Annotated in this window: 99 protein-coding genes (1 of these 99 running past the window's edge); 64 read left to right on the top strand and 35 right to left on the bottom strand. The window is 39.8% G+C overall.

Annotation, left to right across the window (positions count from 1 at the left end; translation table 11 throughout):
• Nucleotides 1-268, top strand: the 3' portion of a protein-coding gene (locus H4J61_RS16140; protein WP_310649816.1) for a cation diffusion facilitator family transporter. The gene continues 632 nt to the left of window position 1, outside the view; the window shows 268 of its 900 coding nt (coding positions 633-900); its start codon lies beyond the left edge, outside the window; its stop codon occupies nt 266-268.
• A gap of 83 nt (nt 269-351) precedes the next feature.
• Here H4J61_RS16140 and H4J61_RS16135 read toward each other — a convergent pair whose 3' ends face one another.
• From H4J61_RS16135 to H4J61_RS16125, 3 genes are read right to left on the bottom strand one after another with little or no spacing between them, the layout of a single operon-like run.
• On the bottom strand, nt 352-1,362 hold the full coding sequence (locus H4J61_RS16135; protein ID WP_182186234.1) for an alpha/beta fold hydrolase: 1,011 nt from the start codon (nt 1,360-1,362) through the stop codon (nt 352-354).
• 49 nt (nt 1,363-1,411) lie between these two features.
• On the bottom strand, nt 1,412-2,818 hold the full coding sequence (locus H4J61_RS16130) for an ATP-binding protein (RefSeq protein ID WP_182186233.1): 1,407 nt from the start codon (nt 2,816-2,818) through the stop codon (nt 1,412-1,414).
• Nucleotides 2,818-3,519, bottom strand: a complete 702-nt coding sequence (locus H4J61_RS16125; protein WP_182137302.1) for a response regulator transcription factor — start codon at nt 3,517-3,519, stop codon at nt 2,818-2,820. Before H4J61_RS16125 ends, H4J61_RS16130 begins: the two co-directional genes overlap by 1 nt.
• 237 nt (nt 3,520-3,756) lie before the next feature.
• Between H4J61_RS16125 and H4J61_RS16120 the strand changes: the two genes are divergently transcribed.
• Nucleotides 3,757-4,263, top strand: coding sequence for a Spy/CpxP family protein refolding chaperone (locus H4J61_RS16120; protein ID WP_182137303.1), 507 nt, complete (start codon nt 3,757-3,759; stop codon nt 4,261-4,263).
• A 3-nt stretch (nt 4,264-4,266) separates the two neighbouring features.
• Here H4J61_RS16120 and H4J61_RS16115 read toward each other — a convergent pair whose 3' ends face one another.
• From H4J61_RS16115 to rsgA, 4 genes are all read right to left on the bottom strand, one after another.
• Nucleotides 4,267-6,237 carry a M56 family metallopeptidase gene (locus H4J61_RS16115; protein WP_182186232.1) on the bottom strand — a complete coding sequence of 657 codons (1,971 nt, stop codon included), beginning with the start codon at nt 6,235-6,237 and terminating at the stop codon, nt 4,267-4,269.
• Between the two features lie 33 nt (nt 6,238-6,270).
• Nucleotides 6,271-6,657 carry a BlaI/MecI/CopY family transcriptional regulator gene (locus H4J61_RS16110; protein WP_182137305.1) on the bottom strand — a complete coding sequence of 129 codons (387 nt, stop codon included), beginning with the start codon at nt 6,655-6,657 and terminating at the stop codon, nt 6,271-6,273.
• Between the two features lie 411 nt (nt 6,658-7,068).
• Nucleotides 7,069-7,911 (bottom strand): archaetidylserine decarboxylase, encoded by an 843-nt coding sequence (asd, locus tag H4J61_RS16105; protein WP_182186579.1) that lies wholly within the window; start codon nt 7,909-7,911, stop codon nt 7,069-7,071.
• A gap of 69 nt (nt 7,912-7,980) precedes the next feature.
• Nucleotides 7,981-9,018, bottom strand: a complete 1,038-nt coding sequence (rsgA, locus tag H4J61_RS16100; RefSeq protein WP_182137306.1) for a small ribosomal subunit biogenesis GTPase RsgA — start codon at nt 9,016-9,018, stop codon at nt 7,981-7,983.
• 210 nt (nt 9,019-9,228) lie between these two features.
• Here rsgA and orn point away from each other — a divergent pair, with 210 nt between their 5' ends.
• The 5 genes from orn (at nt 9,229) to H4J61_RS16075 (ending at nt 16,513) form a co-directional block, all read left to right on the top strand.
• Nucleotides 9,229-9,774 carry an oligoribonuclease gene (gene orn, locus H4J61_RS16095; RefSeq protein WP_182137307.1) on the top strand — a complete coding sequence of 182 codons (546 nt, stop codon included), beginning with the start codon at nt 9,229-9,231 and terminating at the stop codon, nt 9,772-9,774.
• A 367-nt stretch (nt 9,775-10,141) separates the two neighbouring features.
• A complete protein-coding gene (locus tag H4J61_RS16090) occupies nt 10,142-10,630 on the top strand; it encodes a DUF4442 domain-containing protein (RefSeq protein ID WP_182186231.1) in 489 nt (162 codons plus the stop codon).
• A 375-nt stretch (nt 10,631-11,005) separates the two neighbouring features.
• A complete protein-coding gene (locus tag H4J61_RS16085; protein WP_182186230.1) occupies nt 11,006-14,638 on the top strand; it encodes a hypothetical protein in 3,633 nt (1,210 codons plus the stop codon).
• Nucleotides 14,635-14,841 (top strand): DUF1289 domain-containing protein, encoded by a 207-nt coding sequence (locus H4J61_RS16080; RefSeq protein ID WP_182186229.1) that lies wholly within the window; start codon nt 14,635-14,637, stop codon nt 14,839-14,841. Before H4J61_RS16085 ends, H4J61_RS16080 begins: the two co-directional genes overlap by 4 nt.
• A 31-nt stretch (nt 14,842-14,872) precedes the next feature.
• A complete protein-coding gene (locus H4J61_RS16075; RefSeq protein ID WP_182186228.1) occupies nt 14,873-16,513 on the top strand; it encodes a response regulator in 1,641 nt (546 codons plus the stop codon).
• 170 nt (nt 16,514-16,683) lie between these two features.
• On the opposite strand, the gene queG is transcribed toward H4J61_RS16075, so the two are convergent.
• Nucleotides 16,684-17,829, bottom strand: coding sequence for a tRNA epoxyqueuosine(34) reductase QueG (gene queG / locus H4J61_RS16070; RefSeq protein ID WP_182186227.1), 1,146 nt, complete (start codon nt 17,827-17,829; stop codon nt 16,684-16,686).
• A gap of 38 nt (nt 17,830-17,867) precedes the next feature.
• Between queG and H4J61_RS16065 the strand changes: the two genes are divergently transcribed.
• From H4J61_RS16065 to H4J61_RS15995, 15 genes are all read left to right on the top strand, one after another.
• The gene (locus H4J61_RS16065) at nt 17,868-19,394 is read left to right on the top strand and encodes an NAD(P)H-hydrate dehydratase (RefSeq protein ID WP_182186225.1); all 1,527 of its coding nucleotides are present in this window, start codon (nt 17,868-17,870) and stop codon (nt 19,392-19,394) included.
• Nucleotides 19,395-19,410: 16 nt separating this feature from the next.
• Nucleotides 19,411-19,896, top strand: coding sequence for a tRNA (adenosine(37)-N6)-threonylcarbamoyltransferase complex ATPase subunit type 1 TsaE (gene tsaE, locus H4J61_RS16060; RefSeq protein WP_220461294.1), 486 nt, complete (start codon nt 19,411-19,413; stop codon nt 19,894-19,896).
• Nucleotides 19,897-19,993: 97 nt separating this feature from the next.
• Nucleotides 19,994-21,313, top strand: a complete 1,320-nt coding sequence (locus H4J61_RS16055) for an N-acetylmuramoyl-L-alanine amidase (protein ID WP_182186214.1) — start codon at nt 19,994-19,996, stop codon at nt 21,311-21,313.
• 7 nt (nt 21,314-21,320) lie between these two features.
• Nucleotides 21,321-23,303, top strand: coding sequence for a DNA mismatch repair endonuclease MutL (mutL, locus tag H4J61_RS16050; protein ID WP_182186576.1), 1,983 nt, complete (start codon nt 21,321-21,323; stop codon nt 23,301-23,303).
• Nucleotides 23,300-24,256: a tRNA (adenosine(37)-N6)-dimethylallyltransferase MiaA gene (gene miaA / locus H4J61_RS16045; protein ID WP_182186212.1), complete on the top strand. Its 957-nt coding sequence runs from the start codon at nt 23,300-23,302 to the stop codon at nt 24,254-24,256. The genes mutL and miaA overlap by 4 nt, the downstream gene beginning before the upstream one ends.
• 130 nt (nt 24,257-24,386) lie before the next feature.
• Nucleotides 24,387-24,635, top strand: coding sequence for an RNA chaperone Hfq (gene hfq, locus H4J61_RS16040; RefSeq protein WP_182137317.1), 249 nt, complete (start codon nt 24,387-24,389; stop codon nt 24,633-24,635).
• A gap of 33 nt (nt 24,636-24,668) precedes the next feature.
• Nucleotides 24,669-25,955, top strand: coding sequence for a ribosome rescue GTPase HflX (gene hflX, locus H4J61_RS16035; RefSeq protein WP_182137318.1), 1,287 nt, complete (start codon nt 24,669-24,671; stop codon nt 25,953-25,955).
• 66 nt (nt 25,956-26,021) lie between these two features.
• Nucleotides 26,022-27,167: an FtsH protease activity modulator HflK gene (hflK, locus tag H4J61_RS16030; RefSeq protein ID WP_182137319.1), complete on the top strand. Its 1,146-nt coding sequence runs from the start codon at nt 26,022-26,024 to the stop codon at nt 27,165-27,167.
• Between the two features lie 3 nt (nt 27,168-27,170).
• Nucleotides 27,171-28,055, top strand: a complete 885-nt coding sequence (gene hflC, locus H4J61_RS16025; protein ID WP_182137320.1) for a protease modulator HflC — start codon at nt 27,171-27,173, stop codon at nt 28,053-28,055.
• 129 nt (nt 28,056-28,184) lie between these two features.
• Nucleotides 28,185-28,370 carry a DUF2065 domain-containing protein gene (locus tag H4J61_RS16020; protein ID WP_182186209.1) on the top strand — a complete coding sequence of 62 codons (186 nt, stop codon included), beginning with the start codon at nt 28,185-28,187 and terminating at the stop codon, nt 28,368-28,370.
• A gap of 126 nt (nt 28,371-28,496) precedes the next feature.
• On the top strand, nt 28,497-29,795 hold the full coding sequence (locus H4J61_RS16015) for an adenylosuccinate synthase (RefSeq protein ID WP_182137322.1): 1,299 nt from the start codon (nt 28,497-28,499) through the stop codon (nt 29,793-29,795).
• Between the two features lie 716 nt (nt 29,796-30,511).
• Entirely contained in the window at nt 30,512-31,753 is a 1,242-nt protein-coding gene (locus H4J61_RS16010; RefSeq protein ID WP_182186207.1) for a malic enzyme-like NAD(P)-binding protein, read from the top strand.
• A gap of 318 nt (nt 31,754-32,071) precedes the next feature.
• Entirely contained in the window at nt 32,072-33,496 is a 1,425-nt protein-coding gene (locus tag H4J61_RS16005; protein WP_182186204.1) for a sigma-54-dependent Fis family transcriptional regulator, read from the top strand.
• A gap of 193 nt (nt 33,497-33,689) precedes the next feature.
• On the top strand, nt 33,690-35,069 hold the full coding sequence (gene ccoG, locus H4J61_RS16000) for a cytochrome c oxidase accessory protein CcoG (RefSeq protein WP_182186202.1): 1,380 nt from the start codon (nt 33,690-33,692) through the stop codon (nt 35,067-35,069).
• A gap of 151 nt (nt 35,070-35,220) precedes the next feature.
• Complete coding sequence (locus H4J61_RS15995; RefSeq protein ID WP_182186574.1) at nt 35,221-35,634, top strand: VOC family protein; 414 nt, start codon at nt 35,221-35,223, stop codon at nt 35,632-35,634.
• Nucleotides 35,635-36,075: 441 nt separating this feature from the next.
• On the opposite strand, the gene metJ is transcribed toward H4J61_RS15995, so the two are convergent.
• Nucleotides 36,076-36,408 (bottom strand): met regulon transcriptional regulator MetJ, encoded by a 333-nt coding sequence (gene metJ / locus H4J61_RS15990; protein WP_182186199.1) that lies wholly within the window; start codon nt 36,406-36,408, stop codon nt 36,076-36,078.
• Between the two features lie 233 nt (nt 36,409-36,641).
• On the opposite strand from metJ, the gene metB reads away from it, so the two are divergent.
• Together metB and metL are read left to right on the top strand one after the other, a co-directional pair.
• A complete protein-coding gene (gene metB, locus H4J61_RS15985; RefSeq protein WP_182186196.1) occupies nt 36,642-37,799 on the top strand; it encodes a cystathionine gamma-synthase in 1,158 nt (385 codons plus the stop codon).
• Nucleotides 37,800-37,895: 96 nt separating this feature from the next.
• A complete protein-coding gene (metL, locus tag H4J61_RS15980; RefSeq protein WP_182186194.1) occupies nt 37,896-40,427 on the top strand; it encodes a bifunctional aspartate kinase/homoserine dehydrogenase II in 2,532 nt (843 codons plus the stop codon).
• Nucleotides 40,428-40,618: 191 nt separating this feature from the next.
• Here metL and H4J61_RS15975 read toward each other — a convergent pair whose 3' ends face one another.
• Complete coding sequence (locus H4J61_RS15975) at nt 40,619-41,263, bottom strand: TorF family putative porin (RefSeq protein WP_259363399.1); 645 nt, start codon at nt 41,261-41,263, stop codon at nt 40,619-40,621.
• Between the two features lie 361 nt (nt 41,264-41,624).
• On the opposite strand from H4J61_RS15975, the gene rpe reads away from it, so the two are divergent.
• Both rpe and trpS read left to right on the top strand, forming a co-directional pair.
• Nucleotides 41,625-42,296, top strand: coding sequence for a ribulose-phosphate 3-epimerase (gene rpe / locus H4J61_RS15970; protein WP_182137327.1), 672 nt, complete (start codon nt 41,625-41,627; stop codon nt 42,294-42,296).
• 73 nt (nt 42,297-42,369) lie between these two features.
• Nucleotides 42,370-43,374 carry a tryptophan--tRNA ligase gene (gene trpS / locus H4J61_RS15965; RefSeq protein WP_182137328.1) on the top strand — a complete coding sequence of 335 codons (1,005 nt, stop codon included), beginning with the start codon at nt 42,370-42,372 and terminating at the stop codon, nt 43,372-43,374.
• 214 nt (nt 43,375-43,588) lie between these two features.
• On the opposite strand, the gene H4J61_RS15960 is transcribed toward trpS, so the two are convergent.
• The gene (locus H4J61_RS15960) at nt 43,589-44,557 is read right to left on the bottom strand and encodes an FHA domain-containing protein (RefSeq protein WP_182186191.1); all 969 of its coding nucleotides are present in this window, start codon (nt 44,555-44,557) and stop codon (nt 43,589-43,591) included.
• Nucleotides 44,548-45,801: a serine protease gene (locus tag H4J61_RS15955; RefSeq protein WP_182137330.1), complete on the bottom strand. Its 1,254-nt coding sequence runs from the start codon at nt 45,799-45,801 to the stop codon at nt 44,548-44,550. The genes H4J61_RS15960 and H4J61_RS15955 overlap by 10 nt, the downstream gene beginning before the upstream one ends.
• 587 nt (nt 45,802-46,388) lie before the next feature.
• On the opposite strand from H4J61_RS15955, the gene H4J61_RS15950 reads away from it, so the two are divergent.
• The 5 genes from H4J61_RS15950 (at nt 46,389) to H4J61_RS15930 (ending at nt 52,075) form a co-directional block, all read left to right on the top strand.
• Complete coding sequence (locus tag H4J61_RS15950) at nt 46,389-46,619, top strand: FeoA family protein (protein WP_182137331.1); 231 nt, start codon at nt 46,389-46,391, stop codon at nt 46,617-46,619.
• The gene (gene feoB, locus H4J61_RS15945) at nt 46,616-48,796 is read left to right on the top strand and encodes a ferrous iron transport protein B (protein WP_182186189.1); all 2,181 of its coding nucleotides are present in this window, start codon (nt 46,616-46,618) and stop codon (nt 48,794-48,796) included. The genes H4J61_RS15950 and feoB overlap by 4 nt, the downstream gene beginning before the upstream one ends.
• A gap of 155 nt (nt 48,797-48,951) precedes the next feature.
• Nucleotides 48,952-49,344, top strand: a complete 393-nt coding sequence (locus H4J61_RS15940; RefSeq protein ID WP_182137333.1) for an MmcQ/YjbR family DNA-binding protein — start codon at nt 48,952-48,954, stop codon at nt 49,342-49,344.
• Nucleotides 49,345-49,760: 416 nt separating this feature from the next.
• Entirely contained in the window at nt 49,761-50,783 is a 1,023-nt protein-coding gene (locus tag H4J61_RS15935) for an NrtA/SsuA/CpmA family ABC transporter substrate-binding protein (RefSeq protein ID WP_310650071.1), read from the top strand.
• An 8-nt stretch (nt 50,784-50,791) separates the two neighbouring features.
• Nucleotides 50,792-52,075, top strand: a complete 1,284-nt coding sequence (locus tag H4J61_RS15930) for a GGDEF domain-containing protein (protein ID WP_182137334.1) — start codon at nt 50,792-50,794, stop codon at nt 52,073-52,075.
• Nucleotides 52,076-52,394: 319 nt separating this feature from the next.
• Here H4J61_RS15930 and H4J61_RS15925 read toward each other — a convergent pair whose 3' ends face one another.
• Nucleotides 52,395-53,282 (bottom strand): LysR substrate-binding domain-containing protein, encoded by an 888-nt coding sequence (locus H4J61_RS15925; RefSeq protein ID WP_182186187.1) that lies wholly within the window; start codon nt 53,280-53,282, stop codon nt 52,395-52,397.
• A 130-nt stretch (nt 53,283-53,412) separates the two neighbouring features.
• Between H4J61_RS15925 and H4J61_RS15920 the strand changes: the two genes are divergently transcribed.
• The 3 genes from H4J61_RS15920 (at nt 53,413) to H4J61_RS15910 (ending at nt 55,714) form a co-directional block, all read left to right on the top strand.
• Nucleotides 53,413-53,871, top strand: a complete 459-nt coding sequence (locus H4J61_RS15920) for a DoxX family protein (protein WP_182186184.1) — start codon at nt 53,413-53,415, stop codon at nt 53,869-53,871.
• 72 nt (nt 53,872-53,943) lie between these two features.
• Nucleotides 53,944-54,894: a glutathione S-transferase family protein gene (locus tag H4J61_RS15915; protein ID WP_182186181.1), complete on the top strand. Its 951-nt coding sequence runs from the start codon at nt 53,944-53,946 to the stop codon at nt 54,892-54,894.
• A 112-nt stretch (nt 54,895-55,006) separates the two neighbouring features.
• Entirely contained in the window at nt 55,007-55,714 is a 708-nt protein-coding gene (locus tag H4J61_RS15910) for a pirin-like bicupin family protein (RefSeq protein ID WP_182186179.1), read from the top strand.
• Between the two features lie 168 nt (nt 55,715-55,882).
• Here H4J61_RS15910 and H4J61_RS15905 read toward each other — a convergent pair whose 3' ends face one another.
• Complete coding sequence (locus H4J61_RS15905; RefSeq protein ID WP_182186176.1) at nt 55,883-58,855, bottom strand: EAL domain-containing protein; 2,973 nt, start codon at nt 58,853-58,855, stop codon at nt 55,883-55,885.
• A gap of 339 nt (nt 58,856-59,194) precedes the next feature.
• Here H4J61_RS15905 and H4J61_RS15900 point away from each other — a divergent pair, with 339 nt between their 5' ends.
• Nucleotides 59,195-59,812 (top strand): HAD family hydrolase, encoded by a 618-nt coding sequence (locus H4J61_RS15900; protein ID WP_182186174.1) that lies wholly within the window; start codon nt 59,195-59,197, stop codon nt 59,810-59,812.
• A 74-nt stretch (nt 59,813-59,886) separates the two neighbouring features.
• Complete coding sequence (locus H4J61_RS15895) at nt 59,887-60,498, top strand: CIA30 family protein (protein WP_259363395.1); 612 nt, start codon at nt 59,887-59,889, stop codon at nt 60,496-60,498.
• A gap of 387 nt (nt 60,499-60,885) precedes the next feature.
• On the opposite strand, the gene H4J61_RS15890 is transcribed toward H4J61_RS15895, so the two are convergent.
• From H4J61_RS15890 to H4J61_RS15855, 8 genes are all read right to left on the bottom strand, one after another.
• The gene (locus H4J61_RS15890; protein ID WP_182186171.1) at nt 60,886-61,632 is read right to left on the bottom strand and encodes an SDR family NAD(P)-dependent oxidoreductase; all 747 of its coding nucleotides are present in this window, start codon (nt 61,630-61,632) and stop codon (nt 60,886-60,888) included.
• The gene (locus H4J61_RS15885) at nt 61,595-62,020 is read right to left on the bottom strand and encodes a thiol-disulfide oxidoreductase DCC family protein (RefSeq protein WP_182186169.1); all 426 of its coding nucleotides are present in this window, start codon (nt 62,018-62,020) and stop codon (nt 61,595-61,597) included. Before H4J61_RS15885 ends, H4J61_RS15890 begins: the two co-directional genes overlap by 38 nt.
• Nucleotides 62,021-62,151: 131 nt before the next feature.
• Nucleotides 62,152-62,811 (bottom strand): flavin reductase family protein, encoded by a 660-nt coding sequence (locus H4J61_RS15880; RefSeq protein WP_182186166.1) that lies wholly within the window; start codon nt 62,809-62,811, stop codon nt 62,152-62,154.
• A 233-nt stretch (nt 62,812-63,044) separates the two neighbouring features.
• A complete protein-coding gene (locus H4J61_RS15875; protein WP_182186164.1) occupies nt 63,045-64,802 on the bottom strand; it encodes an alpha-amylase family glycosyl hydrolase in 1,758 nt (585 codons plus the stop codon).
• Nucleotides 64,803-64,817: 15 nt separating this feature from the next.
• Nucleotides 64,818-66,044, bottom strand: a complete 1,227-nt coding sequence (locus H4J61_RS15870; protein WP_182186161.1) for a glycosyl transferase — start codon at nt 66,042-66,044, stop codon at nt 64,818-64,820.
• Between the two features lie 13 nt (nt 66,045-66,057).
• Nucleotides 66,058-66,900 carry a mannosyl-3-phosphoglycerate phosphatase gene (locus H4J61_RS15865; protein ID WP_182186158.1) on the bottom strand — a complete coding sequence of 281 codons (843 nt, stop codon included), beginning with the start codon at nt 66,898-66,900 and terminating at the stop codon, nt 66,058-66,060.
• On the bottom strand, nt 66,897-67,778 hold the full coding sequence (locus H4J61_RS15860; protein WP_182186156.1) for a kinase: 882 nt from the start codon (nt 67,776-67,778) through the stop codon (nt 66,897-66,899). The genes H4J61_RS15865 and H4J61_RS15860 overlap by 4 nt, the downstream gene beginning before the upstream one ends.
• Before the next feature lie 351 nt (nt 67,779-68,129).
• Nucleotides 68,130-69,002: a LysR family transcriptional regulator gene (locus H4J61_RS15855; RefSeq protein ID WP_182186154.1), complete on the bottom strand. Its 873-nt coding sequence runs from the start codon at nt 69,000-69,002 to the stop codon at nt 68,130-68,132.
• 107 nt (nt 69,003-69,109) lie between these two features.
• Here H4J61_RS15855 and H4J61_RS15850 point away from each other — a divergent pair, with 107 nt between their 5' ends.
• The 4 genes from H4J61_RS15850 to H4J61_RS15835 all read left to right on the top strand — a co-directional run bounded on the left by H4J61_RS15850 (nt 69,110) and on the right by H4J61_RS15835 (nt 70,545).
• Nucleotides 69,110-69,613 carry a lactoylglutathione lyase family protein gene (locus H4J61_RS15850; protein WP_182137349.1) on the top strand — a complete coding sequence of 168 codons (504 nt, stop codon included), beginning with the start codon at nt 69,110-69,112 and terminating at the stop codon, nt 69,611-69,613.
• Between the two features lie 184 nt (nt 69,614-69,797).
• Nucleotides 69,798-70,067, top strand: coding sequence for a DUF6482 family protein (locus H4J61_RS15845; RefSeq protein ID WP_182137350.1), 270 nt, complete (start codon nt 69,798-69,800; stop codon nt 70,065-70,067).
• On the top strand, nt 70,067-70,333 hold the full coding sequence (locus H4J61_RS15840; RefSeq protein ID WP_259363392.1) for a DUF3081 domain-containing protein: 267 nt from the start codon (nt 70,067-70,069) through the stop codon (nt 70,331-70,333). Before H4J61_RS15845 ends, H4J61_RS15840 begins: the two co-directional genes overlap by 1 nt.
• Nucleotides 70,330-70,545 carry a TIGR02450 family Trp-rich protein gene (locus tag H4J61_RS15835; protein WP_182137351.1) on the top strand — a complete coding sequence of 72 codons (216 nt, stop codon included), beginning with the start codon at nt 70,330-70,332 and terminating at the stop codon, nt 70,543-70,545. Before H4J61_RS15840 ends, H4J61_RS15835 begins: the two co-directional genes overlap by 4 nt.
• Nucleotides 70,546-70,972: 427 nt before the next feature.
• Here H4J61_RS15835 and H4J61_RS15830 read toward each other — a convergent pair whose 3' ends face one another.
• Together H4J61_RS15830 and H4J61_RS15825 are read right to left on the bottom strand one after the other, a co-directional pair.
• Nucleotides 70,973-72,007: a GGDEF domain-containing protein gene (locus tag H4J61_RS15830; protein WP_182186152.1), complete on the bottom strand. Its 1,035-nt coding sequence runs from the start codon at nt 72,005-72,007 to the stop codon at nt 70,973-70,975.
• Between the two features lie 427 nt (nt 72,008-72,434).
• The gene (locus H4J61_RS15825; RefSeq protein WP_182186150.1) at nt 72,435-72,851 is read right to left on the bottom strand and encodes a DUF3429 domain-containing protein; all 417 of its coding nucleotides are present in this window, start codon (nt 72,849-72,851) and stop codon (nt 72,435-72,437) included.
• Nucleotides 72,852-73,012: 161 nt separating this feature from the next.
• Here H4J61_RS15825 and H4J61_RS15820 point away from each other — a divergent pair, with 161 nt between their 5' ends.
• The 3 genes from H4J61_RS15820 to H4J61_RS15810 are packed head-to-tail and all read left to right on the top strand — an operon-like array spanning nt 73,013 to nt 74,698.
• Complete coding sequence (locus H4J61_RS15820; protein WP_182137354.1) at nt 73,013-73,525, top strand: DUF2878 domain-containing protein; 513 nt, start codon at nt 73,013-73,015, stop codon at nt 73,523-73,525.
• Nucleotides 73,515-74,150 (top strand): chalcone isomerase family protein, encoded by a 636-nt coding sequence (locus H4J61_RS15815; protein ID WP_182186148.1) that lies wholly within the window; start codon nt 73,515-73,517, stop codon nt 74,148-74,150. The genes H4J61_RS15820 and H4J61_RS15815 overlap by 11 nt, the downstream gene beginning before the upstream one ends.
• Complete coding sequence (locus H4J61_RS15810; protein WP_182186145.1) at nt 74,147-74,698, top strand: DUF3833 domain-containing protein; 552 nt, start codon at nt 74,147-74,149, stop codon at nt 74,696-74,698. Before H4J61_RS15815 ends, H4J61_RS15810 begins: the two co-directional genes overlap by 4 nt.
• A gap of 137 nt (nt 74,699-74,835) precedes the next feature.
• Here H4J61_RS15810 and H4J61_RS15805 read toward each other — a convergent pair whose 3' ends face one another.
• The gene (locus H4J61_RS15805; RefSeq protein ID WP_182186143.1) at nt 74,836-75,036 is read right to left on the bottom strand and encodes a hypothetical protein; all 201 of its coding nucleotides are present in this window, start codon (nt 75,034-75,036) and stop codon (nt 74,836-74,838) included.
• 195 nt (nt 75,037-75,231) lie between these two features.
• Here H4J61_RS15805 and H4J61_RS15800 point away from each other — a divergent pair, with 195 nt between their 5' ends.
• The 10 genes from H4J61_RS15800 (at nt 75,232) to H4J61_RS15755 (ending at nt 84,560) form a co-directional block, all read left to right on the top strand.
• Nucleotides 75,232-75,798: an LON peptidase substrate-binding domain-containing protein gene (locus H4J61_RS15800; RefSeq protein ID WP_182186140.1), complete on the top strand. Its 567-nt coding sequence runs from the start codon at nt 75,232-75,234 to the stop codon at nt 75,796-75,798.
• A gap of 76 nt (nt 75,799-75,874) precedes the next feature.
• Nucleotides 75,875-76,501, top strand: a complete 627-nt coding sequence (locus H4J61_RS15795) for a sigma-70 family RNA polymerase sigma factor (protein WP_182186138.1) — start codon at nt 75,875-75,877, stop codon at nt 76,499-76,501.
• Nucleotides 76,494-77,183 (top strand): ChrR family anti-sigma-E factor, encoded by a 690-nt coding sequence (locus H4J61_RS15790; RefSeq protein WP_182186136.1) that lies wholly within the window; start codon nt 76,494-76,496, stop codon nt 77,181-77,183. Before H4J61_RS15795 ends, H4J61_RS15790 begins: the two co-directional genes overlap by 8 nt.
• A gap of 11 nt (nt 77,184-77,194) precedes the next feature.
• Complete coding sequence (locus tag H4J61_RS15785; protein ID WP_182137360.1) at nt 77,195-78,154, top strand: DUF523 and DUF1722 domain-containing protein; 960 nt, start codon at nt 77,195-77,197, stop codon at nt 78,152-78,154.
• A gap of 187 nt (nt 78,155-78,341) precedes the next feature.
• Nucleotides 78,342-79,742 carry a deoxyribodipyrimidine photo-lyase gene (gene phrB, locus H4J61_RS15780; protein ID WP_182186134.1) on the top strand — a complete coding sequence of 467 codons (1,401 nt, stop codon included), beginning with the start codon at nt 78,342-78,344 and terminating at the stop codon, nt 79,740-79,742.
• A gap of 169 nt (nt 79,743-79,911) precedes the next feature.
• Nucleotides 79,912-80,391: a nuclear transport factor 2 family protein gene (locus H4J61_RS15775; RefSeq protein WP_182186131.1), complete on the top strand. Its 480-nt coding sequence runs from the start codon at nt 79,912-79,914 to the stop codon at nt 80,389-80,391.
• Nucleotides 80,388-81,185, top strand: a complete 798-nt coding sequence (locus H4J61_RS15770) for an SDR family NAD(P)-dependent oxidoreductase (protein WP_182137363.1) — start codon at nt 80,388-80,390, stop codon at nt 81,183-81,185. Before H4J61_RS15775 ends, H4J61_RS15770 begins: the two co-directional genes overlap by 4 nt.
• Nucleotides 81,182-82,465, top strand: coding sequence for an NAD(P)/FAD-dependent oxidoreductase (locus H4J61_RS15765; protein WP_182186129.1), 1,284 nt, complete (start codon nt 81,182-81,184; stop codon nt 82,463-82,465). The genes H4J61_RS15770 and H4J61_RS15765 overlap by 4 nt, the downstream gene beginning before the upstream one ends.
• Complete coding sequence (locus tag H4J61_RS15760) at nt 82,458-83,303, top strand: DUF1365 domain-containing protein (protein WP_182186127.1); 846 nt, start codon at nt 82,458-82,460, stop codon at nt 83,301-83,303. The genes H4J61_RS15765 and H4J61_RS15760 overlap by 8 nt, the downstream gene beginning before the upstream one ends.
• A 30-nt stretch (nt 83,304-83,333) precedes the next feature.
• On the top strand, nt 83,334-84,560 hold the full coding sequence (locus tag H4J61_RS15755) for a cyclopropane-fatty-acyl-phospholipid synthase family protein (protein WP_310649818.1): 1,227 nt from the start codon (nt 83,334-83,336) through the stop codon (nt 84,558-84,560).
• Between the two features lie 297 nt (nt 84,561-84,857).
• On the opposite strand, the gene H4J61_RS18170 is transcribed toward H4J61_RS15755, so the two are convergent.
• Nucleotides 84,858-85,106, bottom strand: coding sequence for an EAL domain-containing protein (locus H4J61_RS18170; protein ID WP_404852073.1), 249 nt, complete (start codon nt 85,104-85,106; stop codon nt 84,858-84,860).
• A 542-nt stretch (nt 85,107-85,648) separates the two neighbouring features.
• Here H4J61_RS18170 and H4J61_RS15745 point away from each other — a divergent pair.
• Together H4J61_RS15745 and H4J61_RS15740 are read left to right on the top strand one after the other, a co-directional pair.
• The gene (locus H4J61_RS15745; RefSeq protein ID WP_182186125.1) at nt 85,649-89,449 is read left to right on the top strand and encodes a multicopper oxidase family protein; all 3,801 of its coding nucleotides are present in this window, start codon (nt 85,649-85,651) and stop codon (nt 89,447-89,449) included.
• A 116-nt stretch (nt 89,450-89,565) separates the two neighbouring features.
• Complete coding sequence (locus H4J61_RS15740; RefSeq protein WP_182186123.1) at nt 89,566-90,921, top strand: copper chaperone PCu(A)C; 1,356 nt, start codon at nt 89,566-89,568, stop codon at nt 90,919-90,921.
• A 582-nt stretch (nt 90,922-91,503) separates the two neighbouring features.
• Here H4J61_RS15740 and H4J61_RS15735 read toward each other — a convergent pair.
• From H4J61_RS15735 to H4J61_RS15710, 6 genes are all read right to left on the bottom strand, one after another.
• Entirely contained in the window at nt 91,504-95,766 is a 4,263-nt protein-coding gene (locus H4J61_RS15735) for a cobaltochelatase subunit CobN (RefSeq protein ID WP_182186121.1), read from the bottom strand.
• Nucleotides 95,767-95,779: 13 nt separating this feature from the next.
• On the bottom strand, nt 95,780-96,085 hold the full coding sequence (locus H4J61_RS15730; protein ID WP_126667454.1) for a DUF2149 domain-containing protein: 306 nt from the start codon (nt 96,083-96,085) through the stop codon (nt 95,780-95,782).
• Complete coding sequence (locus H4J61_RS15725) at nt 96,072-96,680, bottom strand: MotA/TolQ/ExbB proton channel family protein (protein WP_182186119.1); 609 nt, start codon at nt 96,678-96,680, stop codon at nt 96,072-96,074. Before H4J61_RS15725 ends, H4J61_RS15730 begins: the two co-directional genes overlap by 14 nt.
• Nucleotides 96,681-96,785: 105 nt before the next feature.
• A complete protein-coding gene (locus tag H4J61_RS15720) occupies nt 96,786-97,958 on the bottom strand; it encodes an HmuY family protein (RefSeq protein ID WP_182186116.1) in 1,173 nt (390 codons plus the stop codon).
• An 18-nt stretch (nt 97,959-97,976) separates the two neighbouring features.
• Nucleotides 97,977-99,935: a TonB-dependent siderophore receptor gene (locus tag H4J61_RS15715; protein WP_182186112.1), complete on the bottom strand. Its 1,959-nt coding sequence runs from the start codon at nt 99,933-99,935 to the stop codon at nt 97,977-97,979.
• Between the two features lie 225 nt (nt 99,936-100,160).
• Nucleotides 100,161-100,433, bottom strand: coding sequence for a hypothetical protein (locus H4J61_RS15710; protein ID WP_182186110.1), 273 nt, complete (start codon nt 100,431-100,433; stop codon nt 100,161-100,163).
• 367 nt (nt 100,434-100,800) lie between these two features.
• On the opposite strand from H4J61_RS15710, the gene H4J61_RS15705 reads away from it, so the two are divergent.
• From H4J61_RS15705 to H4J61_RS15695, 3 genes are all read left to right on the top strand, one after another.
• Nucleotides 100,801-102,384 (top strand): alkaline phosphatase, encoded by a 1,584-nt coding sequence (locus H4J61_RS15705; RefSeq protein WP_182186107.1) that lies wholly within the window; start codon nt 100,801-100,803, stop codon nt 102,382-102,384.
• Nucleotides 102,385-102,408: 24 nt separating this feature from the next.
• The gene (locus H4J61_RS15700) at nt 102,409-104,232 is read left to right on the top strand and encodes an alkaline phosphatase (RefSeq protein WP_182186105.1); all 1,824 of its coding nucleotides are present in this window, start codon (nt 102,409-102,411) and stop codon (nt 104,230-104,232) included.
• A gap of 97 nt (nt 104,233-104,329) precedes the next feature.
• Nucleotides 104,330-105,037, top strand: coding sequence for a hypothetical protein (locus tag H4J61_RS15695; protein ID WP_182186103.1), 708 nt, complete (start codon nt 104,330-104,332; stop codon nt 105,035-105,037).
• Nucleotides 105,038-105,238: 201 nt separating this feature from the next.
• On the opposite strand, the gene H4J61_RS15690 is transcribed toward H4J61_RS15695, so the two are convergent.
• The gene (locus H4J61_RS15690) at nt 105,239-106,204 is read right to left on the bottom strand and encodes an NAD(P)-dependent oxidoreductase (protein WP_182186100.1); all 966 of its coding nucleotides are present in this window, start codon (nt 106,202-106,204) and stop codon (nt 105,239-105,241) included.
• 67 nt (nt 106,205-106,271) lie between these two features.
• On the bottom strand, nt 106,272-106,754 hold the full coding sequence (locus tag H4J61_RS15685) for a putative 4-hydroxy-4-methyl-2-oxoglutarate aldolase (RefSeq protein ID WP_182186094.1): 483 nt from the start codon (nt 106,752-106,754) through the stop codon (nt 106,272-106,274).
• 691 nt (nt 106,755-107,445) lie between these two features.
• On the opposite strand from H4J61_RS15685, the gene prmA reads away from it, so the two are divergent.
• The 6 genes from prmA (at nt 107,446) to purD (ending at nt 114,016) form a co-directional block, all read left to right on the top strand.
• Nucleotides 107,446-108,327 carry a 50S ribosomal protein L11 methyltransferase gene (gene prmA, locus H4J61_RS15680; RefSeq protein WP_182186092.1) on the top strand — a complete coding sequence of 294 codons (882 nt, stop codon included), beginning with the start codon at nt 107,446-107,448 and terminating at the stop codon, nt 108,325-108,327.
• Between the two features lie 207 nt (nt 108,328-108,534).
• Nucleotides 108,535-109,512: a tRNA dihydrouridine synthase DusB gene (gene dusB / locus H4J61_RS15675; protein ID WP_182137371.1), complete on the top strand. Its 978-nt coding sequence runs from the start codon at nt 108,535-108,537 to the stop codon at nt 109,510-109,512.
• 5 nt (nt 109,513-109,517) lie between these two features.
• A complete protein-coding gene (fis, locus tag H4J61_RS15670; RefSeq protein ID WP_044832893.1) occupies nt 109,518-109,805 on the top strand; it encodes a DNA-binding transcriptional regulator Fis in 288 nt (95 codons plus the stop codon).
• A 184-nt stretch (nt 109,806-109,989) separates the two neighbouring features.
• Entirely contained in the window at nt 109,990-111,603 is a 1,614-nt protein-coding gene (gene purH / locus H4J61_RS15665; RefSeq protein WP_182186090.1) for a bifunctional phosphoribosylaminoimidazolecarboxamide formyltransferase/IMP cyclohydrolase, read from the top strand.
• A 229-nt stretch (nt 111,604-111,832) separates the two neighbouring features.
• Nucleotides 111,833-112,660, top strand: coding sequence for a class I SAM-dependent methyltransferase (locus H4J61_RS15660; RefSeq protein WP_182137373.1), 828 nt, complete (start codon nt 111,833-111,835; stop codon nt 112,658-112,660).
• Between the two features lie 69 nt (nt 112,661-112,729).
• Entirely contained in the window at nt 112,730-114,016 is a 1,287-nt protein-coding gene (gene purD / locus H4J61_RS15655; protein ID WP_182137374.1) for a phosphoribosylamine--glycine ligase, read from the top strand.
• An 83-nt stretch (nt 114,017-114,099) separates the two neighbouring features.
• Here the strand turns inward: purD and H4J61_RS15650 are convergent, their stop codons facing one another.
• A complete protein-coding gene (locus H4J61_RS15650) occupies nt 114,100-114,843 on the bottom strand; it encodes a hypothetical protein (protein ID WP_182137375.1) in 744 nt (247 codons plus the stop codon).
• Nucleotides 114,844-115,343 lie beyond the last annotated feature (500 nt).

Raw genomic sequence — 115,343 nt, 5'->3', positions numbered from 1 at the left:
AATGGATCATGAACTTACTGAAGAAGAGCTTAATACCATTAAAAAAATTATTTTGGCGCATGAAGGTACTCATGGTTTACACGAGTTGAGAACACGACAAGCAGGGCCAGATCGTTTTATTCAATTTCACTTAGAATTAGATGGTGAGTTATCTTTGTCAGAAGCTCATAGTATTGGCGAGGCCATTGAAACAGAAATTATTCTAGCCTTAGCACCCTGTGAGGTATTTATTCATCACGATCCTTTGTCAGCGTCTAACCACGAATAGGCTAAAGACAAAAAGCCGATGACTAAGGCATAACTTCTTATGTTTTAGTCATCGGCTCTTGGTTCTTGGCTCTTGGTTATGGGTTATTGATGTTGTGAAAACCATGTGATGGTTTTATCTATCGCGATATCCCTGTATTGGTCCACTTCAAAAAAAAGCTCGTGATAGGCGCCAGAGATGACTATGGGCTTACCGCCCGGGCAAGCATTGTGATTAAAATTATTGAGTGTTAGACAAAAGTTATCTTGCGCATGATTATCAACAATTTGTTCATTTTCTGCTTGCAACATTTGTATTGGTAACGACAATTTTTCGATATCAATAAATAAATTATCCGAATTTATCATGGCTTGCTCTAGCCAATTAAAAGTGACACCACCGAGTTTTATTACTGGCTGAGCTTGATATAGTGACTGAAAACGCTGATAACGCTTGGCTGAATGCATCAAGCGATTTTGTGCAAATGAACTTTGATTACTATCACTTTGGCCAAAAAAATACCATGGTGTATTAGACAGCCAACGGTTTATGGTTGAGCCTGTTTTGATTAATGCTTTCGCTAACCAATCTGGTGTGCCGCCACTTGATATAGCTATCATGGGAGAGCTTAAACTTAATGCTTTAACCTTATGTGGGTAAAGTTGCAGGTATCTTAATGCAATAGCGCCACCCATTGAATGTGCTAGCATAAAAGAGCTTCGCTGATGTTGCGGGTATTTTTCAGGTAAGACCTGGTGGAGTAATCGTTGTAAATCTTGCGCGTATTGGTCAAAATTTTCCACATAACCCTGCAAGCGGTTTGTGGTTAAACGCATCGAAAGTCCTTGTCCTCTATGATCAATAATAACGCTATCATAGCCTTGATTATCTAAGTCATAAGCCAACTCTTGATATTTTAGGTAACCTTCTGAACGCCCAGGTACAATAACAATATAAGGCTTTTGAGGGCGTTTAAAGTTAGTGGCATAAGCGATGCGAATATTGTCATCTGTTTTAAATGACGCTTGAGTTACTGATTGCCAAAAGTTTTCAATAGCGGCAATTTTCTCTAAGGTAAGCGCTTGCTTACTCTCTAAGCTTTTTGCGTTAGTCATTACTGAAATTCCTAAAAATAGCCAAAAGAAAATTAGCGGATAAAGTTTTTTATGATTCATTAGCGCTATTTTTACTGATATCAAAGGGTAATTCAATGGTAACCGTAAGACCATTCTCGCTATTGTTCTGCGCACTAATGTTGCCATTATGTGCAACAATAGCTTGCTTAGCTATTGCCATGCCAAGTCCCGTGCCACCTGTGGCGCGATCACGTGATTTAGCAACCCGATAAAAGGGTTCAAATAACTTAGCTAAGTCATCAGCGGGAACACCGATGCCAGTATCAATTATCTCGATTATAAAATGGCTGCTAGTTTTGTGTAAATGTACCTTTAGCTGATCGTTTGCGTGGCTATATTTTATCGCATTAATTAAAATATTATTGATGGCACTGGATAATAAGTTTGGATCTGCTTGCATCAGTGCTGACCTTTGACAGTCAAAGGTAATGGTTATTGATTTTTCATTGGCGATATATTGTGCGTCTTCAATGCAGAGGATTAATAGCTGTTTAAGATCGACAAACATCAATTCTATTTGGCTAATGGTATTCTCCATTCTTGATAATGATAAAACATTAGCGATCATCTCGTCGAGCCGAGCGACCTCGAGTTCACATCGTTGTAAATGTTTGTGTAATAGTGCTTCGTTTATATTGTTTTGTTGAGCAAGCCCAAGCGCGATTTGCAATCGGGTCATGGGTGAGCGCAGTTCATGAGAAACATCGGCCATGAGTCTTTGATGAGCGCCAATGTTTTGCTCTAGCTTTTCAGCCATTAAGTTAAAACTAATCGCACAAGCGCCAATTTCATCATTGCGTTGCGCTATTAAGGGAATGCGGGCGCTAAATTCACCATCACCAAAACGTGCGGCGGCTTTTTGCATAGCTATTAGCGGCTTGGTTAACGAGCGAGTCAGTAGCCAAAGTAAAATAGAGCTGATAATAATAGGAATAGCGAAACGCGGCCACACGGGCATACGGTCTATAATGTTGCCAAAGGGAGGTTTTCGGTCGCGACTAGCAAGAAATAACTGATAGGGTGTACCGGCAATATCAATCGTTAACGGCCCGGTCATACGATAGAATTGAAACTTAACTGTAGTGAGGCTCTCGATATTATTTTCGGTTAAAAACTGTTGTAAATTTTTTATTTGCCACTTATCAGCAGCGTATACGGCATGAGTTGAGATGTTTTTTAATAGTAATTCACGGCCTTCTTTTTGCGACAAAATGGCCAGCACTTGTTGTGGTGAAGAGACTCGATTCGCTTTAATTTTTTGGCTAATTCGCTCTACTCTTGTAATATCAGAGTGATGCGTTGGGATAATAAAACTCTTGTTTCTAAATTGTTCAGATACCAACCTGGTGACGCCAATGGTCAATATTACAATTAACCAAAAACAGATAAATAGTTTGGCGCCAATGGAGGAAAATTTTCCGGCAATTTTCAACATTAATTGAGTTCTCCAGTCAAGAAAATATAGCCGGCACTACGAATAGTCTTAAGTTTGTCGCTTGGGCTAAAGGGTAATAATTTTCGTCTGATATTACTGACATGCATATCAATACTGCGGTCAAACGCACTTAATTTACGCTTTAATACCTGTTCTGATATTTCACTTTTACTGACAATTCCCCCTGGCTTTGACATTAAATGCTCAATGATCTGGTATTCAGTGCCGGTAAGTTCAATAAGTTGGTTATGGCAACTCACCTGACGGGTCGCGTGGTTAAGTTTAACGCCGTTAACTTGCAGTGCAGTGCTTTGTGCTTTGCTATTTTTTACAATCTCTATACGGCGAAGAATGGCGTTAATACGAGCGAGTAGTTCACGATGTTGGAACGGCTTGGGTAAATAATCGTCTGCGCCAAGTTCTAAGCCTAATATTCGAGAGGCATTATCACCTTTGGCAGTTAGCATTAATATTGGGGTTTTGTGGTTGCCACCCAGCGCTTTTAGCACTTCAAAACCGGTTAAGCCTGGCATCATCACATCTAATAAAATCAATGAAATTTTATCATCATAGGCTTTTTCTAATCCTGAGATACCGTCATGGCAAGATATTAATTCAAAGCCTTCTGTGGCCAGATAATCAGATAATAACTCAGCAAGCTCTGTGTCATCGTCTATTAAAAGAAGTTTATGCTTTTTCATGGTTGCTCTCGTTAAGCGCTAGGGTCAAGTATTCAGTACTTATACTCAAACCATTGAAACAAGGATGTTGAGGGCGTTTGGGTATAAGCGAAACGGATTAATTATGTCGTCTAATTAGCACCATAATAACGTATAAGTTAAGCGCCAAGGGCTATCTTTACAAAACATTTACGTTGCTTTGCGTTTACTTTCGTTGCACAAATTATACTGAGGGTGAATTAATTGAGGAACAAACTTATGAACACACAAAAACTGTATTCGACAATAAAACCCCATGCGGCAGTCAGCATACTTGTGCTTAGTATTATCAGCCTTAGTAGCTTTAGCGCCAATGCTATGGGTCACGAAAACAAACATCATAGCCATCACAATAGCCATGACATGAGTCATCAACAGCATCAAGGTCGTGAACATCAGCAGGCAAAGCTAGACAAACGCTTACATCACTTAGCGAAAAAGTTAGATCTAAGTCAAGCACAACGCAGTGAAATTAAGCTGATTTTTGTCAGTATGACAGAAGATAAACAGGCTAAAAAGCGCGTTATGTCAGATTTTAAAGCGCAAGTGAAACCATTGCTGCAAGCGAGCGAATTTGATGAAAATCAGTTTGCAGCTATCTATGCCGAACATCAGCTGAATTTTCAGCAAGCTGCAATGGAAAGGGCAAAAGTTCACCATGGTGTTATGCAAGTGTTAACAGCAGAGCAGCAGCAAAAGTTTTTAACTATGGGTAAACACCGTTAAGCTTTACTCTAAAAGACTAAAGGAGAATATTTTTGACATTGTGCTTTCTACTGCGCGGCCATTTTCTTTTGCAGGTAGAAAGCGCCATTTTTCCATGGCGTTACGAATGGTATGGCGAAAGTAGCTAACTCTGCTTTTAGACTCAAACTGAATGTCTTGAACTAAGCCATTTCGGTCTATACTAAACTCCACCATGATCTCTAATTCTATGCCTTTTCTTTTTGCTGAAGCCGGATATTTAGGTTCAGCTGAATTTATTAGTCGCGCGGTTACCGTACTCGTTTTAAAAGCCTCATGCTCGATGACACGCTTGTTTAATTGGCTTTGACCTAGGCGTGTACTACTCAACTTATTATCTGTCTGTTGTGGGTAGTTAGTACCAAATTGGCTTGGGTTTAATGCCGTTATTTGAGTATCTCTGGATGTTATGGGTTCGTTTAACAGTGAATTAACTTGTTGCTTATACGGGTTTGCCTCTACTCCAACATATGTAGAGTCAGTGCGTTCAAAGGCTAATGTTGAAATCGATTTTTTGCTTGCTATGTCTGGCCGTTGCTTAACTTGTGTTTCCTGTTGTAATTCTGCGTGATGTTGGGCGACATTTTTTTTATTATTAGGATTTACACGCACAAAAGGTAACTCGTTATAATAGGAGCTAGTTGAATTATCACTCAAAACGTCAAGCTTATCTTTTGCTACTATTTCATTGATTTTTTGTTTTTTATTAATAGGTTGAGCTGAGATTGCTACTTTTTTTGGCGCCGGTAATGCACGGGCACTTGTCTGATCGCTAGCTAATAAATGACTAGCAAGTGTGGTGTTGGCATTTGTTTGCTGAAAGGTTTCAGGGCTCGGCGTTATTGAGTTTTTATTTTGCACTGTTACAGCGTTATACATTGTTACAGGGTTATATAATGAAATACTCCCCGACTGTAGATCAATAATCGGTAAGGTTAGCGAGTATTTAGACAAGAGAAAAATAATGCTCAATAAGATGGTAAATGAAGCAAGCCATTTGCCGGTGTCGGCAGTTTTTGTGCAGTGCTGCTGCTGGTCTAATAGTCGAACCACCCGTTGTTTTAAATCACCACCAGAAGCCGCCATGGCCATATTTGGAATGGTGTGATGGCGATGTTGCTCACACAAAGAGGCGGTATCTGCCAAGGTATGCGCATAGGCCAATGAACTGCCACCGTGTTGTACGGCAACATCATCGCTACAATACTCTCTTTCGTTACGCATTTGTTTTGACACCCAATTAACTGCAGGATGAAAAAACAGTAATATTTCAACAAGCGTTTGTAAAAAATTGACCAAGTAATCATGACGTCGAATATGTGCTAATTCGTGTAGCAACAGCATATCTAACTGTTGAGGGGTTAAGCCTGACAACATACTAAATGGGATCAGCACCACAGGTTTTAACCAACCTATTGCCATAGGAACATCGGTTTTGTTAGAAAGTAATAAGGCCACTTTTTTCGACAAGCCGACTTTAACAAGCAGCACATCAAAACGCTTTTGCAGTGCAATATCAACGGCAGTACAGCCCTGCAATGGCAGTTTATTAACATTGTACAGCTCGATAATTAACTTAAGCGCAAGTGTGGTAACAACAGTAAACCAAAGCATGGCGACTAGAGGGAAATATGCTAACCATTCCATATACCAAGCGTTTGCGGCTGTTTTTTGTAGATAAAAATCTTGATCCAGTAAAGGCTGAGCATGAACAAAATTTGTTACTTGACGAAAATCAGTATCGTAAACAAGAAAAAAAGTGATGATAGGTAAAATAAGGTTGGCTAGCATCGCCATAGAGCTTAATGCGTAGCGTAATTGAGATTTTTGATAGGATATTAGCGACAGTAAGGCTTTTAATACCACTGCAATTAGAACTCCTTGCCATAAAAAATGGATAAGAGTTATGGCTAAAGCCGCCAATGATGGACTATGTATTAAGCTTTCCTCAATCATGCCTGTTTAAGTTACCTTGTGAGTCTTAGTTAATTAAGATTGTTGTTCTAATTCATTGAGTAACTGTCTAATATCTTCAATTTCTTCTTTGCTTGTTGAATTATCTAAGGCTCGCATGACTAACTTTGATGTTGAACCACCAAAGGCTTTTAACACTAAATCTTTTAATAAAGACGATTGTGTAACCATCTCGCTATTCGAGGGCGCATAAACATGCGCTCGGTTGCTTTCGTCGCGAATAACTAAGGTCTTTTCGTGCATAATTTGTAATATCTTCAGCACAGTTGTATAACCCGTTTTTTGGCTTTGGCTAACTGTGTCATGGACTTGTCGAACTGTAGCTGGTCCGATTTTCCAAAGAATATTAAGCAGCGTTAGTTCCGCCTCTGTAGGCTTAATATTTGATTTATCTCGTAACATTGAGATTCCTTAAGGCAAATTTATCTAAAATTATACCAAGCGAACTAATTTTCTGCTTATTGTGAGAAGTAGTCAGTTTAGTATTGTTATACGAATATACTCGTATCTTATTATTGCTATCCTAGCTTGCGACGAATAAATGAGCAATAGTAATAGTTGAATTGCTCTATTTAATTATCATTATATTCACATCATAAGTACTGAAAATATTTATTAGCCGATCGTGTTAATTATTGCTCTTACAGTATGATGTGATCCCGATGTAAAGTTTGTCAATATACCAACACAGGCGCGCCGCTTGCTAAAAAGCTAGCAGTGAGCTCTCAATAAACTCACCACTAGCCCTTAATGGGCAATTATTTACATTTTGTGTAATGCCTATCGCTGAGCTTTAAAGCGATGGGATAAAATTTATGCACTGGTATCCAATGTCACTAAATCAGCATAATGTTCACCCAGGCGAGTCACTGTTTCTGGCCCCGCTTGCGGGTTAAATTTCACCATATTCGGCGCAAAGGTGGTAACAACAGTAGAGCCGAGTTTAAATCGACCCATTTCAGCGCCTTTCTCTAGCGTTATTGCCCCCGCGCCCTCTGTTGGATATTGCCAGCGAAATACATCTTTACCTGCAGGAGGTGTTATCGTGCCAGCCCAAATGGTTTCAATACTCGCAACTATGGTTGCGCCGACAAGCACCATCGCCATCGGGCCATGTGCGGTATCAAACACTGTGACTACACGTTCATTACGGGCAAATAAGTTGGGTACATTATTGGCGGTTAACGGGTTTACTGAAAACAAATCACCGGGCACGTAAATCATTTCTCGTAAGGTGCCGGTAATCGGCATGTGAATACGGTGGTAATCTTTCGGCGCCAGATAAATACATGAAAATTCACCATCTTGAAAAGGTGCTGCAGTTGCTTGATCGCCACCCAGTAAGGTTTCCAAGCTGTAGTTAAAACCTTTCGCTTGAATAAGTTGCCCTTGTACAATTGGCCCTTGTTGACTAATGGCACCATCAACAGGATAACAAATAGTGTTTGGGTCTGCGATTATAGTGCGTGCGCCTTCTTCTAATTCACGGGTGAAAAAGTCATTAAAGGTGGCAAAATCAGTGGCGTTTTTTAACTTAGCTTCTGCCATATTAATGTCATAAGCTTTGATAAAATAACTGATCGCCTTAGTGGTAAGCCAGCCAGCTTCTGCCGCGGCAAATTTACCTACCAGTCGCGAAATGCCATGTTTTGGCATCAGGTGTTGTAGGGCGATTTTCAATTTATTTACTAGCACTATTTTTTCCTTATTATGGGGTTAACTGTCTTAATCATTAAAGCGTGAGGTTAGGGTATTATCACCTAAACTGGCTAATATTTTTTGGAAACTGGCTAAGCGCTCTGGGAAGATCTTGCCTTCATCTTTCGCCGCAATTAACGCACAGCCGGGATCGTTTTGGTGTTTACAGTCACGAAATTTACAGGTCCCTATGTAGGGGTCAAATTCGATAAAGCCATTACTGACCTGTATGGGTGATAAATGCCACAAGCCAAATTCTCGTATGCCGGGTGAGTCAATCAGATCGCCACCTTGTTCAAAATGATATAATCGAGCAACTGTTGTAGTGTGCTGACCCAACCCTGAATTTTCTGAGACAATTTTAGTGACGACACCTAATTCAGGCATCAAGGTATTAGTTAGCGTTGACTTACCAACGCCAGACTGACCGACAAATACACTGGTATGTTGGCTAAGTTGACACTTTAACTCGGCAATACCTTCACCGGTTTCGTTACTCATGTAAGTCACTTGGTAACCAATTTTACGGTAAATATTCAGTTGATTTTCAATTTCATCACGATTGCTATCATCGAATAAATCAATTTTATTCAATAAAATAACCGGGGTAATACCGGTTTGTTCAGCCGCGACTAGGTAACGATCAATAATGTCGGCATTAAAAGCGGGTAACACAGATGAAACAATCAGTATTTGGCTAATATTGGCCGCAATAGGTTTAACACCGTCGTAAACGTCAGGGCGACTCAGTACCGACTCACGCTCATGAACGGCTTCAATTACGCCTGAAATACTGTGTTGCGTTTCTTTGCCTTTACGCCAAAGCACTTTGTCACCACAAACCAAGGAAGCAATACTGCGGCGCATATTACAACGAAACACTTCGCCATCGCTGCCCTCTACATCAGCATGTTGGCCAAAACGACTAATGATAGTACCGGTTTCAACTGCAGCGAGTTCATCATCTTGCCATTGTACTTTTTCAGTAGATTTACGTAATTTCTTACTTTGGTTCGCTTTGATCTGTCGCGTTTGACCTTTGGTTAATTTTTTGGCTTTAGCCACAAGTTATTCTCTTTTTATGTTAACTCAGAATTTGTATTTTTGATCTCTGTTGGTAACCGATAAATAAATTTAATCGTGTTACCTTCTGCCGTATTATATACTCAAGTAGCGCTTAAATGCATGTGTAATCGTGCCTTTACAGGCGCACTCTCTGTAGTTTATCTGCTAATATATATAATTTGATCAACAGTAAATAACGTAGGAATGACAATGAACGCTAACGATAGCAATTTAATTTGGTTAGATTTAGAGATGACCGGCCTTGAACCGAGTACTGACGTTATTTTAGAAATTGCGACAATCATTACCGATAGCCAACTTAATATTTTGGCTGAAGGCCCAGTGTTTGCTATTCATCAAAGTGATGAAATATTAAATAATATGAATCCTTGGTGTATCGAGCATCATGGCCAATCAGGTTTAACCCAAAGGTGTCGAGAAAGTAGCACGAGTTTAGCGCAAGCAAGTGCTGAAACCTTGGCATTTTTTAAGCCATATGTTACACAAGGTAAATCGCCTATGTGTGGTAATAGCATTGGGCAAGATAGACGCTTTATTAATAAATACATGCCAGAATTTGAAGATTACTTTCACTATCGTAATCTTGATGTGAGCACAGTAAAAGAGCTGGCCCGTCGTTGGAAACCAGAGGTATTAGGTAAAGTGGTTAAAACGGGAGCACATTTAGCCATGGATGATATTCGTGAATCAATTGCTGAATTGAAAGTTTATCAGGAACATTTTTTTAAGCTGTAGTATCGGCATTTAAAAACTGAGTAAAGCCTATAATTAGACGCATTAGCGTCTTTTTTATGCTCAGGCCTCACTGAGATATCTTGGCCTTTGAGGCATTTCTCGAGCTTAATCTGGCTCCTACACTTCGCTCATCTTTTACAGTTATTCAAGCACTTGTGCGTTGTTGTTAGCCATTCAGTGCTGCGCAGTATTAATCACCTTAATGATTTTTCCTATATTAGGCTAATAACTTATATGACCTTTAGCCGGTGGTTTTAAGGCGTTATTATGTAAACTTTAAAGCGTAATAAGATAAAAAAACTTGAAGGTCTGACCAGTTTGCTTGACAATCATTAACGCATTTTGAAAACATTCATCTAGGATATTTATGGTTAATCGCTTTAGTCGAATCGTTAAACAAATTAAAAAGTTTCCAAAAATCAGTCATTCATTTTTGTTAACAAAATTATTTTGCTCTCAGGTTAAATATGCCAACACGTCAAAGGTCACTCTGGTCGATATAGAACAGCAGCAAGTTAAGTTGTCTATGGTCAATCGCAAAAGAGTACAAAATCATATTGGTGGTGTGCACGCTATTGCCGCGGCGTTATTAGCTGAATCGGCGACCGGTATCGTTTTTGGTTTGAACTTACCCGATAGCTGTCTGCCTTTATTAAAGTCGATGACGATTAACTATCAGCGCAGAATGCAGGGAGATTTAACCGCTATTGCAAGCATTTCAGATCAGCAAATTGCATTATTGACCCAAGAAAAGGGCAATATGGACATTGCGGTTACCATCACTGATGAGTCAGGCGAACAGCCAATTGAATGCATAATGACATGGGCATGGATCGGTAAAAAAACCAAAAAGTAATAAGCGCTAATCATCAAAAACATTAAAAAAGCATGTGGGTCAAGGTAATACTAAGTCATCGCTGATCTCTTTCAGCGCGCTGTGGTTACACTTTGGCGCTTATGGGATCTTAGCTCGTTACCGCTGATTTATCACGACTTGCTCTTATTCCTAGCTTAACGCTGAAACTGCAGCTTGCAGTGGAACGGGTATATATAGGTTAAGATAAAATGCTCTGCTGGCATGATTAATCTTTGCTAATTAATCTTAAAGCCATACACTATTAATGGTATAACTAATTTTTGCTAAGTTGTTGCACCATACGGCTTGGCGTCACTGGGTTATATAGGTATATAAAAATATTATCTATTTGATTTATTAGGATATTACCCAAGCATGGATTCAACACTGCCGCTATATCGTCAGCTTAGCCGCCAATTTTTTTTATTGGCCTTGAGCTTTTCCTTACTTTTTTTGCTGGGGTTTTGGTTGTACTTTCAATCGGAACAAGATTTAGCGCTAGTTAAAGACCAACAATTGCCTGCCCTTGAACAACACCATCAACGACAATTGTTATTAATTAAAAATAATCGCTTACTCAATGATCTGCTTGATAGTAGGTCGGCGCTAAAATTTGATGAAAGTTATCAAACACTGAATGAAAACTTAAAAAATATTTCTGCGTTAAGTCAAAATAATAAGCGGTTATTAGCGCAGTTAACTCAGCGTTTAAAAATGCAGGCAGAAAATGTTACACGCTTAACTGAGAGTGCTCGACGAAACCTTCAACTTAAAGACAGTGTCATTATTCAATTGATCCTAGTCACTGATAGTTTATCTCATTTAATCGCTGAGCAAACAAGTCAGCAAAAGGATTTATATCGTCAAATCAGCCAAGACAACTTAACCAAAAGGGTAATTACCCTACGGGCGAAGGCATTAAGTAACTTAGTGAATAGCTTAAATATTAATCGTGAGTTGCATCAAGGTATCATTGATACTTTAGTGATGTTTAACCAACTTGATTTACAGTATGATTTAGTCGAATTTAATTATATTCAGCAAGAGATTCAACGCGATATAATGCGTTGGCTGGCAAATGCCAGTAATGTGATGAATGAAAATTCAAATGAAACAGGCTTAGTTGAACAAATATCAGTGCTTAATCGCTTGCTGTTTAGTGAGCAAAACACTTTTGCAAAATGGCATGGTCAATTACGCAGGGCCTTTGACTTGCAGGCTGAATTAGCAAAACAGAAAGCTGAGTTAATCCCCTTACTTGATCACACACTTGTCGTGCAACCCCTTAAACCATCGCTTATCAAACAACAGTTTTTCGCATGGTTGGTAAAAGCTAATATTGACGTGCAGCCTAAGCATTATAGTTGGCTTATTACTGGTGTTTTTATTTTACTCAGCCTAATTTTTATCAGTTTTCTTTTCAGTTTACGCAGAAAAATCAAGTGCTTTGGTAAACAAAGTACCGCTGTCGTTGAAGAGTTTGTGACGACAGGTCATGTGGTAGCAAAAATACCTGGGCTTGAAGTCACAGCAATGCTTAATGCTATTAAGCAACTGTCTCAACCTTTACATCGTGAAGCCGACTTTGAACAACAGCAGCAAGAATACCAAAGGCAAATAGTATTTATGTCTTGTCATAGCGGGGTTGTTTTTTGGCAAATGCCTTTGCGGTCAGAAAAACAGCAACAACAATTGTCAGCTTTACTCGGTGTTGACGTTAACAATCAACATTGGCGTCAGTGCTTTAGTCGGGCCGATGTTCGGGCTATTTTGTCTCTTGCGCGACACGCCAAAAAGCATCAGGGTGTTGAAAAAATTTCGTTAATTAGTAATCAAGAAAAAGCGCTGGCTTTAACGCTTGAATATGTGGGTGGCCTTTGGTGTGGCAGTTTATCTAATGCAGAAGAATATCAAGTACTTAAAGATAGTAATGCACAGTTACAACAACAAATTAAACAGCAAAATCAAGCAGATAAGCTCGCTATTATTACCCGTAGCGACAAAGCGTTAGGCCTAGTGAATAGCCTAATGTTACAAAAGCAGTTAGTGTCGATCACTCAGGGTGACGAACAACTTGCCTACCAGCAATTACGGCAATTAGCGCGCTGGGATGAACAACAAAAAACTTGTGCCCAATTACGTCTAAATGATTTTGTCTTGACCTTATCTAAGGTAACACTGGCTAATGAAATGCATACAGTTTTAGCTAATGTTAGTTTGGCTGCAGCGCAAAGTAACAACTGCATTTATTTGCACATGGCAGAGAATTTAGCCTCTTCGGTGACACTTGAAAGTGAATTATTTCAGGCCATGATAGCGACAATATGTCATAAGATGCTAACGGAGCAGCAGGGTGCTGAGCTTAATATCGCTTTGCAAGTTATTGACGTAAATAGCGGCCAACAAACTGTACAGATAAGCTTTTTGCTTAACAAGCCATCTGATGCACAGAGGCTATCTCAGGTGATTAACGAGTTAGTGTTCGATGATGAAATAACGGCTGACTTTGCTCATGCTACTGAGCATTATTTACGAGATTTGCAGTTAGTTTTTAATGTCAGTAATAAAGCTAGTCAACTGTTAGAAGCGGCTGGAAAATTTTCTTTTGAATTTTCGTTAACCATTGCCGAAGAACTGAATAAAACTAGCGAACACCAACCAGTAAACTTAGCTAAGTGTGCACTTTTAGTTATTGCCACTGACAAAGTTAGCCGTGAAAGAATTTGTCATCAACTCGGCCACAGCAAAGCCATAGTGGAAACAATGCAAGATTTGTCGCTATTTCGTCGCCAAATGAGTATAAAGCACCTAATGAGGTATCGCTTGGATGTGATTATTTTATCGCCTGAAGTCTACTTTTCAGATTATGATTTGATCACCCAACACTTGGCGAGTTTACCTGCTAAAATACAACCTAAAATATTAGTTATTCAGCCACTTAACTGCACTGTATTACAAAGAACAGGATTGTTTTCAGCCAGTAATTTACCTTGGTTTACCGGTGAGTTAATCGCTAATATTATTGCGTTATTAAGTAATCACAACAAGATTAATTTATTAGTTGAGCCAGAGGTTTTTTCACCTTATCGTTTTATACCTAGCCAAGTTGAAGTTTTACTTGGTGTGACCTCGGTCAGTAAACATCAAGTTTTGCTGAGAATATTGCATTGGCTTGGTTTACAAGTGACTGTGGTTTCTCAACAAGAACAGCTCGAACACTTATGGCAGTCAGGGCGTTACTTAGTGGCTATTGGTGAGTTTTCCAGTTTTAATCATACTGTTAATAGTACTGTTAATCATACATTAACGCCTGTTCGTGGCCTGTTTGCTTTGAGCAATAATAAAGATAAGTCAGACGATTTTTTCGACAAACTTAACTTACCAACGTCTTGGCATAGTGGCTATTTAGCCCCGACATTAGATATTCAACAATTAATTCAGCAATTATCTCCTTGGTTAAAGTCAGCTGCAGGCACGGGTGATAATCAAGCCATATTGGCCTCACCGGCAGATAAGCAAGATAATAAGTACAGTGTCATGCCAAATACTGTACCTGATAAGAGCGATGTGACTGTTGAGCAAGTATTGAATATGGCTGATATTGAGCAGTCGTTAGACTTCTCTTTTGGCTTTGAGCAAATAAATAAACCAACAGCAGAGGCTTTGGATTTAACCCAATACGCAGAAAATCAAGGCTCTGCTGAGTTAGCCGCTTTTATGTTAGATGAATATTTAGCAGACATTAGCACCAATCTCCAAGCGTTAAGTTCGGCACTAGCGGCGCAAGACTACCGCCTCGCTTTAGCGCTTTTACAGTCGTTAACTACCTTAGCGAATGTTATTGCCGCCAGACCTTTATTGGCGCAATGTCGACAGTTAAGTCAGTTGCTTAGTCCAAAAGCGTTAAATGGCGATTTTTCAGTAGCAGAAAAAGAGCCATTGCAACGTCAGCTAAATCACCTCAAACTATGTCTATTACAGCTAACTGAATTTGCAGAAGCGATATGAGTGTTCAATACTACCAGTCAAAAGACAAAGTTAAAGATGTTGCTAGCCCTTGTGTAAGTCATTGTGGCCTCAACGAGGACGATGTTTGTTTAGGCTGCTTTCGCAATATTGATGAAATTATGACATGGCGCCAGCTTGATGTAGCGGCAAAAAAAGCGGTACTTAACCAGTGCCGACAACGTCAACAACAATATGGAAAGTAGCAGGCTAAAACAATAGCCAGTAAGGTAAATCATGCAAGATGTTGAAAAAAATACCTTAGCGCAACTTGATCAACTTAATGTTTTAGTTATCGACGATAACTTACTAGTACACAGTGTGTTAAAAGCAAGCTTATTTGCGCTTGGTATAAAGGAAGTGCGTTGTGTGCAAAATGCCTATTATGGTCTTAGGTTGTGCGATGAAATACATTTTCATATTGTTATTTGCGCCTTTAACATTCAAAGCGACAAAGACGGCTTTCACTTATTAGAAGAATTAAAATTTAAAGGCCATGTGACTAAAACTACGGTATTAATATTCCTCAGTACAGAAACCAATGAAGCATTGGTTAACTCTATCATCGAGTTGCAACCCGATGACTTTTGGACAAAACCGTTAGCGATAAAAAAAGTCAGAACCCGCTTCATCGCGATATTAAAGGTCAAGCAAGTGCTTTTTAATATCAACAATGCGATAGACAAAAAAGCCTACGCAAAAGCACTTTATTTTGCCGATCGACACCTGCAAAATGAAAAGTTAGCCCATTATCATCCTAATATTAACCGCATTAAAGGTGAGTCATATCTTTCCTTGCTTGAGTTTGAAACAGCAGAATCTTTTTATCGGAGATTATTTAAAATCTATAAATACTCCTGGGTATATTTAGGCTATGCCAAAGCCTTGTTAAAGCAAGGTCGCTTGGGTGAAATTAGCGATATGGTAAACAGCTTGATTGATAAGCCAGACACACGTTTTGGTGCTCACGATATGATGGCGCAGTATTTCATCGAACAAGAACAATACCAGCAGGCCTATGAAGAAATTAAAAAAGCGATGGCACTGGCACCGAGAAATATTGAACGTAATAGAAAATCGTGGGATTTAGCCCGCTTAACTCATGATTATAAAGGACAATATGTAGCGACGCGCAACATAGCACAACAAGCGAAAAACTCAATTCATGACTCCCCCGCACTTTTACTGAATGTGATCAGAGCGGGTATTGATTTTGCTTGTGCAACTCCAGATGACAGTGCCAATGAAATATTGCGGCAAACTGATCGTTATATCAGACAATTTGAGCATGACTGCCAAGATTTAAGCCTTTTTAAACAACCATTATTAGTGGTTAAAGCTAGGTTACACAATGTCCGTAATGAACAAGCTAAAGCGATAAAATTAGTTGAAAATCATATGTCGCTTATACCCAGCACAGTAGTAGAGGATAATTTAGATCGGGTGAAAGTATTGCATGAATTAGGTATGCGTGAAGAGGCGATAAAATTGCTTGCAGCCATCAATCATCAAATTGCCGGTAACTCGTTGAATAGCCAAGTGGTTAGGCATTACATAGCGCAAGAAAGCCAACAGCGTGAAGATATACACTTTACTGCCAAAGAACTTAACCGCATGGCGGTTGAGCATTTTCAGAAGCATCGATTACTACCGGCGTTAAAGGCCATTCAACAAGCATTACAACTGAGTCCAAATAATGTCAAATTACTGTTCAGCCAATTAAAGATATTGATAAAAATTAAGCAAGAAGATCAGGACACACATGAGCATCAGGTGGCAGTCGAGGGTATTCTTGCTGTGCTTTCAACGCTAAATTTTGAAGGTAAAGGCCTGGCAACGCTGAACGAATTAACGCTGAAATGGCAAAAATTAAACTAGTGGCAAACGCCATGATTTTTACCAAGCTCATTAATTTCCTGATCATTTCATCTGGGTAAAATAACTTACTACTGCGTTATTAAAATAAATGTTATAGTTTTGTTGGTTTTTTCCACAAATAAATAAGACCCGCTAATTAATGAAACGGGTCTTATTTAATGCATTAGGTGCTAAGCATCGCGAGGCATACCTTTTTCAACCGAACGAATTAATCGTGCGGTTAAACGTAAATTTTGATCTTTAGTTAAAGCTTGTTGTTTAAGTTTTTGTTGTGCTATTGCCCACTCAATATGTTCAGCCACCATAGGGGCTGAGTTTGCTATTTTTTCAGTTAACGCCTCAATATTAGCTATTGAGAAATCGGCATTACCCAGGGCAACGGCGATATTGCGCTGCCAACACTGAAAGCCAATACGACGAATAGGCGAGCCTTCAGTCTTACTTAAAAATCTTGCTTCGTCCCATGAAAACAAAGTTAATAAAGTGATATTGTCTAAGTTTTGTCGAGGTTTAAAATCATCTTCACTGCCAAGCTTGGCAAACTTGTTCCACGGGCAAATTAATTGGCAGTCATCGCAACCATAGACTCTATTGCCAATTAAAGGCCTAAACTCTACGGGTATGGCGTCACGTAATTCTATCGTCAGATAGGATATACAGCGTCTTGCATCGACCACATAAGGTTCAACTATGGCTTGAGTTGGGCAAATTTTGATACAGGACACACAAGTACCACAGTGATTTTCTGCCTTAGTATCATGAATTAACGGTATATCAACCAAAAGCTCGCCGATAAAAAACCAAGAGCCCGCTTGCTTGTTAATCAATAATGAATGTTTACCCACCCAACCTAAACCTGCTTTCTCAGCTAGAGGTCTTTCAAGTATTGGCGCAGAATCAACAAAAGGGCGATAATTAAAATTGTCACAATGGGTTTTAATCTGCTCACCTAATTGTTTTAGGCGTTTGCGCATTAATTTGTGATAATCGCGACCTAAGGCATATCGGCTGATATAAGCATGATCGCGATTTTTTAAAATGCGAGCAAATTTCGCATCGGTAGGCAAATAATCCATGCGCACGCTGATAACATTCAGGGTGCCGGCAACCAATTCCTTTGCTCTGGCACGCATTAAGCCATGGCGGGCCATATAGTCCATAGTGCCGTGATAGTTATTTTCTAGCCAACGGGTTAAAGCGGCCTCGTGTTCAGATAAGTCGACATCGCTAATACCCACTTGTGAAAAGCCAAGTTCTTGGCCCCAAAGCTTGATTTTTTCTGTTAAATCTTGATAGTTAAGAGCAGGTGTAGTCATGGCAGCCGAATGTTCAAACAATAAAGGTGGTATTAAAAGTGTCAAATAGTTTAACACATCATGCTTATAAGGTTAATCAACTACAACGCTATGAGGCTGACGCCGCACAAGCAGTCGGTATCAATTTATTTCAACTAATGGAACGAGCAGGCCGTGCGGTGTTCAGTCAAATACAGCAGCATTTTCCCGCCGCGACTAAGCTCCTCATTGTTTGCGGTAAAGGCAACAATGGTGGCGATGGTTATATTGTTGCCAGATTAGCCCATCAAGCCGGTCTAGCTGTCACTGTGCTGGTTAATGCTGAGCGCGAATCTATTACGGGCGATGCACAACAAGCGCTAACCTTACTTACCGTGCTGCCAGTAAAAATTGATTTTTGCCCGCAAAGTGAGGCAATGGAAACCCTTGTAGCTGGGTTTCAAGCAGGTGTTATTGTTGACTGCTTATTTGGTATTGGTTTTAGCGGGGTATTATCTCCAGCCCTTGTTGACTTGATTACTCAGATAAATAACCAGCCATGCCAACGGGTGTCGGTTGACGTGCCGTCAGGACTTAATGCTGACTTAGGGACAGTATTAAGTGTTGCGGTCAAAGCCGATTTAACGGTGACATTAATAGCCTACAAGCAAGGTTTATTGACGGGGCAAGCCGCAAACTATGTCGGTAATCTAGAGCTTGAAACGCTCGGCGTAAATCGGGTGTTAGCGGCGTTAACCACAGCGGCATGTTTTCGCCAAAGTGAGAAAAACTTACCGGCTATTTTACCCAGAGCCCCTTGCAGCCATAAAGGTAATATTGGCATGTTGCTAGCGGTTGGCGGTTTTCACGCCTTTACCGGCGCTATTTGTTTGGCTGCAGAGGCAGCTTTGCGAACGGGTGCTGCACTAGTCGGTGTTTGTTGTCACGAAAAGTCACGTAACACTTTACTGACCAGACAAGCAGAGCTGATGGTAGTGGCAAATTCAGCCGAAAGCTTAAAGCGTTCAGCGCTACTAAAAAAAATAAAAGTCATCATACTTGGTCCTGGCTTAGGGCAAGAACTTTGGTCAAAAGCGTTATTTAATTTGGTGATCAAGCGGCCTGAGCTAAAAGTAGTTGATGCTGATGCCTTAAGGTTACTTGGCAAAAGTGCATTAAAAAATACTCAATGGGTATTAACACCTCATTCCGGTGAAGCGGCGGCTTTGTTGTCATGCTCGATTGCTGAGGTTGAAGCGGACCGATTTTCAGCGGTAAAAAAAATAGCGCAACAATATGGCGGCGTATGTGTGTTAAAAGGTGCCGGTACACTGGTATCTAATGGCGATATTGTTTGGGTTAATAGTACGGGTAATGCAGGCATGGCCAGTGGTGGTATGGGTGATGTGCTCAGTGGTATTATTGGCGCACTAATCTTACAAAGTGAGGATTTATTTGTCGCTGCCCGCTTAGGTGTCTATATTCACGGTCGTGCAGCTGATATTATTGCCCAAAAGCACGGTCAAATAGGGTTACTTGCGAGTGATCTATACCCCGAAATTCAGCGGCTAATTAATGGTAATTACGCTGCAGATAAGATACTTTAGAAGTAATAACAATACGATGAATAATTTTGTGACAAAAAAAAACTTTATATTGGCCGATGAATTGGCAACAATCGCTTTGGGTAAACAATTAGCTGATATTGTAAAAACAGAGTTGAAACAAGGGATTATTGTTTACCTAAATGGTGATCTTGGTGCCGGAAAAACCACCTTAACACGAGGTTTTGTGCAAGGAATGGGGCATGTCGGTAATGTTAAAAGCCCAACCTATACCTTAGTTGAACCCTATGATTTAGCAGACTGGCAAGTGTATCATTTTGACTTATACCGGCTAGCTGACCCTGAAGAATTAGAGTATATGGGCATTCGAGATTACTTTAATAGCCAGTGTTGTAGCTTTATAGAGTGGCCTGAAAAAGGTCAGGGCATGTTACCAGAGCCAGATATGATTATAAATTTAGCTTATCATGATGAGCAGCGTCAAGTTTCACTCCTGGCTAAAACAGTTTTAGGTAAACGCTTATTGTCAATTTTAGCGCGGTAGCGCGCTTTATTGCTCACAGATAGTTTCAGCGCAGTTCAATAAGAAAAGTAACAGCTAAAAAAGGCTGTTGAAAGGCCCTTAAAAGGTAAGTGATTCAATGCGTTTAGCAAGTTTTTCAAGAAAAATAATAGTCATACTTATGCTCTGTCTAGGCATAGTAAGTATTGCTAACGCCAGCAACAGTATTGACAGTGTGCGGGTCTGGCCTGCGCCTGAAAATACTCGTATTGTTTTTGATCTTAGTCAACAACCTGATTTTAAATACTTTTCATTACAATCCCCTCAACGCTTAGTGATCGATTTTAAAAATAGTACAAACTATGTCGATTTAATGTCGGTGATAAAAGCTGACCGCCGAGTGAAAAAAATTCGCACCAGTCGCTCAAAACAGCAAGGAACAACTCGCTTAGTACTTGAGTTAGCGGATAACTTTCGTATCTCTGTATTTCCGCTGGCGCCTGCGGGGCAATACGGTGACCGGCTGGTTATTGATCTCTACGACAAACAAAGTCAGACCATTGCACAACATGACAATAGCCAAGGTAAACGCGATATCGTTATTGCTATTGTTGCCGGTCATGGTGGTGAAGACCCAGGTTCTATAGGTGCTGCAGGTACTTATGAGAAACGCATAACCTTAAAGATAGCGCAAAAACTGGCTAATTTAATTAACAAAAAGCAAGGTCTAAAAGCGGTGATGATCCGCAGTGGTGACTATTATGTTAACCATGATCGTAAAACTGAATTAGCCAGAAAATCTAAGGCTGATCTGCTTATTTCTATTCACGCTGACGCCTTTACCTCATCACAACCCAACGGTGCATCAGTGTTAGTACAAGCTACGCGTCGTGCTGATTCAGAATTTAGCCACTGGATTCAAAACCGAGAAAAAAATTCTGAACTACTCGGTGGTGCAGGTGAAACCATTAGAAAAACTAAGGATAACAACTTAGCAATAGCACTGGGTGATATGAAGAAAGAATACACTATGGCAAGCAGTTATGATTTTGCTGAACATGTGGTTAAGCAGCTTAAGAAAGTCACAAGGCTACACAAGCATAAGCCAGAACGTTTAAGCTTAGCGGTATTAAAATCTAATGATATTCCGTCAGTATTAATTGAAACCGGTTTTATTTCTAATCCACAAGAAGAAAGACGTTTAAATAATGCCAATCATCAATATAAGTTGGCTAAGGCAATATATATTGCGGTAGATGACTATTTCTCTCGTAATCCACCTGATGGCACATTAATCGCTGCGACACGATTTCGTGAACACAGGGTCAGCCGCGGTGAGTCGCTTTCTGTAGTTGCTCAGCGTTATAAAGTTTCCGTTAGAAAATTAAAATCAGCCAACAATCTCACATCTAATGTAGTTAGAATTGGCCAAACACTCAAAATACCACAGGCAGATTAATCTTCGCATGACCATTGCCATATTACCCGCTCGCCTCGCCAACCAAATTGCCGCTGGTGAAGTCGTTGAACGTCCAGCCTCGGTTGTTAAAGAACTGGTAGAAAATAGTATCGATGCTGGCGCTACAAGCATTAAAATAGACATTGAAAAAGGCGGTGCCAAGCGCATTCGCATTATCGACAACGGCAAGGGTATTGCCAAAGCAGAGTTAGCGTTAGCGCTGAGCAGACATGCCACCAGTAAAATTAAAGACCTTGATGATCTTGAAGCCATTAGTAGTTTGGGCTTTCGTGGAGAGGCATTAGCCAGTATTAGTTCTGTCGCACGGTTAACTTTAACCTCTAAGCCTGAAGCACAAGCGTCAGCGTGGCAAGCGAATGCGGAAGGGCGTGATATGGCTGTGTCAATCAAGCCTGCTGCTCACCCAAATGGTACGACAATTGATGTGAGCGACTTATTTTTTAATACGCCAGCAAGACGAAAATTTTTACGCACAGAAAAAACAGAGTTTGCTCATATTGAAGAAGTGATTAAACGCATTGCTTTGGCAAATTTTGCTATTACTTTTGTTCTTACTCATAACCATAAAGTGGTTAAACAATTTCGCGTCGCTAATTCATCAATACAGCGTAGTAAAAGGGTTGCACAAGTTTGTGGACAAAAATTTATTGATCATGCGATAGAAATTAATTGCGAACATGATGGCCTACATTTACAGGGTTGGATTGCCCAGCCAAGTTATTATCGTAACCAAAATGATCTTACCTACAGTTATGTTAATAATCGTATGATGCGCGATAAGTTAATTAATCATGCCATTCGTCAAGCTTATGCCGATTTATTGCCCAGTGACAGCTACCCTGCATTCGTCTTGTTTCTACAACTCGATTTTTGTGAAGTTGACGTTAATGTGCATCCGTCTAAACATGAAGTACGTTTTCATCAAGGGCGTTATGTGCATGACTTTATTTATTCTGTCTGTAATCGTGCCTTAACTAATGAGTTAGCGCTCAAGGTTGATAATAGTACCGGCGAAATTTTAACGCCTGATAACGAGGTTCAAAGCCCTCAGCAAGCTGAGATTCAAGCCCCTAGCTTCATTACCCCTTTACGGGCAAGTACTGATAGTGATCGGCAAAGTAATGCCTTAGCTAGAGATCTGGCTGCAAGCCAAAAGGCTGAATATAGCGCTGATAACAAAGACCCGCGAGTTAGCAGCAATTTTTCTCAAGCTAATGCGCGACATTATTCGACAAAAATAAATCCTCAAGCGAGCAAAGCCTACAGTGATTTAATGACACCGTTAGCGCTTAATTCACAGGTAACTGAGCCTGAACTACCGGCCATAACCACTGATGTAGCACCAACAGCCGCCATGCCAATATTGGTAAATACTGCACCATCAAGTCAAGATGAAATGACAGATGCGACAAAAATTTTATTCTGGCAGGCCCCACATTACCTTGTTATTCAACAACGCCAGGCGTTACGTTTATTATCAGTGAACAAGCTCGAACACTTGTTACGGCTGCAAGTTATCCAGCAACGTTGGCATGAAAAATTGGTCAGTCAGCCGTTATTACTGCCAATAAAAATTAAGGTCAGTGAAAAAGTAGCAAAATTTGTGCAAATAAATGAAAAACAATTTCAGCATATGGGCATAGAAATTCGTCAGTTACAGACCAGCACATTACAAATTCGACAATTTCCTGCTTTGCTAAGAAATAAAGATATAGCTAATAGTTTTGATAAGCTAATTAAACAGTTAGACGTTGAAAATCAAGAGAGTGTCTACGCAGAAATTGATTGGCAAATGGCATTAGCTAGCCTTATGCTAAGCGAAGAATGTACGCAAGCACAGGCATTACAAGTTTGGCGAAATGCTGAAAGTGATTTTAATTGTCAATTTGAACAGCAACTACGCTTGAATTCGGTCGCCATAGACCTCACATCTTCAGTAAATGAGTTAGATAAAATATTACCGAAATGACTAAGCTGGCAAACCAAGAGCATATTGACGATAAACAGCCACCCGTTATTTGTTTAATGGGGCCTACAGCCTCAGGTAAAACTGCTCTAGCAATGGCATTATATGATGCACTACCTTGTGACATTATTAGTGTTGATTCAGCGTTAGTTTTTAAAGGTATGGACATTGGTACGGCGAAACCAACAGCGGATGAATTAGCGGCTTATCCACATCAATTGATCGATATTAAAGATCCAAGCGAAAGTTATTCTGCCGCTGATTTTTGTCAAGATGCGCTTAAGGCCATTGCAAAAAGTCGAGAAAATGGTCGTATTCCTTTATTGGTCGGCGGTACTATGATGTACTTTAAAAGCTTGATTGAAGGTATTTCGCCATTGCCTCAAGCTGATCAAAGTATTAGAGATATAATAGCGTTAGAAGCGGCTGACAAAGGTTGGTTGGCTATGCACGAAGAGTTGCAAAGTTTTGACCCTGTTTCAGCAGAGCGCATTCATCCTAATGATCCGCAACGACTTGCAAGAGCGATAGAAGTTTATCGAAAAACAGGTAACACTTTGACACAATTGACCGAAATAAAAGGTGATAAAGTCAACGGGAATATTTTACAATTTGCGATAGCACCGAAAGAACGTAGTGACTTGCATGCACGAATAGAGTTACGCTTTACGCAAATGATAGCACAAGGCTTTGAACAAGAAGTTACTGGCTTGAAAGCAAGGGCTGATCTGGACCTTGACCTGCCGGCTATCCGTTGTGTTGGCTACCGACAAATGTGGCAACATTTAGCGGGCGACTATGATCACGATGAGATGGTTTTTAGAGGTGTTTGTGCAACACGTCAGTTAGCAAAAAGACAGTTAACCTGGCTACGGAATTGGCAAAATTTACATTGGTTAGATATGGAAGATGAAAATAATTTAAAAGTTATTTTATCGGCAGTAAGCAAACTTTAAACATTGATGTATAATTAAAACAGCTGTGTATTAACCAGCTAGTTTTATTGAATAATTTTAATAAAGTATTTTTAATAAAGTATTCAACAGAATATTTAACTTTCACTAAAAATAAAAAAGGTACCTAATAATGGCAAAGGGGCAATCTTTACAAGACCCATTTTTGAATGCGTTACGTCGTGATCGTATTCCTGTAGCAATTTACTTGGTTAATGGCATTAAACTACAAGGGCAAGTAGAGTCATTCGATCAGTTTGTAATTTTACTTAAAAACACCGTTAGTCAAATGGTATATAAGCACGCTATCTCAACGGTAGTACCCGCTAGAGCGGTAACTAGTATGCCAGTCCCACAAATGAATCAGGACATAGAAGATTAATGCAAAAAACTAGTATTGTATTGAGTCGCTCATTTGTTTGATAGATATCAGGCAGGTGAGCGGGCTATACTTGTTCATTTAGATTTTCCCGATGATAATACCCGTGAAGACTTACAAGAGTTTGAAATGCTTGTAAGTTCTGCTGGTATAGGTGCGTTAAATACCATCACAGGTAAACGCGCTACTCCGCACCCGAAATATTTTGTTGGTACAGGTAAAGTGCAAGAAGTGGCTGATGCTGTGCGCATGTTCGATGCGAATATTGTCTTGTTTAATCATAGTTTATCGCCATCTCAAGAAAAAAACATTGAAGCCTTGTGTCAATGTCGTGTGGTTGATCGTACGACGCTAATTTTAGATATTTTTGCCCAACGAGCTCGAACTCACGAAGGTAAATTACAAGTAGAATTAGCACAGTTACGCCATATGAGTACACGATTAATACGCGGTTGGACTCACTTAGAGCGACAAAAAGGTGGTATTGGTTTACGTGGGCCAGGCGAAACTCAGTTGGAAACAGATAGGCGTTTATTACGTGATCGTATGGTCAATATCCGTAAACGCTTGGGAAAAGTTGAAAAGCAAAGACAACAGGGGCGTCGGGCGAGAACTAGAGCTGAAATCCCAACACTTTCTTTAGTGGGTTATACCAATGCCGGCAAATCAACATTATTTAACCAAATAACCCAAGCAGGTGTGTACGCCGCCGATCAATTGTTTGCCACTTTAGACCCCACTTTGCGTAAAATTGAAGTAGATGAAGTCGGTCGTGTTATTCTGGCTGATACCGTAGGATTTATACGTCATCTACCCCATGATTTAGTGGCCGCATTTAAAGCGACGTTAACTGAAACAAGAGAAGCAGAGTTGTTGCTGCACATTATTGACATTGCTGATGAACGACGTAGCGAAAATATTGAACAAGTAGAAGAAGTTTTAAAAGAAATAGAAGCGGGTGATGTTCCACAACTATTGATTTGTAATAAAATAGACCAGTTAGATGATGTTGAACCCAGAATTGATCGTGATGATCAAGGGCTACCCATTCGTGTTTGGCTGTCAGCCCAAAAAGGCATTGGCATTGAGCTTTTATTTCAAGCACTGTCAGAACGATTAGGTAAAAAAATTATCAAACACCTACTTTGTTTACCGCCTAGTGCCGGTAAACTTCGTGGTCAACTTTACCAGTTAAATTGCATTACTGATGAGCATTATGACGAGCATGGTAATTGTTTATTAGATATAAAATTACCGGTGAGAGAATGGAATCAGTTACTAAAACAAGACGAAGCAGAAATAGAGCACTTTATTCACACTTAACAGACTGATATATTAGCGTGGTTAATATAGCAGTTAGCGCATTAATTTTTTATAGCGGAGAATAGCATGGCTTGGAATGAACCGGGGAACAATGAGAAAGACCCCTGGAAAAACAAAGGTGGCAAAAATCAAGGCCCACCTGACTTAGATGATTTATTAAAAGATATCGGCAATAAATTTGGCGGTATTTTTGGTGGCAACAAATCAGGAGGCGGTGCGGGGAAAAACTTTTCTAGTATCGGCATCATGGTAGTGCTTATTGTGGCTATTTTGGGCTACGCCTTCGCTGGCTTTTTTACTATTAAAGAAGCTGAAAAAGGTATCGTTTTACGCTTTGGTCAGTATGCTGGCACGGTAGAACCTGGTTTACGTTGGAAGTGGACGTTCGCTGAACGTATTATTCCAGTTGATATGCAAACCACACGTAACCTTCCTTCTTCAGGCTTTATGCTAACAAAAGATGAGAATGTTGTTCGTGTTGAAATGCAAATTCAATATCGTGTAGTTAATGCACGTAATTATATTTTCAGTGTTACTAATGCTGATGAAAGCTTAAGCGAATCGCTTGATAGTGCTCTGCGCTATGTGGTTGGTCACTCAAGAATGGATGACATTTTGACCAGCGGTCGTGAAGCTGTGCGCCAAGCAGTATGGACAGAGTTAGAAGAAATTATTAAACCTTATAATTTAGGTTTGATTGTTGTCGATGTTAACTTCAAGGACGCTCGTCCTCCTGAAGAAGTCAAAGACGCTTTTGATGACGCCATTGCTGCACAAGAAGATGAAGTGCGTTTCTTACGTGAAGCGGAAGCGTATGCAAGAGGCATTGAACCTCGTGCTCGTGGTCGTGTTAAGCGTTTAGAACAAGAAGCATTAGCTTATAAAGCGCAGATACTACTTGATGCAGAAGGTGACGTTGCTCGTTTCAACAAGTTATTACCTGAATATCAAGCAGCACCTGAAGTTACCCGTCAGCGTATGTATTTAACGTCGATGGAAAAATTTTATAGCAACACCAGTAAAGTAATGGTTGATGTTGACGGCGGCAATAGCATGATTTATCTACCACTAGATAAAATTATGCAACAGCAGTCTAGTAGTCAACGTGCTACGCAACAATCAGTACCGGCGATAAACCAGTCGTCAAATAGTACTAATACTGCACCAGCATTATCCGGTCGTAATGATCGTTTCAATAATGGGAGAGACTAAGCCATGAAGAATTTTATATTGGCAATTATTGCCTTAATACTTGTGCTAACAGTTTCGTCTGTTTTTGTTGTGACTGAAGGCCAACGTGGCATAGTTTTCCAGTTCTCAAAAATTACGCGTGACGGTGATACCGGCGACATGAAAGTTTATGAGCCAGGTTTACACTTTAAATTTCCATTTATTAACACAGTACGTAAACTTGATGCGCGTATTCAAACTTTGGACGAAGAGCCAGATCGTTTTGTAACATCTGAGAAGAAAGATTTAATGGTCGACTCATTTGTTAAATGGCGTATTGTTAACTTTTCAACCTATTATTTGCGTACTTCAGGTTCAATTGAGAACGCTCGCGCGTTATTGAAACAGAAAGTAAATAATGGCTTACGTACCGAGATTGGTACACGTACGATTAAAGAAATTGTTTCTGGCGATCGAGATGACATCATGGCCCAAGCATTAGAAAGTGCTACCAGTAGCCGTGAAGATTTAGGTATTGAAGTGATTGATGTTCGCATTAAGGCTATCAACCTACCTACAGAGGTCAGTAATTCAATTTACGAACGTATGCGTGCTGAACGTACTGCTGTGGCGAAAGAACATCGTTCGCAAGGCCAAGAGCAAGCTGAAATCATTCGTGCCACTATTGATGCTAAAGTAACGGTTATGTTAGCAACAGCACAGAAGAATGCACAAGAAGTTCGTGGTGAAGGTGATGCCCTAGCAGCAAAAGTCTATGCCGACTCTTATACACAAGATGCTGAGTTTTATAACTTCTTCCGTAGTTTAGAAGCTTATGAAAACAGTTTTAGCTCTAAGAGTGATATTTTAGTTATTAAACCTGACAGTAATTTCTTTAATTACCTAAAGAATGGTAAAAAAACTAATTAGTAGTTAAGGTTAAAGAATAATTTAAAAGCCATGACATTGTCATGGCTTTTGTGTTTTTATCACTTGAAAAATGTACTCAAAGTGTTCTAGATTTGGTTTTGATTGTATGGGTTTATATAAGGAATTTATATGCTGTCTACGTTGCTAATGGCATTTGCTATTGCGTTAATTATTGAAGGAGTGATTCCGGCACTATTTCCGAATAAATGGCGAACCTATGTTTTAAAACTAGCCAATGAACCGGTTAATACTATTCGTCAAATAGGTTTATTTTTGCTGTTAATCGGTATTATGCTGTTTTGGACAGTAAATTAATTCCTTTGCTAACTCTGCACTACCACAGGTTTTTTTAATAACGCATTAAAATTCAACAATTATTGCTTGGACTCAATATTGATATTTGATAGAATCCTCGCCTAATTTTCTTACCAAAATGTGAACATGGGTAAAAACGTCGTAGTTCTAGGCACCCAATGGGGTGACGAAGGTAAAGGTAAAGTCGTCGACTTACTTACTGATAAAGCCAAATATGTAGTGCGCTATCAAGGTGGCCACAATGCGGGTCACACACTAGTCATTGATGGTGAAAAAACCGTTTTACATCTTATTCCATCTGGCGTATTACGTGACAACGTAAAATGTTTAATCGGTAACGGTGTTGTTCTTTGTCCTAAAGCACTTATGACAGAAATGGCCATGTTAGAAGAACGTGGCGTACCAGTACGTGACCGTCTTTTAATCAGCGATGCATGTCCATTAATTCTTCCTTATCACAACGCATTAGATGCCGCTCGTGAAAAAGCGCGTGGTAGCAAAGCTATCGGTACTACAGGCCGTGGTATTGGTCCAGCTTATGAAGATAAAGCTGCTCGTCGTGGTTTACGTGTTGGTGATTTATTTTGTGCAGAATCATTTGCCGTGAAATTAAAAGAAATTATGGAATACCATAATTTTGTTTTAACGCATTACTACCAAGCTGAGCCAGTAAGTTATGAAGAAGTACTTGCTGATGCTATGGCTGTTGCTGACATAATTAAAGGCATGGTTGCTGATATCTCTGAAATGCTAGATCAAGCGCGTAAAGCGGGCGAATCTATCATGTTTGAAGGTGCACAAGGTACATTGCTTGATATTGACCACGGAACATATCCGTATGTCACCTCATCAAACACCACAGTGGGTGGCGTTGCTACTGGTAGCGGCTTTGGTCCACTTTACTTAGATTACGTGCTAGGTATTACTAAAGCATACACAACACGTGTTGGTTCAGGTCCTTTCCCAACTGAATTAAATGACGAAGTGGGTAATCACTTAGGCACTGTAGGGCATGAATTTGGTGCAACTACTGGCCGTGAACGTCGTTGTGGTTGGTTTGACGCTGTCGCTATGCATCGTGCGGTGCAAGTTAACAGTATTAGTGGTTTTTGTTTAACTAAGCTTGACGTTTTAGACGGCTTAAAAACATTAAAAATATGTACTGGCTACAAAACAGCTGAAGGCGACATTATTACTGTGCCACCAACAGCAGCTGAGGGTTACGAAAAAATTACCCCAGTGTATGAAGAAATGCCAGGTTGGAGTGAAACCACCGTTGGTGCTACGTCTATTGACGCTCTACCAGCTAATGCGATTGCTTACATTAAACGTATTGAAGAAATTACTGGCGTACCTGTTGATATTATTTCAACTGGCCCAGATCGTATCGAGACCATGATTTTAGTTAATCCGTTTGACGAATAATTAAATTTCTACGTTTTAATCACTTTTTAAAAACCACCTGCTAGGTGGTTTTTTTATCGCTAAAATTCAGTCACTATTTACCTCTGCATTTTTAAATCCCTTTGACTAATTTAACCAATCTATTGTTTCACCGGCAAAAATGGATAAATACAAGGCATAAAATGTAGTCAGTAGTTATGCTACTTAGCAGTTTTATAATACGGTATTTTCTGATGTTAACCCTTTTAAGTGAGTAGATAATTAATCCACTCGGACTGGCAAGCTAGTGGCAATATCAGCATTAAAATTTAGCTTAAGCCTTTTTAATCTGGGCGAGAGCATAGTTATAAAGATCATTAAAAGCATGGTTAACACTATAGTTAAAAGTAAAGACAGATCTACTTTGGTTAATTTTGTTAGTCAGTATGAAATGATACAAATTCACAAAGCTTTACAAGTAAAACAAGCGGCTTAAACTTAATCTATATAATTAAACTGCTTATGGTTTGATAAAGTATGCTAATCGCTATTTTGATATCAATAGTTAACGCTTTATGTCCAATATTTAGCTAGGTTATGTGAAATATCAAACTATTCAGGCTATATTAATTATAGCTTGTAGCGAATTAATATATACAAAACAGCTTGAAATTAGACATCGCATTGCAATAGTATATAAATAACCATAATAGCTCTAACGTAAACTCACGCATAAGACTCACACATTAGGAATAAACATGACAGATCTTCGCCAACAAGCACTTGATTATCACCAATACCCAACGCCGGGCAAAATTAGTGTTGAATTAACGACCCCTGCTGAAACAAGCAAAGATCTCTCGCTCGCTTATAGCCCTGGTGTTGCCGAACCTGTTCGCGCCATTGCTGAAAATCCTGATGACGTTTATAAATATACCGGCAAAGGCAATACCGTTGCTGTTATCACCAATGGTACCGCTATTTTAGGTTTAGGAAACTTAGGGCCAATGGCCTCTAAACCTGTGATGGAAGGCAAAGCGTTATTGTTTAAACGTTTTGCTGGCATTAATTCGTTTGATATTGAAGTTAACCATAAAACCGTTGAAGACTTCATTAACACGGTAGCTAATATTGCTGACAGCTTTGGTGGCATTAACTTAGAAGATATTAAAGCACCTGAATGTTTTGTTATTGAAAAGGCGCTCATTGAACGCTGTAAAATACCGGTATTTCATGACGATCAACACGGTACTGCTATTGTAACGGCAGCGGGAATGATAAATGCGCTAGAAATTCAAGGTAAAGAACTTCGACACGCTAACATTGTTTGTATGGGGGCTGGCGCTGCAGCCATTGCCTGTATGGAACTGTTGATTAAATGTGGCGCACAACGTGAAAAAATTTATATGCTCGACACTAAAGGTGTTATTCACACCCGCCGTGACGATTTAAATGAATATAAAAAATTATTTGCTAACAATACGGATAAGCGCACGCTAGAAGACGCCATCGATGGTGCTGACGTATTCATTGGTGTATCTGGCCCTAATTTACTATTACCTTCACACATAAAGCTTATGGCCGCTAAGCCCGTGATTTTTGCTTGTTCAAATCCAGATCCAGAAATTAAACCTGAACTGGCTATGGCAACACGCGATGATTTAATTATTGCTACCGGTCGTTCAGACTACCCAAACCAAGTAAATAACGTACTTTGTTTCCCCTTTATTTTCCGTGGCGCTTTAGATGTGCGCGCACGTATCATTAATGATGAAATGAAAATTGCCGCCGTACATGCCATTCGCACCTTAGCAAAAGAGCAAGTGACGGCAGAAGTATTAGCGGCTAGTGGCTGTGACGAGTTAAATTTTGGTAGAAATTACATTATCCCAAAACCTATGGACTCACGTTTACGTTCGGCTGTCGCTATTGCGGTTGCACAAGCAGCAGTGGACTCAGGTGTTGCGGCACTCGCAATGCCAGCGAATTACCAAGGCTAACGGTTACGCTTGTAAGCAATGTAGCCTTAGATCGAGAATGAAATAGAAGGGAAGCTTATTGCTTCCCTTTTTTTTGGGCATTTTTTAATTTAACGTTCAACGTTCAACGTTCAACTTAGACATCGGCAACATCAAACATGGCTAATAAATTGATAACAGTGAATGAGATTGGCACGATTTGCTAGCGTAGTTACAAAATTGCTACTATTATGGCTATTACTAATATAGCCACGTTATATCGTGGTTTACGATTAGCCTCGATATTTAGCGTAAATAACGTAGTTTATTCGTGCCTAGTAACTCACTTTAGGAAGATCAATGGATAAAGAAATTAAAGCCTACCTCGCCGATTCTGAACTATTACTAAACGCCGTGGGTGAAGGTATTTACGGTTTAGATACACAAGGGCGCGCTATTTTTATTAACCCTGCTGCAGAGGCCATGACCGGCTGGTCTTACGCTGAACTATTGGGACAAAATATTCATCAGTTTCATCATCATAGCTATAGCAATGGTGAGCCTTATCCTGCTTGTGAATGTAAAATATTCAATACCGCGCTTGACGGTATTTCTCGACAGGTGAGTGGTGAGGTGTTCTGGCGCAAAGATGGCAGTAACTTCCCTGTTGAGTACACCACACGAGCGGTTTATAAAAATAACCATATTATTGGCGCTGTTGCGGTATTTCGTGATGTGAGTCAGCAACAACAAATTGAGTTGGCACTGCGCAGTGCCTTGGAAAATGTACAATCACTTACTGAGCAGCTTCAGGCTGAAAATACCTATCTACAGAATGAGTTAGCGCAAGAGTGGTCGTCTGCTGGCTTGGTGGGTAGCAGCCCAATAATCACCAAAATGTTGGCGCAAGTAGAGCTAGTTGCACAAACTGATAGTACCGTACTTATTTTGGGAGAGAATGGCACAGGTAAAGAATTGGTTGCTCGTAATATTCATGCCTTAAGTCAACGTAAAAACTCTACTATGGTAAAAGTTAATTGTGCTGCATTTACCCCCAGCTTACTTGAATCTGAACTATTTGGGCATGAAAAAGGCGCATTTACTGGCGCTACTGAACGACGCAAAGGCCGTTTTGAATTAGCGAATGATGGCACGTTATTTCTTGATGAAATTGGTGAATTATCCATGGCAGCACAAGGCAAGTTACTACGGGTATTACAAGAGCAAGAGTTTGAACGGGTCGGCGGCAGTGAAACTGTTAAGGTTAATATAAGGGTTATCGCGGCTACTAACCGTGATTTATCGGCGATGATTACCCAAGGTACATTTAGAATTGATTTGTTTTATCGGCTTAATGTTTTTCCAGTTACTGTTCCACCGCTGCGTGAGCGCCAAGAAGATATACCACTGTTATCTCAGGCGATTATCAGCACACTGAATAAAACGCTAGGTAAAAATATCAGTGCTATTAGTAACCGTAGCTTAACTCAATTAATGCAATATCAATGGCCCGGTAATATTCGTGAATTGCAAAATGTACTTGAGCGCGAGATAATTTTAACTAAATCGACTATTCTAAATTTTAACTTTAAAACCTCGTCAAAATCACTTACCCCTCCTGTTATTGAAACCTTAGCACAAGTGGAAACCCGCTATATATTAAGTGTGTTAAAAGCCTGTAAATGGCGCATTGGCGGTGAAATAGGTGCCGCTAAGCACTTAGGCTTACCTGAAAGTACATTACGCTCTCGCATGAGTAAATTGAAAATCGTACGTTCTAACTAATAACTTTCACTATAAAAAATAATATTCAAGGCACGATATATCGCTAATGCACGATATATCGTGCTTTATGGTGGGTGCTGTAAAGAATATAAAGTAATAAATATGTTATTAAACAGTGAGTTAATTTAATTTTATAACTTGGTTCATATTTTGCTATTAGTAACTATCCTAACGTTAGTTTTAGCAGTAAACCATGAAGTTTGATTTTAAAGCAGAAGATTTGATCATTAAGCCCTACAAATCTGAATCCTCAGTCTATGTTCGTCAACAAAAAGGTCGTTATCAGCGTATTCGACAATTCACTGGCTTAGCCTTTGTTTTATTATTTATGTTGATGCCTTGGCTTAATTTTCAAGGTAATCAGGCTGTTTTACTGGATATAGGTAAGCAACAGTTTCATATTTTTTCACAAACATTTTTTCCGCAGGATTTTATCATTTTAGCGGGATTATTACTGGTTAGTTGCTACTTACTTTTCTTTTTAACCACGTGGCTTGGTCGAATTTGGTGTGGTTATACCTGTCCTCAAACCGTATGGACCTTCAGTTTTATTTGGGTGGAAGAATGGTTGGAGGGTACGCGCAATCAACGTATTAAACGTGATGAACAGCCCTTGTCATTAGATACCTTAGCGAGAAAATCAGCCAAGCACTTTATTTGGGGATTAATCGCATTTTTTACCGCAACAACATTTATCAGTTATTTTTTACCGGCCCGCGCAGTGTATCTTGATTTACTACAATGGCAGTGGGATGGCCTGATAACTTTCTGGGTGCTGTTTTTTGCTGTTTGTACTTACGGTAATGCCGGTTGGTTACGTGAAAAAATGTGTATTTACATGTGCCCATATTCACGCTTTCAATCAGCCATGTTCGACAACAATACCCTAGTGGTTGCTTATGATAAATTGCGTGGTGAAAGCCGCGGTGCTCGTAAACGTCACCAGCAGCCAAAAGACCTAGGTTTAGGTGATTGTGTAGACTGTAACCTTTGTGTGGAAGTGTGCCCAGTGGGTATTGATATTCGTAACGGCTTGCAATACGAATGTATTAATTGCGGTGCTTGCATTGATGCCTGTGATCAAACCATGAGCAAATTTAATTATGCTAAGGGCTTAATTAGTTATACCAGTGAAAATGCACTACAAGGTAAAAAGGTTAAATTACTACGGCCGAAAATTATTGGCTATGCTGTTATGTCGGTATTAGCTATGGCGTTTATGATTTTTACTATTCAAGTGCGGGTGCCAGTTGAATTTTCTATTTTGCGGGATCGTGGCACATTATTTCAGCTCGACTTTCAAGATAAGGTGACGAATAGTTACTTATTGAAAATTACTAATAAATCAAAAGTTGATCGCCAATTTAAGATCACAGTATTGGAAAAAGTAGTAAGTTTAAGTGTTGACGGTAAGGTGATGATAAAAGCGGGTGAAATTGCCAGTGTACCTGTACATTTAACGATGCCCCCGGAAAACATCAGCCAAAAAATTACGCCAGTGACACTGACTGTTGCCGTTGATAATATGCCGGATATTAAGGTTGTTAAAGAAACTAAATTCTTTTCAAATTAATTGATTTTTTAGCTAGTGGCTAGTGATTGTGAAAAAAGACCTCTAGGTGAGGTTTTTTTAATTACATCATGCAAAGTGCATTACGGAAGAAAAATACGTTAAAATAGCATGACTTGGACGATGAGTAGTGAAAATGAATAGAGAACAAAGCATGACCAAAACGATCAAACAAAGCATAGCAAATATTGCCCTCGTGGTTGAAGACTATGATGATGCGATTGCATTCTATAGCAAAAAATTAAACTTTCAGCTGATTGAAGATACTGACTTAGGCGGCGGAAAACGTTGGGTGCAAATATCACCACCGAATTCAAATGGCACCAACATACTGCTTGCTAAAGCCAGTAACGAGGAACAAAGCCAATCAGTGGGTAATCAAGCGGGCGGACGAGTATTTTTATTTCTGCAAACCAATGATTTTTGGCGCGACTATCAACAGATGAAAAGCCAAGGTGTCGAGTTTAACGAAGAGCCGCGCGTGGAAGAATATGGCACGGTTGTCGTGTTTAAAGATTTATATGGGACAAAATGGGATTTATTGCAGTTGAATGATGTGACTGGCTAGATTTATCGCTATCAGTTATCAGCCGTCAGTCATGAGTTAATGTAGCTGCTTAGTTAAATTCGATGATATTAAAGTTTCAGTTATTAAGCTTTTTAATGTGTGGACACTATGAAAAATTAAGGCTTAGTAAATCAAAATTATGTAAAGCTGGATGCTGGCCATATGGGTGACGGGCATAATGTTATTTTATTTGAACGACGCTGACTTTAAAAGTCACTTTAATGCAAACTAAAGCAATATCGTTCCAGTTTGAAGAATATTCAAATAGCGCTGATGAACAGAAATAATTATTTTTTGATATGTAGCGGCATACTACAGGCGGTATTTCGCTATATATTTCAAAGCAACTCTTGCTAATCACCCCTATTTTTCAGCAATAAAAAAGGCGCTAATCAGCGCCTTGTTTATTTGCTTGTTGTACTAATTGTTGTGCTACTCGTTTTAATCTTCTAATTCCGCTTCGTGTTCACTAAAGTCAGTTATGCCTTTTGCTTCCAAAGCCCGACGAACACTCGCGGGTAATTTTTGTGTGTTGTCTTTAGCCAAGTCACTATCATCAGGTAATGGTTGGCCAGTAAAAGCATGTAAAAACGCTTCACATAACAATTCACTGTTGGTGGCATGACGCAAGTTATTCACTTGGCGACGTGTACGTTCATCAGTGAGCACTTTTAACACACGTAAAGGGATAGACACGGTGATCTTTTTGACTTGTTCACTTTTCTTCCCGTGTTCGGCGTATGGGTTAATATACTCGCCATTCCACTCTGCCATGAATATTCCTCTATGCTAATTAATTGAGATAAACTTATCGATGTTAAACCTGTCTGGTAGGCCAGTTTATGATAAATTTATTCTTACTACTTGATTTTACTGGTTGTGGGGCCTGAGTCAATAACGAATGTGTAGAAGTTTAGAAGTCTAAAGTACTTGACCCAAGAACTTAAACCATTTAGATTGATAGACGTCCAAACATCTATACAGAAAATATTTTTACCGGAGTACACATGAGCGAGAAAAAAATTGCCACTACCGCTGTTCGAGCAGGTATTAATAGCGACCAACACCATGGCGCTGTTATACCAGCTCTTCACCTTTCAAGCACCTATGCACTGAAAGGTTTTAATGACAAGCGTCAGTTTGACTATTCACGCACCGGTAATCCAACTCGCGCTACGTTTGCCCAAGCTATTACAGATTTAGAGCAGGGTGCCGTTGGCATAGTGACAAATACCGGCATGTCAGCGGTGCATCTTATTTGCCAATTACTTGATACACAAGACACGGTTGTTATTCCGCATGATTGCTATGGCGGAAGTTTTCGCTTATTTACCCATCTTGCCAAGCGGGGTCAGTTTACGCTCGTGGTGGTTGATCAAAACGATCAACAAGCCTTGGCCCAAGCCTTAGCAACAAAACCTAAATTAGTATTAGTTGAATCACCGAGTAATCCACTGTTACGCTTAGTTGATATTGCTGCCATTACCAAACAAGCCCATCAAGTTGGCGCATTAGTGGCGGTTGATAACACCTTTATGTCGCCGGTATTGCAACAACCCTTGTTATTGGGTGCTGATATTGTTTTTCACTCTACCACCAAATACATTAATGGTCATAGCGACGTGGTTGGCGGTGTGCTAGTTACCAAAGAACAAGCCTTAGGTGAAAAACTAGCTTGGTGGGCAAACTGCATTGGTATTACGGGTTCAGCTTTTGATAGTTTTTTAGCTTTGCGTGGCTTAAAAACTTTGCCAATACGGATGAAACAGCATCAAATTAATGCCAATGCCGTGGCAAAATTTTTGCAACAGCATTCGGCTATTCAACAGGTTTATTTTCCGGGTTTAGCCAGCCATCCGCAACATGAATTAGCTAAAAAACAGCAGTATGATTTTGGCGCTATGATGAGCTTTGAGCTTAAAGGTGGCGTTGAAGCGGTTAAAATACTGTTTGATAAACTTGAACTTTTCACTCTGGCACAATCACTTGGTGGTGTTGAAAGTTTGATCTGTCATCCCTCAACCATGACTCATGCTGGGATGGAAATTGAAGCACAACTTACCGCCGGTATTACCCAGTCATTAGTGCGACTTTCTGTTGGTATTGAAGATATTGACGATATACTGGCCGACCTATCTCAGGCACTCGATGCCAGCCAAGCTTAAAGCGGTTATCCATAGTTATCAATGTACTTTGGCTGCGTGTTATATATCAATAATTTAAAGGAGGTATGACAAGGTTGTCATACCTGTGGTAGTAAAATGATCGGTTCAAATACAGCGGTAACGCTTAGTTCTGCAAAAAATCACTTGGCAAAAGTTGCCTGTAATGTCCATAAATTTGGTGGTAGTAGTTTAGCTACCAGTGCTTGCGTTGAACGTGTGGTGGATATTATTCGTCAGCATTGCCAGCTCAATGACATTATTGTGGTATCTGCTAATGGCAATACCACAGATGCATTATTTACTCTTTATCAACTCGCGGTTGAGCTTCAGGAAATAACTTCGCTGAACACTGAGCAAGTGAGCACGAGTAATGACGTAATCACCTTGCGTGAGCATTTACGGGTAACTATTACTGCCCTTGATGCGACGCAAGCTCAGTTAATTGATGAACTGTTAAATGCCAGTAGTGCCGCCAGACTGAAAAGTTTACTCAAGCAAGATGTTGCACAAATAACAGAACATTTACTGAGTGATCCGCTAAGTGCTCCCCTTAGTGATCCATTGAGTTATCAAAATGACTTATTGGCCTTTGGTGAGGTTTGGTCAGCGCGCTTGTTATCTGCGGTATTAAGTGAAAGTGTGTGTCCAAGTTATATGTTGGATGCCAGAGACTTTCTTTTACTAAAAGATGAAAAAAATTGTGCTATTGACTATAGCGTGAGCCAAGAAAACTTTTTACCGCTGCAACAACAAGACCAACTGGTGATCGTTACCGGTTATATTGCGCGTAATCAACAGCAACAAGCCTGCACGTTAGGGCGCAATGGTAGTGATTACTCAGCAACCATAATGGCGGCACTATCAGGCGCGGGCAATGTAACGCTTTGGACTGACGTTGATGGTATTTATAGTGCTGACCCAAGGCTGGTACCCTTAGCGAGAAAATTACACCGTTTACCTAATGCGGTTGCCAATGAACTGGGCCGTTTGGGTAACCCAGTATTACATGCCAAAACCTTGAAGCCATTAACCAACCATAATACCCATTTACATGTTGCCAGTAGTTTTGCACCTGAGGTTAGCGGCACTGAAATAGGCAAGTTTGGCCAAATAGCAAAACAAGAACTTTCAGTCACCAGTTTAAACGATTTAATATTAGCGAAATCAAGCAGCTTTTTAGCTAAGTCTGGCGAATTAGCGGTAAGTGAATTTTCACCGATTTGTTACAATCTTGATGAAGGTTACCTAGTTGTAACGCAGGCCCAACAAAAAGCGCTTAGCCAATGGTTAGCAAGTCATGACACCGAAGTGACCTTTAGGCCAGTAGCGATTATTGCCATTGTGGGTCATAGTGTCGCGAAACAAGGCGATATGCGCGCTAGATTTAAAAGAGCGCTTAAGCATCAACAATGCTTACATTTTTTACATGCCTTCAACGAACACAGTTATATTGCGGTTTTACCTGAGCCATGCTCGAGTGAAATACTTAATAATGTTCACGCGGATATGACCAAAGACGCGAAAAACATTGCCCTTGTTGTCGCTGGATTAGGTAATATTGGCCAACGATTTTTAACCATGTTACCCAAGCAAATAGCGCGTGTGTCAGGCTTAGACAATGTGCACTTAGTTGCCTTAGTTGGGGCCAGTAAAGCCTTAATAAATACCGATGGCATAGATGTCGCTAATGCTTTGTTACATTATCAACAACAAGCGCAACCTTACGACAGTGAGCAACTGTTAACTTGGCTGACTAATCACCCTTATGACGAGTTGATTGTTGTTGATATCACACCCAGTGAAGACTTTAGTCACTTGTATGAAGAATTTTTTGCCCGTGGTATTCATGTTATTGGTGCGAACAAGTGGGCGGCATCTTCAAGCACTGAAAATTATCAGCAATTGCTTAAAACAGCAGAAAAAAATAATAGCTTATGGTTGGGTAATACCACAGTTGGTGCTGGTTTGCCTATTAACTCAAGCATTAAAGAGTTGATGAATAGCGGTGATAAAATAACGGAAATTTCGGGTATATTCTCGGGCACTTTATCCTGGCTATTTCAATTTTATGATGGCACAACGCCATTTTCTGCGCTGTTGTCAAATGCCTTAACGCAAGGGTTGACTGAGCCGGATCCGCGAGAAGATTTATCAGGACGAGATGTACAGCGTAAATTATTAATTTTAGCGCGTGCCGCAGGTTTTGAATTGTCGTTAGCTGATATTGACTGTCAGAATTTAGTGCCAGAGTCATTACGTGATATTAGCTTAGAGGCGTTTCTTCAACGAACGTCTGAGCTTGATGAGTTGTTTTTATTGCGCTTACAGCAAGCACAGGCAAAAGCCTGTGGAATTCGTTATGTTGCTCGCTTTATCAGTGATCATGGTCAAGTGAGTGCGAAAGTTAGCTTGGAAGAATTAAGCCATAACGACGCGTTTTCACAATTAACCCCATGTGATAATGTTTTTCAAATTAAAAGCGAGTGGTATCAAGAAAATGCGCTGATTATTCGTGGCCCAGGTGCTGGACGTGATGTCACTGCGGGTGGTATTCATGCTGATTTAGTCACTATTTGCCAGCAGTTAAATCATCGTCAACAGCAAGTTAAAATCAAAGGGTTAAATTAAACATTTTTGCTAGCAGGAAGTGATGCCAAGGGGTATAAATAGCGTTAAGCAGGAAGGTTAAGTAAAGTTTTGGCGCGATTCGTTATGATCAAAGTATCGCGCCAAATTCATCAGGAAATTAATTAACCTGGGTTTTTATTAGCCATCAAAACAGTGTGTTCTTGTTTTGTTAGCTGTTAATTAGCGAGGTCTTAGAAAGATGTACCTATGCTAAATACTAGGTTTTCGTCACTTTCAGTACCTGATAATTCTTTTGAATTAGCCACAAGCGCAATACCCACGTCGAAACCTGAAACTTCTGTACTGTAACCTGCTTCTAGGTAGTCGCCATCAAAATCGTCACCCCAAGTGCCATAAGTGGCATAAAAACCTTTATGTTCAACCGTTGCAGATAAGAAATCATAGTCTTGGTTTGCAGCACCTTCAACTTCCCACTCACCGACATTATAAGAAAGTGAAAACATGCCGTAGCTTAAGCCTAAGTTTACTTCATTATAAGAAGTATCAAAATCACCGGTATATTGGTAAGTCGTAAAGCCAAGGCTATAGCCTACACCACCCTCGAGTTCGCCGCCGTAACCGCCATAAACGTCTACTTCCAAACCCTCTTGTACGTCAGCTGCCCAAGTGCCAATATAAAAACCACTGTTTTCATAATCAACACCCGCACTAGCAGAGGCGGTGTCTGTTTGTACTATGCCACGGAAAATATATTGTGATACCGCACCCACATTGGCACTTAAGCCTTCTATGTCAGTAGCAGATGCTGACGTTGCTGTAAGTGCAGAAGTTGTTAATATCATCGAAATTGCTAGAGAGGTCATTGTTTTGTTCATGTTTTAGTCCACTAAGTTTTTATAATTACTAAGGACATTGCAAAGACAGTGCCTATTTAATTAAATTTTTATAAAGACTTTGTTTTCAGTGGCTTAGTGATTTTATTGAGGTGTTTCTTGGTTGAGTCAATTGACCATTTTGTACAGGCTTGGTGCAAAAAAAAGACGAATGTACAAAAAAGGTGCACAGCATTGCTGACAATAACCACCCGTATTGAGCTCAATATTGCGTCATGGGCGAAAACTTCAGCGTTAATCTAGCCGTTATTATTGCTTTTAATATCGATTTTTGTGCGGGTTCTCAGTCGCAAAATTATGGTAATTGAGGTAAAGTAGCGAAAATTTTTTTAAGGTTATCATTATGTCTAATTTTTTAATTGCTCCCTCAGTTTTATCGGCAGACTTTGCTCGTTTGGGTGAAGATGTTGCTAATGTGCTCAGCGCTGGTGCTGATGTAATTCATTTTGATGTAATGGACAATCATTTTGTGCCCAACCTGACCTTTGGTCCAATGATCTGTAAGTCATTACGAGATTACGGTATTACCGCGCCGATTGATGTGCATTTAATGGTAAAACCTGTTGATCGTCTTATTCCTGACTTTGCCAAAGCGGGCGCTGATATTATTACCTTTCATCCAGAAGCGAGCGATCATATTGATAGAACTTTGCAGTTGATTAAAGATCACGGCTGTAAAGCAGGTTTAGTGTTAAACCCAGCAACGCCGCTGCATGTGTTAGATTTTGTCATGGATAAGCTCGACGTTATTTTATTAATGTCAGTGAACCCTGGTTTTGGTGGGCAATCTTTTATTCCTACCACCTTAGATAAGTTACGTTTAGTCCGTGAAAAAATTGCGGCCAGTGGTTACGACATCCGCTTGCAAGTTGACGGTGGTGTTAAAGCTGACAATATTGCTGAAATAGCCGAAGCAGGGGCTGACATGTTTGTTGCGGGCTCAGCCATTTTCTCCAAGCCAGATTACAAAGTCGCGATTGATGAAATGCGTGCAGAACTTGCAAAAGTAAAATAAAAAAATATTGATTAAAACACGATTAAATCACGATTAAACCACATTGACATTAAGAAAAGTTGAAGGATAAAAAATGAGTAAACCTATTGTATTAAGCGGCTGTCAGCCATCGGGCGAGTTAACTATTGGTAATTACCTTGGCGCGTTAAAGCAATGGGTGGACATGCAAGATAGCCACGAATGTTATTACATGCTGGTTGATCAACATGCGATTACGGTGCGTCCTAAACCTGAAGACTTACGTAAAGCGACCTTAGATGGTTTAGCCTTGTATTTAGCTTGTGGTGTTGACCCAGAAAAAAGCACCATTTTTATTCAGTCGCATGTGCCAGAGCACGCGCAATTGAGTTGGGTATTAAATTGCTACACCCAAATGGGTGAGTTAAACCGCATGACACAATACAAAGATAAGTCGGCAAAGTCTGAAGCTAATATGAACTCAGGTTTATTTACTTATCCGGTATTAATGGCGGCAGATATTTTATTGTATGGCGCGAACAAAGTGCCAGTTGGCGATGACCAAAAGCAACATTTAGAATTAGCCCGCGATATAGCGACTCGTTTTAATAATCTACATGGTGAAACCTTTAAAGTACCAGAGCCTTATATTCCAGAATTTGGCGCCCGGGTGATGAGTTTATTAGAGCCCACTAAAAAAATGTCAAAGTCTGATACTAACCCGGGTAATTTTATTGGTTTATTAGAAGATACCAAGAAAATTACCAAGAAAATTAAACGTGCGGTAACTGACTCTGACGAGCAAGCCAATATCTATTTTGACATAGCTGAAAAACCAGGTGTGTCAAACTTGTTGTCACTTTTATCGTGCACAACCGGTAAATCAGTGGCTGAACTTGTGCCTGAATATGAAGATAAAATGTATGGTCATTTAAAAGGTGATGTAGCTGAAGCCGTGGTTGCTTTATTAGCGCCCATTCAAGCGCGTTATCATGAATTTCGTAATGACCAAGCTTATCTAGATGAAGTGATGCGCAAAGGTGCTGAAAAAGCCTCTGCGCGTGCGAGTAAATTGCTTGCTGAGGTTTATCAGGCGGTTGGCTTTATTGCTAAGCCTTAATCTCTGCACTACTCATGCTGACGAGTTATTAAACTAGCGACTAAGTCAGTCACTAAGTAAATCACTAAGTCAGTCACTAAGTCAGTCACTTAGTAAATCAATAAGTAAGTCATTAAGTCAGACATAAAAAAGCCGTCGTATTTACGACGGCTTTTTAGTTTTTATTTTTCAATGCAGTCTTAAAGCTGTTTAAGTGTTTAGGGCTGAATGACTGCTATTCTTTATTATCTTCAGCGGCCTCTTTCGTTACTTTTTCAAATAACTTAGCACTGTCACTGACAAAGTTTTCAACATCACTGCTCGGTGTAAACAAAAAGGCTGGCGACATGATGGTGGTGTCAAACTGCGGCCGGGGATTAAAGTCGGGTTGTTTACTTAATTGGACGATAAAACTACCGCCAAATAACAACAATACCAAACATAAAGACACGAAACTTCTGCGTTTTAATGTCATATGAAAGCCGACGTAACAGTTGAGCCAAAACAAACAAAAAGCCAGCAACAAAGGAACAATGGCGAGCAGCCATAACATTGAAGCGTTGCTTGAGGTATTAAAGTGCACAATGTTTTCAAAAATATCACTGAGCCACATTAAGTTGAAGAAGATATAGCTAATACCCATTTGGGTCCAAAAACGGCCATCGTGTTTGGTTAAATGCGACACTAAAGCAATACCAGCTGGCCATAAGGCAAAACCTAGCGTTAAGCCGATGGTGGGCACGAGTATTTGCGTTAAGCTAACTTCGTTAACATTGTTTAAATTAATAATCCAACCGCCAATAAAGGCAAATAAGGTCATGCTTAACGCCACTACCATAGGGTGACGCGCTAAGTTAATTAAGCCTTCAAACGGGCTAATCGCTATGCTTTTTGAAACCGGATGGCTGGGAAAGACAAAACGAACTTGGCTTTTTCCAATGGTGATAATATCGCCAGAACGTACTTGGTGTTGAATAACGTTGTCTTTACTGTTTTCAAGATAACTACCGTTAATTGAACCTTGATCATTAACTAGCCAATGTTCACCATTAAAATGCAGTTGCAGATGATCAGCGCAAACGTGAGGGTCACTAATGATAATATCGTTATCGTAACCGCGGCCAATGCTAATGTTATTTGAGGCAAACTTGTGGCGGCTTAATAATTTATGACCATGACTGATTTCTTCAATGATTATTTCCATGAAACCGACTCCATAAATTTAGCTAGAAAGGCTAATGAGGTTTCTTGTGCCACACCTGAAATCGTAAAATGGCTGAGCAATGCGTATTGTTCGTGATCTACCGAGATGGCAATGTAGAGCACATCGTAAAGTGCGGGGAAGTCTTTATAAGCGCGGGTACAAAATACTGCTTTATTCTTAATATTACTGCTGTTGGGCGTAACGATATCATGGTGGCATTGATATTCAGTAACATCATCTTTACCGGCTTTATTACCTGGCGCGGCTTGATTTAACTGACGTTCAAAAATATGGTAAAACTTAGTGCTACCAATTTTATCTGATTCCATATAGCGGTATTCCATTTCTAACGAACCAGTAAAAAAGTCAGAAGAAATGTAAGTGTTCTCATCTAGGTCACAATTAGCAACAGCTGCCATAATTTGTGCGTCGGTTTTATCTGAGTTGGATTCACCCCAACAACGTACAAAAGGTACGTCAACGGTTGGAATTAAGCCTCGACCCAAAGGTTTCAGTTGCCAGTCACTGTTTAGTATTGTGGTGATTAACTTTTTTTGATTTTGCATAAGTTGTGCAGCCATTTGCTGCTCAATACTTTCTGGTGGGCTATTTTTATAGGCTTGATAAAGCTCAAGTAGCTTGTCGTGCGGCACTAAAAAGCCAATTTGATTACCCGAAGTAGCGACATTAATACCAACAACTTCGGTATTTTTGTTAACCACTGGGCCGCCACTCATACCTGAGTTAACCGAGCCAGTAAAATGAATGCGGTCATTAAATGATTCATTTTTTAAACCATTATAAGTGCCGGGCACGACTATCATGCCTAAATCATGTGGGTTACCTAATGAATATAGTTCTTCACCTTTAGTCGGGGCTTGTTGGGCCAGCTGAAAAAAGGGCATTTCAGCCGTGACTTCACGTTGCACTATGGCGAGGTCATTAATGACATCAACACTTTTTAAGGTTAATGGCGCTTGGTTACCTTGGTTGTCTAAATATTCAATCTTGTATTTATTGGGATGACGGGCAAAACCGGAAATAACATGATAATTAGTAGCAATAAGGCCACTGCTGCTAATTTGAAAACCCGAACCAATGGATGATTTTTCACCACTGGCTTTGTCAATTAAGCGAATTTGATAAAGTGATGGGGCCAGTTGTTTAAAAATTTCTTCGGCCTGCTCAGCTGCGAAACTTAATGTACTAAAGCACATAAGTAGCAGAGCAAAAATAGCTTTCATTGCATATCCTTTTGTATTATTACTTTGGGAACTGTTTGATATTTAGGCAAAGCAGAACTTGTCTGACTACCATTGTGCCAGTGTAATCAAATTTGTCATCTTTTATCCGACAATATGACTATTTTGCTTGATGCAATGCACTAGTGTAACGGGATGAAAAAAAGCCACGATGAATAGCTAAACTAATTTGCGCTATTTGCATATCCGTTTAATACCTGTAGAAGCTTATGAAACTAATAGGCGTCTATTTAAGCAGTAACATCTTTAGATGATTAGGTTTATCACTGGCATTACATTTGTGTTCTTTTTGTCTGCAGATAAGCGAAATAAAGTCATATGGTTATTGTTCCAGATTAACTACAAGTGGCGAAATTTTTATTGGTGAAATACTCGCAATCACCCTAGCAGATTATTGTGATGAACAGCCAAATTGCTCTGGTGTGTTTTAACCAACATAAGTGGCTAATAATTTAATGAAACGGGTATCAGATCAAGCTAACGTTAAAACGTTTATTTAATATCTTGTTGTCTGCTACTAGTTTTAGTATGATTAAATGATAATTGTTATCATTTAGATATAGACTACTATGACCTTATACGAATTACCCCTTAATCAACCAGCTCATATCAGTTATTTACCGGCAAACTTTGCGTTAAGTGCGCAGTTAATTGAACAGGGCTTCGCCTTGAAAAGTGAAATATCACTAGCCCATAAAGCGCCTTTTAACGGTCCACTTGCCTTTCATTTGCATGGCACAAAAATGTGCCTGCCAGCGACCATTGCCAAGCAAATTAACATTAAGTTATTAACCAAATGATCGAACAAAATATTGCACTGGTCGGCTTTGCTAATTCAGGCAAAAGCACACTTTTTAATGCCTTGGCGGTGGCAAAACAGAAAACAGGTAACTGGACAGGTGTCACAGTTGCCGCCAAACAGCAGCAATGTCAGCTAAATAAAAAACTGACATTACTGTCTGATTTACCTGGCATTAGCTCTTTAGCGCAGCGAAGTCAGCAAAGTAAAGATCTGTCGGTTACCCATGACTTTATTAAGCAAAATCACATTGATTGTTTAATTAATGTGATTGACGCCACACAACTTAAGCGCCAGCTGTATTTAACTACACAGCTGCTTGAGCTTGGTTTACCTATGATAGTGGTGCTAAATAAATCAGACCGTAAAGAAGCCGCTAATATAGATTTGCAAAAACTGTCTGCTCAGTTAGGTTGCCCAGTAGTTACTGAAAATAGTGTGGGAAAACATGCGGGCAAAAAAATTACTGCCGCATTACAAAATATTCCTAGCCCGCGGGTCGCTGGGCATTTATTGACCCTACCCGAAGCATTAGCGGATTACTCAGGCATGCCACTTGAATTAGAACGCCAAGCTTGTGGCAACACACCAGGCTGCCAATCAACTGATAAAAAGGCTATGGCGGTCATGCAAGCAAGGTATGACTTTATTTATCAACTGGTTGCTGACGTGGTTACGGCCCCCAGTAATAATGCTCAATTTAGTGACAAGTTAGACCGTTGGATGTTGCATCCGGTTTTAGGGGTACCGATTTTTTTAGTGATGATGTACTTGCTCTTCATGTTTGCGATTAATGTTGGCGGTGCATTTATTGATTTTTTTGATATTTTAGCGAGCGCAATATTTGTTGATTATCCACAACACTTTTTAAGCGCTTTTAACTTACCCGCCTGGCTAAGTACTATTATCAGTGGTGTCGGTTTAGGTATTCAAACCGTGGCAACATTTATTCCTATTATCGCCAGTTTGTTTATTGGTTTGTCATTACTAGAAAGCAGTGGTTATTTAGCCCGAGCTGCATTTGTGGTTGATGCCGCGATGCAAAAAATTGGTTTGCCGGGTAAAGCCTTTGTGCCATTAATTGTTGGTTTTGGTTGTACCGTGCCGGCGGTGATGGCAGCGCGCATTTTGGATAATGAAAGAGAAAGAATCACCACGATAATGATGTCACCATTTATGTCTTGCGGTGCTAGATTACCGGTTTATGCCTTATTTGCGGCGGCTTTCTTTCCAGAGTCAGGGCAAAACTTAGTATTTTTGTTGTACCTTATTGGCATTGCTGCTGCGGTATTGACTGGGCTGATGTTAAAGAAAACCATTTTAATGGGTAAAAACTCTATTAATATTATGGAATTACCTTTGTATGAATGGCCCAAGCTGTCATATTTGTGTAAACGGGTATGGCAACGTACACGCTCTTTTATTGTTGGCGCGGGTAAAACCATCATAGTGGTGGTTTGTGTTTTAAACTTCTTTAATTCTTTAGGCACAGACGGTGAATTTGGTCACCATGACACACAAGACTCTTTGCTAAGCAAAAGTGCGCAGGTGCTGACACCCTTGCTTGCGCCCATGGGGGTTAAAGAAGATAACTGGCAAGCCAGTGTCGGTATTATTACTGGGCTATTTGCAAAAGAGGCGTTAGTGGCTACTTTTAATAGTTTATATTCACCGGTTTCACAAGCGCCAACAGCACCCGATTCTATGCCAGTATTATGGCAGCAAGCGCTAGCCAGTATTAGCGATAATTTACAAGGCATAGCAGCAGATGATCCCTTAGGTACTGACATTGGTGATGTGTCTAGCGTAGAAGTTGCTGCACAAGCACAAGGCGTTGAACAAAGTACCATTACCATTATGCAAGCCGCTTTTGCGGGTAAAATTGGCGCATTTTGTTATTTGCTTTTTATTTTACTTTATACGCCATGTGCGGCGGCAATGGGGGCAATTAAAAATGAAGTGGGTACACGTTGGGCAATGTTTGCCGCATTATGGAGTTTTACGTTAGCCTACTTATCGGCAGCAGGATGTTACCAACTTGCGGTGTTTTCATCACAACCTGTTCACTCGTTCATCAGTATTGTGGTGATCATGGCAGTATTTTTTAGTATATATTACGGTTTAAAACGAGCAGGTAAAAACATTCTGACCATACCTACGTTGGTTTCTTATCGTTAACACTCAGGCCTTTAATTATCGTTACGTCATCAATTCGACTGATATAGCACCTGATAACGCTATCTTTGCACAACATAGCGTTATTTATCTTGTCGAACATTACTAAACAGCTTAGGCTATATTGAATCTTAGTTGTAAAAAGCAGTATTGAAAATATGGATAACATACAAGCAAAGCGTTATTTACTGAATAAAACTGAAACTATTGAATATACTCCATTTGGTCCTGATGTGAGTGTTTTTAAAGTAAAGCATAAAATGTTTGCGACATTATCGCTAGGCAAAGGTAATGAAAAAGGCACTAATGGTAAAATGGCAGGGCATTATTGCATCAACTTAAAATGTGACCCTGACGAAGCCGTTATGCTACGTGATGTTTTTGATGCGGTTATACCAGGTTACCATATGAACAAAACGCAATGGAATACGGTTATTTTAGATGGTTCAATTCCACAAGGTGAAGTGGAACGCATGATTGATAATTCCTATATGCTAGTAGTAAACAAGATGCCCAAGCAAGACCAGCAGTCGCTGCTAATGCCTTTATAAAATTAACATTAGCGCTAAAAAAGCACCAAACTGATGAATGGTGCTTGCTAACCTGAACTATTAAGCTGATGGCCTTAAATCTAGCTAAGACTAATGCTATTAGTCCTGAATCCAAAACCAAAACCAAAACCCAAAATAGCCAACGCCATAGTATTGAGCTTACAGACCTTGTCTGCAATAACTGCTCCCCATTGCATTTACATACAATTTGCTGAATCGTTAACCTGACACTCACCTTGTTTTTAACAATATCATCAATTCAACCTTGTAATCATGATGCTTTTTGTATTCTTGAGTGTCTCCACCACACAATTAATTTATGCCACCTAAATACTGTTATTTTAAATAAAGCTCAATACTTATGCTGTATTTGTTGCTAAATTAACATCAGGATAAGATAAAACAACAGGCTGATAGTGTTGAATCTAAAATACCCCTTGGTATCTTCTATAACCTTACTCATTATTTTGGGGCTTGGGATCTTGTCTTTTAATCTACAAAGTTTTTGGCATCAGGACAAATACTCGGTGATTATTGCGGTTTCTAAAACTCCTTTGTCTACGCCTTTTTATATTGCTAAAGCGATAAATGCTTTTGATGACACCTGCGTTAGGGTTAAGTATGAGCAGGTAATAGGAGGTAAATCTGCATTTGATAAGGTGATGAGTGGCGAGGTTGATTTTGGCACAAGTTCTGATTCGGTTATTGCTTTTCAAAGTTTGACTACGCCATCATTTGTCAGCCACGCGATGTTTGTCCAATCTGATAATGATGTGAAATTAATTACCCATTCTGCCGATAACATAAAATCAGCCTTGGATCTAAAAGGTAAAAAAGTGGGTGTTACCCAAGGTACTGCCAGTGAATATCTGTTAAGTACACTTTTAGCGATTGAAGGCTTAACTATGGCTGATGTGAAGTTATATTATGATAAACCGCCACAATTGCTACAAGCTTTTAGTCGTGATGAGGTTGACGCTATTGTGTCTTGGGAGCCCTTCGTTTTTCAATTGTTGCAAGCACTTGATAAAAAAATAAAAATTCATGATACCAAAAGTTTAAGCACATTGAGCTTTAATTTAATTTCTCAAACCGCAGACAGTCAAGGGGTAGAAAAAGCAAAATGTGTCATTCAAGGACTACAAACTGCCATCCATTACATTGCTTCGCATCCACAAGCCGCTAAAAAAATAGTGATAGATGAGCTAAATTTAGATCCCGCATTTATTGACTGGGTGTGGCCTGATTATATTTTTAAGCTCGGATTGAATCAATCATTTATATTAAACATTAGATCTCAAGCACTATGGGTAGTGGAAACACAAATGAGAGTATCTAATAGTGCGCCTAACTCATTGCGCTTTGTTGATAGTAGGGCATTGCTACAGGTCGATCCTGGAGCCGTAGATATACCGCTGCAGATATTCCCCGGTAAATAAGGTTTTTTATGAAGATAAGCTTACAGCAACATATTTACTTTTTTACCCTGAGTACCGGTTTATTGTTCACTGTACTTGTGGGGAGTATTTTATGGTCCACTCAAGTAGTAGAAGTCGCTTTAGAACGAGAACAGTATGCCAATAAAGTTGAAAATCATACTAACATTTTAAAGCAATTGCTTATCAATGAAGACATTTATGCCAGCGATTACAATACCGATAATTGGCTGGTTTTAGACCGTAAATTTAATGAGTTACTGAGACGTAATCCTAGCTTGACACCAGAACAACAAACCATTCAAAACAGTATTGAAAGCCAGAATAAGAATGTACAAAGGTTATTTAATACCATCAATAAAAATCAACTAAAAAATGCCGATGAGAAAATTAAAAAGCATTTAAAAACCAGGTTGATAACGCAATTAGAAGCTATTCGATCTGACACAATACAGCTCTCCAGCATAGTTCAAAAAGACATTGCAAACGTTATTAAGCAGCAGATCATATTTATTCTATCTATACTCGCACTTAGCCTTTTTATTCTAGTTTATGGTGCGGTTAAATTAGTTAAAATTTTTAGCACATCACTCAATGAAGTCAAAACAGCCTTTGAAAAAAATCGCAGTGGTAACTTTCAAAAAATACAACTTTCTAATCAATCAGAAGAGTTTAATGGTATCGCTAATGCCTTTAATAACATGAATAAAGAATTGAGTGAAACAACGATTTCTTTAGAGTCAATGACCAAAATTGTTGCAGAAAGAACTCAAGTATTAGAGCAACTATCTAACACCGACCCTTTAACCAAAGTGGCCAATCGTCGGGCACTGTTTGAACGAGGCAATGACGAGTTTTCTCGTGTACAAAGAAGCAAAAACCCATTGGCTGTCATTTTGTTAGATTGTGATTTATTTAAAAATATAAACGATCAGTTTGGTCATTTATTCGGTGACGAAATTTTGAAAAATATTTGCAAAGTTTGCACTGAAGAAATACGCAGTATTGATTTTTTTGCTCGTTATGGCGGCGAAGAATTTATCATTATTTTACCCGATAGTGGTGTCAACGCCGCAGTAGAAACAGCCCATCGTATTCAACACGCTTTAGCTGATCATTGCATAACATATGAAGGTGAAGATATTTTTGTGACTGTCAGTATTGGTATTTGTACTGTTAATGATCAACATATTGATTTCGAAAACTTAATAAAAGATGCGGATTTAGCTATGTATCAAGCCAAGGAAAATGGCCGCAATAGAATTGAAGTGTTTGGCGATAGTATCGTTGATTAATTGTAACATCAGTAATGGTCATTATCTCAATACGTGCGTAGTAAGTGTGAGGAGTAAGTTAGGCTCATTCATTCTTTTAAACATAGCCCTCAAACCACAGTATTGAAGTTAGCCTTTGCGAACGTGATAGAGCTTACTGTTCTACCGCTTATTGTTCTACAGCTTATTGTTCTAAAAAAACATTCTAAAAAAGCATGCTAAAAATTATTGCAAAGCAATTGGTTATTAGTGTTTATTAGTGTTTATGAGTTAGGTGTATTGTATCTAGATATTAAAGGGCTTTAATATCTATTCGATTATGTCATGCTTAAAACTAGTTTTAACACCTTGATAAAATTGTGATTAACTTATTTAAGCCCTTGCCTTTGTTCGTTATTTTCCATGCCATAAACAAGTCTTGAGGTGGACGTTCTTCCGCTAGTTTGAGCACAATAAGCTCGCCTGACTCAATGTGATCTTGGATCAGGTTTTTGGGTAAATAGCCAATACCAATTCCGGCAATAATAGCGGCAGTTTTGATGGCAATAGAGCTGACAAAAAAATGTTGGCTACCTGCAATCATATTAACCGACCATGGAATTTGATGCTGTGCTGAGTCATGAACAACCACATTTCTATAGCCTGATAACTGTTCTAATTTAATCGGCTGCTTAATAAGTGATAACTCATGTGCTTTATTGACCACTAACACACTGTTTAACTCAGCTATTTTTATTGCTCGGATACCTTTTTGATTAGGTACCGGTGCAGGGGCGCCAATAACCAAATCAACTCGGTCGTCAATTAACGCTTCCCACGTTCCGTTCATCACCTGTTCTTGCACATCAATCTCAATACTGTGATGTGCAGCTAAAAAACCTTTTATGCCATTAAAAATAGTTTTTATATCCATAATTGAATCACAAGCAAGACGAATTTTTGGTTCCCAGCCATTAGCAATGGTTTGCGTTTGCTCTGACAAGGTATTGATCGCACTCAAGACTTTGCGCCCCTCAGACAGCAAATGTTTGCCTGCTGGCGTAAGAACAGCACGACGACCTTGGCGCTGAAATAGTGTGACATTTAACTGCTCTTCAAGCTTCTGCACAATATAAGAAAGCGCTGAAGGCACTTTATTTAATTGCTCTGCTGCGGCCGCATAACTGCCACGAGTTTCAATGGCGTCTAATACAAGTAATGCTTCTAGGCTGATAGCGGGTGTCTTCATGTTGTTTAATCCAAACGCTTAATTGTTCAAATTATTTGAACATAACAAACAAATACTAGGGGTTATTCAACAGCAATTCAACTTATACAATAGCGACATACTTAATTAACAACACTTAAAGGCATTTAGCATGGCAATTACCAACATTATTAATAGCATCACTAAAACTGAACAATCTTTATCACCATTACCACTACGATTAATCGCAGGGCTTATTTTCATCGCTCACGGTGCGCAAAAATTATTTGCTTGGTTTGGTGGTTATGGCTTAGAGGGTACAGGCCAGTGGATGGAATCGATAGGGCTTACGCCAGGCTTTTTAATGGCATTGCTGGCCGGTAGTGCTGAATTTTTTGGTGGCTTATTACTCATCGTGGGTTTTCTCATTAGACCGACAAGTTTTGTTTTAGCCGTTACTATGATAGTTGCCATTTTTAGTGTCCATATAACGAGTGGCTTTTTTATCAGTAATAATGGCTATGAGTTTGCTTTAGCGCTATTAGCTATAACTCTTGCCTTATTTATTCAAGGTGGCGGTAAATACTCAATAGATAACACAATTTATCGCCAGTTAAACAAAAATGCTTAACTGGCGCTTACTATCTTTTATCACAAGCATTAGCCATGCTATTGGCTAAAGAAAAAAATTTAGGAGTTTATTATGGGATTAATTGTTAACGGTAAATGGGTCGACCAATGGTATGACACCAATAAAAGTAAAGGACAATTTGTACGTCAAGATAGTCGTTTTAGAAATCAAATATCAGCCGCAGAAAATAGTCAATTTAAACCCGAGGCAGGTCGCTATCATTTATATGTTTCATTGGCTTGTCCTTGGGCACATAGAACCCTAATCTTTCGCCAATTAAAGCAACTCGAAGATGTTATTTCGGTCAGTGTTGTAGAAGCCGCTATGATGGAAAATGGTTGGGAGTTTGGTGAAAAAGGTGATCCGCTTTATCAGTTAAAGTATGCCTACCAGTTATACTTAAAAGCAGATCCCAGTTACCAAGGCCGTGTTACTGTGCCTATTTTATGGGACAAAAAGACCCAAACTATTGTTAATAATGAATCAATTGAAATCATGAGAATGTTTAATTCAGCATTCAATGAATTAACCAGTAACGTTGATGATTATTACCCACTTGCTCAAAGATCAGCAATAGACAACGTGAACGCCCGTATTTATGACAGTATTAATAATGGGGTTTATAAAGCAGGGTTTGCCACCACACAAGTCGCTTACAATGAGGCTTACCAAGCCTTATTTGCTAGTTTAGACTGGCTAGAAGATCTTTTATCAACACAGCGTTATCTCGTGGGTGAAAACATTACTGAAGCGGATTGGCGTTTGTTTACTACCCTGATTCGTTTTGATGCGGTATATCATGGTCACTTTAAGTGTAATCGCGAAAAATTGATTGAGTTTCATCATATTAGTAACTATGTTAATGAGCTTTATCAAGTACCTGGTGTGAAAGGAACGGTTGATCTGGAGTACACGAAAATCCATTACTACGCGAGTCATTTAACGATTAACCCTACTCGTATTGTCCCTTTAGGTGCGCGCCAACACTTTGATGCACCACACGATAGAGACCGTCAATATTAAGGGCTAAAAAGTGTTAATCGTTTAACTATTAAATACCGCTTTATAGCGCTAAAAATTTATTACCAACGCCATGAGTTATAAAGTTTCATTCAATGAGTGCGGAGGCAAGACCATGATCAAACATTATCCCTATAAAAGCTTAGGCAAAGCTAACTACGGCTGGCTGAAATCTAACCATCATTTTAGTTTTGCTAATTACTATAATCCAACACGTATGGGCTTTGGAAAACTACGCGTAGTCAATGACGACTGGGTAGAAGCCGGTATGGGCTTTCCTTCGCATCCACACCGTAATATGGAAATTATTAGTTTTATTCGCTCAGGTGCTATTACTCATCAAGACAGCACAGGTAATAAAAGCATAACTAAAGCAGGTGAAGTACAAGTGATGAGTGCAGGTACGGGCATTGTGCATTCAGAGTATAACCGTACGAATAAACCGTTAACTTTCTATCAAATTTGGCTTGAAAGCAATAAAGATAACGTAGCACCGCGCTGGGAAAGTAAAAAATTTCCTAGCGAGTATGGCTCAGCACTGACGTTGTTAGTCTCAGGTTATCCAGAAGATAAAAGTAAGGCATTGTTTATTAACCAAGAAACGAGAATCTATGGTGGAAAATTAACTAAAGGAAGCGTTATTGAACATAAAATCAGCCATCAAGCTTATATTTTAGCCTCTGATGGTATGTTTAAAGTAGAAGACAGCTTAAAAACGGTAACCATGAACAAGGGCGATGGGCTGGAAGTTACCCGATCCAATGCCATTTTACTCAGAGCTGCTACCGACTGTGAAGTGATTATTATCGATACTATCGCTTAGTTTTTCCTACATATAAAGTAGACCAGCTAATTAATGAAACGGCTATAATCATTAAAAAACAAGGTGTTCACTAGAATGTAAAGCCTAACTATTGCCACAAATAATTCACATGTAAAGGTGTTAATTGGACAATAGCCAGTGCTAACCGTAATAATTAAAGGATATTTTTTAGGACAGCCAAGCGCTATCAGGCTGCCAACTGTCCAGCCATGTTAGCACTGCACTGGCGGGCATTGGCCTTGCAATGCCGTAACCTTGTGCAAATTTACAACCCAGTTGTAATAATTCAGTGCCATGTTCAACCGTTTCTACCCCTTCTGCGATCACCTCAAGCTGGAAGGCTTTCGCCAAGCTAACAACGCCCTTCACAATGGCTAAGTCATCGGGGTCAGTGAGCATGTCGCGAATAAAACTCTGATCTATTTTGATCTGGCTAGCGGGTAGGCGCCTGAGATAAGTTAGCGAGGAATACCCAGTACCAAAATCATCTAGGGCAAACTGCACACCCAGGCTAATACAAGATTTCATGGTCGCTATAATATAGTTGATGTCATTTAATGCGCTGGTTTCCAATACCTCTAGTTCCAATAAATGCGGTGACACATCAGGGTGTGCAGCCAATAATGTCGCCAGGCGTTCAACAAAATCAGTTTGTTGGAGCTGATAAGCACTGATATTGACGCTAATGGGGAATGTAACTCCGATACTTTGCCACTGGCTTATTTGGCTCAGCGCGGTATCAATAACCCATTCACCTATATCTAGACTAATAGCGTGGTTTTCTATTAGCGGTAAAAAATCTAGTGGTGGTACTAAACCACGGATAGGGTGTTGCCAGCGGATCAAGGCTTCTACACCCACTACTTCACCCGTAGACATATTCACTTTCGGTTGATAATACAAAACGAACTCACTTTTATCGAGTGCTGCACTGATATTGTTAATGTTTTCTTGTTCAAGGTTAACGGCGTTATCGAGGGCGCTATCAAACAAGTGATAACAATTTTTACCCGATTTTTTCGCCATGTACATGGCTTGGTCGGCATGACGGATAAGTATTTCTGCATCGGATTCATCTTGAGGGTATTGAGTAACACCTATGCTAGCCGATACATTTAACACCAGATCATCAACTATTACTGGCGCTGAAACCACCAGCAGTAAACGCTCTAATATCTTGTTAAACTCTTCAGTTTTCGTTAAATCGGTTAATACCAAGACAAACTCATCACCACCAATACGAGCAAGTGTATCGCCCTCACGTAACGCCTCTTTCATGCGTAGTGAGATAATAATTAATAGTTCATCACCGACATGATGGCCATGGGCATCATTAACCGTTTTTAAATCATCTAAATCTATAAATGCTACAGCGAGGGAATTATGCTGGCGATTGCTTTGTAATATCGCTTGGTTCAGGCGCTGAGTGAGTAATGTGCGATTGGGCAAATCAGTTAAGTCGTCGTAATGAGCCATGCGCTGTAGTTGACTTTGATGGGTTTTGTTAAGTTCTGTAATGTCAGAATAGAGTGCAACATAATGGCTGATTTCGCCAGCCGCATTTTTCACTGCACTTAGGGTCAGGTTTTCTGGGTATACTTCACCATTTTTACGACGATTCCAAATGGTGCCAACCCAATAGCCTTTGGAGTTAACCGCTTGCCACATCAAAGCATAGAACTCAGCTGACTGACTGTCTGATTGAAAGAAGCGTAGGTTTTCACCGACCGCCTCTTGATGTGAGTAACCGGTAACTTCAGTGAAGGTGTTGTTAACTTTGATGATGCTCGCACTCGCATCAGTGATGATAATGCCTTCACGGGTGTGAGAAAATACAATAGCGGCAAGGGCTAGCTCAGCTGCGCGTTTATCTTTCTCTTCGTTGGCAAGTTTAAGCTTTTTTTCACTTTTTTTATGTTCAGTAATATCGGTACGAATTGAAGTATAGCCACTAAGCTTTTCGTCGACATACAAGGGGATAATGGTGGTATTAACCCAATACTCTTGTCCATCTTTGGCAAGATTACAGATGTCATCATTCCAGGAGCCGTCTTTAGATATAATTAAATACATTTCACGCCAATAGTCTTTCGGTTGCTGCTTAGAATTAAGCAGGCGATGATTGGCTCCAATGAGTTCCTCTTGACTATAACCACTGACCGTACAAAATTTGGTATTGGCATAGTTAATCGTGCCTTTAACATCAGTAATCGACACTAGCGAATGCTCATCCATGGCTGCTTTTTGTGCTAGAAGTGCAGCCTGAGCAGCTTTGACCGCCTGAGTGTCTTGTTCTGTTTGTGCTTTAGAACGGTGATCAAGTTCATGTAAAATTTCTGTTTTAACTAGCACTTCTGCGTTTAAGCGCTTAACTAGTTGTATGTACCTTAGTACGTGCGGAATGAGCATAGTGAGCAGTAATAGCACTAAAATCACCACAGTGACAATTAAGGCTAATGTGGTTGGAGGGACTGCATCGATGACTTGGTCTGTAGTTTGCGGAATAAAGTGCACGGCTGTCATCGCGCTATAGTGCATACTTGAAGATGCCAAGCCCATAACCACAGCACTCACTAGATGTTTTTTAGTTATAAATTGATACTGGCTTTGATTAATAGCGGCATACTGTATCTTTAGTGCCACCATAGCCAATATCACCGCTATCAAGATAGACAAATAAACTAAGGTCATATCATGAACCATTACGGCTTGTAATCTCATGGCGCCCATGGCTATGTAATGCATAAGGCCAATACTTGGACCTAACAACAACCCACCGATTAATAATCGATAATAGCTAAATGTTTTTAGTGTCATCAACCACATAACAATACTAGAGGCAAACATTACCGGTAGAATAGACACCATAGTTGTGGCTAGGTCATAGCTAACCGGTATTGGAAATGTTAACGATACCATGGCAATAAAATGCATTGCCCAAATACCGACACTCATCATTAAAGCACCGAATAAATTCCATAATATTTTTTGACTTTGTTGGGAAGCAGACATACTTCGTTCAACTATGCCAAAGGCACTGAATGAGGCTAACATGGCAATTAGCATGGAGAGAACGACTAATTTGAGATCATAAGTGGTCGTGAGCGCTGCAACAGTTATACCGTTATAGTCGTGATTCATTGATATTAAACCCTAAGCATAGTGTGAATATTTAGCAGAATTTTTTTCTGTAATATACAGGGTCTACATGGCATTTGATACAGTTGTGAATACTTTTGATACGGTATATAAGTTAGCTAAAAGACTGTTAAATATTTTTTATTAAACGAGCGTTTATTAATTTCATCGGTTGAGTTGCTGGCCTAAAGCGGGAACAGTTTGATCTTAATTTCATTTTGTTGCGTATTTAGCTCTAGTTAAATAGATATTCGTTAGCTAGAGCTAAAAGTTAATTAGAGCTAAAAGTTAATTCACTGTTCTGATGAATGGTTCTATAAGAAAAATAGGAGTGATTGAACATTGTTAGCAGAGAAATTGTTAGGCGTTATATTTGATTTAGATAATACTTTAGTTTCTTCATCTTTAAATTTTGAAGAAATAAGAGCGTCTTTAGGTTGCGCAAAAGATATCGACTTATTAGATTTTGTTGATGCTTTGCCCACAGAGCAGCAGATTCATGCCAATAACTCGTTAGTTGAATTTGAAGTTAGTGACGCGCTTAATGCGAAAAAACTGCTCGGTACTGACCAACTTATAGCGCTATTGTCTGAATTAGAGATACCTTGTGCCATTGTTACGCGAAACTGTCGTCAAGCGGCTTTGATAAAAATGCAAAATAATAACATTGCTATTACCCTGCTATTAACTAGGGCCGATCACAAGGCTAAACCTGCTCCTGATGCTTTATTGCATTTAGCACAATTATGGCAAGCACCTGCTGAAAATTTATTATATGTTGGTGACTATTTATACGATCTACAAGCCGCACAAAATGCTAATACTATGTCATGTCTGGTTACCCATGGCGAAACGCCTGATTATGCCAACTTAGCGAATATTGTAGTGAACGAACTGACCGAGTTAAGTGAGGTTATTAGGCAAATTTTTATTCGTGAGGCTGCTGGTGTCTCGGGCTAAAGTTCATCACTCAACAGTCACTAGTCACCGTTCACCAGTTAACATTCACCAGTCAAGAATAGGAGCGCAAGCCAATGCGAGTTACTGTTTACGCACTTTTATTATCTACTGTTCTTGCTGGTTATAGCCTTGCTAGCACTGAGCTTAAAATACAAGCTAAGCAAGATAAACAGCTTACTGCTATGGCCAAAAAAGAGTCTGTCCTTATGATTAATTTTACTGAGCAACAAAGCCTTGATAGTTGGCGCATTACTAATGACGGTGTCATGGGAGGCAAATCTCAAGGTCAGATTTCATTACAAGCAAACAAAGCAATATTTTCAGGTGATATATCACTAGCAAATAACGGTGGGTTCAGCTCAGTATTTCGCCCAATAGAGCCTTTAGCTAAAGCACTTGAAACCGTAACAATAGATATTGAAGGTGATGGACTGACTTATCAATTAAGATTGATGGTTAACCTTGACGGTTATCGTATGGCTTATAAACAGAGTTTTGATACGGTGGCAGGCCAACAAACACAACTAAGTTTTACACTGGCTGACTTTCAAGCATCATTTCGAGGCCGTGAAATACCCAATGCGCCGGTACTAACATCTGAAAATATTCGTGAAGTGGGTTTTTTAGTGACTAGCAAAGTTGCTGGCCCATTCTCTTTAGTTATTACTAGTGTTTCTTTTAAATAAACTAGCTTATGGCTATAGTCTTGGCTTAAAGTTGTTTTCTGTTCAATTCTATCATCAGGTGTAGCTAGGTATTGATACACTGAACTTTACCCGCTAACGTTCAGTTTACAGTGTATTTTGGCTAAACTGCTAGGGGTGTGAATACCATAGTTTGAGCGCTTCGAAAAAATTAGATCAATCAAACTATAAATAAAACTATAACTAATGGCTTTATAAACAACGGCCGATTAATTATTTATTAATGACTTAATCAAACTTTCCTGTTGATTTTTAACAAAGAAAGCGGGTTAGAAACCTTATAGTAGCAGTAACGAGTGTTCATCTCATTAAGCACAATGCCTAGCCGTAATGCTATTGACTAGGCATTGTTCAAGCCTTTACTCAAGACTACCAGTTGATAGATTCTCCCTGCCAATCGAGATAGCTTGCTGTTTGGTCTAACGCCGTGTTCTCAACAATGTCTAGTAGCTGTTTAGCGACAAATTCTGGGGTGAAAAGCTTATTAGCCGGAACATTTTTTTGAAACGGCTTTGATAATGGCGTATCAGTAGTACCCGGATGAAAAGCGATTAGCTTGATGTTTTTTGCTCGACGGGCTAACTCTATTGATGCGGTTTTAACTATCATGTTTAATGCCGCTTTCGACGCCCGATAACTATACCAACCCCCTAAACGATTCTCACTAATACTGCCTACTCGGGCACTAAAGAGCACGAATTTGCAGGGTGACTTCCCGGTCAATAAAGGGGTTAATTTTTGTATCCACAACATTGGTGTTAAGGAATTTGCGGTCATAATTTCAATAAAGGCTTGTCCATCAAAGTCTTCTAAACGTTTTTCTGGACGAATATGATCATTATGCAGTATGCCATTACAGACAAATACTCGCGTTATTGGCGTATCTTTATGCTGGGCTAATTCTGCGACCGCTTGGTCGATTGATTCTGCTTGATAGTCTTTAAGACTAATTTTTGTCACATTAGCGCCTATCAAGTCACTAGCAACAGGATTAGGCTGTGCTAGGTCTCGACTAATCAGTATTAAGCCAGTGTTTTCTGAAGCTTGTATTTGCGCAGCAATGGCTTGGCCAATATCGCTATTTGCGCCGATGATCAGTGTTTGTTCGGTTATCATGACAAGTTCCTGAATTACAGTGAGTGGTTTTAATATTAAACAATTTGGCGAGCAGTGCTGAAATTGGATGACGATATTTAGCTAAGCCTAAATAGACCCAGTGGCTGACAGTTTTAATGACTGGCCAATTAAGTGGTGCAACCCAAAAACCTTTGCCAACTAAAGTCCATGCTCGGTGTGTAACGGCTAGGCCCAATAATACTTGGCCGTTGTAATGGCCATGCAATATTTTCATTGCGCCATCAAAACTGACGCTAGGGTGGAGCGTAGCAAAATTGTCTTGGTGGATATCGACCAAAGTTATTAAATCGTTTTGATCATGTTTTTTTAGCTGAGCCATTTCTGTGGCACATAATGGGCAGTTACCATCATAAAATATTGTTAACATTAAATTAGCCCTAAAAGTTACTATATACGGCAGTTAAGCCTTGGAAAAATCTCAAAAAATTAAGCGGGTATAGCGAGGTGATTTTTACTTTACCCTTAATGCGCTCAACGTCAGATTAATGCTTAGCTCGATTACTTTTTTGCTTGGCCATCGACTGAAAGTTTTTGCTGCGATTCATCAGGTTTTGCATAACTTACACGCGATAACCGTTTACTGGTGTGATAGCTGTCGAGCCCAGAAACCATGACGGTATTTAATGATTCAATATCAATATAACCGTCACTTTTTATCGCGGCTTGTTCACAGAGAATATCAGTTATTTCGCCGATCACTAATACGGTATTATTAAGTTGTATTGGCACTATTTCTTTTAGCGTTAAGGCATATTTAAGTCGACTTTCTTGCACAAATGGCGCATTAACTGCGTCGATAAAATGTGGCGTTAATCCAGTTTGTTTAAATTCACACTCATCATTGCCGTAGCGCGCAGAGGTTTGATGAGCTGCTTGCCAAAAGCTTTCATTGACTTGGTTAATCGTAAATTGTTTGGTTTGCTGAATATTGCGTAACGTGTGTCGGTCAACACTGTCGGGGCGTGAAATAAAACCCACTAAAGCCGGTGAAGCACCCAGGTGAAATACCGAGCTAAACATAGCCAAGTTATTGATATTTTGCTCGTCGCGGGTGCCAATAAGATTAGCACTTTTAAAACCAGATAAGCTGTTGATAACCTGAGCTCTATAGCGAGGTTCCATATTAACCAGTTCGTGGTGATTGATAATATATTGCATTTAAGTGCTGTCACATAAGTTGACTTGTATAGCCAGTATACGTAATTAGTTGGGTTTGCGATCACTTAACGTACTTAAACTTATCGATTTTTGTTGGTTAATAGCTAGGTTTATTTGTGGTTATAAGCTTTATTTGCCTGTAAAAAAGCTATTAACAGTATCGCGCTATAGCACACCGCCACAGCAAATAACCATCATAAAACAGAGCCATACCTGCTGGCAAAAATGGCGCGTTATATACGCTCTGCTTTGTTAGCTATCCATACGGTTTGATAAGGAGATAATATGATCTCTTGGCTTAACTCGGTAATATTTTCCCCCGTGATTAATTCTACCCAAGCTTGGGTAACGATCAAATTAAGTTCGCTTAGCGGCAAGGCGATAGCTTGGTCTGAGACGTTACTGACACAAAATATACTTTGTTTTCTGTTTTGGCTTTGTCGCCAAAAACCAAATAATTGTAAGCCTAAATGTAAAGTAAATTGGGTGGCGTTGGGATGAAATGCGGGTTGTTTAATACGAATATTTAACAATTTTTTTAAGCCTGAAAGCACTTTTTCGTGATGCAAACTACTATCAGCCAATGCGGCCTCTAGGGCCTCTTCATGCCAACAATGGCGATTGATTGAGCGGTTATTATGCGTGTTGGCAAATTTTTTATAGTCGTTTTGCGTTCCTAGCATGCTGTGAATATAAATCCCGGGTATACCTTCAAGGGCAAACATGACGGCATGTGCACAAATAAAACGTTCAAAGTTCCAGTGGTCTTTACCTGCAACCGTACCTTGTAGCGCATCATAAAGGGCAATATTCATTTCATAAGCTTTTTGCTCGCCAGTGTTTGAGGTTCGCCATGAAATTTTACCGCCAAAGCTCTCAACAGTATGAATTAAACTATCAAGCTCAGTGTCACTTAATAATCCTTCTGCTGGACGCAGACCAATGCCGTCATGTGAGGCAATAAAGTTGAAATACAGGGTACCGTCTTGTGAAGGTGGCATGCTCATTAGCCAGCGTTTTAAATATAAACAATTACCGGTCAGTAAAGTGTTTATGAGTAAGGGTGGCAATGAAAAGTTATAGATACCGTGTGCTTCATTAGCGTTACCAAAGTAGGTAAGGTTTTGGGTGTTAGGAATATTGGTTTCAGTAATGATAATCGCTTGCGGGTCTGCAGATTCAATTAAGGTGCGTAATAAGCGCACAATTTCATGAGTTTGAGGTAGGTTGATACTATCGCGGCCAACAATTTTCCAGATAAAGGCAATGGCATCAAACCTAAATATTTTCACCCCGCTATCAAGATATTGTCGAATAATTGCAGCAAATGCTTTTAATACTTCGGGGTTACGAAAATCAAAATCGACTTGGTCGTGACTAAAGGTACACCAGACAAATTTTTGCCCTTTGCCGGTGATCACTTCTTTTAGTAAGGGTGATGTCCGTGGTCTTACCACAGCAGACAAATCATCGTCTAACTGCGCGGTAAAGAAAAAATCATGTCCGGTTCCTTCGCCTTTGATGAAGTTATCAAACCAAGCACTGCGACTTGAGCAATGATTAATCACCAGATCTGACATCAGTTGATAAGCTTGACTTATTTCAGTGATATCTTGCCATGTTCCCAGTGACTCATTAACCGAGGAGTAGTCAATAACCGAAAAACCATCGTCAGAGCTATACGGAAAAAATGGCAATATATGTACACTGTTGATGGTGTTTTTTAGATGATTATCTAAAAATACTTTTAAAGTGTGTAACGGTGGCTGAGCTGTTTTTATGATGCTATCACCATAGGTAATTAAGACAATGTCTGCTTCTGACCAATGATTGCTAAAAGGTGTTGGCGCCAGTACTTCGCTTGGTAAGCGCATAATATCAATCAGCGCATCGGCAATATCATCCGTTGCTTGCTCAAGTGCTACCTCGTGATAAATAGTTGAAAGCTGTTGAATTAACTTGTTTTTTAACGGTTCAATTGGTGCGGGCATTGGCGACATCTTCCTTTATGTTTGATTAAATTCTGCGTTGTCTAACTCTACGGCGGTTTTTAATTGAGATAAAATATCGGGAATAGCACTCACCACACGGTTCCAAGAGGGAATAAAAGGCGTTTCCATTGGGTTTTCTAAGAAAGTGTTGCCTGCAGTTAAAATATTTTGCGCGAACATTTCTACTGCTTTTTCTTCATTATGAATATCAAGTTCCAATCCATTCATCATCGCGTCATTGCGATAGGTTTCAACATAATCTAAAGCAATGCGATAGTAAGTTGCTTTTAAGGTTCTAAACTTTTCAGCGCTGAAGGTTTCACCTTGAGTGGCAAGTTTACGAATGAAAGCTTTGCTGATATCAATCGACATTTTTGATAGACCACCCGCGGTATTATCTAACGATAAGTCTTGATGCTTATGATCATAAGTGGCGGCAATATCCACTTGGCATAAACGGTTTGGTGAATAGTTTCGATACATTTCAGATAATACGCCAATTTCTAACCCCCAATCACTTGGAATACGAATGTCATTTAATACATCGCGTCGAAAGGAGAATTCACCCGCTAAGGGATACAAAAAACTGTCCATATATTCGAGGTAGTCGCAATGGCCAACCGTTTTTTTCAGCGCTTTGATCAAAGGGGTGACCAACAAGCGAGAAACCCGGCCATTTATTTTTCCGTCAGCAACACGGGCATAAAACCCCTTGGCAAATTCATAGTTAAATAATGGGTTGGCCACGGGATACAGCAGTCGGTCGAGTAACTCTGTTTCATAAGTGAGAATGTCACAGTCATGAAGGGCGATGGACTCGGCTTTACCTGAGGATAAAATATAGCCCATGCAATACCAAACATTGCGGCCTTTGCCGAGCTCTTTTGGTGCTAAACCTAAGGCCTGTAATTTTGCATCTATTGCTTGTAATCTGGGGCCATCATTCCATAACACTCGATGGTGTTGAGGTAGCTGAGAAAAAAATGACAACGCGTGTTGGTATTGCGCTAAATCGGCTCGGTCTAAGCCGATAACAATTTCAGATAGATACTTTACCTTTTTTATTTTATGAATAATATCGGGTAAAGCTTTACCCTCTAACTCGGAAAACAGTGAGGGTAAAATGAGCCCTAATGAACGTTTTTTTGAAAACGCTAGTAACTCAGCGGCCATATTTTCTGGCTCGCGCTGGGCCAAGTTATGTAATGTTGTTACCGTACCATTTTGATAGAAGTCAGCCATGATTTACCTCAGATTAAGTTGCTTGTGAACCTAGTTGTTTTGCTAAGAGTTGTTGAATCGCTTCGGCCCAGCCTTCGGGGCCATATAATTGGCTTTGACTGGTTTTGTATTGTCGATACAGCGGCGGAAAATCGTGCACCGGTGAGCGTATTTGCACGGCAATATCTGCGGCTTCTAACATGGGTGTGTCGTTTTCACCGTCGCCTAGGGCAATGGTGTAAACCGTGTGGCGGCTAAAATATTCGCGATATTGTTGGGTTAACCAAATAAGCGCTTGGCCTTTATCACAGTAACCACCAACATGAATAAAGCGTCCTCCTTGAACAACGCTGGCGCCTAATGCCACTAAATGTTCGATAAAGGCTTTTTTTGTGCTGTTATCACCTATCCATTGCACGGGTTCACTATAGTGTCGCTGTTTTGCCCGCTCAGCTTGCGCTAAATCTAAGCCCGTTATTTTGCCCACGGCGGCGGCTGAGAGGGTTGAAAATCCGTGGAAATATGGCTGAAATTTTTCACTGTGCTCGTTCAGTAACTTTAGCCAATATTGTCTTGGTAAACAGAATGATTTTACCCAATAGTTACCGATGAGTTCAGTCTCTGCCGGTTGGGTAATAAAGGTATTAATAGGGATGTAAACGGCAGCGCCATTTTCGATAATAAAAGGCGTATCAAGCTTGAGTTCAGCGCGAATAATGTCTAATTCAGCCAGTGTTTTACTGCTATTTAAAATCACCGGAATCTTGGCTTTACTTAACTGTTGCAGTGTTTGACTTGCCGGCGTTGACTGATAGCTATAATGGTCAAGCAACGTGCCGTCGAGGTCACTGAAAATAATGGTTTTTGTCGCACTCATAGCTCTTCCACAAAGGGCGTTTTTGAAATATTTCTCGCGTAATCTAAGTAAAAAATAGCATCAGCAGACTGTGAAATGCTCAGGCATGCTTGCACACTCAATCGTTGAAAATATTGTGTGAAATTTAAGATACCAGCAGATTTCATTATTTTTGAATTCGGTAAACCCATATTCTTGTCTTGCAATTTTTGCTCTTGCTCTAAGCGCCATTGGTAAACACAGTCGAATGACGGTGCTTGCAGTGCCAACCAGAAGTTCATTGTTTTATATAAAGGTTGGTAGTTATTTTTAAGTTGTTGATTAACATAATGGCGCCATTCACCCTTGCTGTCATGCTTGAGTTCAAGTTCATTAACCGGGGCTTTTAATTGCTCGTCAGTTTGTGGCTTTACGCCCCAACACCAGCCTTCTAGTAAAATAATGTCTGCTGGCTTGTTAACTATTGGCCACTGTTCTTCAGGATATGGTTCGTCAGTGGCTTTATTAAACCTTGGGATAGCAAAGCCTGTTTGCTGGGCTTTTAACTTTGTTAAGGTACTTGCTAACATTGTCATGTCGTGCGTGCCAGGCACACCACGAGTTGCTAATAACGGGTGAATGTCATTAGCAAGCTGCTGGCGTTTTTCACCGGTGAAATAGAAGTCATCTAACGACATCACTACAATGCTTAATTGATAGGTGGTGGCTAAATATTCAGCGATAAAATCAGTCAGTGTTGATTTACCGCTGCCTTGACAGCCATTAATACCGACAAAATAAGCGCCATTATTTTTCTTAAACTGACTGAATATTTGCTCGGCGAGCGGTTGGTAGTGCTCTTGTGCTGTTAGTCTAAATTTTTCCGGCAGTTTGTGCTGTTTAATAAAAGTTGAGAGCATAATTTTTACTTTAGCTAAATAGTAATATAATTATACTTACAACTCTTATGCCATTATTTTAGTCACTAAATTTAGGCTGTAATCTATTGTAAAATAATGATTATTTTATTTTTTGTGATGAAGGTCACAAAATGACAACGCGGCGTGAAGGGCAGTAAATGAACAATTTGCTTTATTTTGGTGCAATTAGCCACTATGCGTAACCATTGCTGCTAGCGAGTACATTCGTTCAGCACAGCATTAAATATCATCCTGTTCACTGACCTCATTTTATCAGTTAGCATTTCATCGCTGATAGCGGCTTTGTTTCAATAACTAAGAAAACTAAGAAAACTAAGATAACTAAGATAACTAAGCGATAAAGTCAATAATGGCGCTTTTGATATATTTGCTGCGGTTGTTTTCAAGTGAGTGTCGGTTCTGACATAAATACAGGGTTTCATTCACCGAATGTGCTAATAAATGCACCCTTATTTTTTCTGGTTTACTAAAGGCTTTTACAGCATATAAAGGTAAAACGGTAAAACCAAGTCCGCGGCTAACCGGTTCAAGAATTAAGCTAATTTGATTAGAAAATCCTTGGTGCTCAAATTGGCTAATGTGTTCAAATTGAGCATAGTTTTTACTGAGCAGCGCTTGTGCATGGTGCTCACCGTCAGGATGGTCAATAAAGCCTAATGTGGTTAGTGTTTGCCAAGTGATGGTACTTACCGTATTTGCGGTGACTAGCACTAGTGGCTCAACCGCAACTTTTTGGCTAATAATAGTGGCCGCCTTACTTAGCTCAGTGACCAAGCCAATATCGATTTTACGCTCAGTTAAGTCTTGCTCAATATTTTTATTCGGCGCAAATTTGTAGTTGATGGCTAATTGCCTGTGCTGTTGTTGAATATCGAGCATATAAGGATAGAGCTTTAAGCCAATACTGCCCGGCGAGGCAATTTTTACTGTACCTATGTAAGGATCATCTTGTTGGATTGCTTTTTCTAACTCTGCTGAACTTTGCAATAAGCTTTGTCCTTGTTGATGCAATTTTATGCCGGCGTCGGTAAGCGAAAAAGACTTGCCTTCGCGCATCAGTAACAAGGTGTTTAGCTGCTGTTCTAGCTTTTTTACTTGTTGACTAACCCCAGACTGGGTCATAAAAAGCTGGTCAGCAGTTTTAGTGAAGTGGCCAACATCAACCAGTGTGCAAAAAGTTTTTAACCAAACAAGATTTATCATAACAAAACGTACTTAAATTGATAACTAATGATAATTTTTTATAATTTATAACATTGTCTATACTTTGTCCATCACATTAAAAAAAGTTATTAAAAGAGGTTATTAACATGAGCAAAGCATACCCAAGAACATTTTCACATATTGGTATTTCAGTACCGAGCGTAGAAAAAGCGGTTAAGTTTTATACTGAGGTTTTAGGTTGGTATTTAATTATGGCGCCGACAGAAGTTATTGAAGACGACAGCGCCATTGGCGTAATGTGCACTGATGTTTTTGGTGCTAATTGGGATAAATTCAAAATTGCCCATATGTCGACTGGCGATCGTATTGGCGTGGAGTTATTTGAATTTAAAAATCAGCAAAATCCAGAAAATAACTTTGAATATTGGAAAACGGGTATCTTTCACTTTTGCGTGCAAGATCCAAATCTTGAAGAGTTAGTTGAGAAAATAGTCGCTGCCGGAGGTAAAAAACGCATGGCAGAGCCACGTTACTATTACCCAGGTGAAAAACCTTACCGTATGATTTATATGGAAGACCCCTTTGGTAATATCCTTGAAATTTACAGCCATAGTTATGAATTAACCTATGCCCAAGGCGCTTATCAATAATCAGTGTTTCTAGTGTATACCCTTCCACTTTTAGCTTAGCTCCCTGTCGGCAAGCCGAGAAAGGGGCATTTTGAAGTGGAACGGTTATATAAGGTCAATCATATTGAACTTTATGTCTATTTAACTCGTATATCTTGTTAATAAAGGTATACGATTAATACGAGAAATAGACCAATGGAGGTTTATGATACAATCAAGTTCAATACCTTCTTCAGAGCCCATTATTATCGCTGTTGCAGGTGCTACCCATTATTTAGTCGGGGTTATCGACTCAAGTGATAACTTTGTTGGATTAGGAGAAGACTCGGTAGAAGTTGTTAATTCTATCGTCGAAGCAAAAGCGTATTTAAGAGGCAACAATATATTTTCTGCACTGCTTGAGATAGACAGTGCTTTTGATGAAATGTGTGGCCAATCAAAGAAAAGCCGTTACCGTCAGAGGATCTTGTGCTAATGATGAAAAATAATACTGTCGCCTTAAGTGATTTATTACAGGTGTTTAATTTAGTCACCACCCAAGGTAGCAAAACTGAGGGTAACTATGAGTATCAAGGTATAACCGCTTGGCATGACTTCGATGGTTATACCTGTTTTTTAGGCTATAAAGACTTAACCTTAACCTTGTTGTTTCATGGTCGTTATACTTTTGATTTCGAGCAGCAAGAAACTTTAGATGTGTTCTTATCTAAGGTAAATAAACTATTGCTTGCAAAAGCATGAACAGAGTAAATCCAAAAGTATTGCTGCATAGTAAGTGGACCAAGGTGAGTGTTGAAAACCGAGAAAAGCATTTTGTTATCACTGAGGTAGAATTTGATGAGCAGAAAAATGTTATTGAGTGTCTTATCACCGCGGTTATTAATCATAATGAATACTCAATAAACTGGCGAGATTTAAAACAGCCTACGCTCTGGCGCTTTGGCTGGCAGTAAGTCTTGGCAATCAGATTAGTTGAGGCTTTATTTTTACATTTTTACCTATATTAAATAAGATTTTAAAACCAAAAAAATATTAAATCAACAAGATGAATTACTCATTTGATTAAGTGAGTGATAACAATACCAACATCTGCTAATCACCGACAGTAGCGTCGCCTTCACCATTTTAACTCAAGTCTATTGCTAGCTTTAGTATTTCACTATATTGACGGAGCGCTGGTATTAATATGATTAATCTATCCAGCTTTCTCTTATTTTGAATGAGAAATAGATATTACTACCCAGCATTGCTTTGCCAGCACATATTCATCGGAGTAAAAATGTGCTCAAAGATAAATATCCACTTTGATAGACCTATAACAAATTTTTATGCCGGGCATAAAAGTTAAGTGACGCTTATTTATCTTTTTTTAAATGTTGTTTAAAAAAAGTCTACGCTACCGCCTTGAATGTCAGATTTTTTAGCTATTCCTTGACTCAGCATATTTTCAAAAAAAGTAATTTGATTTTTACCACTTTTTTTACTTTTATATAAAGCCTGATCTGCATAATCGATAGACGTTATATGAAAGGTTTCTTTCTTAAGTTCAACTACGCCGATACTAACAGTTACTGTATCTAAATTTGGAAATTGATATTCTTCCACATTACGTCTAAAACGTTCTAGAATTTGCATGCATTCCATTTGGTTATCAGCACTCAATAGAATAACAAACTCTTCTCCTCCAAAACGGAATTGTAAATCTTCGTTTCTAAAGTTTGAGCGAATAATTTGTGCTAAATGAATTAATATTTCATCACCATAAAGGTGTCCAAATCGATCGTTAACACTTTTAAAATCATCAATATCAATTATCACTAACCAATATTTATGGTTCTCTTTAACTATGATTTCATTCGGTGATCTTCTCTCACTGTCTACTTCTTTGTGCTCTCGGGGTCGCGTGTTAAAAACACTTGAAATAGCAGAGTCAAATGTTTTTCTATTGGCAAGCCCGGTTAACTCATCCGTTTGAGATTCATTTAACAGTTGAATAAAGTTGCTGTATATACTCAGAATACCTGACAAAATATAATCATTTTCTTTAGTCATTTTTTCATTTAAATTAATGATTAAGAATTGCTCGCTTTTCCTATCATGGTGCAGTAGACGTATTACGGAGTAACCGGCTTTAGTTTTTAAGGTCAAGGCTGCCAGAGAAGAGTCATGCATGTGCTCAAAACTACGTCTTAAGACATTATCTATCTCGATAGAGTTGTCTTTAACAGTGCAATGATTGTTCTCAAAGAAGAGGTGATCTCTAACCTCTCCTTTTTTATTAACAGTAATTATCTTTGTTGATAAGCAACTTATCATGCTGTTAACGCTTTTCAACAGACTAAAAGCCAATAGCTCTGTGTTACGCTGAGAAGTGAAATTAGCTATGTGGTTGATAATTGTGCTCGATTGATACATTTAAATACTACTTTTGGTTAATGCAAATTAAAAGAAATATTTTTCATATCTCTAACAAGGACTCTAATAATATTTGTCTTGGTGTAAAGTCCAATTGTCTAATTATTACTCTGAATTTATAGGCTGAGAAAAGTAGTAATCCTGTACTAGATTAAATATACCTTTGCGATGAGTCGTGTTGATAGCTTTAACGATAAACTGCTTCATTGCGCATGTGTTCACTAAATATTTACTACCATGGTGAACAAGTTTTTATGTTCATTATAGCATTTTATGGTTTAACCCACCAATCAGCGACATGGCTGACTTACAAGAGTAGCGGATACTTTCACCGATTATTAATGGCAAATTTTAAAGTTAAATTAAAGTTTATTTAATAGCGGCGTAAAGTCTTATTTTCATTTCTGAGCCTATACATCTGACTCGGCTAAGTACACCACAAGAGAACCGCAATAATATGCATTATTACCACTAGCGTAGTCAGTTTCAGCCGCATGCGTAAATAAGACTTGTGTTCATTTTTAGCAGTATCAAAGTAGTATTCACAGCATAAAATCGCTGGGTAAATCACCGCCAATATTACCAGTGCTAGATAGTTGGGTAATAACAGAGCAAAAAAAGCAAGTAAACTGAATATGTTACTGCAGAGCTGTAATTTAATACTTAATTTATCATTGTGCTTGCGCCACAGTGTGCCAGCAATAAAGCTTAAGATGATGGCGCTGTAAAATATAAATACCTGCTCGGCGGCGATATTTAATAATGTAGGACTGAACTTTTCAAATACCAGTGCGAGGACGAAGGGAGCTAATCCTAAATAACCTAAGATTTGTTGCATTTGCATAGTAAGATCTTTTCAATATTTATTGTTCAGCATACGAAATTTTTTAGCATATAGATCATAAAAAACCTGAGCAGACTAATCTTGTTTACAGTTTATTACGTACAATTGACTAAGTTTGCATAAAGGCACGTTATGAGAATAAAGTTATGGTGAATAAAGTGATGAAAATTAAATCTCCACTATGGAATTTAGTCGCGTTCAATGTCGCTTGGTTTGGCTTGGTTTTTATTGGCGATTTATTTGTTCCGATTGCAGCCATTTTGTTTGGCGCACAGCTTTGGTATTTTAAGAGCACTACAAACGAAATATTATTAATCTGCTCAGTGGCAGCGCTTGGTATTTGCTTAGACCTTGCTTTAGTTTATTCAGGTGTTTTTATTTTTCCAGGTACCGAGGGTATTCCTTTTTGGCTTATTACTTTGTGGATTGTTTTCGCTAGTACCATACGCCATAGTTTAGCTTTTCTAGCCAATTCTAAGTTACTGCAGTTTGTTGTTGGCGCCATATCAGCACCACTAAGTTATCTGGCCGGAGCAAAATTAGCCGTGGTTGATTTAGGGCTATCAGTAGGGTCTAGTTATTTATTACTGGCCTGTTTGTGGGGGCCGTTCATGGTATTTATGTTTGCGCTAAGTGGTTGGTTACTGGTAAAGGAAAAAAGTTATGTTGGTTAATGTCAATCTTATGTCTACGCTTACACTATTAATTGGGCTATTTTCTTTCAATGCGCTAGCGAATAACCCGATTGAAAGTGTTACCCCTAGTGAAGTGGCAGTCGTCAGTGATGAAGGTTTGATGAAGTGTCAAGCTTCTGAACAAGTGTCTATTATCGCTAACGACTTAACAAAGTTGACTACCGAGCAGCACTTTACCTTGTTGGGTAAAGCCAAGTTCTCAGTTTTGTTTTGGGATATTTATGAAAGTTCGTTATTCACTACCGATGGCCAACGACCCTTTAGTAACCTATGTCAGCATGCCTTGTTTGAAATACATTACTTACGCGACATCAGTAAAAAAGAATTAATAGAGAACACCGTATCGCAATGGCAACATTTATCGCTTAATGAAAATGAATATCTAGCTTTTTTGCCTTTATTGGAAAGAATATGGCGAGATATTAATGCTGGAGATCGCTTGTCGATGTTAAGCCAAAAAGGTACAAGCGTATTCTATTTGAATAGGCAAAAAATAGGTGAAATTGAAAGTTTAACTTTTGCCAAAACATTTCTTCGTATTTGGTTAGATGAAAATACCAGCGAGCCTAAACTACGACAACAGCTATTGGGGAATAATATATGAGTAAACATGCGAAATTGGCGGGACTTTTTTGCTTAGTCTTTGTACTTTCAAGCTGTACAACAAAATTAGAAGATTATCAGGCTACTGCTCCTCAACTCGATATACAGCAATATTTTTCTGGCAAGTCGATAGCCTGGGGCATGGTACAAGATTACAGCAGTAAAGTGACTCGGCGTTTTTGTGTTGAGCTTGATGGCCAATGGCAAGGTGACGAAGGTGTGTTAAAAGAAGTATTTTACTTCGCTGATGGCGAAGTTACTTTTCGTAATTGGCAGCTAACCAAGTTAAAAGAAGGTAAATACTTGGGTAGTGCTGGAGATGTTGTTGGTAAAGCTGTCGGTCAACAAATGGGTTTTGCCTTTCAATGGCAATATGAGTTATTGGTACCCATAGACGGTGAAGAAGTGCAATTGTCACTTGACGATTGGATGTATCGAATTGATGAGTACCGAGTATTTAATCGCACAAAAATGAAGAAATTTGGTGTTACTGTGGCTGAAATTACGTTATTTTTTGATAAAGAATTGCCGGTAAAAAGCTGTCAATAAGGCCTTGAATTCATCGTTCTAGCTGGCATTGACTATCTGAACAAATTACTGTCTGACCCTTTGCCCTTGTTAGGGCTTTTTTTTGCTGATTGCTGTGATCGTTTTTTGTTTTTACCACGTATAACTCTTCAATATTGTTAAAGATTATTGCTTGTTGTATTTCCTGTTTGACTCTTTGCCCCTCTGACTCTTGATGGGGCTTTTTTTTGCTCATTGCTGTGATCGTTTTTTGTTTTTACCACGTATAATTCTTCAATATTGTTAAAGATTATTGCTCGTTGTATTTCCTGTTTGACTCTTTGCCCCTCTGACGCCTGATGGGGCTTTTTTTTGCTCATTGCTGTGATCGTTTTTTGTTTTTACCACGTATAACTCTTCAATATTGTTAAAGATTATTGCTCATTGTATTCCCTGTTTGACTCTTTGCCTCATCTGACTCTTGATGGGGCTTTTTTTTACTCATTGCTTTGATCGTCTTTTGCTTTCAACACGTATAACTAATATCAATCCATTAAGATTAGTTATTGTAAACTATGCCAACTATTAATTTGCCTATTTTCCCATTGCCAATATTTTTGTTACCTCGAGGGGTAACTCGACTGCGTATTTTTGAAGCGCGTTATTTAAAAATGGTCTCGCTAGCAATGAAAAACCAAGGCTTTGTTATTTTTTCGCATGACAGAGATGAAAAAGCTCAACCTATGTCAGTCGGCAGCTGGGTCGAAATTATTAACTTTGACCAAGGTGAAGACGGGGTATTACTGATTGACGTACGCTGTAAATGCTTAGTCGATATCAAAGCGATTACCCAAGACACTGATAAACTGCATCACGGCGATGTCAGCGCTAAAATCCATTGGCCTGATATCAGTCTAGATAAAACCACCGATAAACTGGCTAAGTCATTAAGTAAAGTGTTTATCGACAATGCTGAGTTAAATGCCTTATATCCAAAGCAACATTTTGATCAAGGCGATTGGGTGGTAGCGCGCTGGTTAGAATTGATACCGGTTAAACTTGCTGAAAAAAGTTTGTTTGTCGACAAAGATTCGTATAGCCAAGCGAAAGAACTGTTACAACGTATTATTTTATCTGAGTAGAAAAGCTAAAATAATGTGATCTAGATCTATTTTTGTTGCGTATATAAAAATATATGTCAAAAAATGGGTAAGAATTATGCTGTCAGTGCATTCAGTGTTGCCAAGTCATAAGGCAAATGCTACATCTAATAACATGACTAATAAAATCAATCATCCAGAACTCTGTCAATGGCTGAAATCAATCGCTATTGATAGAGACAAACAAGCATTTACTCAAGTGTTTAGGTTTTTTGCACCCAAAATACAGCGTATTGCGCAAAGTAAAATCAATAGTGAAGCACTCGCTGCAGAAGTTGTTCAAGACACTATGAGCAATGTCTGGCGCAAGGCGCACTTATTTGATGACAGTAAAGGGGCTGCTACTACTTGGGTTTATACTATCATGCGTAACGTTACTTTTGATCTATTACGTAAAATGAAAGCCAATAAAGAAGACAACCTCAGTGACGACATATGGCCGCTTGCTGAATTGGCAAACACTGAAGAAGAGGTGTTTACTGACCATATTCAAAGTCGAAATTTACAAGGCATAATTGCCACGCTGCCTGAAAACCAACAACAGGTAGTGAAAGGTTTCTATTTTATGGAAATGTCACAAGAGCAGCTTGCTGTTCATCTTGATTTACCACTGGGCACAATAAAATCACGACTTCGGCTTGCACTTGGCAAACTTAAGTTAAAACTAGGAGACCACAATGATTAAACACCACCCTAAATTTGAGTTGTTACAAGGTTTTGTGGATGGTGACTTACCCGCTTCACTTGCTGCCGGTATAGCGATACATACTGACATGTGTGCTTCTTGCCAACAGAAAGTAAGCCAACTAACAGAACAAGTTGCAGAGGCCAGTTTTGAGCAGAGTTTTCATCATAAAGTTATGGTTAATGATGAGGAAAACTTAACGGAAATTGCCGAAATGGACTTTGATGATATGATTAATCAGATTACCGCTTCTGATGACGTTGCACCAACAAAAGCCTTCTATGATGAACGTTCAATTGACTTTAAAGGTATGCAGTACACTTTACCCAGTGCCCTGCGCAATATTGAGTTAGGTAAAACTGCACAAATAGGTAAATTATCACGCGCACGGTTAAATTTAGGCGAAGGTGAAATTCATACTAATTTATTGCATATAGGGCCTGGTGGTTCGATACCTGAACACACCCATAAAGGTTTTGAGCTCACACTATTATTAGCCGGTACCTTTGCTGATGCAAAAGGTCAATATGTGGCAGGCGATTTTATTATGCTTGATAAACGCGATCAGCATCAGCCAGCTACTGAAGATGGTTGTCTTTGTTATACCGTGGCTAATGATGCACTGCACTTTACCCAAGGTATAAATAAGTTACTGAACCCTATTGGTGCTTTCATTTACTAATTGAGCTGGCTATGTATAAAGAATTCGAAAAAGCAGATGTTATTATTGGCATTAGTGCATGTTTAATAGGTGAAAAAGTTAGGTTTGATGCCAGTAACAAACCGTCAAATTTTTGCATAAAAGAACTTGGTCAGCATGTTACTTTTAAAGCCTATTGCCCTGAAGTGGCGGTTGGCCTACCCGTACCTAGGCCCACTATACGTTTGATTAAAGATGATCAAATGATAAAAGTGTCGCGTCCAGATGGCTCGGGCGATGTAACGAGCGCCATAAAAGCTTACGGTAAAAAAATAGCCTCCCTGTCTAAAAACCTCAGTGGTTATGTGTTTTGTGCTAAAAGTCCAACTTGCGGCATGGAACGCGTTAAAGTGTATTCACCTACCGGCAATCAGCTACAAGTCCAAGGTGTTGGGGTTTTTTCACGAGAGATCATGAAAGCCAATCCGCTGCTACCTTGCGAAGAAAATGGTCGCTTGAATGATCCCATTATCAGAGAAAACTTTGTTGCACGGGTATTCGCTTATCGCCATTGGTTAGCATTGGTTGAATCTGGCATCACTAAGCATAAATTGACCAGTTTTCATGCCCAATATAAATATACCTTGATGAGTCATGACTTTGTTGCGAGCAAGCAATTAGGGCGTTTGTTAGCCAGTGCTGATATGGCCCTGGAGCAAATGGCTGAGCAATATATCTCTGGCTTAATGGCCGCATTAACGCTAAAAGCAACCCGTAAAAACCATGCTAATACGCTATCGCACATTCAAGGCTATTTTTCTACACACTTGGACAGAATGCAACGCAAAGAGTTATCCGAACAAATTGATGCTTACCGTTCAGGCTTAATGCCATTAGTGGTGCCACTGACCTTGATTAAGCATTATTTATTAGCGCACCCTAATTCTTATCTAGCTCAACAGTCATATTTGAATCCTTATCCTGAGTCGTTAAAACTCAGATACGGTTATTAATACCCATTTCATTCATTAGGTGGTCTACTTTATACGCAGGAAAAATGGCCAAATATAAGGCATTTATTTAATAACTAGTTGTGCTAATTATTAAATAAATAACGCCGTAGTGGGTTATTTTAACCAGTAAAAATGATCAGATAATGAGTGAGATTGGTATAACATAGTTAATTATTAAGGAACGTCCTTGTTACTTTGGTTTCGCAACGATATAAGAATTCACGATAATCCCGCCTTAGATTATTTTCTTGAACAACATAAGGGTGCTGACCCAGCTCAGGCGATTTTTTTTGTCAGTGAAAAACAGTGGTTAGCTCATGATTGGTCAACAATAAAAATTGATTTTATAAAACGTCATGTCAATGGACTCGCCGAGCAGCTGTTAGCTTTAAATATTAGTTTGCAGGTTGTTCATTGTGATGATTTTTCTGAGCAAGTTTCATTTTTAAAAAATTATTGCCAGCAACATAATGTTAGCGAAGTGGTGGCTAATAAAGAGTTAGAAGTTAATGAAAACCAACGTGATAAGTCTTGTCTTGAGCAAGGTATTCCACTACGCATGTTTGAAAGTGATGTTATCGTTGAAAAAGGTAAAGTGCTAAATAAAAGTGGTGAAATGTATAAGGTGTTTACCCCGTTTAAACGTGCTTGGTTAACTTATGTAAAACAGCATAGTTTTCCTTACCTTGGTAAGCCTAGCCCTAAAGATTCAACCACGCCAAACAGCCAAGCAGCGCTGACATTAAACACGCCTTTACACTGTTCTAATGAATCGGCGGCATGGCCTTTGGCTGAACATGTTGAACAAGAAGTTATTCCTGACTTTTACCGATATAAAGTGGCGGGTTACGGACAAAAACGTGATTTTCCTGCCATTAAAGCAACCTCGGGCTTATCACCTTATTTAGCGATAGGTGCTATTAGTCCACGCTATTTACTGCTGTTATTTATCCAACGTTTTCCTGATATTTTAGTCGCGTCAGACAGTGAGGAATTTACTTGGCTAAATGAGCTAATATGGCGCGAGTTTTATCGAAATTTAGTTTTTCATCAACAGAGTTTATCGAAACATCAATGCTTTAATCCTAAATACCGCACTATGATTTGGCCTAATGACCCGGAGTTATTCCAGGCATGGTGTCAAGGAAAAACCGGCTACCCTTTGGTTGATGCTGCCATGAGGCAACTTAATCAAACAGGCTGGATGCATAATCGACTGCGTATGGTGGTAGCGAGCTTTTTGACTAAGCATTTACTTATTGATTGGCGCTGGGGAGAAAAATACTTTATGCAGCAGCTTATTGATGGTGATCTTGCATCTAATAACGGTGGTTGGCAATGGGCGGCAAGTACCGGTTGTGATGCACAGCCTTATTTTCGTGTATTTAACCCGATTAGACAAAGCGAAAGGTTTGATCCAAAAGGCACCTTTATTCGTAAATATATGCCAGAGCTGGCGAAATTACCTGATAAAGAGATCCATTTTCCACACCAATACATGGCTAAAGAAAAGTTATCATCTTATTGGCCAGCCATAGTAGATCACAAGCAAGCTAGGTTAGCTGCTCTTGAGTTTTATAGGGTGTGATCGTCATTAGGTATTAATGTTCAGTCTTGAGCAATACTAATGTGTTGTTGAAATTTTAGCCTGATTACTTATGCTGAAATAAAGCTGAGGCATTAATTTAGCCTAAGTAATCCAATAGCTATTATTTTTCGCATAAGGGACTAATGTGACGATAAAATAAAGAGTATTTATGTCAAATAAAAATGTTACGCAAGCGGCTAAATTTAGTGCTCAACCCCAAGATGCAGTGTGGTTAGCTAAATTTATTGATACCTACCAAAAGCTCTCAACTGATAATTTGCAGTTGCTAGCTGACGTTTACCACCAAGACATTGTATTTATTGACCCGATGCACCAACTAACAGGCTTTAAGCAGTTAGAAAAATACTTTAAGCAACTTTATCAAAAGCTGAGTTATTGTGAGTTTACAATTGAACACGTTATAGCGCATGACTCAGAGGCGGCTATTTACTGGCAAATGAGTTACCAACACCCGCGCTTAAATTCAGGTAACATTGTCACCGTGCAAGGTAGTTCACATCTTAAAGGCGTTGGCGATAAGGTTGTTTATCATCGAGATTACCTGGATTTAGGTGCTATGCTTTACGAGCAATTACCTTTGTTGGGTCGGGTTATTCGCTCGCTTAAAAATAGGGCTGCAAACGCATGAATATAAAACCTACCATTCTGATCACAGGCGCTACTTCTGGCATAGGCGAGTCATTGTTACAGCACTATTTAGCCCATGACTATCAAGTTATTGCTTGTGGCCGTAATCAAGAAAAGCTTAAACAATTAGCCACTGATAATGCCAATGTTGTTCCTATTGCTTTTGATATCACTGATAAAGAGCAGATCCGTGCCGCAGCCAATAAAATTAGCGCTATAGAGCGCATTGATATTTTAATGCTTAATGCGGGTGATTGTCGCTATATTGATAATGCTAAAGCCTTTGATGGTGAATTGTTTGCTAGCGTTATAGCGACAAATTTACAATCTCTGGGCTATTTGCTCGAGTACTTTTTGCCCAAAGTTAACGCGGGTGGGCAAGTCGTATTTGTCAGTTCTAGTGCAACGTTATTGCCCTTTCCACGGGCAGAGGCTTATGGCGCTTCTAAAGCTGGAATTGATTATTTAGCCAAAAGCTTACGGCTGGATTTAAAAGCAGAAAATATAGCAGTTACCTTAGTTCATCCTGGATTTATTAAAACGCCATTAACCGATAAAAATGACTTTGCTATGCCGTTTTTATTGACCAGTGAGCAAGCGGCCAGTCGTATTTACCAAGGTGTTAGTGCCCGGAAAAGCTACCTGCATTTCCCTAAAAGGTTAACCTTGACCATGAAATTATTCGCACTGCTGCCAGATTTTATTTGGCAAAGTATTGCTTTAAAAAATGAGAAAGCTTTAAGCAATGAAAAAGCCTTAAAGCAAGAGAAAGAGTTAAGGAATGACAAAAAATGAAACGTATCGCCATTATAGGTGCCGGTGTCTCGGGTTTAACTGCTGCTTATTTATTATCGAAAAAGCATCAAGTCAGTGTTTTTGAAAAGTCAGCTCATGTTGGCGGACATACTGCGACAGTTGATGTTGAGTTGGAAGGTCAGTCTTATGCCATTGATACCGGGTTTATTGTCTTTAATAATAAAACCTACCCAAATTATTTAGCGTTACTAGACGAAATAGGTGTTGGAAAGCAAGAAACAGAAATGAGTTTCTCAGTGCATAACTCAGCGACAGGCATGGAATACAATGGCCATAATCTCGATACCTTGTTTGCTCAACGCCGTAATATATTCAACCCTAAGTTTTGGTGGTTGGTTAAAGAAATTCTCCGATTTAACAAGCTGTGTAAGCAAAGTTATCAAGCGAAAAACTATCAGGACAGCCTAACCTTAGGTGAGTTTTTACAAGCAAATAAATTCAGTGACTATTTCGCTGAGCATTATGTATTACCTATGGGGGCGGCTATTTGGTCTAGCTCTTTGGCGCAGATGCAAGTTTTGCAATTTCATTTTTTTGTTAAGTTTTTTCATAATCATGGTTTATTGAATATCGCTGATCGTCCACAGTGGTATGTAGTGCCCAAAGGTTCAAGAAGTTACTTAGCGCCGCTTTGTAAGCCCTTTGCGGATAATATTCACCTTAATGCCGATATTACCGCGGTGACTCGAGAAAACAACGCAGTGCAGTTACATTTTGCCAATGGTGAAAGTCAAACCTTCGATGAAGTGGTTTTAGCCTGTCATTCAGATCAAGCTTTAGGGTTACTGGCTGATGCTAGTGAGCAAGAGCAAAAAATACTAGCTGCTATACCCTATAGCGCAAACTCAGTGGTGTTACATACCGATATTAATTTATTACCAAAAAGAAAAAAAGCTTGGGCGAGTTGGAACTATCAATTGAGTGCTAACAGAACTAAACCCGCTAGTGTTACTTACAATATGAATATTTTGCAGGGCTTGAGCACAAAGCACACGTTTTGCGTCACCTTAAATCAGCGTGAAGATATTGACCCAAGTAAAATTTTACGAGAATTTACTTATCATCATCCGGTGTTCTCAACCAGCTCTATTAACGCCCAAGAGCAACGCTCAGCAATATGTGGTAAGCAAAACACTCATTTTGCTGGTGCCTATTGGTATAGCGGCTTTCATGAAGACGGAGTTAGAAGTGCGGTAGATGTTGGGCAGCGATTTGATTGTTATTTACAAAAGAATCAGCCGGAACATCACGATGGTTAAGCCTTCAACACATAATCACATTTATCGTGGCCAGATAACTCATCGACGATTCACACCAAAGTCGCACAGCTTTAGTTACCAACTATATATGCTGGCACTAGACGTTGATGAGATGCAAGCTAAGCAAAGTCCAAAAGGTATTTTTGGCTTTTCTTGGTTTAATCTCTTGAGGTTTAAAGAAAATGATTACCTTAGAGGTGAACCAGAATGCCTTAAGCAACGTATAGTGAATAAAGTACATGCTTTATCCAGTGGTGAAGCATCTTGTGATGCAGATATAAGTCGCATCACCATGCTAGTTCAGGTTAGGTGTTTAGGGCTATATTTTAGTCCAGCAAATTTTTATTTTTGTTATAACGCTGATGAAGTTTGTACGCAAGTCTTGGTCGAAGTCAGTAATACACCATGGAATGAACGGCATTATTATTTAGTGCCGCTAGCAAGTGGTGATATTAATGACTCAGATTTAACGCCACATGTTACGGATAAAAACTTCCAAGTATCGCCTTTTATGGATTTAAATATGAGCTATAAATGGCTGATTAAACCGCCAATGGCCGATAGTTCAAGATTATTAGTGCATATAGAAAATCACCGTAACACTGTTAATGATATTGTTAATGATAATGGCAGTGAGGTAAGCACGGGCGAAAAAATATTTGATGTAACCATGAAATTAACCAAAGCGCCTTTTTCGAGGGCGTCGTTATGGCAACTCTGGTTTAATATGCCCGTGATGACCTTAAAAATAGTGTTGGGCATATATTGGCAAGCCATGAAGCTCTTCTGGAAACGTATACCCTTTATTGGTTATCAACAAGGTAAGCCGAAAAGGTAAACCAAAAAAACTTAAAGCAGGAGTTTAGTGGTGGAACAAGTGTCAGGATTGAAAATTAAAAAGCCAGCAAACTGGTTAGATAAACGCTGTCGTAGTTTAGTGTTGTCGGTTTTTGCAAAACTGAAAGTTGACCAAATTGAATTAGTCGACAATGGTGAGCATTTTCTTTTTCCCGAGGTTGTTCCAAGCAACGCCTTAATGGGCCGAATGAATATACATGACCATAGTGCGTACCGTGATTTTGTTAAAGGTGGCTCTATTGGCGTAGCAGAAGCTTATATTGCTGGAAAATGGAGTAGTCCAAATTTAACCACAGTCGTGCGTATATTTGCTCGTGCCCAGCAAGAAACTGATGCACTTGAAAAGCAAAGACCTTGGCTATCAAAGATTAAACATACCTTGTTCCACCGTCGTAATGGCAACAGCCAATCAGGTTCAAAAAAGAATATTTTGGCTCATTATGATTTAGGTAACGAACTTTATTCACGTTTTCTTGATCCTGAAATGATGTATTCATCAGCTATTTATCCAGATCAACAAGCGAGTTTGGCGCAAGCACAACTGCATAAAATGTCGACTATTTGTCAACGCTTAGAGCTAACAGCCGATGACCATTTATTAGAAATAGGGACAGGTTGGGGTGGTTTAGCTATTTATGCCGCACAGCAATATGGTTGCAAGGTTACCACGACAACAATTTCTGATGCGCAGCATGAATATGCCAAAGAGCGCATTGAGCAGTTAGGGCTAGCAGACAAAATAACCTTGTTAAAAGAAGATTATCGCGACTTAACCGGTGAATATGACAAGTTGGTTTCAATCGAAATGATAGAAGCGGTTGGTTTTGAATATTTACCCAGCTTTTTTAAGCAGTGTAATGCCAGATTAAAACCAGGTGGTAAATTGTTGATACAGTCAATTACCATTGCCGATCAGCGTTTCGATTATTACAAACAGAATGTTGACTTTATTCAGCACTATATTTTCCCTGGTGGCTTTTTACCTTCTATTACTGTACTTACCGGGCACTTGACTGAATATACCGATTTGGTGACTGAATCGATTAGTGACATAGGCTTAGATTATGCAAAAACCCTAGCCCATTGGCGTGAAGCCTTTTTAAACTCTTGGCCTGAGCTCAAACCTTTTGGCTATGATGAAGAGTTTAAAAAACTTTGGCTTTATTATTTCGCGTACTGCGAAGGTGCGTTTCTTGAGCGCGCCACCAGTACAGTACATTTAGTCGCGAGAAAGTAGTCAGCTTAATATTATCCCGATAACTAAGCTTTAGTTTAGTTATCGGGATAAACTCACCTTTTTATTACCTTTGTTTATTTAACCGCTTGCTGAAGTGATTTAAATTAATCAGTTGGCTAAACATGTAACCTTGTACCGAATTACATGCATTTTCTACCAGAAAACTCAATTGCTCTTGGATTTTTGGGCCTTCTGCCGTGACACATAAATTTAAGTTGTGCACTATTGAAGTAATCTCACCTATTATCATTATGATTATCATCAGTAGCAATTCCTTTAATAAATGAACGGTCGTACTTAAATAATCTGAAGGCAATTTTTTAAGTACGACAGCGAACTGTAGCCAGTAGCAAAGCTATCAACAGAGACACTCATGCCAATCGCTCTCACATGACTCAATAACTTCTTGGCCACTGAATAATCATCAACTAAAACATCTTCTGTTACTGCTAATTCTAATAGGCGGGGGATGATTTTATTTTTATTAATACAGGCGCTTAGGTGAAAAAATAAACTGTCATCAGCTACTGAGAGGCGACATTTTATACCGTTCAGTAAAAAGGCTCGTTTAAATAATTAGTAAAAAGCGCATATTTAACATGCATTTAACGTATATTTAACGTGCAATTATTGAGTGACAAAAAATAAAAAATGCTTATACTTAATTAGCTTTGTTGATACCTAGTATCTAACTTAGCAATTCAGAAATTGAACTGTAGTATCTTAACTACTCGTAGCCATGGTGTGGAAAGTTTTAGGAAATATAAATAGATAGGTTGTCAGTGAATGACCCCCCGCATAATCGGCAGTTAAATCTGCGAAGATCCTCAATTTTGATTATGTAGTACAAAATCTTATTGAACTATATTTTCTGTATTATTAATCCTCTGTCTATGGCTAGACAATTGCGTTATGCAACAACTGTCTAGAGTGGTGAAATGTAAATGAATAACAGGTAGCTCTCAGTGACCGTAAGGTCGACGTACCTTGAGCGGAATGACAACTTAAAATAGAATTTATTTTGGTATGAGTAATAGCTGTTAATAACATAAACTAAAATCATAAGCATTGAAGTAGAGAGATATAATATGAGTAGTAATCTCCAAAATGTAGTAAAGGTTGCGATACAATATTGCATATTGTGTTCGTTAATTATTGTGCTATCAGGTTGCGGAAACGATGATGACACACAGCCCACACCAACACCCGCACCCGCACCAACACCCATACCAACACCTGAAGACGCAGTCGATGAGTCTGGCTTGAGAGAAGTGAGAATGGATGGGCTGAGTAAGGATATTGTTCCAGCAATGGAACACGCTTTTGAAGGCGGCGCTACAGAGGGAAAAACAGACGTCACTGTAAATAACGTTCGTGCTGAAGAAGATCAAGCTGACAATAAACGTTTCGATGTACCCTCTAATGGTGCTCCTAGTCCATTATTTGGAGCCCAACCTTTTACTCAACAGTTTGTACGGTTTGAGGAATTTGGTACCTCATCACTGGCTGAAGCAAACGTTGATCCAGAAACAGCGTTATCTCTACCGGTTCCAGCAGATGCAGCAAGTATGCCTGAATCTGCTGCTTTAGATATGTTTCTAAAACAAGATATTTATCCTGCTCCAACACGTTGGGCAAATACGGTTGAGAGCAATCCATGGCAAGAATTAATAGAGTCATTTCTTGGCCGTAATTTAGATACCCCGCCAATCGAAGGACGCCCTCCTGGCGAAGGCTGGGCGCATCAGCGTTGGGACGAATTTGCTCCCAAAGCCTATTTTAGTACAGCCCAAACGGGTGCCCGTACTAATCAAGGTTTACGTGATAATAAGCAAACACATACTTATAGTGTTGGTGAGTTTTCCCCTGGTGGTTTGTATCACAATACGACCGGAGAAGAAGGTTTTTCAGGCACAACAAAGGGTTTACAAGTAAGACTTCATCCTTACTTCCCCGTTCAAGAACAGGAATCGCTGTGGACCTTTGATGGTACTTTCCCTCCAAAATTACTAAAAGCTCGTTATGGTGAGCCAGTTCTCATGCGTCACCATAATGCTCTCCCCGTTGATGTTTCTGCAAATCGGGGATTCGGTTTACACACACTTACCACTCATGAGCACAATGGTCATAACCCTGCTGAAAGTGATGGCTTCGCTAACGCTTTCTTCTTTCCTGGGCAATTTTACGATTATAGATGGCCAATAACGCTTGCAGGGCATGACAGCATTAATGTAGATGCCAAAGATCCGCGTGCAGGCTCTCCTGATGGAAAAGGTGGCATCACCAAATTGGCTGGTGATTGGCGTGAAACTATGAGTACTCACTGGTTTCACGATCATATGCTCGACTTTACCGCGCAAAATGTCTATAAAGGCAACGTCGCCATGATGAATTACTACAGTGCGCTTGACCGTGGTAATGAATCAATTGATGACGGTGTAAACCTTCGCCTACCTTCAGGCTCTGCATTAGATTGGGGTAATCGTGACTATGATGTCAATATCCTCTTGGCAGAAAAAGCCTGGGATGAAACGGGGCAACTTTGGTTTAACCCTTTTAATCAAAGAGGCTTCATCGGCGATGTTATGACCGTAAACTGGTTATACAAACCGTATATGGAAGTGCGCGCTCGTCGTTATCGTTTTAGAATACTAAACGGCTCTGTTTCTCGTTACTTTAAACTTGCCTTAGTCAATGAAGCGGGTGTTGCTGCTGAATTCCACATGGTTGCTAATGATGGCAACATTATGGAGCATTCAGTATTAATGGAAAATGGTGAAATGCCGACCCTTGGTGTTGCAGAGCGTTATGATATCGTCGTCGATTTCAGTAAGTTTAAAGCTGGTGACAAACTACACCTCGTTAATATGCTTCAGCATAAAAATGGTGAGGGTACCGACACTATTATACCACTTAGCGACATCACAAGTGGTGACTATGACCCGCGGTTGATCCATGACGATGCCGACGGCATTGCCGATCGTTGGAGTGCTGATCCTGTTGTTGGTCGTTTCTTGGAATTTCGCGTAGTTAAGTATACAGGTCAAGACAAGAGTCTCGATCCTGTTGACTATGTCGAAGGAAAAAAACAAATGATCCCACTTCGCCGTCCTACGGAAGACGAATTAGGCACAGCATTGCACCGTACTTTTGAATTTGAGCGTCAGGCTACCGACGAGAACCCTTGGGTTATTGAAACTGATGGTGGTAAAGGCTACAACATGGATCCAAGGCGTTTATCAGCCGCACCTGAAAAGAATTCAGGTGGCTTGGAAGTATGGCGTTTGCTTAACAGTGGTACCTGGAGTCATCCCATTCATATCCATTTTGAAGAGGGAATTATTCTGCGTCGTGATGGTAAAGAGCCACCACCTTGGGAAAAATATGCTCGTAAAGACGTGTACCGTTTAGGACCACAGCCCGATAGTGGAAATATGGTAGAAATCGCTTTACGTTTCCGAGAGTTTGCCGGTACCTTTATGGAACATTGCCATAATACTCAGCATGAAGATCATGCAATGTTATTGCGCTGGGATATTGAAAATCCAGGACAAACTTTAGTTATGCCATCACCCATTCCATCGTGGGATGGTGTTAGTTATGTAGATACACATGCGCTGCCAACTTTTCGCACCGGCGATACTATCGGCCAATATGGACCCGACCTAGATGATCAGGCGTTGGAGATTTGGCTTAAAGGCATGGAAATTGAAGAAGTTGACTTGTTAAACATGGAAATAGGCGATGCCTTGAATCCTACTGAAGATGAAAGGGCCGTTGGCAAAATACCTTTACGCCGCGGTATTAATATTGATGCTGATGGTGTCAAACGTGATGTATTCTTTGTTTTACATGATATTACTGACAAAGACTTGGCTGAAGAATATGGAATTATCTGGGCGGGTGGCTTAGTTGGAGTACCAGAAGCCGCAACGTCAGAAGCAAGCTATGATGCAGCGACGGATACCTTTACTTTCTTTGGTGATTTACCTAATCCACTTACGCGAATAAATGCTAATTTTGTCGACCAAAATGATGCCAATATTCCAGCCCAAAGTGCTGATAATACCTATTCACCGCTGCGCCGAGTTACAATGGATGGAAAAGATGTGATTGTAAATGCATTTTTTATTAATTGGGGCAATGAAAGTTGGGAGCAGTTAAGAGTCGATGTTAACTGTGATCCAAAAGTTGAAGGTACTTTCCCAGATGATCCACCAAATACATCTTGTATGTATAACGGTGAAACATGGGGTGGTGATACCGGACATGCGGTTGAAATAAATGTTGATGCATTTGAACCTTATGTACGGATGAAACTGCACAAGTCATGGACAGAAGATTCAGATTATATACCTTACTACATTGTAGTTGACTCGTACCCAGCGGGACCTGCCAACAACATGGGCGTGATTTACGTACCTAAGCATGAGTTTATGGCGCAAGCAGGTGTTCCCTTGATACAATGGTTACCACCAACGCCACTTAATGCAAGTTACCCGCCGAGCGATGTTAACGCTGCAACTGCAGGGGTCGATTTATCGATGCAACTCAGTGGTGGTGGCCCATTAGGAGGACAAATTGGTCTGCCTTCCTACTTCATGCCGGAAAAAAATTATAGCCCAATGTGGCATATTGGATTTGCCCATTGGAACAGTAAAGTAGCTAGCCCTGATGAAGTGTTTGTTGTTAAAGGCTTAGATGAGCTTAAAGCACTTAGGGAGGAAGGGAAGGTGATGATCCACGAATGGCCAGGTGCCTCTCCTAAAAAGATTGGTAGCAATGACTATAATTTTGAGAATCTAAACTCGCCTCATATAGTTAATTGTCCTACACCAGTTACTATCGATACGGTACTGCACAAAATTAGGAAATCAACTAAACCTTAACAAGCTAAGATCAATAAATGTACAGCATGGGTTACTGTTAGTAGCCCATGCTTTTTATTTTAGGCTGTGTGTTTTAATTGACAATGCAGGTAGTATAAAACAAGCGAGAGAAAGTTATGTTTAACCCATTACCAATAGCGAGTGCCGCGATATTACTGCTAGTATCCACATTTTCTATATCGGCAGAATCGATATGGGGAGGGGATTACTTCCCAAATACTGAACTCATCACCCATGAAGGGAAAACAGTAAAATTTTTTGACGATTTAATTAAAGATAAGATTGTAGCAATAAACTTTATCTATACCAGTTGCCCTGATGTTTGCCCACTTGAAACCGCCCAACTGACGCGGGTGCAACAGATAATGGGTGATAGAATTGGCAATGATGTTCATTTTTATTCCATAAGTATCGACCCAGAAAATGATACCCCAACAGTATTGGCTGAATATCGTGAACGCTTTGGCGCAAAATGGACATTCCTGACCGGTGATAAAGAGGAAATTAAAGAATTACGCCGTAAGTTAGGCTTGTATGTTGAAGGCATAGATACCGGACCCAACAAAAATAATCATAACGTGAGTATGATTATCGGCAATCAAAAAACAGGTAGGTGGATGACCCGTTCACCTTTTGAGAACCCTCATGTTTTGGCTGACCAACTTGGTAACTGGTTAAGTGGATGGGTCTCCAAACAAGAAGGAGATGATTATGACACCGCTCCCGAATTGCGTCCACTCACCCTAGGAGAGCCAATTTTTAGAACCCGTTGTGCGACCTGCCATTCTGTCGATGGGGTTGAGAATGAAGATGATATCGGCCCAGATTTGTTAGGGGTCACAAAGCGTCGTGAACAGCAGTGGTTAATAAAATGGCTACGCAGCCCTGATAAAATGATAGCCAATAAAGATCCTATCGCGCTAGCGTTACTTAAAAAGTACAATAATTTACCTATGCCGAATCTACGCCTTAATCAGCAGGAAGTTATGGAATTGATAACGTACATGGATGAGTTACACGATCCAAATGCAGCCCCACCTACATCTTTAGTGAGTAAGCTTAAAGCCTATCGACAGTCTAAGGTGGTTGCATTACCTGTTAGTGTTGACGTAGTTGCTGTCATGAATGCCTGGGTACGTGAGGCTCATCCTAAAGCAACAACAAACGCTGGTTTTATGACCCTTATCAATGTCAGTGACAAACCTGTGCAATTGATGGTAGCCAGCAGTCCGGATTTTGGACTAGTCGAATTTCACGAAATGAAAGTGGAAGACGGTATGATGCAAATGAATGAGTTGGAAGAGCTCAACATCGAACCTGGCGCTCAGCTAAAATTTGAGTCGGGAGGAAAACATCTGATGTTAAAGCATCCTAATAGGTCATTACAAGACGGTGATCAAACTGAAATTACGCTGGAGTTTGCAGGCGGGGAGACTCAAACACTCTCACTTAAGATCATAAAAGATTATTAAGTTGCCTACACAAGATCTTATGTAGTCGCTTTGTAGCAAAACAGTTTCAGATTATTAACTGGGAAGCTGAGTTGAACGGTCTATACAAAATTAATGACATTTATTGTTAGCGTAAAATTTTCGAGTAAATTTAACCTTGAAACCTGATCGGTATAGTACTAAATGATTCACTAATATCAATCATAGATAGGAATAAAAAACGGTATCCGTTACGGGTACCGTTTTACGTTTAATAAGAGTGAGAATACTGTCTCCTAATTTGAGTTGTATGTTTGAACTCTATTTATGGCTGTGCTTACTGTGAAGGTGCCTTTCTTGAGCGCGCCACCAGTACAGTACATTTAGTCGCGAGAAAATAGTCAGCTTAATATTATCCCGCTAGCTAAGCTTTAGTTTAGTTATTGGAAACTCTACTGTTATCAACATTGTTAATGTTTGTCTGTATTTTGAGCATTGAGTCGCTATTTATTATTTTGATTGAATGATGTAAATGTTAAGAAAAATATCACCAGATACAGTATAAAAAAAACCTCAACTGTTATTGAGGCTATAATATGCAAATTAATTTGAATTATTTTTTTGCTATCTGTTTTTCGGCATTATAAATAACTGATTTTTATTTACTTTTCTATTTTTACTTTGCCACGCTGCGCCGCAAGCTATTAATAATAAAATACCCGCTAAGCTATAGTAAGCAAAGTTGTTAGGCTCCATGGTTTGCGTGCTTTGTTTATTAAGTTTTTGACCTTCAACTTGCTGTTCTGGTTTAGTCTCTGGTGCTGTTTTATTTTTTTGCTTGCTCAGTTGTTGGTTGTTCCTGGCTTGCTGTGCTTTGGCGCTCGCTGCCATTGCTTCCATGGTTTTCGTGACCAGTGGTGCTAAACCAAAACCTTCGGCAAGTTCATTCACATGCGCTTTTACCGCGTCATTTAAAATCACTAAGTCATTGTTATTAACCACGGCTATATATTGCTCGACTAATTGCTTTAAACGCTCAGGGTCTGCTTGCCAATAGTCTTTGCGTTCTGCTTCCAACATTCTTTCCATCATACGTGCAAAGGCATCGGGATTGATCTCTTTAAACCATTCATCAAGTTGTAAGGTCAATTTATCATTAATATAAATGTCCATGTATTCGTCCCATTGATCGTTTCTGATCAGGCTAGGATCAACCACTTGCCAGCCAAAAAAGTTATCCATTTTCGACGCTAATGACACAGCACCAGAATAACCTTCTTTTTGTAGTTCTTTTATCCAACGTGGATGAAACATGCGAGTACGCAGTTCTTTGGCAAGAAATAAACTGGCATCTTCTGCTTTAGTGTTTTTAGCGTCACGTAAGTTTGCCACTACCATGTCGGGGCTTTTGCCGTCGATATTACGCACAGCCAAGCTGAGTGAACCAAAGTATTCGAACGGGTCATCAGTACTTAACATGCCGAAAAGGTTCGATGAACGGGCAAATAGTGCAATGTCGGTACCTGAAAGCTGTTTAGCATAAAGTTGTACTTCTTCACCTTGAGTATTCGCCGCTTTTTTCCCCCAGCGACTATTATCTGCACCGAAGAAGTAGCCCATTTTACCTAAATAGTTATCTGATATTTTTTTATCCGTTTCCCATGTATCACTGGCCCATGCGGCATCATCAACACCGGTACCATAATCACCTGATTGATTTGAGAAAATACGAATAGTTGATAAATACTCGGCTTCTTTTTCATCAACACCTTCGGCCAGTAAGTCAGCTTTTACTTTTTGACTATTTTGCCAAATAGAGTTGTTGTCTTCTTTTAATGCTGCGACTTGATTGACCGCTTTTGCCAACATTTGTATAACATTAGGAAAAGCATCGCGGTATAAACCTGTGGCTGATACCACAACGTCAATACGTGGGCGTTTTAATTCACTGTAGGGAATTATTTCAGTGCCAATAACACGGCCGCTTGTACTCCATTTTGGCTTAACACCCATGGCATAAAGTACTTGAGATTCAAGTACGCCGTAGTGACGCATAGTTTCAATTGACCATAATGAGAAGGCCATTTTGTCCGGATAACGTTTATGTTTTTGATAGTAATTAGCGATCATTTGCTCTGTCAGCTCTTTACCTTGCTCAAAGGCGGCTTTTGTTGGCACGCGTGAAGGGTTAAAGCCAAATAAGTTATAGCCGGTGGCTAAAGATTCTGGGTGACGAATAGGATCTCCGCCAGACTTAACTGGAATATATTTAGCACTCAGAAAATCGACCATGGCATCTAGCTCATGAATACTGGCCATGCTTTGATACAGCTTTTTACCTCGTGCAATATCCGCTTGCAGTTCAGTTGTTAGCTCAGTAACTGGCACCGGGCGTTCGGCTGATTGATCTGCGGCAGCGGTGATGTAGTTTTTAACGGTTAAATAACCTGATAAACGAGTAATGTCGTTTTCTGTGGATGTATCATGTTTTTTATCACGACTTTTTCCATTGATCTTCTCATGACTCTTCTCATGGTATGTATGACTATGATTATCACGGTCATCTTCATTATTTTCGCTCGTTAAGTTGTTGGTATAGTGCTCATGTTCAAACTCACTGGCTCGTGCAGTAAAATCGTTGCCAAGCATTTGCACTAAGGTTGATATCGTTAAGGCTTGTTCTGGAATATAACCAAAAGTATGTAACCCCAAAGGTTGATTCGCTGTTGCCAAAGCTTCTAAGTGAATATGTAAGGCGTCAATAAACTCATCAAACGCTTGATTAATTTGCGTTTTCTCCCAGGCTAAATCTTTACAAATATTGGTGTCAAAGCATAACTGAGTCAGCTGGACGGCTGTTTTTTGCTTTACGCCACCTTGGTCGAGCTGTTTATATTGGTGCATTAATTCATGCAAATGTCGAATGTCGCCTTCTAGTCCGGCAGCAGCAAATGGCGGCGTCATGTGTGAGATAACGGTAGCGCGGCCACGGCGTTTGGTTTGCATAGCTTCACCAACATCATCAACAATAAATGGGTACACCACGGGCGTATCCCAAACCGCTAAATTACCTTGGTCATATATAGATAAGCCACGTTCTTTACCGCCTAAATATTCTTGTGAGCCGTGCGTACCTAAATGAACAATAGCGTCTGACTGCCAATACTCGCGGGCATAATAATAAGCCGCAAGATAGAAATGATTGATAGGCACTAAGCCTTGATGATAAATCATGTTTTCATCATTTTTACTATCAGAGCGCGGTGGTTGGCGCATGATCAACATATTACCGTTACGAATACGGGGGAGAATAAAAAAGTGTTTACCGTCTTTTTCTACCGACATAAAGTTGTCTTGAGGCTTGCCCCAATGGTCAGTTATTTTTTGCGTTAATTCAGTCGGTAGGGCATTAAACCAGGTTAAATAGTCATCAATTGGCATCAACTCGGCTAAGTCATTATCTAACAATTCGGTTAATTGGTAATCACGGTAGAAGGGATCGAGTATTTTCTTGGCATTGGCAACAAAGTATTCTGCATCACGTTCTGCGGTTTTATAGCCTTCATTGGCTAAGCGTTGGCTAATGGCTTCAATACTTTCAGGAATATTCATAAAGGAAGCACCAACATCTTTGTCGCCCCAAACAAATAGGGTGAGTTTTTTATCTTTATTGGCTTTATATTTTAAATTAACGACGTTAATCGCTTTGTTAACTAGGTGCTTTAGTTGGTAGTCGATAACTTCAACTTTTTGATCTGTCATGTTCATTGCAGCCACGATCATAGGATCAATCACGCCAGCGTTTTCTGGTAACACTAAAGTGAATGACATCATATTGGCGCTGACGCCTTGCATGTCATTTTCCCATGTTTCTTTATCACCAGAATAGTAAGTCATGGCCTGCATGACGGGCACATTGAATTTTTCAAACTCGACTTTACGTTGGTTAGCCCAATGAATGTTACGAAAGTTAATGATCAGATCAACATCGGTTTGTTGGCCAACAACTTGACCATCTTTAGTGATTGGCAGTTGTAGTAAATGGCTATAGTCATTGGTCACAGGACTAAGTTTGAAAAAGAACGGCACAACATAGGCGCCTCTGGCTTCTAGTTGGGCAATGGTGGCGTCAATTAACTGGGTTTGCTCAGATTCTATTAATGCCCGTTGTAACAGCACTGCTATTTTCGGTTGTTGGGGTTTTACCGGTCGGCGTTTTTTATATTCGGCTAAATCTTTGATCATTAAGTCTGGCAATGCCGGGTGATAAATTCCCTGTTGTGGAAAAATAATCGGTGCGGGTACTTTGCTGACGGTGGGTACTGTTGAAATTTCTGCCGTTGTGCTTTCTTGCTTGGCTTTAATAACATTTTCTGCAATATACGACAGCATGTTATCGAGATTACGACGTCCTGCATTCTGCCAATAATCTTCTAAGATACTGGCGCTATCAGCGCTGAAGCCTTTATTTAGCTTGGTGTTTTGTAAGTATTTAAAGGCAACAACCCTAGCACTAACTTGCGAGATGGCCTTGGCGTAATTGTCAAAAGTGGCGCGGGCCTCTCGTCCAGATACTGCGTCAAGAATGACTAAGTCGTATTGATTAAAAAGCGCAACGAGTGCGCCAGTTTGGTGAGTAGCGTCTAGTAATGACTTTGCTGATTTTTGTTGTATATGCCAAGTCGAATTAACTTTTTCTTTTGCGACTTTCTTTAACAAGGTGATTTTGGCCGTATTGGCATGTGCCGTACTGATAAATAGCACACTATGTGCTTTGGCTGTTGGTGCTTGATTGTTTTTAGCGTTCGGTGCTTCAGCAAAAACATTACTGATAAAAGTAATGTAGGAAAACAATAAGATAGAAATTTTAATTAAAGGATTTTTCATATGATAAATATCGCTACTCTTTTACGTAAATCATGCTGCCGTCGGCCATTTCATAGGCCGTGCCTGCTTTTTTACCTGTGCCTGCACCCGTTTTTCCATCACTTTTAAAACTTTCGATGGTATTGCCTTTTTTAACGATAATTTCCATATTATCTTTACCGGCATTTTTAATAACGGTGACATCTTCGGCGAGAAAGGGGTTCAATGGATTCTGTGCAATGGCAATTAATAATGCTGCCACTAATACTAAAAACACATCAACTAAGTTTACGACCGATAATGCTGGGTTAATGCCTTCATCTTCATCAAGCAACCTCATAATCTTTCTCCACAGCGTGCACGGGTAAAGCGAGTTCTTGGCGCACATCATCATATGGCTTAGGGTTAATTAACGGCATTAAGGCAACGAGTTCTTCAACCATCCAACGCTTTTTCACTGACGCGATCCAAAAGGTAATTGAGGCGATAATTAGGCCAAAAATTACCGCGGAAAATGCGACGATCAAATTTTCGCTGATGCCTTGTATATTGCCATCGGCTAAGCTTTTTAAGGCAGGACCCATTGGGATCATGGTGGCGATTAAACCTAACATAGGTGCTAATCGACTGACGTTACGTACCCCTTCAAGTTCTTTTAATGCCGCGACATCAAGCTGGTCTTGGCTGATGTTGGGTATTTCATTTGCCAAACTTGCCATTGGGTAGCCGTTTAATGTTAATTCAGGTTTATGGCCTAATTGGCTGTTAAGTAATTCTATAAACGACTTATAGTGGCGACGACGCTGCAGGGTTTGACTAAAAAATTGTCCACTAGCAAATAGCGCGTAAATAAAGAGTAATGCAATAAGACATAGCACAGGTGCCATAAAAAAATCGGACAGCTGATACATGGTTTGTTCGATCAGGGCGATCATAGTATTTCCTAACAGGTAGTTAATTTAAGTGATAAACAGTGAAGGTGAGTCAGGGACTCAAGGCGCGCGAGAGGGTTGCGCCTTGAGTATGAGGTTTACTCGGGTTTACTCATTAGCGGCTTCGCCAGCAAGTTCGGTTACTTCATCAGCTCTGAAACTGTAATTACCCGATGTAGCTTCTTCATCGTAGTAGCTGGTTATTTGTAGCTTATGCGTTGTTGTTGGTGTTTTAATTAAGTAAATGTCGAATTGTGACCATAATAAATGCCCACCATTAAGTGCGTATTGGTACCAATTATGAGCAAAAGATTTGAACGCGTTTATTGAATAGCTACTGCTTTGAAAACCTAAAAATTCGGCTGCAGCAGGATCAATAGCCTCATAGCTGTTATCGAAGTCTTGTAATGCTTGTGCATCATCAGCAAGGTTTATTTCGAAACTTGCGCTCGTTTTATCTTCTGCACAAGGCAGGCTGATATCCCAAGCATCAGCTTCAGTTACTTCTTGATTACTATCAAAATCAACATACACAGCAATTACGTCACCAGAACAGGTCAATGCGGCGTCGATTACCAGCGCTTGTTCTGTGGCAAAAGCAACGTCACTGCTACCTTGGTAAGCAGTTTGTAAGGTAATTTCACCTATACCTTGACCAACAGTGGCAATGCTTGTTGCTCTAAACTTAGTATAGGCAGCGTCTGAGTTAGTGATAAAGTATTTGGTATCTGCGGCACTAACCACATGTGTGGTCGAGTCATAGTCGTAGAAGCCTTCAATAATATTTGAGGTAATATCACCGACAAACAATGTTTCATCTGTTGGAATATCGCCAGTTTTTATCGCTAAATATGCAGCTAACTCAGTTTCAGCATTTGCGGCAATAAAGCTCGAAGCGATAGGAGCGCCATCGGTATCAAAAAAGTCACTGTTATTGCCCATTGCATAGGCGGTAATGGCATTTTCGCTGTTTTGATTAAGATAAATACCGGTACGTTTAAAGGCGATATCCCACACAGTGTCTGCCGCTGCGGCTTCTGCTGTTGCTAATTCAACAACAGCTTGAGAGTCTAAATCGTAGTAAACAAATACTGGTTCGCTAGTACTGCCAGTGCTATGTGGGCCACTAATATCAGCTTGTGTCGGCGCTGCCGGCGTAGGTGTTGGTTCAGGTGTGGTTTCCTTACTTGAACTATCGCTGCCACCACAAGCGGTTAATAATACACACAGTGCTATGCTGGTTAGTTTCAATGTACTGTTTAAACTTTTGTCAAATATCATGTTATTTCCCTATGTTCCCTAAAATTGGTAGCTAATGCCGGCACTAATAGTGCGGCTACTAACAGGTCTTGCATCAAATAAATTTTGACTGCTTGCAGTCGGCTTTTTGTGTTCATCAAAGATATTGTCAACACTTATTCGCCATGACAGGTTGTTTGTTATGGCTTGATTAAATACCGTGTTAAACGTGGTGTATTCGTTATTTTCGACGCCTTGGTAGCTATCAGGTACTGCTTCACCCGCTTGATAAACTGCGTAGGCGATAACTTCGATATCGTATGCGTCAATATCGTAATTAATGTTGAATTTAATTTGATGGCGCGGGCGGGAGAATAGGCGCTGGTTATTTTCATCTTCACTGGTTAAGTAGCTGTAATTTAATTGAGTTTTCCATTGGCTAAAGGTCAATTGCGTACTGATATTGAAACCGTGAATTGTCGCTTCACTGATATTTTGATATTGATATATAGATAAGCCAGTTTTTTGTGATTTCTCCACATCAATAACTGAATCAATAAGATTGTCAGTTTTTGAAAAATGCACACTAATATCGCTACGCAAGTCGACTACATTATCAGCTAAGGTGCTATTAAAGGTTAAGCTTGAGTTAAGTGAATCAGCTGTTTCAGGTTCAAGCGCTTTATTACCCAAAACCATATAGCCTAAAGCGCTGTGGTCAAAAATATAAAAACGTTCTTTTAAGTTTGGTACGCGATAACTTTGGCCTATGCCTGCGCGCCACTGCAACTTACCTTTACCTAAGGAAAAATTCTTCATGCTGCTAAGTCGAAGCGCGTTATGCCAACCAAAGTCTGAATCATGTTGGCTGCGCATACCAGCAAGGAGCTGATAGTCTGGTTTCACCCAGTTGCCTTGCACAAATACTTCAACGCTTCCTCGGCTTTCATTGTCAACTTCAATAACGTTTACAGCGGGTTTATCTTGATCAAGTTGGTCAGCATGAATGGCTGCACCTGTAACTAGCTCAATGTTGCCTAGTTGAAAGACCTTTTGGCCATTAATTTCTGACAAGGTAATAGTCGTGTCACGTAAGCTGTTTGATTGACCACTAGTTTCTTGATGGTTAATGTATCTGGCATTAATTTGCCAAGGCGTTTTGGGATGTTTAGTACTTTTTAATCCCAGATCTATTTGCTGTTGATCAACATTCGTTTGGTAAAAAATAACCTCGCTTTGCCCAGGAATTATCGAACTATCACGAAATTTTTCATCACTTAACCATTGATATTTAATGCTAGAAGCAAGATTTTCATGGGCTTTATTTACGCGCAATGTAATGAATTTTTTATCAACACTAGCAGCGTCTTGACTAACGGTATTACTGTCGTAATCATAGCCTTGGTCATCAATAATTAAGGCATTTAATTGCGTACGCCAGCCGGCGAAATTTTCAACTGCATTTACTTTTATGGTGTGATTAAGGTCACCATCTTCAATGTTGTTACCTTGGTATTGACTAACATCGTAATCAAGCTGTAGTGAAGGCTGATCAGATTTATGGGTAATAATATTTATAACACCCCCCATGGCAGCACTGCCGTACATAACTGAGGCGGCACCACGAATAATCTCAATTTGGGCGATATTACTAGCAGGGATTTGGTCTAAATCTGCGGATGAACCCGTAGGGCTAACAATTGGCTGACCATCAATTAGCACTAGAACATGGTCGCCGTCAAAACCTTGCATTTGAATGTTGTAGCCGTCTTTTACGCTACGTTTTATTACGATACCAGGAATATAGTTAAGTGCTTGCGCTAAGGTCCCTTGGCTGATTTTTGCAATAGTTTCACCGTCAATAACATCAACTAAAACTGGTGAGTTACTCAGTAGTTTGGCTGTACGGGTTCCCGTGACAACAATATGTTCTGTTTGATTTTTGTCTGGCGTTGTTTGCGCTATGGTGTCCATAGGTAAGGCCAAAATCAGCGCTGATATGCTAGCTTTAATATACATGTTAAATTAATACCAATAAGAATCTAAATACGAATGATTATCGATTACGATCGTAATGGTAAGGTGAATAAATAGCAAGTAGATTTATTTATTTTTAAGTATTAATTTTAATACTGGCTATTTATCTGGTTAGTTGTAGATAAAAACCTAGTAATAACATCAAGATAGTTGGTGCTTATTAGCACCAACTATCTTTTATGCGGCACTTTAACTATTCGATTAAGATTAATTTTTTAAGAAAACGTCTAATTGTTCGACGTAATGAGCGGGCAATATATGACCACTATCAAAATCAATACGTTGCTTCTGCTGACCTGAAATTAAACTAAATAGTAAATTATTTTCGACTGGATTTGCGTATTCATCATCACTGGCTGTGATGAATAGTGTCGAGGTATTGGCTATTATGGGCACAAGATTTTTAGGGGCTACAACAGCTACTTTGCCATTTATAAAAGGTGGTGCGATAGCAATGACCTTATCGACACGCTGATTCATACTGGCAAGCAATATTCATCTTAATCAAGAAATAATACGACGCACCGTGCAGTAACCCCGATAATTCATCTTCATCCCACACTCGTAGTCGTGGTGTTTACGCTGCTAATCGCGATGGCATTGGTAGTATAAATGACAGCTAAATCTTATATATACAAGTTGACCTAGTTCATCCCTACGCTTGCTAGTTTATCGAGCAATATAAGCCAGCAACAAACTGGCTGTCACACTTACGTTATAAAACCTTCATCGTTCGGTCATTTTTCTTTTACCTTACTGTCATTTTTACTGCTTAGCATGCTAGTGGTGTTAATGCATCGGCATTAGCAAACTCACTTTAACTAAAAATAACACCAAAGGAAGCATTATGAACTCGACATGGGTTTCACTTTCAGTTTTGTCATCTTTTTTACTCTCTAGCGTCGCTGGTGCTGGGGTTTTACCAAACGTACAAAAAGACAGTCAGTGGTTTGTTGATGGTCAGCAATCAGTAATGGCTAAAACCAAACTAATAACACGTAATAAAGCCAAAAATGTCATTCTATTTGTCGGTGACGGCATGGGCTTGTCAACCTTAACCGCTGCACGAATTTTAGCCGGGCAAAACGAAGGAAGAACGGGCGAGGAAGGCTACTTAAGTTTTGAAAAGTTTCCTTATTCTGCGCAGGTTAAAACCTATAATGTTGACGCACAAACGCCAGATTCTGCCGGCACAATGACCGCTATGATGTCAGGTGTGAAAACAGATGTTGGTGTGATTGGTGTTGATGAAGATATTGAACGTGGTGATTGTGCTTCACTCAGCGGTAACGAATTAGTCACGTCATTAGAAGCGGCTGAAATTAAAGGCTTGTCAACCGGCATTATTTCAACGGCACGTATTACCCATGCGACACCCGCGGCAACCTTTGCAAAATCAGCGGATCGAAATTGGGAAGATATTTCTGATATGCCAGCAGCAGCCATAGCAGGAGGCTGTGTTGATATTGCAAGCCAACTTATTGATTTTGAGAAAAATCTAGAACAGCGTTTTCCAGGGGTAGACGTTGATGGTATTGAAGTGGCATTTGGCGGTGGTCGTCGACACTTTCTACCAAAAGATGCAAGCTTTAACAGTGCAGATGCCAGTAGTGCCGTTGAAGGCGATCGCACCGATGGTGTTGATTTAACCGCTAAATGGCAAGCACAATATCAAAACGGTCAGTATATTATCGATCAAGCAGGCTTCGATGCCATAGACGCAAGTAGCACTGAGCGGGTGTTGGGACTATTTAATGAGTCGCATATGCAATACGAAGGCGATCGCAGTAATGATATTGCGGGTGAGCCTTCGTTAACTGAACTTACCAGTAAAGCCATTGATATTCTTGATAATAATGACAAAGGCTTCTTTCTTGTTGTTGAGTCAGGGCGAATTGATCATGGTCACCATGCGGGCTCTGCTTATAATGCCTTAACCGATACCATCGAGTTCTCTAACGCAGTACAAGCCGCTATCAATAATACCAATCCTGAAGAAACATTAATCTTAGTGACGGCGGATCATAGCCATGTATTTACCATTGCCGGTTACCCAAAACGTGGTAATCCAATATTAGGTAAGGTGGTCAATGTTGGCGCAACTGAACCTGCTCTAGCAAGTGACGGCCTGCCGTATACCACAGTAGGTTATACCAATGGCAAAGGTTTTAGAAACTTGATCAATGAAACCAATGCAGACCTTAGCTATAACGACGATGCACTTGCCGGTCGTCAAGATCTAACCACAGTGGACACCACCACAACAGGATTTCATCAAGAGGCTACCGTGCCACTGAGCTCTGAAACCCATGCAGGTGAAGATATTAGTTTACACGCATCAGGACCTGGAGCGCATTTGGCACAAGGCGTTATCGAACAAAGTGTTGTGTTTCATATCATCAATCAATCGCTTGGCTTAATTGCTAACTAACTGGCCAATCGAAAGGAATTAATCATGAAAACAGTAAAAACTTTATCATTAGCCGTGTTGGCTGCATTAGCAGGTTGTGGCGGAAATGACGGTTCAAATGGTAGCAATGGTATTGACGGCGAAAGTGCTTTCAATAGTCTGGTTAGCCAAACCTTATTAAAGGTTGGCCATGCACAATGCCTTAATGGGGGGGTAAAAATTGATTCAGGTGTTGATGATGATAGCTCTGGCGTATTGGATACTAATGAAGTCGATGCAACAGAATTTGTTTGTTCACCCACATTGACGCAAACACAAGGTTCGTCATTGACCGCCACCACTCATAATTTATGGTATGAGCAAGGCCAAAGTGTTTTAGCCCAAGCCGCACTCAATACTCAGTCATTGGTTAATACTAAAGGCAAAGCGAAAAATATTATTTTATTTGTTGGTGATGGTATGGGTATTTCTACTGTAACGGCAACACGCATTTTAGCAGGTCAACAGTTAGGTAAATTGGGTGAAGAACATCAATTAAGTTTTGATAAGTTCTCTTTTTCTGGTTTTGCTAAAACCTATAATGTTGATGCACAAACACCAGATTCTGCCGGCACTATGACCGCGATGATGTCAGGGGTTAAAACTGATGCAGGCGTTATTGGTGTAAACGAAGCCATTAGTCGCGGCGATTGTGCTTCAGTATCCGGTAATGAGCTAGTAACCGCATTAGAATTAGCAGAAATTGCCGGCAAATCAACAGGTATTATTTCTACTGCGCGAATTACACATGCTACGCCAGCGGCAACTTATGCTAAATCGGCAGAGAGAAACTGGGAAGATAATTCTGATATGCCAGCTGCTGTTGTGGCCGCGGGCTGTGTTGATATTGCCTCACAATTGATTAGTTTTGAAAATGATATGCAAAGCCGATTTTCTGGCGCAAAAGTTAACGGCATAGAAGTAGTACTAGGCGGGGGCAGACGACACTTTTTACCAAAAGATGCGGCCTTTAATAGTACCGATGCGGCAAGCGCTGTAGAGGGTGATAGAACCGATGGCCGAGATTTAACCGCAGAATGGCAAGCACAATATCCAGCGGGCAGTTTCGTTACCGACCAAGCGGGCTTTGATGCGGTTGATGCTAATACTACGCCGCGGCTGTTTGGTTTATTTAATGAATCGCACATGCAGTATGAAGCCGATCGCGGTAATGACATTGCTGGTGAGCCGTCTTTACGCGAGATGACCAATAAAGCGATTGATATACTTGATAATAACGAGCAAGGGTTTTTCTTAATGGTGGAAGCTGGCAGGATTGATCATGGTCATCATGCGGGTAGTGCACATGGCGCTTTAACAGATGCGATTGCTTTTGCTGATGCAGTGCAGGCTGCGGTTGATGCGACCAATCCAGAAGAAACCTTAATTATTGTTACCGCGGATCACAGTCATGTCTTTACGATGGCAGGCTATCCCAAACGGGGTAACCCTATTTTAGGTAAAGTGGTGAGTGTGGGTAGCACAAAGCCAAGCCTAGCAAGTGACGGCATGCCATACACAACATTAGGTTATACCAATGGCAAAGGCTTTAGAGATTTAGGTGCAGAAACTAATGCCGATGCGAGTTATAACGCTGACGCCGTCACTGGTCGTCAAGATCTTAGTATGGTGGATACCCAGTCTACGGGTTTTCATCAAGAAGCCTTAGTGCCAACAAGTTCAGAAACCCATGCGGGTGAAGATGTGGGTATTTACGCCCAGGGTCCTGGTGCGCATTTAATTACCGGTACCAATGAGCAAAGTGTCATTTTCCACGTGATGGATTATGCCGCAGATCTTGTTGCAAAAGCTGAGCAAGCGCTAAATTAACTCGTGCTTTAGCAAATGTTGTAGCAGGGAAGTTGTCAGATTAAAAATGGCAACTTCCTTTTATTTATTGACCTATTTACCCTGAGTTGGTTTTATTATGAAAATTATTTCAGCATTATTATGCCTTTTGTCTTTGAGCAGTAGCGCCAGTGAGTGCAATATTTCGCCTAATGTGATCAGTGCTTATTATCAACTAAGTACTCAAGCGGCTAATAGTGAGCCGATGACAAAGCCAGTTCAGCAATTGTTTGAACTACACCGCAATAATAATACTGTGCTGCAACGAAATGTCAGCGAAGGTATTAACGATATTTGGTTGTTGAACGGTAATCGGTTATCGCTAAACCGAGCATTTGAAAAGTATCAACACACCATTGAATATCAACCTAATGAATTGAGACACCAGCCGCAGTGGCAAGATGCTTTTCAGTTAGTTATGACACCCGAACTGAGTCAGATGAAACTGGTAGAGCAGAAAAAATCGGGTTGTATACTTGAGCAACACTTTGTATTGAAAGATAAACACAGAGAATATCAGTTAACTTGGTTACCAAAATTACAGCTAGTAAAATTCTTTCAAGTAAAAGGTGCCGAGTTAACGCGACAATGGCAGTTGACAAAATTTCAACCTGATGCGGAAAAAACAGTATCACTACTTAAGCAATATGCGAGTTATCAGAGCACAGATTATGCTGATATCGGCGATAATGAAGGTATCCCGTTTTTAGCCACCATGATTAACCAAGGTTTTTCAATGCCGGTGCATAATCGCCCAGCTTTGGCCAACAAGGCGCATCAACATTAAGGCACCTGAGCTGCAGAACAGCCAAATAATTGCGTTAGCGGCAAAGGTGCTAGTTTTTTAATTAGCCACTTAAAACCGTGGGCTCTTTGTTAGAGCCCACGGTTAGCAGCATTAACTTATCTAGGTGTTATGTCGTTGCAGGAGTAACTTCACTTCAGTATTCGAATAGTCATTATCTTAGGCCTTAGTCAACTCAAAACATTAGTTGCCACTATATATATGCTTGGTGATAATAGCGCTTTCTGCCAAGGTTTTATTCTCAGGCAAGTCGACAGCGCCACTGAGTAAGTAAATCACTTTCTCACCTTGCTCGGCTAAATCTAATGCGTGTTGAACATTAATCAAAATGCTTGAAGCGATTGCTTGAGGAAACTTGCTGGCGTCACGTCGAATATATTCTATTAGGTCGATATTAACCGCTTGGTCGTAAAAAACCGCATCGGCAAATTGCATTTCTCGATGGGCATTAAGTGTTAAGTGGTCGGGATTACCGTCACGGGTATGGATAAAAACAATTTCACCACTAGGTGGCGGCGCTTGTGTTTGTAAGCTGGCAATTAACTGTTGTTCAGCTGAAGTGGTTTTACCATCTAAAATAGCTTGTCCGATACTGCCGCGTAAAGTGCGCTCCCAAAAAGTGCGACGCTCGCGTAAGCTTTTCACGCGCGCTTTTACGTGGTCTCTAAATTTGAAAGAAAAGTCAGCTAATCTCCCATATCCATTAGGTAATGTTTTTTCAATTTGCTCGCGTAACATCCGCAGTAAAATAGGTGCGCTGCCAGAACTCGACATGGAAATTATGATGGGGCTTCGGTCAATAATAGCCGGGGTTATATAAGTGCACAGTTCAGGTTGGTCAACGACATTGGTCAGTAGTTTTAACTGAGTGCTTTCTGCGGCCACCGCGCTATTAACTTCAACACTGTCGGTGGCAGCAATGACAATATTACTCTTGCCCAGGTGGCCGGGTTGATAATTATGCTTGAGCCAATTTAATTGGTGCAAATTCACCAAACGCTCAACACTGCTATTTAGTGTTTCAGACATAATAGAAATGTTAGTTGTCGATTTTAATAACAGCTCTATTTTACGTGCTGCTACCTCGCCGCCACCTATAATCATAGCGTTAATATGTTTGGCATCTAGATATATAGGAAAGTACTTCATTATTTTACTCTGTTTTTTGGCTTTATTTACCCGCTTAGCGATACTGTGCTGACTAAGTGGGTAATCATTAAAAGGGGATTAAGACTTCGCTAATGGCTAAGCCATTAGCGTCACCATAAATATATTGACCAGGATTAAAGCTTAAGTCGGCAAAGTGAATAACCTGGTTAATTTCACCTTTACCCAGTTTCTCGGTTTTTATTGGGCAGCAGCCAAGGGCTTTTACCGCAATGGGTAAGGTTGCAATAGTACCCGCGTCACGTATACAGCCATTAATAACAATGGCTTGCCAGCCATTTTTTACGGCTAGCTCAGCTAGCATGTCACCGAGTAAGGCGTTAGTCATACTCGCTTTGCCATCAACCACCATCACTTTGTGGGTACCGTCGGTGGCTACCAACTCTTTGACTTTGGAATTGTCATTATGACAGCTAACAGTCACTATTTCGCCAGAGAAGATAGTGTGACCACCATAGTCGTTAAAAATCGGCTGAGCTAAAGAAAGCTGTTCGCTGTGATCATCAAATAAATCGGGTAGTAGATCTAACATTTTTATCCCTAAGGTATGCACGCTAGTATATTGAGTATAAATGAAGTTTTACTTTATCAGAACAGGCAATTTATATCTGCGCAGCGTAAGTAATATTGAGTATAAAGCTAAGTTATTTTCCTTGCTGGTAAAGCGCTATTCATTTTTTTCATTGGCTTAAAGTCATTGGGTTAAGTCATTTGGTAACCTGCATCAGCCTTGATATTATCTAAGGTCTTTGTTCATACGAACATAATAGCTTTTTAGATTTTTTAATCTTACGGCACTATATAAGTCGGTAGCATAAGTCATTGGCAAAGATAGCTACTTGAGGTTACGTTCCAGTGAGTTGGGAACCAGGTCCAGGAGAGAATTTTATCTTGGCCATTTGGTGCGCGGCTATTCGTGTGACTTAAATTATGTCGAGCATTATGTTGCTAGCTTGACTTTGTCTATCCAGCATTTGTTATACACTAGTCTCTTTACTGATAATGTTGAGTGGTTAAGAGCAAGCTAATACAACTGTAAACCTCAAACGTCATGATATTATTTTTAGCATTTTGATAACGTTTATTTTGCTATTACTCTAGCCATGACGAAAGGCTATCAATCGCCAAATTATCTGTAGTTATTGCTCGAGTATATGGCTAAAGTAACTATTTTGTCGCGGTAGAGGGTGATAAACTAGCAAAAAATTTTAATGAGAAAAAACATGCCTTGGATCCAGCTTAGATTAAGTGCCAATGAAGAGACAGCTGAAAAATATAGCGATTGGTTGAGTGCTTGTGGCGCACAAGCGGTGACCTTTATTGACGCTAAAGATACACCTATATATGAGCCGCTTCCGGGTGATGAAGTTATTTACTGGAATAATACTGTGGTAATGGGCTTATATGATGCCAGTCATGATATGGACAAGGTGTTGAATTATTTAAAAGGTATCCATCCAGACAAAGCTAAAATGGTCTATAAGCTTGAACAGCTGGAAGACAAAGATTGGGAACGTGAATGGATGGACAATTTCCATCCGATGAAATTTGGCCAACGTTTATGGATCTGTCCAAGCTGGCGTGATGTTCCTGACCCTAGTGCGGTGAACGTTATGCTTGACCCCGGTCTAGCATTTGGTACGGGCACCCACCCAACAACCGCTTTATGTTTAACTTGGCTGGACGGTTTAGATTTAGTCGGCAAAACCGTGGTTGATTTTGGTTGTGGCTCAGGTATTTTGTCATTAGCCGCGCTTAAATTAGGCGCAAAAAAAGTGATTGGTATTGATATCGATCCACAAGCGTTACAAGCGAGTTTAGAAAACGCGAAACGCAATCACTGTGAAGACCGTTTGGCATTATTTTTACCGAAAGACCAACCTGAATTTAAAGCTGATGTGGTGGTGGCAAATATCTTAGCCGGACCATTACGTGAACTTGCTCCAGTTATTATTAACTATCTAGCGAGCAATGGTGTGCTTGCTTTGTCTGGTGTTTTAGAAGAGCAAGCCGAACAATTACAAACTCAGTATGCTGAATTTTGTCAGATGGACGCTATTGCTGTTCAAGACGAATGGGTACGTTTATCTGGTGTTCGTTATTAGTTTATTATTCGTTGGCGATTAATGGCCTAAAAATGAGCAGCTTTTGTTATCAAATCGTACAGAAACTGCTCGCATCAACACTTTAGAAAATGTCAACACGAAAAACGTGAAAAAAAGCGCGTTTTGTTCAATTTATATCCTTTTCAATCCCAAAAAAAACACGTAAACTTAGCGCCCTTTTGACTAGTAGCTCAAAAAAACAGCAGCGTGAAGATAGGTCCATACACTTTAGCAAGCAATACTATGCTTGCACCCATGGCGGGTATTACCGATCAACCATTTAGACAACTATGTTGTCAGATGGGGGCAGGCTTAGCGGTATCTGAAATGATGTCATCTAATCCAAAAGTGTGGAATACCGGTAAATCTCAGCGTCGAATGTTGCATAGCGAAGAAGCAGGTATTCGTTCCGTACAAATCGCGGGCTCGGATCCTGAAGAATTAGCTTTTGCAGCTAAGCATAATGCTGATAATGGCGCACAAATTATTGATATCAATATGGGCTGCCCAGCAAAAAAGGTAAATAAAAAATTAGCAGGTTCAGCGTTACTGAAAGAGCCCGCATTAGTCGAGCAAATTATTAAAGCTGTGGTTAATGCTGTGGATATTCCAGTCACGTTAAAAATTCGAACCGGCTGGTGTGAAAACACTCGCAATGGTATTGAAATAGCCAATATTGCTGAGCATAACGGCATACAATCACTTGCGGTGCATGGCCGTACTCGTAATGACTTTTATAAAGGCAATGCAGAGTACGACACCATTAAAGCAATCAAGCAAGCGGTGAGTATTCCAGTTGTTGCTAATGGCGATATTACTTGTGCCGAAAAAGCGGAGCAAGTGCTGAATTACACTGGGGCTGATGCCATTATGGTTGGTCGTGGTGCCCAAGGGAGACCTTGGATTTTTCAAGAAATTAATTATTTCTTGAAAACGGGTAGGCATTTGCCTGCTCCTTCAACGGATGAAGTACGCACAATTTTGATTGGGCATGTAATGGAATTACACAAATTTTACGGTGAATTTATGGGTTTACGTTTTGCCCGTAAACATGTTTCTTGGTACATGCAAACGCATGAACAAGGAAAATCGTTTCGTTCTATTTTTAATGCACTCGAGTCAGTTACTGAACAACTTGACGCATTAACTATGTATTTTGATAATTTAACTTTAGAAAGAGTCTGAACTTTATGTTTGAACAAAATATTTCCTCTCCATTTATTACCGGTGATCTACAAACTCAGACAAAGGCCTCGCCTTTACGCACACAAGCAAAAGTAGCCATTAAAAACTACTTGTCTCAGTTAAACGGTAATGACGTTGATGATATGTACGACCTTGTACTTTCAGAAATTGAAGCGCCAATGCTTGAAGAAGTCATGCAATATACGCGCGGTAACCAAACCCGCGCCGCTAACTTATTAGGCATCAACCGTGGTACTTTACGTAAAAAGTTAAAAAAATACGGCATGAACTAAGAAGTACGACAGGCTAGCCTGTCAATTAGAAGCACCCTCGGGTGCTTTTTTGCTTTTAGAGAGATAAAAGTTATCCAAGTAGTCAACTTTTATGCCATTTAAGAATTATCGCATATCAATAATGTAAAACAGATATGTGTCATAGGCCAGACAACCATTTTAATTTATAGGTAATTAGAAAACCATGGATACACCACGCCCAATCAAACGTGCACTATTAAGTGTTTCAGATAAAACCGGTATTGTTGAATTTGCTCGCTCGTTATCACAAAAAGGTGTCGACCTTTTATCAACTGGCGGTACCGCTAAGTTATTGGCCGAAAATGGCATTAAAGTCACTGAAGTATCTGATTACACCGGGCATCCAGAAATTATGGATGGTCGAGTTAAAACCTTACACCCGAAAGTGCATGGCGGTATTTTAGCGCGTCGTGGTATCGACGAAACTGTTATGGTTGAAAACGACATCAGTGCGATAGATTTGGTGGTGGTAAATCTTTACCCATTTGCCAATGCCGTTGCTGATGAAAATTGTTCATTAGAAAATGCCATTGAAAACATCGATATTGGTGGCCCAACTATGGTGCGCGCAGCCGCTAAAAATCATAAAGACGTCACCATAGTAGTCAATGCCCATGATTACGACCGTGTTTTAGCTGAAATGGCGACAAACAATAATTCTTTGGTTTATCAAACACGTTTTGATTTGGCTATTGCTGCCTATGAGCACACTGCCGCTTACGACGGTATGATTGCTAACTACTTTGGTAAAATGTTACCCGCGTATGGCGCAACTGAATCTGCAGCTTCTGTTGACTCATCAGTAGGTGAAAAAGTTAAATTTCCACGTACCTTTAACAGCCAGTTTATTAAAACTCAAGATTTACGTTATGGTGAAAACTCGCATCAAGAAGCGGCTTTTTACAAAGAAGCGAATCCTGAAGCAGCGTCAGTTTCTACGGCAACTCAATTGCAAGGCAAAGCCTTATCTTATAACAACATTGCTGATACGGATGCGGCATTAGAATGTGTTAAAGAATTTGACGAACCCGCTTGCGTTATTGTTAAGCATGCAAACCCATGTGGTGTTGCTATTGGCGATAATATTTTAGCGGCTTATGAAGGCGCTTATAAGACGGATCCAACGTCTGCGTTTGGTGGCATCATAGCGTTTAACCGTGAGTTAGATGCAGATACTGCGCAAGCAATCGTGTCTCGTCAATTTGTTGAAGTTATTATCGCACCTAGCGTGTCAGATGCAGCTGCAAAAATTGTTGCCACTAAAGCTAACCTGCGTTTATTAGTCTGTGGTCAATGGACAAGTAAAACTACTGGTTTTGATTTTAAACGCGTTAACGGTGGTTTATTAGTTCAAGACACGGATCAAGGTAGCGTAACAAGTGACGACTTAACGGTAGTGACTAAACGCCAACCCACGGACGAAGAGATGCGTGATTTACAATTTTGTTGGAAAGTAGCAAAATTTGTTAAGTCGAACGCAATTGTTTACGTTAAAAATAGTGCAACTATCGGGGTGGGTGCAGGCCAAATGAGCCGAGTTTACTCAGCAAAAGTAGCGGGTATTAAAGCGGCAGATGAAAACCTTGAAGTTAAAGGCTCTGTTATGGCATCAGATGCATTCTTCCCATTTCGTGATGGTTTGGACGCTGCTGCTGAAGCAGGCATTACTGCGGTAATTCAGCCGGGTGGCTCTATGCGTGATAATGAAGTTATTGCTGCTGCAGATGAGCATAATATCGCCATGGTATTCACTGGTATGCGTCACTTTCGTCATTAAGTCAAAATGGTAAAATAAAAATGCTCAGATAGAGTTAATTATTCTGAGCATTTTTATTGCAGAAATCATGCTGAGTAGTGTCTGGGTAATAAAATTAATCATTACACACACTCAATTAAGTTCAAATGCTGTTTTTTGTCGATAAGATATGAGTAACAGCACTGATCATCTGAACGAAATCTGCTATAACTAGCCTGTATAAAAATTCACTAGTTAATGGAAGATAACAATGCATACAACAGCTCAAACTCTCAAAAAAGTTTTTACCGCGTCAATCGTGTCTGCAACTTTATTATGTTCTGGTTTTGTTAACGCTCATCAGGATGCTCATCAGCAAAGTCAGCTTGAAAAAGCTATCGCTGGCGAACATCGTTCAGCAAAAAATAAAGCGCGTGATGAATATCGTCATCCGTTACAAACTTTAGCATTTTTTGGTTTTGATCCGTCAATGACTGTGGTTGAAATTACCCCCGGCGGTGGTTGGTATACTGAAATTTTAGCCCCAGCAGTAAAAGGTAAAGGTAAACTTTACGGTGCTCATTATCCCGATACTGGCGAAGATAACTATTATAGTAATTCACGTAAAAAGCTAGTTGAAAAATTAGCCAGTGACGACGTATTTAGCGAAGTAGAGTTAACTAACTTTATTCCGCGTCAAGCAAGTGAACTTGCACCGGCAGGTACAGCCGATTTGGTACTGACTTTTCGTAATTTACACAACTGGCGCGATGAAGGTGTAGAACAAGCTTTTAAAGACGCTTACAAAGCATTGAAAAAAGGTGGCGTGTTAGGTGTGGTAGAACATCGTCTACCTGAAGGCGTCGACGCTGAAAAAGCAAAGGGTTATGTATCGCAAAGCAAAACTATTGCACAAGCCAAAGCGGCAGGGTTTACTTTAGTAGCAAGCAGTGAAATCAACGCTAATGCTAAAGATATGGCCATCTATCCAAAAGGTGTATGGACCTTACCGCCAGTATTACGTTTAGGCGAACAAGATAAAGCAAAATATATAGCGATTGGCGAAAGCGATCGTATGACATTAAAATTTGTAAAATAACATAATTGAGCTGCTATAACTTGATCTCTGCAGGTTATAGCAATTTTAAAATATTAGGAATGTAAGTAAATGAATGTTTTGGTCATTGGTAATGGCGGTCGTGAGCACGCATTAGCGTGGAAAGCTGCACAATCATCTTCAGTAACAAAAGTATTTGTTGCACCGGGTAATGCAGGAACGGCTACAGAAGCCAAGTTGGAAAATATTGCCATATCAGCTGGCGACATTCCAGCCTTAGTCGACTTTGCCAAAAGCAACGAGATCGTGCTAACTATTGTTGGGCCTGAACAGCCTTTGGTAGATGGCATTGTTGATGCTTTTCAAGCAGAAGGTTTAATGATTTTCGGACCCAGTGCAAAAGCGGCACAACTTGAAGGTTCAAAATCATTTACTAAAGACTTTTTAGCAAGAAATAATATTCCAACCGGTAGTTATCAAACCTTCACTGAAATCGAGCCTGCACTTGCGTATGTTCGTGCACAAGGTGCGCCAATTGTTGTTAAAGCTGATGGCCTTGCCGCTGGCAAAGGCGTTATTGTTGCGATGACATTAAAAGAAGCTGAAGACGGTATTAAAGATATGCTTGCCGGCAATGCTTTTGGTGATGCGGGTCATCGTGTGGTGATTGAAGAATTCTTAGCAGGTGAAGAAGCTAGCTTTATTGTGATGGTTGACGGCAAAAATGTTTTAGCCTTTGCTACCAGCCAAGATCATAAGCGTGCCTATAATGGTGATAAAGGGCCAAACACTGGTGGTATGGGTGCGTATTCTCCAGCACCTGTTGTGACACCAGAGATCCATCAACGCGCTATGAATGAAGTTATCATGCCAACCGTTGAGGGCATGGCGAGAGAAGGTGCACCTTATACCGGCTTTTTATACGCGGGCTTGATGATTGACACTGATGGTACCCCAAAAGTTATTGAATACAATTGTCGTTTTGGTGACCCTGAAACCCAGCCAATCATGATGCGATTAAAATCTGATCTGGTTGAGTTGTGTATCATGGCTTGTCGTGGTGAGTTAGACCAAGCAACAATCGATTTTGATCCTCGCCCTGCAGTAGGCGTGGTAATGGCGGCAGCTAATTATCCTGCTAGTTATCCCAAAGGCGATGTTATTTCTGGTCTAGAGACAAATACTGTCACTGATCGAAAAATATTCCATGCAGGTACAGCTGAAAAAGATGGTGCAATAGTTACCGCAGGCGGTCGTGTCTTGTGTGCAACAGCATTAGGTAATAATGTCACTCAAGCGCAGCAATCAGCCTATGAATTATTAAAACAAATTTCTTGGCAAGGTGTTGAGTATCGTACTGATATCGCTTATCGAGCGATCGAGCGTGAACAAAGTTAGCTTAGCGCAATCACAACCGTATAATATAATCGTATAAAAAAGCCCAGTAATTACTGGGCTTTTTTTATATAACAATTAACGGCTTAGTTATTAAGTTTTGCTAAGGTTTCTTGTTTTGCACCACCAGCTATTGCAGCAGCAATTGCTGAATCTCTATCAAATCCTAAATCAATAGCGGCTTTAACAATAGCATTATTATGATTATCAGTGCTTTGATTAACCGCGGTGGTAATTACTCGGTCAGCTTCACCAGGAAATAAAGCTAATATATCTTTAACTATATTACTTGCCTGTTCCGGTATAGCTGTAATAGCGGCTGTTAAAATATTCAATATCTGGCTAGGGTAATTAGATGCGGTGTTGTTAACTATGTTACTAACGTCGTAAGGTTCAGTCCTGATGGCAACTCGGACAATATTTTCTATTTCACTTGGATTAAATTTAACCGCAGTATTAACTATTTCTTGAGCATAAGCAGGTTCTGCGGTAATAGCTATTTCAACCAGCTCAGTACTAGGGGCAACTTTAGCTTTAATCGAATTTTGTATAACATCGCAGGCCAAAACAGGCTGCGCAGATAAAGCACCCAACATAATTTCACGATATTTTTCTGGGTATCGGGCAAAAGCCACCGCCATAACAACATCTACTTTCTCTGGATAGCGTGAAAGTATGGCATGGACACTACTTTGAATTGATCTCTGTTTCTTTACTTGTTGGTTTAATATCTTAGCAATCAAACGTTCATGTTTATATTCGGCAACATCCTTCGCCACAACTGTACTACTAATGCCAGCAAGCATTAACAAGATGATAAGTTTTTTCATTTGTTATGCTCTCTGTACAAACACCGTGGTGAAACCCACTTTATCTGTAGTTTGTTATTATTATTATGCGCAAATACAATATAGAGCATAAAATACATTATATCTCCTGTTTATTTGTACATAAAAATATGGGTTTTGGAAAAACTGCTAGCCAAATCTTGCTAACTACGTAGTGATTAGTCCGTAAAATAGCCGAATAGTTCAATTAAAAAGCAAACAAACATTTAATCGCAATTTAATTGATATTAGGTGTTGACGTGAAGCCAGAAATCTCTAGAATGCGCTCCAGTTCCAAGGGGTAACCCAAACGAACGGTTTTAATGAGTTATCTAATCTAGTCTAGGCTGATTAAGTTAACTTAACGTTTTAAAAATGAGTTTGAATCTTCTGAAAAGAAAGTTTAAAAAATCTAAATAAAACGTTGACATTAAAACTCAGGTGCGTAGAATGCGCATCTCGCTTCAGGCAAGGCCTGCAGCAACGAATTACTTTACGGTATA

Origin of the sequence: Colwellia sp. MB3u-4 (assembly GCF_014077065.1) — a bacterium.
Taxonomy (GTDB): Bacteria; Pseudomonadota; Gammaproteobacteria; order Enterobacterales; family Alteromonadaceae; genus Cognaticolwellia.
Note: the sequence above shows the minus strand (reverse complement) of the source record. Positions and strands in the feature narration are given on the sequence as shown.

Bases quoted from the DNA above. Each gene is read 5' to 3' on its own strand.
- H4J61_RS15830 (WP_182186152.1), bottom strand. From the start codon at position 72,007: ATGTATCAATCGAGCACAATTATCAACCACATAGCTAATTTCACTTCT.
- H4J61_RS15815 (WP_182186148.1), top strand. From the start codon at position 73,515: ATGTTGGTTAATGTCAATCTTATGTCTACGCTTACACTATTAATTGGG.
- H4J61_RS15835 (WP_182137351.1), top strand. From the start codon at position 70,330: ATGAACAGAGTAAATCCAAAAGTATTGCTGCATAGTAAGTGGACCAAG.
- H4J61_RS16020 (WP_182186209.1), top strand. From the start codon at position 28,185: ATGCTGTCTACGTTGCTAATGGCATTTGCTATTGCGTTAATTATTGAA.
- H4J61_RS15765 (WP_182186129.1), top strand. From the start codon at position 81,182: ATGAAACGTATCGCCATTATAGGTGCCGGTGTCTCGGGTTTAACTGCT.
- H4J61_RS15845 (WP_182137350.1), top strand. From the start codon at position 69,798: ATGATACAATCAAGTTCAATACCTTCTTCAGAGCCCATTATTATCGCT.
- H4J61_RS15890 (WP_182186171.1), bottom strand. From the start codon at position 61,632: ATGATAACCGAACAAACACTGATCATCGGCGCAAATAGCGATATTGGC.
- H4J61_RS15760 (WP_182186127.1), top strand. From the start codon at position 82,458: ATGGTTAAGCCTTCAACACATAATCACATTTATCGTGGCCAGATAACT.
- H4J61_RS16015 (WP_182137322.1), top strand. From the start codon at position 28,497: ATGGGTAAAAACGTCGTAGTTCTAGGCACCCAATGGGGTGACGAAGGT.
- H4J61_RS16135 (WP_182186234.1), bottom strand. From the start codon at position 1,362: ATGACTAACGCAAAAAGCTTAGAGAGTAAGCAAGCGCTTACCTTAGAG.
- asd (WP_182186579.1), bottom strand. From the start codon at position 7,911: ATGCCAAAACATGGCATTTCGCGACTGGTAGGTAAATTTGCCGCGGCA.
- hfq (WP_182137317.1), top strand. From the start codon at position 24,387: ATGGCAAAGGGGCAATCTTTACAAGACCCATTTTTGAATGCGTTACGT.
- H4J61_RS15795 (WP_182186138.1), top strand. From the start codon at position 75,875: ATGCTGTCAGTGCATTCAGTGTTGCCAAGTCATAAGGCAAATGCTACA.
- H4J61_RS15785 (WP_182137360.1), top strand. From the start codon at position 77,195: ATGTATAAAGAATTCGAAAAAGCAGATGTTATTATTGGCATTAGTGCA.
- H4J61_RS15660 (WP_182137373.1), top strand. From the start codon at position 111,833: ATGCATACAACAGCTCAAACTCTCAAAAAAGTTTTTACCGCGTCAATC.
- H4J61_RS16120 (WP_182137303.1), top strand. From the start codon at position 3,757: ATGAACACACAAAAACTGTATTCGACAATAAAACCCCATGCGGCAGTC.
- orn (WP_182137307.1), top strand. From the start codon at position 9,229: ATGAACGCTAACGATAGCAATTTAATTTGGTTAGATTTAGAGATGACC.
- H4J61_RS15895 (WP_259363395.1), top strand. From the start codon at position 59,887: ATGCGAGTTACTGTTTACGCACTTTTATTATCTACTGTTCTTGCTGGT.
- H4J61_RS15695 (WP_182186103.1), top strand. From the start codon at position 104,330: ATGAAAATTATTTCAGCATTATTATGCCTTTTGTCTTTGAGCAGTAGC.
- H4J61_RS15920 (WP_182186184.1), top strand. From the start codon at position 53,413: ATGGCAATTACCAACATTATTAATAGCATCACTAAAACTGAACAATCT.
- hflC (WP_182137320.1), top strand. From the start codon at position 27,171: ATGAAGAATTTTATATTGGCAATTATTGCCTTAATACTTGTGCTAACA.
- H4J61_RS15725 (WP_182186119.1), bottom strand. From the start codon at position 96,680: ATGATCGCCCTGATCGAACAAACCATGTATCAGCTGTCCGATTTTTTT.
- hflK (WP_182137319.1), top strand. From the start codon at position 26,022: ATGGCTTGGAATGAACCGGGGAACAATGAGAAAGACCCCTGGAAAAAC.
- queG (WP_182186227.1), bottom strand. From the start codon at position 17,829: ATGACTACACCTGCTCTTAACTATCAAGATTTAACAGAAAAAATCAAG.
- fis (WP_044832893.1), top strand. From the start codon at position 109,518: ATGTTTGAACAAAATATTTCCTCTCCATTTATTACCGGTGATCTACAA.
- ccoG (WP_182186202.1), top strand. From the start codon at position 33,690: ATGAAGTTTGATTTTAAAGCAGAAGATTTGATCATTAAGCCCTACAAA.
- H4J61_RS15940 (WP_182137333.1), top strand. From the start codon at position 48,952: ATGGATAACATACAAGCAAAGCGTTATTTACTGAATAAAACTGAAACT.
- H4J61_RS15910 (WP_182186179.1), top strand. From the start codon at position 55,007: ATGATCAAACATTATCCCTATAAAAGCTTAGGCAAAGCTAACTACGGC.
- H4J61_RS15715 (WP_182186112.1), bottom strand. From the start codon at position 99,935: ATGTATATTAAAGCTAGCATATCAGCGCTGATTTTGGCCTTACCTATG.
- H4J61_RS15740 (WP_182186123.1), top strand. From the start codon at position 89,566: ATGTTTAACCCATTACCAATAGCGAGTGCCGCGATATTACTGCTAGTA.
- rpe (WP_182137327.1), top strand. From the start codon at position 41,625: ATGTCTAATTTTTTAATTGCTCCCTCAGTTTTATCGGCAGACTTTGCT.
- H4J61_RS15865 (WP_182186158.1), bottom strand. From the start codon at position 66,900: ATGAGTGCGACAAAAACCATTATTTTCAGTGACCTCGACGGCACGTTG.
- H4J61_RS15850 (WP_182137349.1), top strand. From the start codon at position 69,110: ATGAGCAAAGCATACCCAAGAACATTTTCACATATTGGTATTTCAGTA.
- H4J61_RS15775 (WP_182186131.1), top strand. From the start codon at position 79,912: ATGTCAAATAAAAATGTTACGCAAGCGGCTAAATTTAGTGCTCAACCC.
- H4J61_RS15885 (WP_182186169.1), bottom strand. From the start codon at position 62,020: ATGTTAACAATATTTTATGATGGTAACTGCCCATTATGTGCCACAGAA.
- H4J61_RS15855 (WP_182186154.1), bottom strand. From the start codon at position 69,002: ATGATAAATCTTGTTTGGTTAAAAACTTTTTGCACACTGGTTGATGTT.
- H4J61_RS15820 (WP_182137354.1), top strand. From the start codon at position 73,013: ATGAAAATTAAATCTCCACTATGGAATTTAGTCGCGTTCAATGTCGCT.
- trpS (WP_182137328.1), top strand. From the start codon at position 42,370: ATGAGTAAACCTATTGTATTAAGCGGCTGTCAGCCATCGGGCGAGTTA.
- miaA (WP_182186212.1), top strand. From the start codon at position 23,300: ATGACTAAGCTGGCAAACCAAGAGCATATTGACGATAAACAGCCACCC.
- H4J61_RS15975 (WP_259363399.1), bottom strand. From the start codon at position 41,263: ATGAACAAAACAATGACCTCTCTAGCAATTTCGATGATATTAACAACT.
- H4J61_RS16055 (WP_182186214.1), top strand. From the start codon at position 19,994: ATGCGTTTAGCAAGTTTTTCAAGAAAAATAATAGTCATACTTATGCTC.
- H4J61_RS16110 (WP_182137305.1), bottom strand. From the start codon at position 6,657: ATGTTACGAGATAAATCAAATATTAAGCCTACAGAGGCGGAACTAACG.
- H4J61_RS15735 (WP_182186121.1), bottom strand. From the start codon at position 95,766: ATGAAAAATCCTTTAATTAAAATTTCTATCTTATTGTTTTCCTACATT.
- H4J61_RS15840 (WP_259363392.1), top strand. From the start codon at position 70,067: ATGATGAAAAATAATACTGTCGCCTTAAGTGATTTATTACAGGTGTTT.
- H4J61_RS15790 (WP_182186136.1), top strand. From the start codon at position 76,494: ATGATTAAACACCACCCTAAATTTGAGTTGTTACAAGGTTTTGTGGAT.
- H4J61_RS15960 (WP_182186191.1), bottom strand. From the start codon at position 44,557: ATGGAAATAATCATTGAAGAAATCAGTCATGGTCATAAATTATTAAGC.
- H4J61_RS16125 (WP_182137302.1), bottom strand. From the start codon at position 3,519: ATGAAAAAGCATAAACTTCTTTTAATAGACGATGACACAGAGCTTGCT.
- prmA (WP_182186092.1), top strand. From the start codon at position 107,446: ATGCCTTGGATCCAGCTTAGATTAAGTGCCAATGAAGAGACAGCTGAA.
- H4J61_RS15770 (WP_182137363.1), top strand. From the start codon at position 80,388: ATGAATATAAAACCTACCATTCTGATCACAGGCGCTACTTCTGGCATA.
- H4J61_RS15730 (WP_126667454.1), bottom strand. From the start codon at position 96,085: ATGAGGTTGCTTGATGAAGATGAAGGCATTAACCCAGCATTATCGGTC.
- purH (WP_182186090.1), top strand. From the start codon at position 109,990: ATGGATACACCACGCCCAATCAAACGTGCACTATTAAGTGTTTCAGAT.
- H4J61_RS16005 (WP_182186204.1), top strand. From the start codon at position 32,072: ATGGATAAAGAAATTAAAGCCTACCTCGCCGATTCTGAACTATTACTA.
- H4J61_RS15810 (WP_182186145.1), top strand. From the start codon at position 74,147: ATGAGTAAACATGCGAAATTGGCGGGACTTTTTTGCTTAGTCTTTGTA.
- H4J61_RS15650 (WP_182137375.1), bottom strand. From the start codon at position 114,843: ATGAAAAAACTTATCATCTTGTTAATGCTTGCTGGCATTAGTAGTACA.
- H4J61_RS15720 (WP_182186116.1), bottom strand. From the start codon at position 97,958: ATGATATTTGACAAAAGTTTAAACAGTACATTGAAACTAACCAGCATA.
- H4J61_RS15875 (WP_182186164.1), bottom strand. From the start codon at position 64,802: ATGCCCGCACCAATTGAACCGTTAAAAAACAAGTTAATTCAACAGCTT.
- H4J61_RS15955 (WP_182137330.1), bottom strand. From the start codon at position 45,801: ATGAAAGCTATTTTTGCTCTGCTACTTATGTGCTTTAGTACATTAAGT.
- metL (WP_182186194.1), top strand. From the start codon at position 37,896: ATGATCGGTTCAAATACAGCGGTAACGCTTAGTTCTGCAAAAAATCAC.
- mutL (WP_182186576.1), top strand. From the start codon at position 21,321: ATGACCATTGCCATATTACCCGCTCGCCTCGCCAACCAAATTGCCGCT.
- purD (WP_182137374.1), top strand. From the start codon at position 112,730: ATGAATGTTTTGGTCATTGGTAATGGCGGTCGTGAGCACGCATTAGCG.
- H4J61_RS15705 (WP_182186107.1), top strand. From the start codon at position 100,801: ATGAACTCGACATGGGTTTCACTTTCAGTTTTGTCATCTTTTTTACTC.
- H4J61_RS15805 (WP_182186143.1), bottom strand. From the start codon at position 75,036: ATGAGCAAAAAAAAGCCCCATCAGGCGTCAGAGGGGCAAAGAGTCAAA.
- metB (WP_182186196.1), top strand. From the start codon at position 36,642: ATGAGCGAGAAAAAAATTGCCACTACCGCTGTTCGAGCAGGTATTAAT.
- feoB (WP_182186189.1), top strand. From the start codon at position 46,616: ATGATCGAACAAAATATTGCACTGGTCGGCTTTGCTAATTCAGGCAAA.
- H4J61_RS15690 (WP_182186100.1), bottom strand. From the start codon at position 106,204: ATGAAGTACTTTCCTATATATCTAGATGCCAAACATATTAACGCTATG.
- H4J61_RS15930 (WP_182137334.1), top strand. From the start codon at position 50,792: ATGAAGATAAGCTTACAGCAACATATTTACTTTTTTACCCTGAGTACC.
- H4J61_RS15870 (WP_182186161.1), bottom strand. From the start codon at position 66,044: ATGGCTGACTTCTATCAAAATGGTACGGTAACAACATTACATAACTTG.
- H4J61_RS16130 (WP_182186233.1), bottom strand. From the start codon at position 2,818: ATGTTGAAAATTGCCGGAAAATTTTCCTCCATTGGCGCCAAACTATTT.
- H4J61_RS15905 (WP_182186176.1), bottom strand. From the start codon at position 58,855: ATGAATCACGACTATAACGGTATAACTGTTGCAGCGCTCACGACCACT.
- H4J61_RS15880 (WP_182186166.1), bottom strand. From the start codon at position 62,811: ATGCAATATATTATCAATCACCACGAACTGGTTAATATGGAACCTCGC.
- tsaE (WP_220461294.1), top strand. From the start codon at position 19,411: ATGAATAATTTTGTGACAAAAAAAAACTTTATATTGGCCGATGAATTG.
- H4J61_RS15860 (WP_182186156.1), bottom strand. From the start codon at position 67,778: ATGCTCTCAACTTTTATTAAACAGCACAAACTGCCGGAAAAATTTAGA.
- H4J61_RS16010 (WP_182186207.1), top strand. From the start codon at position 30,512: ATGACAGATCTTCGCCAACAAGCACTTGATTATCACCAATACCCAACG.
- H4J61_RS16085 (WP_182186230.1), top strand. From the start codon at position 11,006: ATGGATTCAACACTGCCGCTATATCGTCAGCTTAGCCGCCAATTTTTT.
- H4J61_RS15700 (WP_182186105.1), top strand. From the start codon at position 102,409: ATGAAAACAGTAAAAACTTTATCATTAGCCGTGTTGGCTGCATTAGCA.
- metJ (WP_182186199.1), bottom strand. From the start codon at position 36,408: ATGGCAGAGTGGAATGGCGAGTATATTAACCCATACGCCGAACACGGG.
- H4J61_RS15925 (WP_182186187.1), bottom strand. From the start codon at position 53,282: ATGAAGACACCCGCTATCAGCCTAGAAGCATTACTTGTATTAGACGCC.
- H4J61_RS16090 (WP_182186231.1), top strand. From the start codon at position 10,142: ATGGTTAATCGCTTTAGTCGAATCGTTAAACAAATTAAAAAGTTTCCA.
- H4J61_RS15685 (WP_182186094.1), bottom strand. From the start codon at position 106,754: ATGTTAGATCTACTACCCGATTTATTTGATGATCACAGCGAACAGCTT.
- H4J61_RS15950 (WP_182137331.1), top strand. From the start codon at position 46,389: ATGACCTTATACGAATTACCCCTTAATCAACCAGCTCATATCAGTTAT.
- H4J61_RS16075 (WP_182186228.1), top strand. From the start codon at position 14,873: ATGCAAGATGTTGAAAAAAATACCTTAGCGCAACTTGATCAACTTAAT.
- H4J61_RS16115 (WP_182186232.1), bottom strand. From the start codon at position 6,237: ATGATTGAGGAAAGCTTAATACATAGTCCATCATTGGCGGCTTTAGCC.
- H4J61_RS15710 (WP_182186110.1), bottom strand. From the start codon at position 100,433: ATGAATCAGCGTGTCGATAAGGTCATTGCTATCGCACCACCTTTTATA.
- H4J61_RS15995 (WP_182186574.1), top strand. From the start codon at position 35,221: ATGACCAAAACGATCAAACAAAGCATAGCAAATATTGCCCTCGTGGTT.
- H4J61_RS15800 (WP_182186140.1), top strand. From the start codon at position 75,232: ATGCCAACTATTAATTTGCCTATTTTCCCATTGCCAATATTTTTGTTA.
- H4J61_RS15745 (WP_182186125.1), top strand. From the start codon at position 85,649: ATGAGTAGTAATCTCCAAAATGTAGTAAAGGTTGCGATACAATATTGC.
- H4J61_RS15825 (WP_182186150.1), bottom strand. From the start codon at position 72,851: ATGCAAATGCAACAAATCTTAGGTTATTTAGGATTAGCTCCCTTCGTC.
- H4J61_RS15915 (WP_182186181.1), top strand. From the start codon at position 53,944: ATGGGATTAATTGTTAACGGTAAATGGGTCGACCAATGGTATGACACC.
- H4J61_RS16080 (WP_182186229.1), top strand. From the start codon at position 14,635: ATGAGTGTTCAATACTACCAGTCAAAAGACAAAGTTAAAGATGTTGCT.